This is a genomic window from Actinoplanes sp. CA-051413, assembly GCF_050955795.1.
GTDB lineage: Bacteria > Actinomycetota > Actinomycetes > Mycobacteriales > Micromonosporaceae > Actinoplanes.
Window position 1 is genome coordinate 4,913,637 of sequence record NZ_CP192100.1, and the last position, 112,555, is coordinate 5,026,191.

At 72.3% G+C, this 112,555-nt stretch carries 102 protein-coding genes (2 of these 102 only partly in view); 58 read left to right on the forward strand and 44 right to left on the reverse strand.

Features of this window, described 5'->3' with window-relative positions; translation table 11 throughout:
• The 12 genes from ACQP2Y_RS23185 to ACQP2Y_RS23240 form a co-directional block, all read left to right on the forward strand.
• On the forward strand, positions 1-768 hold the 3' portion of the coding sequence (locus ACQP2Y_RS23185) for an alpha/beta hydrolase (protein WP_433731618.1). 471 nt of this gene lie to the left of the window's left edge; the window shows 768 of its 1,239 coding nt (coding positions 472-1,239); its start codon lies beyond the left edge, outside the window; its stop codon occupies positions 766-768.
• Between the two features lie 136 nt (positions 769-904).
• Positions 905-1,789, forward strand: a complete 885-nt coding sequence (locus ACQP2Y_RS23190) for a hypothetical protein (protein WP_433731620.1) — start codon at positions 905-907, stop codon at positions 1,787-1,789.
• Between the two features lie 129 nt (positions 1,790-1,918).
• Positions 1,919-3,322 (forward strand): serine hydrolase domain-containing protein, encoded by a 1,404-nt coding sequence (locus ACQP2Y_RS23195; protein ID WP_433731622.1) that lies wholly within the window; start codon positions 1,919-1,921, stop codon positions 3,320-3,322.
• A 71-nt stretch (positions 3,323-3,393) separates the two neighbouring features.
• Positions 3,394-4,956, forward strand: a complete 1,563-nt coding sequence (locus ACQP2Y_RS23200) for an ABC transporter substrate-binding protein (protein WP_433731624.1) — start codon at positions 3,394-3,396, stop codon at positions 4,954-4,956.
• Positions 4,953-5,990, forward strand: a complete 1,038-nt coding sequence (locus ACQP2Y_RS23205; RefSeq protein ID WP_433731627.1) for an ABC transporter permease — start codon at positions 4,953-4,955, stop codon at positions 5,988-5,990. The genes ACQP2Y_RS23200 and ACQP2Y_RS23205 overlap by 4 nt, the downstream gene beginning before the upstream one ends.
• Position 5,991: 1 nt before the next feature.
• Positions 5,992-7,938: a dipeptide/oligopeptide/nickel ABC transporter permease/ATP-binding protein gene (locus ACQP2Y_RS23210; RefSeq protein WP_433731630.1), complete on the forward strand. Its 1,947-nt coding sequence runs from the start codon at positions 5,992-5,994 to the stop codon at positions 7,936-7,938.
• Entirely contained in the window at positions 7,935-8,684 is a 750-nt protein-coding gene (locus ACQP2Y_RS23215; protein ID WP_433731632.1) for an ABC transporter ATP-binding protein, read from the forward strand. The genes ACQP2Y_RS23210 and ACQP2Y_RS23215 overlap by 4 nt, the downstream gene beginning before the upstream one ends.
• Positions 8,681-11,980 (forward strand): serine hydrolase, encoded by a 3,300-nt coding sequence (locus ACQP2Y_RS23220; RefSeq protein ID WP_433731634.1) that lies wholly within the window; start codon positions 8,681-8,683, stop codon positions 11,978-11,980. Before ACQP2Y_RS23215 ends, ACQP2Y_RS23220 begins: the two co-directional genes overlap by 4 nt.
• 1 nt (position 11,981) lies before the next feature.
• Positions 11,982-13,076, forward strand: a complete 1,095-nt coding sequence (locus ACQP2Y_RS23225; protein WP_433731636.1) for a M20 family metallopeptidase — start codon at positions 11,982-11,984, stop codon at positions 13,074-13,076.
• Positions 13,077-13,081: 5 nt separating this feature from the next.
• Complete coding sequence (locus tag ACQP2Y_RS23230; protein WP_433731638.1) at positions 13,082-13,984, forward strand: GNAT family N-acetyltransferase; 903 nt, start codon at positions 13,082-13,084, stop codon at positions 13,982-13,984.
• Positions 13,981-15,087: an o-succinylbenzoate synthase gene (gene menC / locus ACQP2Y_RS23235; protein WP_433731640.1), complete on the forward strand. Its 1,107-nt coding sequence runs from the start codon at positions 13,981-13,983 to the stop codon at positions 15,085-15,087. Before ACQP2Y_RS23230 ends, menC begins: the two co-directional genes overlap by 4 nt.
• Positions 15,088-15,202: 115 nt before the next feature.
• Positions 15,203-16,810, forward strand: a complete 1,608-nt coding sequence (locus ACQP2Y_RS23240) for a PucR family transcriptional regulator (protein ID WP_433731642.1) — start codon at positions 15,203-15,205, stop codon at positions 16,808-16,810.
• Here the strand turns inward: ACQP2Y_RS23240 and ACQP2Y_RS23245 are convergent.
• The 8 genes from ACQP2Y_RS23245 to ACQP2Y_RS23280 form a co-directional block, all read right to left on the reverse strand.
• The gene (locus ACQP2Y_RS23245; protein ID WP_433731644.1) at positions 16,785-17,834 is read right to left on the reverse strand and encodes a HAMP domain-containing sensor histidine kinase; all 1,050 of its coding nucleotides are present in this window, start codon (positions 17,832-17,834) and stop codon (positions 16,785-16,787) included. The two genes, ACQP2Y_RS23240 and ACQP2Y_RS23245, sit on opposite strands and share 26 nt — an antisense overlap.
• Positions 17,834-18,496: a response regulator transcription factor gene (locus tag ACQP2Y_RS23250; RefSeq protein WP_433731646.1), complete on the reverse strand. Its 663-nt coding sequence runs from the start codon at positions 18,494-18,496 to the stop codon at positions 17,834-17,836. The genes ACQP2Y_RS23245 and ACQP2Y_RS23250 overlap by 1 nt, the downstream gene beginning before the upstream one ends.
• Positions 18,497-18,536: 40 nt before the next feature.
• On the reverse strand, positions 18,537-20,267 hold the full coding sequence (locus tag ACQP2Y_RS23255; RefSeq protein ID WP_433731648.1) for a hypothetical protein: 1,731 nt from the start codon (positions 20,265-20,267) through the stop codon (positions 18,537-18,539).
• Positions 20,268-20,290: 23 nt separating this feature from the next.
• Positions 20,291-21,748: a CoA-binding protein gene (locus ACQP2Y_RS23260; RefSeq protein WP_433731650.1), complete on the reverse strand. Its 1,458-nt coding sequence runs from the start codon at positions 21,746-21,748 to the stop codon at positions 20,291-20,293.
• Between the two features lie 53 nt (positions 21,749-21,801).
• On the reverse strand, positions 21,802-21,915 hold the full coding sequence (locus tag ACQP2Y_RS23265) for a DUF6767 domain-containing protein (RefSeq protein WP_433731652.1): 114 nt from the start codon (positions 21,913-21,915) through the stop codon (positions 21,802-21,804).
• Positions 21,912-22,109, reverse strand: coding sequence for a DUF1918 domain-containing protein (locus ACQP2Y_RS23270; RefSeq protein ID WP_433731654.1), 198 nt, complete (start codon positions 22,107-22,109; stop codon positions 21,912-21,914). The genes ACQP2Y_RS23265 and ACQP2Y_RS23270 overlap by 4 nt, the downstream gene beginning before the upstream one ends.
• A gap of 102 nt (positions 22,110-22,211) precedes the next feature.
• Positions 22,212-23,045, reverse strand: a complete 834-nt coding sequence (locus tag ACQP2Y_RS23275) for an endonuclease/exonuclease/phosphatase family protein (protein WP_433731656.1) — start codon at positions 23,043-23,045, stop codon at positions 22,212-22,214.
• 21 nt (positions 23,046-23,066) lie between these two features.
• A complete protein-coding gene (locus ACQP2Y_RS23280) occupies positions 23,067-24,071 on the reverse strand; it encodes a helix-turn-helix transcriptional regulator (RefSeq protein WP_433731659.1) in 1,005 nt (334 codons plus the stop codon).
• 85 nt (positions 24,072-24,156) lie between these two features.
• On the opposite strand from ACQP2Y_RS23280, the gene ACQP2Y_RS23285 reads away from it, so the two are divergent.
• Entirely contained in the window at positions 24,157-24,579 is a 423-nt protein-coding gene (locus tag ACQP2Y_RS23285) for a VOC family protein (RefSeq protein WP_433731662.1), read from the forward strand.
• On the opposite strand, the gene ACQP2Y_RS23290 is transcribed toward ACQP2Y_RS23285, so the two are convergent.
• The 3 genes from ACQP2Y_RS23290 to ACQP2Y_RS23300 all read right to left on the reverse strand — a co-directional run bounded on the left by ACQP2Y_RS23290 (position 24,573) and on the right by ACQP2Y_RS23300 (position 29,404).
• Positions 24,573-26,186 (reverse strand): HAMP domain-containing methyl-accepting chemotaxis protein, encoded by a 1,614-nt coding sequence (locus tag ACQP2Y_RS23290; protein WP_433731664.1) that lies wholly within the window; start codon positions 26,184-26,186, stop codon positions 24,573-24,575. The two genes, ACQP2Y_RS23285 and ACQP2Y_RS23290, sit on opposite strands and share 7 nt — an antisense overlap.
• 206 nt (positions 26,187-26,392) lie before the next feature.
• A complete protein-coding gene (locus tag ACQP2Y_RS23295) occupies positions 26,393-27,202 on the reverse strand; it encodes a hypothetical protein (RefSeq protein WP_433731666.1) in 810 nt (269 codons plus the stop codon).
• A 96-nt stretch (positions 27,203-27,298) separates the two neighbouring features.
• Complete coding sequence (locus tag ACQP2Y_RS23300; RefSeq protein ID WP_433731668.1) at positions 27,299-29,404, reverse strand: glycoside hydrolase family 15 protein; 2,106 nt, start codon at positions 29,402-29,404, stop codon at positions 27,299-27,301.
• Between the two features lie 140 nt (positions 29,405-29,544).
• On the opposite strand from ACQP2Y_RS23300, the gene ACQP2Y_RS23305 reads away from it, so the two are divergent.
• Positions 29,545-30,351, forward strand: coding sequence for an aquaporin (locus ACQP2Y_RS23305; RefSeq protein WP_433731670.1), 807 nt, complete (start codon positions 29,545-29,547; stop codon positions 30,349-30,351).
• Positions 30,352-30,436: 85 nt separating this feature from the next.
• Here ACQP2Y_RS23305 and ACQP2Y_RS23310 read toward each other — a convergent pair whose 3' ends face one another.
• Positions 30,437-30,574 carry a hypothetical protein gene (locus ACQP2Y_RS23310; RefSeq protein WP_433731672.1) on the reverse strand — a complete coding sequence of 46 codons (138 nt, stop codon included), beginning with the start codon at positions 30,572-30,574 and terminating at the stop codon, positions 30,437-30,439.
• Here ACQP2Y_RS23310 and ACQP2Y_RS23315 point away from each other — a divergent pair, their 5' ends adjacent.
• From ACQP2Y_RS23315 to ACQP2Y_RS23335, 5 genes are all read left to right on the forward strand, one after another.
• Positions 30,575-32,158 (forward strand): hypothetical protein, encoded by a 1,584-nt coding sequence (locus tag ACQP2Y_RS23315; RefSeq protein WP_433731674.1) that lies wholly within the window; start codon positions 30,575-30,577, stop codon positions 32,156-32,158.
• Between the two features lie 88 nt (positions 32,159-32,246).
• Positions 32,247-32,657: a spore germination protein GerW family protein gene (locus ACQP2Y_RS23320; RefSeq protein ID WP_433731676.1), complete on the forward strand. Its 411-nt coding sequence runs from the start codon at positions 32,247-32,249 to the stop codon at positions 32,655-32,657.
• A gap of 347 nt (positions 32,658-33,004) precedes the next feature.
• The gene (locus ACQP2Y_RS23325; RefSeq protein WP_433731678.1) at positions 33,005-33,736 is read left to right on the forward strand and encodes a universal stress protein; all 732 of its coding nucleotides are present in this window, start codon (positions 33,005-33,007) and stop codon (positions 33,734-33,736) included.
• A 242-nt stretch (positions 33,737-33,978) separates the two neighbouring features.
• Positions 33,979-34,113: a hypothetical protein gene (locus ACQP2Y_RS23330; protein ID WP_433732445.1), complete on the forward strand. Its 135-nt coding sequence runs from the start codon at positions 33,979-33,981 to the stop codon at positions 34,111-34,113.
• A gap of 17 nt (positions 34,114-34,130) precedes the next feature.
• A complete protein-coding gene (locus tag ACQP2Y_RS23335) occupies positions 34,131-34,304 on the forward strand; it encodes a hypothetical protein (protein ID WP_433732447.1) in 174 nt (57 codons plus the stop codon).
• An 89-nt stretch (positions 34,305-34,393) separates the two neighbouring features.
• Here ACQP2Y_RS23335 and ACQP2Y_RS23340 read toward each other — a convergent pair whose 3' ends face one another.
• The gene (locus ACQP2Y_RS23340; RefSeq protein WP_433716822.1) at positions 34,394-34,627 is read right to left on the reverse strand and encodes an SHOCT domain-containing protein; all 234 of its coding nucleotides are present in this window, start codon (positions 34,625-34,627) and stop codon (positions 34,394-34,396) included.
• 487 nt (positions 34,628-35,114) lie between these two features.
• Here ACQP2Y_RS23340 and ACQP2Y_RS23345 point away from each other — a divergent pair, with 487 nt between their 5' ends.
• Entirely contained in the window at positions 35,115-35,309 is a 195-nt protein-coding gene (locus tag ACQP2Y_RS23345; RefSeq protein WP_433716824.1) for a hypothetical protein, read from the forward strand.
• Positions 35,310-35,330: 21 nt separating this feature from the next.
• On the opposite strand, the gene ACQP2Y_RS23350 is transcribed toward ACQP2Y_RS23345, so the two are convergent.
• The gene (locus ACQP2Y_RS23350; protein ID WP_433716826.1) at positions 35,331-35,918 is read right to left on the reverse strand and encodes a DUF1349 domain-containing protein; all 588 of its coding nucleotides are present in this window, start codon (positions 35,916-35,918) and stop codon (positions 35,331-35,333) included.
• 232 nt (positions 35,919-36,150) lie between these two features.
• Here ACQP2Y_RS23350 and ACQP2Y_RS23355 point away from each other — a divergent pair, with 232 nt between their 5' ends.
• Complete coding sequence (locus ACQP2Y_RS23355) at positions 36,151-37,035, forward strand: universal stress protein (RefSeq protein WP_433716828.1); 885 nt, start codon at positions 36,151-36,153, stop codon at positions 37,033-37,035.
• Between the two features lie 67 nt (positions 37,036-37,102).
• Here the strand turns inward: ACQP2Y_RS23355 and ACQP2Y_RS23360 are convergent, their stop codons facing one another.
• The 8 genes from ACQP2Y_RS23360 to ACQP2Y_RS23395 form a co-directional block, all read right to left on the reverse strand.
• Positions 37,103-37,972, reverse strand: coding sequence for a universal stress protein (locus ACQP2Y_RS23360; protein WP_433716830.1), 870 nt, complete (start codon positions 37,970-37,972; stop codon positions 37,103-37,105).
• Between the two features lie 71 nt (positions 37,973-38,043).
• On the reverse strand, positions 38,044-40,563 hold the full coding sequence (locus tag ACQP2Y_RS23365) for a cation-translocating P-type ATPase (protein WP_433716832.1): 2,520 nt from the start codon (positions 40,561-40,563) through the stop codon (positions 38,044-38,046).
• 8 nt (positions 40,564-40,571) lie between these two features.
• On the reverse strand, positions 40,572-41,321 hold the full coding sequence (gene pflA / locus ACQP2Y_RS23370; RefSeq protein ID WP_433716834.1) for a pyruvate formate-lyase-activating protein: 750 nt from the start codon (positions 41,319-41,321) through the stop codon (positions 40,572-40,574).
• On the reverse strand, positions 41,318-43,555 hold the full coding sequence (gene pflB, locus ACQP2Y_RS23375) for a formate C-acetyltransferase (RefSeq protein WP_433716835.1): 2,238 nt from the start codon (positions 43,553-43,555) through the stop codon (positions 41,318-41,320). The genes pflA and pflB overlap by 4 nt, the downstream gene beginning before the upstream one ends.
• A 52-nt stretch (positions 43,556-43,607) precedes the next feature.
• On the reverse strand, positions 43,608-44,675 hold the full coding sequence (locus tag ACQP2Y_RS23380; RefSeq protein WP_433716836.1) for a zinc-dependent alcohol dehydrogenase: 1,068 nt from the start codon (positions 44,673-44,675) through the stop codon (positions 43,608-43,610).
• A gap of 92 nt (positions 44,676-44,767) precedes the next feature.
• Positions 44,768-45,112, reverse strand: a complete 345-nt coding sequence (locus ACQP2Y_RS23385) for a hypothetical protein (protein ID WP_433716837.1) — start codon at positions 45,110-45,112, stop codon at positions 44,768-44,770.
• Positions 45,113-45,123: 11 nt separating this feature from the next.
• On the reverse strand, positions 45,124-47,787 hold the full coding sequence (gene ppdK / locus ACQP2Y_RS23390) for a pyruvate, phosphate dikinase (RefSeq protein ID WP_433716838.1): 2,664 nt from the start codon (positions 47,785-47,787) through the stop codon (positions 45,124-45,126).
• Between the two features lie 92 nt (positions 47,788-47,879).
• A complete protein-coding gene (locus tag ACQP2Y_RS23395; RefSeq protein WP_433716839.1) occupies positions 47,880-48,824 on the reverse strand; it encodes an alpha/beta fold hydrolase in 945 nt (314 codons plus the stop codon).
• Between the two features lie 62 nt (positions 48,825-48,886).
• Between ACQP2Y_RS23395 and ACQP2Y_RS23400 the strand changes: the two genes are divergently transcribed.
• The 5 genes from ACQP2Y_RS23400 to ACQP2Y_RS23420 all read left to right on the forward strand — a co-directional run bounded on the left by ACQP2Y_RS23400 (position 48,887) and on the right by ACQP2Y_RS23420 (position 52,505).
• Complete coding sequence (locus tag ACQP2Y_RS23400; RefSeq protein WP_433716840.1) at positions 48,887-49,834, forward strand: helix-turn-helix transcriptional regulator; 948 nt, start codon at positions 48,887-48,889, stop codon at positions 49,832-49,834.
• A gap of 68 nt (positions 49,835-49,902) precedes the next feature.
• Positions 49,903-50,589, forward strand: coding sequence for a Type 1 glutamine amidotransferase-like domain-containing protein (locus ACQP2Y_RS23405; RefSeq protein WP_433732037.1), 687 nt, complete (start codon positions 49,903-49,905; stop codon positions 50,587-50,589).
• 94 nt (positions 50,590-50,683) lie between these two features.
• Complete coding sequence (gap, locus tag ACQP2Y_RS23410; RefSeq protein WP_433716841.1) at positions 50,684-51,703, forward strand: type I glyceraldehyde-3-phosphate dehydrogenase; 1,020 nt, start codon at positions 50,684-50,686, stop codon at positions 51,701-51,703.
• A 4-nt stretch (positions 51,704-51,707) separates the two neighbouring features.
• Positions 51,708-52,334, forward strand: coding sequence for a CBS domain-containing protein (locus ACQP2Y_RS23415; RefSeq protein WP_433716842.1), 627 nt, complete (start codon positions 51,708-51,710; stop codon positions 52,332-52,334).
• 15 nt (positions 52,335-52,349) lie between these two features.
• Complete coding sequence (locus ACQP2Y_RS23420) at positions 52,350-52,505, forward strand: aldo/keto reductase (RefSeq protein ID WP_433716843.1); 156 nt, start codon at positions 52,350-52,352, stop codon at positions 52,503-52,505.
• Here the strand turns inward: ACQP2Y_RS23420 and ACQP2Y_RS23425 are convergent.
• The gene (locus tag ACQP2Y_RS23425) at positions 52,480-52,992 is read right to left on the reverse strand and encodes a peptidase inhibitor family I36 protein (protein ID WP_433716844.1); all 513 of its coding nucleotides are present in this window, start codon (positions 52,990-52,992) and stop codon (positions 52,480-52,482) included. The two genes, ACQP2Y_RS23420 and ACQP2Y_RS23425, sit on opposite strands and share 26 nt — an antisense overlap.
• Positions 52,993-53,382: 390 nt before the next feature.
• Between ACQP2Y_RS23425 and ACQP2Y_RS23430 the strand changes: the two genes are divergently transcribed.
• Entirely contained in the window at positions 53,383-53,958 is a 576-nt protein-coding gene (locus ACQP2Y_RS23430) for a hypothetical protein (RefSeq protein ID WP_433716845.1), read from the forward strand.
• Here the strand turns inward: ACQP2Y_RS23430 and ACQP2Y_RS23435 are convergent.
• Positions 53,945-54,946 carry an Acg family FMN-binding oxidoreductase gene (locus ACQP2Y_RS23435; protein WP_433716846.1) on the reverse strand — a complete coding sequence of 334 codons (1,002 nt, stop codon included), beginning with the start codon at positions 54,944-54,946 and terminating at the stop codon, positions 53,945-53,947. The two genes, ACQP2Y_RS23430 and ACQP2Y_RS23435, sit on opposite strands and share 14 nt — an antisense overlap.
• Before the next feature lie 182 nt (positions 54,947-55,128).
• On the opposite strand from ACQP2Y_RS23435, the gene ACQP2Y_RS23440 reads away from it, so the two are divergent.
• The 9 genes from ACQP2Y_RS23440 to ACQP2Y_RS23480 all read left to right on the forward strand — a co-directional run bounded on the left by ACQP2Y_RS23440 (position 55,129) and on the right by ACQP2Y_RS23480 (position 65,564).
• Complete coding sequence (locus ACQP2Y_RS23440; protein ID WP_433716847.1) at positions 55,129-55,824, forward strand: CBS domain-containing protein; 696 nt, start codon at positions 55,129-55,131, stop codon at positions 55,822-55,824.
• Between the two features lie 107 nt (positions 55,825-55,931).
• Complete coding sequence (locus tag ACQP2Y_RS23445) at positions 55,932-56,621, forward strand: CBS domain-containing protein (RefSeq protein WP_433716848.1); 690 nt, start codon at positions 55,932-55,934, stop codon at positions 56,619-56,621.
• Positions 56,622-56,641: 20 nt separating this feature from the next.
• Positions 56,642-60,310, forward strand: a complete 3,669-nt coding sequence (locus ACQP2Y_RS23450) for a nitrate reductase subunit alpha (protein ID WP_433716849.1) — start codon at positions 56,642-56,644, stop codon at positions 60,308-60,310.
• Complete coding sequence (gene narH, locus ACQP2Y_RS23455) at positions 60,310-61,974, forward strand: nitrate reductase subunit beta (RefSeq protein WP_433716850.1); 1,665 nt, start codon at positions 60,310-60,312, stop codon at positions 61,972-61,974. The genes ACQP2Y_RS23450 and narH overlap by 1 nt, the downstream gene beginning before the upstream one ends.
• Positions 61,971-62,591 carry a nitrate reductase molybdenum cofactor assembly chaperone gene (gene narJ / locus ACQP2Y_RS23460; protein ID WP_433716851.1) on the forward strand — a complete coding sequence of 207 codons (621 nt, stop codon included), beginning with the start codon at positions 61,971-61,973 and terminating at the stop codon, positions 62,589-62,591. The genes narH and narJ overlap by 4 nt, the downstream gene beginning before the upstream one ends.
• On the forward strand, positions 62,588-63,340 hold the full coding sequence (narI, locus tag ACQP2Y_RS23465) for a respiratory nitrate reductase subunit gamma (RefSeq protein ID WP_433716852.1): 753 nt from the start codon (positions 62,588-62,590) through the stop codon (positions 63,338-63,340). The genes narJ and narI overlap by 4 nt, the downstream gene beginning before the upstream one ends.
• Positions 63,341-63,363: 23 nt before the next feature.
• Positions 63,364-64,563: an MFS transporter gene (locus ACQP2Y_RS23470; protein WP_433716853.1), complete on the forward strand. Its 1,200-nt coding sequence runs from the start codon at positions 63,364-63,366 to the stop codon at positions 64,561-64,563.
• A 9-nt stretch (positions 64,564-64,572) separates the two neighbouring features.
• Positions 64,573-64,902 (forward strand): cupin domain-containing protein, encoded by a 330-nt coding sequence (locus tag ACQP2Y_RS23475; protein ID WP_433716854.1) that lies wholly within the window; start codon positions 64,573-64,575, stop codon positions 64,900-64,902.
• A gap of 101 nt (positions 64,903-65,003) precedes the next feature.
• A complete protein-coding gene (locus ACQP2Y_RS23480; protein WP_433716855.1) occupies positions 65,004-65,564 on the forward strand; it encodes a hypothetical protein in 561 nt (186 codons plus the stop codon).
• 44 nt (positions 65,565-65,608) lie between these two features.
• Here ACQP2Y_RS23480 and ACQP2Y_RS23485 read toward each other — a convergent pair whose 3' ends face one another.
• Entirely contained in the window at positions 65,609-66,202 is a 594-nt protein-coding gene (locus ACQP2Y_RS23485; RefSeq protein WP_433716856.1) for a TetR/AcrR family transcriptional regulator, read from the reverse strand.
• Positions 66,203-66,348: 146 nt separating this feature from the next.
• On the opposite strand from ACQP2Y_RS23485, the gene ACQP2Y_RS23490 reads away from it, so the two are divergent.
• Together ACQP2Y_RS23490 and ACQP2Y_RS23495 are read left to right on the forward strand one after the other, a co-directional pair.
• Complete coding sequence (locus ACQP2Y_RS23490; RefSeq protein WP_433716857.1) at positions 66,349-67,299, forward strand: cellulase family glycosylhydrolase; 951 nt, start codon at positions 66,349-66,351, stop codon at positions 67,297-67,299.
• Positions 67,300-67,318: 19 nt separating this feature from the next.
• Positions 67,319-68,791 carry a hypothetical protein gene (locus ACQP2Y_RS23495; protein ID WP_433716859.1) on the forward strand — a complete coding sequence of 491 codons (1,473 nt, stop codon included), beginning with the start codon at positions 67,319-67,321 and terminating at the stop codon, positions 68,789-68,791.
• A gap of 57 nt (positions 68,792-68,848) precedes the next feature.
• On the opposite strand, the gene ACQP2Y_RS23500 is transcribed toward ACQP2Y_RS23495, so the two are convergent.
• Positions 68,849-69,682, reverse strand: a complete 834-nt coding sequence (locus ACQP2Y_RS23500; protein WP_433716861.1) for a hypothetical protein — start codon at positions 69,680-69,682, stop codon at positions 68,849-68,851.
• Between the two features lie 242 nt (positions 69,683-69,924).
• Between ACQP2Y_RS23500 and ACQP2Y_RS23505 the strand changes: the two genes are divergently transcribed.
• A complete protein-coding gene (locus ACQP2Y_RS23505; RefSeq protein WP_433716863.1) occupies positions 69,925-72,879 on the forward strand; it encodes a BTAD domain-containing putative transcriptional regulator in 2,955 nt (984 codons plus the stop codon).
• A 1,342-nt stretch (positions 72,880-74,221) separates the two neighbouring features.
• Here the strand turns inward: ACQP2Y_RS23505 and ACQP2Y_RS23510 are convergent.
• On the reverse strand, positions 74,222-74,641 hold the full coding sequence (locus ACQP2Y_RS23510; protein WP_433716865.1) for a hypothetical protein: 420 nt from the start codon (positions 74,639-74,641) through the stop codon (positions 74,222-74,224).
• Here ACQP2Y_RS23510 and ACQP2Y_RS23515 point away from each other — a divergent pair.
• The gene (locus tag ACQP2Y_RS23515) at positions 74,625-75,335 is read left to right on the forward strand and encodes a hypothetical protein (protein WP_433716867.1); all 711 of its coding nucleotides are present in this window, start codon (positions 74,625-74,627) and stop codon (positions 75,333-75,335) included. The genes ACQP2Y_RS23510 and ACQP2Y_RS23515 overlap by 17 nt on opposite strands.
• Positions 75,336-75,495: 160 nt before the next feature.
• Positions 75,496-76,104: a LuxR C-terminal-related transcriptional regulator gene (locus ACQP2Y_RS23520; protein ID WP_433716869.1), complete on the forward strand. Its 609-nt coding sequence runs from the start codon at positions 75,496-75,498 to the stop codon at positions 76,102-76,104.
• On the opposite strand, the gene ACQP2Y_RS23525 is transcribed toward ACQP2Y_RS23520, so the two are convergent.
• From ACQP2Y_RS23525 to ACQP2Y_RS23550, 6 genes are all read right to left on the reverse strand, one after another.
• A complete protein-coding gene (locus tag ACQP2Y_RS23525; protein ID WP_433716871.1) occupies positions 76,024-77,772 on the reverse strand; it encodes an ATP-binding cassette domain-containing protein in 1,749 nt (582 codons plus the stop codon). The two genes, ACQP2Y_RS23520 and ACQP2Y_RS23525, sit on opposite strands and share 81 nt — an antisense overlap.
• Positions 77,769-79,472: an ATP-binding cassette domain-containing protein gene (locus ACQP2Y_RS23530; RefSeq protein ID WP_433716873.1), complete on the reverse strand. Its 1,704-nt coding sequence runs from the start codon at positions 79,470-79,472 to the stop codon at positions 77,769-77,771. Before ACQP2Y_RS23530 ends, ACQP2Y_RS23525 begins: the two co-directional genes overlap by 4 nt.
• Positions 79,473-79,557: 85 nt before the next feature.
• Positions 79,558-79,686 carry a SapB/AmfS family lanthipeptide gene (locus tag ACQP2Y_RS23535; RefSeq protein ID WP_360552370.1) on the reverse strand — a complete coding sequence of 43 codons (129 nt, stop codon included), beginning with the start codon at positions 79,684-79,686 and terminating at the stop codon, positions 79,558-79,560.
• A 54-nt stretch (positions 79,687-79,740) separates the two neighbouring features.
• Entirely contained in the window at positions 79,741-82,332 is a 2,592-nt protein-coding gene (gene lanKC, locus ACQP2Y_RS23540) for a class III lanthionine synthetase LanKC (RefSeq protein WP_433716876.1), read from the reverse strand.
• Between the two features lie 129 nt (positions 82,333-82,461).
• Positions 82,462-83,661: a cytochrome P450 gene (locus tag ACQP2Y_RS23545; RefSeq protein WP_433716878.1), complete on the reverse strand. Its 1,200-nt coding sequence runs from the start codon at positions 83,659-83,661 to the stop codon at positions 82,462-82,464.
• A gap of 78 nt (positions 83,662-83,739) precedes the next feature.
• Positions 83,740-84,327, reverse strand: coding sequence for a GNAT family N-acetyltransferase (locus tag ACQP2Y_RS23550; protein WP_433716880.1), 588 nt, complete (start codon positions 84,325-84,327; stop codon positions 83,740-83,742).
• A gap of 124 nt (positions 84,328-84,451) precedes the next feature.
• Here ACQP2Y_RS23550 and ACQP2Y_RS23555 point away from each other — a divergent pair, with 124 nt between their 5' ends.
• Positions 84,452-86,461 carry an FAD-dependent oxidoreductase gene (locus ACQP2Y_RS23555; RefSeq protein ID WP_433716882.1) on the forward strand — a complete coding sequence of 670 codons (2,010 nt, stop codon included), beginning with the start codon at positions 84,452-84,454 and terminating at the stop codon, positions 86,459-86,461.
• A gap of 21 nt (positions 86,462-86,482) precedes the next feature.
• On the opposite strand, the gene ACQP2Y_RS23560 is transcribed toward ACQP2Y_RS23555, so the two are convergent.
• Positions 86,483-87,667 carry an MFS transporter gene (locus ACQP2Y_RS23560; protein WP_433716884.1) on the reverse strand — a complete coding sequence of 395 codons (1,185 nt, stop codon included), beginning with the start codon at positions 87,665-87,667 and terminating at the stop codon, positions 86,483-86,485.
• Between the two features lie 184 nt (positions 87,668-87,851).
• Here ACQP2Y_RS23560 and ACQP2Y_RS23565 point away from each other — a divergent pair, with 184 nt between their 5' ends.
• Positions 87,852-89,225 (forward strand): glycoside hydrolase family 43 protein, encoded by a 1,374-nt coding sequence (locus ACQP2Y_RS23565; protein ID WP_433716886.1) that lies wholly within the window; start codon positions 87,852-87,854, stop codon positions 89,223-89,225.
• Between the two features lie 126 nt (positions 89,226-89,351).
• On the opposite strand, the gene ACQP2Y_RS23570 is transcribed toward ACQP2Y_RS23565, so the two are convergent.
• The 3 genes from ACQP2Y_RS23570 to ACQP2Y_RS23580 all read right to left on the reverse strand — a co-directional run bounded on the left by ACQP2Y_RS23570 (position 89,352) and on the right by ACQP2Y_RS23580 (position 91,673).
• Positions 89,352-89,840 carry a hypothetical protein gene (locus tag ACQP2Y_RS23570; RefSeq protein WP_433732039.1) on the reverse strand — a complete coding sequence of 163 codons (489 nt, stop codon included), beginning with the start codon at positions 89,838-89,840 and terminating at the stop codon, positions 89,352-89,354.
• 202 nt (positions 89,841-90,042) lie between these two features.
• The gene (locus tag ACQP2Y_RS23575; RefSeq protein WP_433716889.1) at positions 90,043-91,173 is read right to left on the reverse strand and encodes an MAB_1171c family putative transporter; all 1,131 of its coding nucleotides are present in this window, start codon (positions 91,171-91,173) and stop codon (positions 90,043-90,045) included.
• The gene (locus ACQP2Y_RS23580) at positions 91,173-91,673 is read right to left on the reverse strand and encodes a hypothetical protein (RefSeq protein ID WP_433716891.1); all 501 of its coding nucleotides are present in this window, start codon (positions 91,671-91,673) and stop codon (positions 91,173-91,175) included. Before ACQP2Y_RS23580 ends, ACQP2Y_RS23575 begins: the two co-directional genes overlap by 1 nt.
• 51 nt (positions 91,674-91,724) lie before the next feature.
• Here ACQP2Y_RS23580 and ACQP2Y_RS23585 point away from each other — a divergent pair, with 51 nt between their 5' ends.
• The 8 genes from ACQP2Y_RS23585 to ACQP2Y_RS23620 all read left to right on the forward strand — a co-directional run bounded on the left by ACQP2Y_RS23585 (position 91,725) and on the right by ACQP2Y_RS23620 (position 100,113).
• Entirely contained in the window at positions 91,725-92,759 is a 1,035-nt protein-coding gene (locus ACQP2Y_RS23585; protein WP_433716893.1) for an FAD-dependent monooxygenase, read from the forward strand.
• A gap of 82 nt (positions 92,760-92,841) precedes the next feature.
• Positions 92,842-93,393 carry an RNA polymerase sigma factor gene (locus ACQP2Y_RS23590; protein WP_433716895.1) on the forward strand — a complete coding sequence of 184 codons (552 nt, stop codon included), beginning with the start codon at positions 92,842-92,844 and terminating at the stop codon, positions 93,391-93,393.
• 85 nt (positions 93,394-93,478) lie between these two features.
• Positions 93,479-94,120, forward strand: coding sequence for a response regulator transcription factor (locus ACQP2Y_RS23595; protein WP_360835323.1), 642 nt, complete (start codon positions 93,479-93,481; stop codon positions 94,118-94,120).
• An 82-nt stretch (positions 94,121-94,202) separates the two neighbouring features.
• Positions 94,203-94,877, forward strand: a complete 675-nt coding sequence (locus ACQP2Y_RS23600) for an SRPBCC family protein (RefSeq protein ID WP_433716897.1) — start codon at positions 94,203-94,205, stop codon at positions 94,875-94,877.
• Between the two features lie 84 nt (positions 94,878-94,961).
• Positions 94,962-97,343 (forward strand): phosphoketolase family protein, encoded by a 2,382-nt coding sequence (locus tag ACQP2Y_RS23605; RefSeq protein ID WP_433732041.1) that lies wholly within the window; start codon positions 94,962-94,964, stop codon positions 97,341-97,343.
• 112 nt (positions 97,344-97,455) lie between these two features.
• On the forward strand, positions 97,456-97,737 hold the full coding sequence (locus ACQP2Y_RS23610; protein ID WP_433716899.1) for a hypothetical protein: 282 nt from the start codon (positions 97,456-97,458) through the stop codon (positions 97,735-97,737).
• A gap of 94 nt (positions 97,738-97,831) precedes the next feature.
• The gene (locus ACQP2Y_RS23615; RefSeq protein WP_433716901.1) at positions 97,832-98,878 is read left to right on the forward strand and encodes a GDSL-type esterase/lipase family protein; all 1,047 of its coding nucleotides are present in this window, start codon (positions 97,832-97,834) and stop codon (positions 98,876-98,878) included.
• Complete coding sequence (locus ACQP2Y_RS23620) at positions 98,875-100,113, forward strand: cellulose binding domain-containing protein (protein ID WP_433716903.1); 1,239 nt, start codon at positions 98,875-98,877, stop codon at positions 100,111-100,113. The genes ACQP2Y_RS23615 and ACQP2Y_RS23620 overlap by 4 nt, the downstream gene beginning before the upstream one ends.
• Before the next feature lie 41 nt (positions 100,114-100,154).
• Here the strand turns inward: ACQP2Y_RS23620 and ACQP2Y_RS23625 are convergent, their stop codons facing one another.
• A complete protein-coding gene (locus ACQP2Y_RS23625) occupies positions 100,155-100,457 on the reverse strand; it encodes a hypothetical protein (RefSeq protein ID WP_433716905.1) in 303 nt (100 codons plus the stop codon).
• 191 nt (positions 100,458-100,648) lie between these two features.
• Between ACQP2Y_RS23625 and ACQP2Y_RS23630 the strand changes: the two genes are divergently transcribed.
• On the forward strand, positions 100,649-101,443 hold the full coding sequence (locus tag ACQP2Y_RS23630) for a hypothetical protein (protein ID WP_433716907.1): 795 nt from the start codon (positions 100,649-100,651) through the stop codon (positions 101,441-101,443).
• Positions 101,444-101,465: 22 nt separating this feature from the next.
• On the opposite strand, the gene ACQP2Y_RS23635 is transcribed toward ACQP2Y_RS23630, so the two are convergent.
• Together ACQP2Y_RS23635 and ACQP2Y_RS23640 are read right to left on the reverse strand one after the other, a co-directional pair.
• Positions 101,466-101,828 carry a DUF2203 domain-containing protein gene (locus tag ACQP2Y_RS23635; protein ID WP_433716909.1) on the reverse strand — a complete coding sequence of 121 codons (363 nt, stop codon included), beginning with the start codon at positions 101,826-101,828 and terminating at the stop codon, positions 101,466-101,468.
• 44 nt (positions 101,829-101,872) lie between these two features.
• The gene (locus ACQP2Y_RS23640) at positions 101,873-102,991 is read right to left on the reverse strand and encodes a serine hydrolase domain-containing protein (RefSeq protein ID WP_433716911.1); all 1,119 of its coding nucleotides are present in this window, start codon (positions 102,989-102,991) and stop codon (positions 101,873-101,875) included.
• A 225-nt stretch (positions 102,992-103,216) separates the two neighbouring features.
• Between ACQP2Y_RS23640 and ACQP2Y_RS23645 the strand changes: the two genes are divergently transcribed.
• Entirely contained in the window at positions 103,217-104,023 is an 807-nt protein-coding gene (locus ACQP2Y_RS23645; RefSeq protein ID WP_433716913.1) for a MarR family transcriptional regulator, read from the forward strand.
• A gap of 38 nt (positions 104,024-104,061) precedes the next feature.
• Positions 104,062-104,562 (forward strand): AAA family ATPase, encoded by a 501-nt coding sequence (locus ACQP2Y_RS23650; RefSeq protein WP_433716915.1) that lies wholly within the window; start codon positions 104,062-104,064, stop codon positions 104,560-104,562.
• Between the two features lie 19 nt (positions 104,563-104,581).
• Here the strand turns inward: ACQP2Y_RS23650 and ACQP2Y_RS23655 are convergent, their stop codons facing one another.
• Positions 104,582-105,421, reverse strand: a complete 840-nt coding sequence (locus tag ACQP2Y_RS23655; RefSeq protein WP_433716917.1) for a patatin-like phospholipase family protein — start codon at positions 105,419-105,421, stop codon at positions 104,582-104,584.
• 105 nt (positions 105,422-105,526) lie between these two features.
• Between ACQP2Y_RS23655 and ACQP2Y_RS23660 the strand changes: the two genes are divergently transcribed.
• Positions 105,527-107,131 carry a methyl-accepting chemotaxis protein gene (locus ACQP2Y_RS23660; RefSeq protein ID WP_433716919.1) on the forward strand — a complete coding sequence of 535 codons (1,605 nt, stop codon included), beginning with the start codon at positions 105,527-105,529 and terminating at the stop codon, positions 107,129-107,131.
• Positions 107,132-107,183: 52 nt separating this feature from the next.
• A complete protein-coding gene (locus tag ACQP2Y_RS23665; RefSeq protein WP_433716922.1) occupies positions 107,184-107,828 on the forward strand; it encodes a winged helix-turn-helix domain-containing protein in 645 nt (214 codons plus the stop codon).
• 49 nt (positions 107,829-107,877) lie between these two features.
• Here ACQP2Y_RS23665 and ACQP2Y_RS23670 read toward each other — a convergent pair whose 3' ends face one another.
• From ACQP2Y_RS23670 to ACQP2Y_RS23680, 3 genes are read right to left on the reverse strand one after another with little or no spacing between them, the layout of a single operon-like run.
• Positions 107,878-108,789, reverse strand: coding sequence for an endonuclease/exonuclease/phosphatase family protein (locus tag ACQP2Y_RS23670; protein WP_433716924.1), 912 nt, complete (start codon positions 108,787-108,789; stop codon positions 107,878-107,880).
• A gap of 50 nt (positions 108,790-108,839) precedes the next feature.
• On the reverse strand, positions 108,840-109,988 hold the full coding sequence (locus ACQP2Y_RS23675; RefSeq protein WP_433716926.1) for a molybdopterin molybdotransferase MoeA: 1,149 nt from the start codon (positions 109,986-109,988) through the stop codon (positions 108,840-108,842).
• Between the two features lie 11 nt (positions 109,989-109,999).
• Entirely contained in the window at positions 110,000-110,917 is a 918-nt protein-coding gene (locus ACQP2Y_RS23680; protein ID WP_433716928.1) for a MerR family transcriptional regulator, read from the reverse strand.
• Between the two features lie 91 nt (positions 110,918-111,008).
• Here ACQP2Y_RS23680 and eno point away from each other — a divergent pair, with 91 nt between their 5' ends.
• Together eno and ACQP2Y_RS23690 are read left to right on the forward strand one after the other, a co-directional pair.
• The gene (gene eno / locus ACQP2Y_RS23685; protein ID WP_433716930.1) at positions 111,009-112,274 is read left to right on the forward strand and encodes a phosphopyruvate hydratase; all 1,266 of its coding nucleotides are present in this window, start codon (positions 111,009-111,011) and stop codon (positions 112,272-112,274) included.
• Positions 112,275-112,414: 140 nt separating this feature from the next.
• Positions 112,415-112,555 carry the start of a S66 peptidase family protein gene (locus ACQP2Y_RS23690; RefSeq protein WP_433732043.1) on the forward strand. Its footprint extends 768 nt past the window's final position, so 141 of the gene's 909 nt are visible here — the first part of the coding sequence; the start codon lies at positions 112,415-112,417; the stop codon falls past the right edge of the window.

Below are 112,555 nucleotides of genomic sequence, written 5' to 3' on the forward strand. Positions count from 1 at the left end.
GACGCGGCCGCGGTGATCCGCTTCGCCGCCCGCTCGCCGCGGATCGACGCGTCGCGGATCTTCCTGCTCGGGCACAGTGAGGGCACCAACGTGGCGGCCAACCTCGCCGCCGAGCCGAAGAAGTTCGGCATCCCGAAGCCGGCCGGCGTGATCGAGATGGGCGTCGTCGGCCTCGACATCAAGCAGCTGCTGACCCTGCAGATCTACGGCCGGCTGCTGCTGCAGCTGCACGACGAGTTCGACGTGGACGCCGACGGCCGGCTGACGGCCACCGAGGCGGTCAACGGCCTGACCGGGCAGCCGAAGGAGGCCGCCGACCAGTTCCGCTCGGTCCTGCTCGACGGGGACAAGGTCGCGGCCGGCACGGACACCGACCACGACGGCCAGGTCGCCATCGACGCCGAAGCCGGCCCGGTGCTGCGCAAGGCCACCGGCATCGACGCCTACCCGAACGTCCCGGGTCTGGACCAGCCCGTGGTCGACTACCTCAACGACATCGCCCGCTTCCCGACCGTCGGGCAGGCCCTGCCCAAGTTCTCCGGCCCCACGCTGATGCTCAACGGTGAGAACGACCTGCAGACCCCGGCCCGCGCCGCCCTGGTCGCCGACGCCGCGGTCGCCGCGGCCGGCAACAAGGACCACAAGATCGTCATCTACCCGGGCATGGCCCACACCATGAACATCACCCCGAAGTTCTTCCCCGCGTTCGGTGAGCCCGACCACCAGGTCGTCACCGAGATCCGCGGCTGGCTCAAGTCCCACCGCTGACCCGCGCGACCGGCGAGGGCGGCCACCGATCCGGTGAGCCGCCCCCGGCGCGTCCGCGATTCAACGAAAGCCCAACGAACGTCCAACGCCGGGCGCCGACGCTCAGCAGGTCGCATCCCACACCTGAGGAGCACCCATGAACAGCACACGATCGGCCCGGCTGGCCGTCCTCGCCGGCGCCACCCTGGCCGGCGTCGGCGCCGTCTTCGTCACAGCCGCACCGGCGCAGGCCGCGGTGGTCGACGTCGCGGTCGCCGCAGCCCCCGGCGTCGTGGCGCAGAGCGCCACCGCCACCTGTCCGGCCGGGCAGTACCTCACCGGCGCGGCCGGAGGAATCGTCGGCGCCGGCAAGAACGTGACCCTCACCGACGTCATCCCCGACCTCGCCACGAACTCGGTGACGGTGTGGGGCCACACGAACCCCGGGGGAGCGCCGGGATTCTCCACCGTGGCCCAGGCGATCTGCCGGCCGGGCGCGCCGCCCGCCGGTTACTACCTCGAGGTGCAGAGCACGGGCTTGAACGCCGACCCCACCAAGGCCGTCGCGGCGACGTGCCAGGGCGGGACCCGGCTGCTCGGCACCGGGGCCGAGATCATCGGAGCCAACGGGCAGGCGTTCTACCGCTCGATCCTGCCCAACTTCGCCCTGACCAGCAACACCGTCACCGCCGATGCCGCGTTCGGCTTCGCCGGCTCCTGGGAGCTCATCGCCTACGCCATCTGCGGCACACCGCCGGGCGTCGGGCCGGTTCGTGAGGCGCAATCGACCGTCGGCGGGGCCGACCCGGTCAACGCGAAGAGCCAGCAGTCCAGCGCCTGCCCGGCCGGCACGGCGACGACCGGGGTGGGCGGCTCGGCCACCGCGACCGCCGGAGCCACCATCAGCGGGTACGTGTTCGTCAACCAGGTGAGCAGCAACCTGGCCCAGGACACGGCAACCGCCGAGGCTGTGGAGGGCCTCAACCCCGGGGGCGGCGTCAGCTGGTACCTGTCCGCGTACGACATCTGCTGGGCGCCCTGACCGCACGTGATCTCGCTGCGGGGCCGGCCTCGGCCCCGCAGCGCAGTTGTGCCGGCGGACCAAGACGCCGGCGCTTTTTCGTCCTGATCGACGAACACCGATGCCGGTCCGCGCTCCTACGATCCCGCTATGACGACGATCACAGAGGTCCGGGACATCGTGGCGGCCCGCCTGCCCGGCCTGCTCCGCGAGCACCAGGTGCCGGCCGCGGCGTGGGGCATCCTGCACGACGGGCAGATCGTCGACGGGGCCGCGGGGCTGCTCAGCACCACGACCGGGATCGAGGCCACGCCGGACTCGCTGTTCCAGATCGGCTCGATCACCAAGCTCTGGACCGCCACCCTGGTCCTGCAACTGGCCGACGAGGGCAAGGTCGACCTCGACGCACCGGTGCGCACGTACCTGCCGGAGTTCCGGCTCGGCGACGAGGCGGCCGCCGCGGTCATCACGACCCGGCAGCTGCTCAACCACACGGCCGGCTTCGAGGGTGACATCTTCACCGACACCGGGCAGGGCGACGACTGCGTGGCCAAGTTCGTCGAGACCCTGCACGACCTTCCGCAGCTGTTCGCGCCGGGCGAGCAGTTCTCGTACAACAACGCCGGCTACTGCGTGCTCGGCCGCCTCGTCGAGGTCGTCCGCGAGCTGCCGTACGACGAGTGCCTGCGCCGGCACCTCATCGCGCCGCTGGGCCTGACCCACGCCGCGACCGGGCCGTACGAGGCGATCCTGCACCGGGTCGCGGTCGGCCACCTGGAGCTCGAGCCGGGCGCGGGTTACCAGCCGGCGCCGGTCTGGGCGCTCGCCCGCTCGAACGCGCCGGCCGGGGCGATGCTCGCGATGCGCCCCCGCGACCTGCTGGCCTTCGCCCGGATGCACCTCGAGGACGGCCGCGCCGCCGACGGCACGCAGGTGCTCGCCGCGGGCACCGCCGCCCGGATGCGGGAGCGCGAGGTGGACCTGCCCGACATCGGGGTGATGGGCACCTCGTGGGGGCTGGGCTTCGAACGGTTCGACACCCCGGCCGGGACGCTCACCGGGCACGACGGCAACACCATCGGGCAGTCGGCGTTCCTGCGCCTGGTCGTCGAGGACGGATTGGCCGTGACGCTGCTGACCAACGGCGGCGACGCGATGTCGCTGTACCGGGACATCTTCGGTCTCGTGCTGAGCGAACTCGGCCGCATCCCGCTGCCCGAGATGCCGCGCCCCCCGGCACAGCCCGAGCGCGTCGACGCGGGGCGCTTCGTCGGGACGTACTCGTCACGGGTGGCCGACCTGACGCTCAGCCAGGACGAGGACGGCCGGATCTGGCTCGAGCAGACCCCCAAGGGCGAGCTGGCCGAACTGGTCGGGCACGCGGTCCGCAAGGAACTCGTGCACTACCGCGAGGACTTCCTCATCCCGGTCGAACCCGAGCAGGGCATGTACGTGCCGCACGCGTTCGTCGGCGACGACGGCGCCGGCCACGCCCGGTTCCTGCACGTCGGCCGGGCCGTGCGCCGGGCCGGATCCACGGTCGCGCCGGTCTGACCGGCCGACCACCCCATCCCCTTGAATCCACCCCGTCGAACCGGAGCCGGCAGGCCGGAAGAGGACCCCTCATGAAGCTGACCACCACGTCGAGGATCGCCGGCAGCGCGGCGCTCTGCGCGGCGCTGGCCCTGGCCGGATGCGGCGGCGGGTCGGGCTCCGGCTCGCAGGCCCAGGGCCAGGTCGTGGACGGCGGTACGTTCACCATGGCCCTGAACGCGGACCCGGGCAATCTCGACCCGCAGTCCTCGGCGGCCAGTGCGCTGTTCACCATCAGCCAGCTCGCGTACGACACGCTGGTGGGCGTCGACCCGGCCGGCGGCCAGATCCGCTCGCAGCTGGCCGACAAGTGGTCGGCCGCCGGCACCACGGTGAAGCTCACCCTGCGCAAAAGCGTGACGTGCGCGGACGGTACGCCGCTCACCGCCAAGGCGGTCGCCGACAATCTGACCTACGTCGGTGACCCGAAGAACAAGAGCCCGTTCCTGGGCACGTTCCTGCCGGCCGGGGCGCGCGCCACCGCCGACGACGCCACCGGCGAGGTGACCCTGACGCTGGCGGCGCCGGCCCCGTTCGTGCTCAACGGGCTGGCCAGCCTGCCGATCGTGTGCTCCGCCGGGATGAGCAACCGGACGGGCCTGGCCAAGGCCACCGCGGGCACCGGACCGTACAAGCTGACCGAGGCCGTGCCGGGCGACCACTACACGTACGCGATCCGCGAGGGCTACACCTGGGGTCCCAACGGCGCGTCCACCGCGACGCCCGGCATGCCCGACACCGTCACCGTCCGGGTCGTCGAGAACCCGGCCACTGCGGCCAACCTGCTGCTGTCCGGCGAGCTCAACTCCGCCCAGGTCACCGGCCCGGACGCGCAGCGGCTGGACAAGGCCGGGCTGTTCGCGGCCCGTACCGCCGCGGTGCTCGGTGAGCAGTGGTACAACCAGGCCGAGGGCCGGGCCACCAGTGACCCCGCCGTCCGGCTCGCGCTGACTCAGGCGCTCGACCTGAATCAGCTGCGGACCGTGCTCGGCGCCGGTCAGGCCACCCCGCCCACCACGCTCGCCGCGATCGAGCCGCTGGCTTGCCCCGGTGGGACGCTCGCCTCCGCGCTGCCCGCCCACGACCCGGCCGCGGCCACGGAAGCGCTGAAGAAGATCGCCGGCAAGACGCTGACCTTCGCTTACTCGAGCGCCGGCGGCAGTGCCGCCACGGCCACCGCCGAACTCGCGGTGCAGCAGTGGAAGGCCGCCGGGATCACGGTGACCCCCAAGCCGCAGAGCGGCGAGGCCCTCAACCAGACCCTGTTCGGCACCGGCGACTGGGACATCGCCTGGGCCCAGGTGAACGTCAACAGCCCCGACCAGATCGTGCCCTTCCTGTCCGGGCCCGGCGTCCCCGACGGCACCAACTTCGCCGGCATCCGCAACAGCGCGTACGAGGCCGCGGTCAAACGGGCTAACGCGATGGACGGCCCCGCGGGCTGCCCCGCCTGGCTGGAGGCGGAGACCGCCCTGGTCAAGGCGGCCGACCTGGTGCCGTTCGCCAACCAGCAGATCGCCACGTACGGCGCCAAGGCCCGGTTCGAGACCCCCGGACAGCTGATCCCGACGAGCATCCGGATGCTCGACCGATGACCGCGGCGCCGGCGCCCGCGCCGGAGATCGGGGCCGCCGCGGAGCAGGAGCCGGTGACCGGGGCGTCCCGGCTCCGGCGGGTCGCCGGCCACGCGTGGTCCCGGTTCGCGCTGCGGCGCGCCGGCCGCCTGCTGGTCTCGCTCTGGGTCCTGGTCACCGCGTCGTTCCTGATGATCCACCTGGTCCCCGGCGACCCGGTCCGCGCGGCCCTCGGCCCGACCGCACCCGCCGCCCTGGTGGCCGAGCGCCGGGCCGCGCTCGGCCTGGACGACCCGCTGCTCACCCAGTACCTCACCTACGTGAAGGGACTGTTCGGCGGCGATCTGGGGACCTCGATCCTGACCCGGCTGCCGGTCAGTGACGTCGTCGGCCAGCGCCTGCCCGCGACGCTGGCCCTGGCCACGCTGGCGTTCCTGGCCGCCGTGGTGATCGCCGTCCCGGTAGGCGTCGTGATCGGGGTGCTCACCCGGCGCGGTCACGGCCGGCGTACGGAGGCCGCCTTCACCTCCGGCACCATCGTGCTCGGCACCATCCCGGACTTCCTGCTCGGCGTCGGCCTGGTCTACCTGCTGGGCGTCACGCTGCAGTGGCTGCCGGTGGCCGGCAACGCCACCCCGGCCGGCTATGTGCTGCCGGTGCTGTCGCTGGCCGTCGGCCCGGCCGCGATGCTCGCGCGCATCCTGCGGGTGGAGATGGTCGCCGTGCTGGACGCCGACTATCTGCGGACGGCGCGGGCCAAGCGCCTGCCGGCCCGCTCGCTGTATCTGGGCCACGCCCTGCCGAACGCGGCCACGGCCTCGCTGACGCTGGGCGGCCTGATCCTCGGGTCGATGGTCGCGGGCACCGTCCTGGTCGAGAACGTGTTCGCCTGGCCCGGCCTGGGCACCACGATCGTGCGTTCCATCCTCAGCAAGGACTACCCGCTGGTCCAGGCCATCGTGCTGGTCTACGGCCTGGGCGTGCTGCTGATCAACACCGCCGTCGACGTGGCGCTGGCGCTGCTCGACCCGCGGTCGACGATCCGGGAGGACTGAGGTGAACCGCCGTACCGCCCACCGCTGGCTCCGCGTGCTGCGCACGCCCATGGGCCGGGCCGCAGCCGCGCTGGTCTTCGTGGTCCTGGTCCTGGCCGTCGTCGGACCGGCGCCGTGGGACGCCCGCGCAGACGCCGTGGACACCGCGAACATCCTGGCCGGACCCTCCGGGCGGCACTGGGCCGGAACCGACAACCTGGGCCGGGACATCGCGTTCCGGGTGCTGGAGGCGACCCGGCTCTCGGTCGGTCTCGCGCTGGCCGCCACCGCCATCGGCGTGCTGGCCGGACTCCTGCTGGGCACCGCGCCGTGGCTGCTCGGGCGGCGCCTGGGCCGGCCGGTCACGGGAGCCGTGCAGATCGCCATCGCCTTCCCGGGCCTGCTGCTCGCGCTGTTCTTCGCGGTCGTCTTCGGCGTCGGCGCGACCGGCGCGGTGCTGGCCATCGGGCTGGCCGGGGCGCCGACGTTCGCCCGGCTCGTGCAGACCCTGCTGGCCGGGGTCGCGGCGCGGGACTTCGTCGCCGCCGCGCAGATCGCCGGCGTGGGCCGCTTCCGCATCCTGATCCGCCACCTGCTGCCCAACATCGCCGAGCCGCTGGTGGTCAACGCCACCATGGGCGCCGGGGGAGCGCTGCTCGCGTTCGCCGGCCTGTCGTTCCTCGGCCTGGGCGTGCAGGCGCCCGCCTATGACTGGGGACGGCTGCTGTACGACGGCATCGGCGTGCTCTACCTCAACCCGGCCGCCGCGATCGCCCCGGCGCTGGCCGTCCTCGTCGCCGGCCTGGCCCTCAACCTGCTCGGCGAGTCGGTGGCCAAGGGCTTCGGGATGGACGCCCTGGTCGGCCTGCCCGCCTCGGCGAACCCCTCCCCGGCCGCACCCGTGGTCGCGCCGCCACCCGCAGCCGAGAGCGCGGACAACGTCCCGGCGTCCGACGTGGTCCTCGACGTCCGGGACCTCACCGTCAGCTTCCCGGCCGCAGGAGGACCGATCCGGCCGGTACGCGGCGTGACGTTCTCGATCCGCCGGGGCGAGGCGGTCGCCGTCGTCGGCGAGTCCGGCTCCGGCAAGTCGCTCACCGCCCTGGCCGTGTCCCGGCTGATCGACGCGGCCGGCCGGGTCGACGCCGACCGCCTGCACCTGCTCGGCGCCGACCTGCGCGAGCCGGACTCCGCGGTCCAGCGCCGCCTGCTCGGCAGCTCGCTCGCGATGGTCTTCCAGGACCCGGCCAGCTCCTTCAACCCGACCCAGCGGATCGGCCGCCAGCTCGCGGAGACCTCCCGGCACCACCACGGCCTCGGCCGCCGCGCGGCGTTCACCCGCGCGGTCGACCGGCTGCGGGCCGTACGCATCACCGACCCGGCCCGCCGGGCCCGGCAGTACCCGCACGAGTTCTCCGGCGGCATGCGGCAGCGCGCGATGATCGGCATGGGGCTCATGGGCTCCCCGGCGCTCATCGTCGCCGACGAGCCCACCACGGCCCTGGACGTCACGGTCCAGCGGCAGGTGCTCGACCTGCTGACCGCGATCCGCCGGTCGGACGACGTCGCCCTGCTGCTCATCAGCCACGACGTCGCCGTGGTCAGCGAGGTCTGCGACCGGGTGCTGGTCATGTACGCCGGCCGCATCGTCGAGGACCTGCCCACGGACCGGCTGACCAGCGGCGCGCTGCACCCGTACACCCGGGCCCTGACCGCCGCCGTGCCGCGGATGGACTCGCCGCTGGACCGGCCGCTGCCGGTGATCCCGGGACGTCCCGTGGAGCCGGCCGACGTGCCCCGGGGCTGCGCGTACGCCGCCCGGTGCCCGCTCGCCACGCAGCAGTGCCGGGCTGAGGATCCGCCGCTGGCCCAGCACCCGTCGGGCCACCGGGTGGCGTGCTGGCACGCGCGCCCCGAACCGGTCCACGCGGAAACCGTCCGGCCGGCCTCGGTGGTGGAGACGTCATGAGCGAACTGACCTTCGAGGACGTGACCGTCCGCTACGGGCGGCTGACGGCGGTCGACGGCGTGACGCTGAGTGTGCCCGCCGGCGGGGTCCTGGGCCTGGTCGGCGAGTCCGGCTCCGGCAAGTCCACACTGGCCCGCGCCGCCGTGGGCCTGGTCGCCCCGGCCGGCGGGCGGATCCTGCTGGACGGCGAGCCGATCCGGGCCCACGGCCGGCACCGCCCGCTGCAGATGGTGTTCCAGGACCCGTACTCGTCGCTGGATCCGCGGATGACCATCGGCGAGACGATCACCGAGGCGATCCCGCCGGGGATGTCCCGGCCGCAGCGCCGCACCGAGGTGGCCCGGCTGCTGGAGCTGGTGCACCTGGACCCCGGCCGGGCGAGCGCCTACCCGGGGCAGCTCTCCGGCGGGCAGCGGCAGCGCGTGGCGCTCGCCCGGGCCCTCGCCGGCCGCCCGCGGGTGATCATCGCGGACGAGATCACCTCCGCACTCGACGTGTCGATCCAGGGCGCGATCCTCAACCTGGTCCGCGAGCTGCAACGCGAGCTCGGCCTGTCGATCCTGTTCATCTCGCACAACCTGGCCGTCGTCCGGTACGTCGCGGACCACGTGGCGATCATGCTCCGCGGCCGCGTGGTCGAGCAGGGCCCGGCCACCCGGGTGCTGGCCGAACCCCGCCACGACTACACCCGGGCGCTGCTCGACGCCGTACCCGGCCACCGCCTCACCGCAAGGAGCACCCCGTGACCCGACCGATGCGCATCGACGACCTCCTCGCGCTGGCGGTGCCCGCCGAGCCGGCCCTCGCCCCGGACGGCGCGCACGTCGCGTACGTGCTGCGGACCCAGGACGCGGCGGGCGACCGTACCGTCAATGAGCTGTGGATCGTGCCCACCGGAGGTGGCACGGCCCGCCGCCTGACCGCCGGCCCGGCCGACACCACGCCGGTGTGGAGCCCGGACGGCAGCCTGCTCGCGTTCCTGCGCGACGGCCGGCTCGCGGTTCTGCCGATGGCCGGCGGTGAGGTCCGGGTGCTCGGCGACCTGCCGCGGCTGTCCGGCCCGCCGGCGTGGAGTCCCGACGGTGCCCGGCTCGCCTTCACGTCCGTGGTGCGGCCGGAAGCCCCGCTGCACGCGCCGCTGGTGGCCGACCGCCTGGACTATCAAGCCGACGGTGCCGGTCTGATCGGCGCTGCCCGCCGGCAGGTGCACGTCGTCGACCTCGACACGCTCGAATGCCGGGTGCTGACCGATGGGCCGCACGACGCCGGCGTACCCGTCTGGTCGCCCGACGGCACCGACGTGGCCTTCGTCCGCGCTCTGGGTGACGACAGCGACCTGCGGTTCCGTTCGGCCGTGCACCTGCTCGCGGTCGACGACCGCCAGGCCACGGCGCGGGTGGCCGGACCGGCCGGCGGCGTTGCCCGTACCGCCGGTTTCACCGCCGACGGCAGCGCCCTGCTCGTGGTCGGCTGGCCGGCGGAGCCGGTCGGCCACGCCCGGCTGCTGCGGGCGCCGCTCGACGGCTCGGAGCCCGTCGACCTCGCGGGCACCCTCGACCGCAACGTCATGCCGGGCGGCCTGGCCTACCCGGGTGGCCTGCCTCAGGAACACGACGGACGGGTGTTGTTCTGCGTCCGCGACCAGGGCTGCACGCATCTGTGGTCGGTGGCGTCCGACGGCACGGACCCGCGGGCGGTGGTCGACGGCGCCGGCCGCGTCGTCGACGGCCTCTCCGTCCGGGGGGACCTCGCCGCCTTCGTGTTGTCCACGGCGGACTCGTTCGGTGAGATCGCCGTGGTGGACGTGGCCGGTGGCGGCGAGCGGGTGCTGACCCAGCACGGTGCCGACGTCGCTCTCGTCCCTCGCGAGGAGCGCTCCTTCACGATCTCCGACGGCCGCAGCGTGCAGGCGTGGCTGATTCGCGACGGCGACGCACCGGGACCGCGGCCACTGCTGCTCGACATCCACGGCGGGCCGCACAACGCGTGGAACGGCGCGGCCGACGAGGTCCACCTCTACCACCAGGAACTCGCCGGCCGGGGCTGGGTGGTGCTGCTGGTCAACCCGCGTGGCAGCGACGGCTACGGCGAGACCTTCTATGACGGGGTCAACGGCGCCTGGGGAGTCGCCGACGCGGCCGACCTGCTGGAGCCGATCGACGCGCTGGTCGCCGAGGGCATCGCCGACCCGGCGCGGCTGGCCGTCACCGGATACAGCTACGGCGGGTATATGACCTGCTGGCTCACCGGGCACGACGACCGTTTCGTGGCCGCGGTCGCCGGTGGGGTGGTGTCCGACCTGGTCAGCATGGCCGGCACCTGCGACGACGGGCAGTTCCTGAGCGCGTACGAGCTGGGCGGCCCGCCCTGGCAGGACCCGAAGCGGTACGCCGACATGTCACCACTGTCCCGCGTCGCCGACGTGCGTACCCCGACCCTGCTGCTGCACGGCGCCGACGACCTCACCTGCCCCGCCGGTCAGGCCCAGCAGTGGCACACCGCGCTGCGGCAGCGGGGCGTGCCGACCCGGCTGGTGCTCTACCCGGGCGCCTCGCACGCGTTCATCCTGGCCGGGCCGCCGTCGCAGCGCGTCGACTACAACCGCCGCGTCGTGGACTGGCTGGAGCAGCACACCCGCCGCGGCGGCCGGCCGGCCCTCGACGCCGCCCACTGGCAGCGGCGCCTCGCCGCGCTGGCCGAGCGCCACGGCGTACCCGGGGCCCAGCTCGGCATCCTACGGCTGGCCACCGACCCGCAGTCCCCGGACGAGCACATCGAGGTCTGCGCCGGGGTGCTCGACACCGCCAGCGGCCACCCGGTGACGCCCGACGCCCTGTTCCAGATCGGCTCGGTCACCAAGGTGTGGACCGCGACGGCGATCATGCAGCTCGCCGACGAGGGCCGGCTCAGCCTGGACACCCCGGTGGGCGAGCTGCTGCCCGGCTTCCGGCTCGCCGACCCCGGCGTGGCGGCCCGGGTGACCGTACGCCACCTGCTCACCCACACCAGCGGCATCGACGGCGACGTCTTCACCGACACCGGCCGCGGCGACGACTGCATCCAGCGCTACGTCGAGCTGCTGGCCGACCAGACCCAGAACCACCCGCTCGGCGTCACCTGGTCCTACTGCAACGCCGGCTACAGCGTGCTCGGCCGCATCCTGGAGGAGGTCACCGGCCAGAGCTGGGACCAGGTGATGCGCGAGCGGCTGGTCACCCCGCTCGGCCTGACAGCGACGGCCACCCTGCCCGAGGACGTGCTGCTGCACCCGGTCGCCGGCGGTCACGTCGAGCACGAGGGACAGATCACCGCCGCGCCCGTCTGGCACCTGCCCCGCTCGATCGGTCCCGCCGGCCTGATCAGCGCCAACGCCGCCGACGTGCTCGCCTTCGCCCGGCTGCACCTGACCGGCGGCCGCACCGCCGGTGACGAGCAGCTGCTCGCCGCGGAATCGGCCGCGGCCATGGCCGAGCACCAGGCCGACCTGCCGGACAAACTCTCGCTCGGCGACTCGTGGGGACTCGGCTGGATCCGCTTCGGCTGGGACGGCCACCGGCTCATCGGCCACGACGGCAACACCATCGGCCAAGCCGCCTTCCTGCGCCTGCTGCCCGAGCAGGGGCTGGCGGTCACGCTGCTGACCAACAAGGAGAGCGCCCGCGACCTGTACCAGGACCTGTTCACCGAGGTGTTCGCCGAACTCGCCGGAGTGGCTATGCCGGCCTCGATCACCCCGCCGGACGAGCCCGCCGAGGTCGACATCACTCCGTACGTCGGCACGTACGAGCGCGCGTCGGTGCGCATCGAGGTGCTGGCCGGCGAGGGCGACGAGGGGCCACGGATGCGCACGACGCTCACCGGGCCGCTCGCCGCGCTCGTACCGGACCCGGTCGAGGTGCAGCCGCTGGTCCCGGTCGGTCCGGCCCTGTTCCTGACCACGCCCGCGCAGCGCACGAGCTGGTATCCGGTCACCTTCTACGAGCTGGACTCGGGCGAGCGGTACGTCCACTTCGGCGCCCGAGCCACCCCGCGGGTGGACTGAGATGCTGGACTCCCTGATGGCCGACACCCGGGCGCTCGTCGAGTGCGAGTCACCGTCGACCGACCTCGACGCCGTCGCCCGCAGCGCCGAAGTGGTCGCCCGCGTCGGCGCCGCGCGCCTGGGTGCGCAGCCCGAGCGCATCGTGCTCGACGGGCGTACCCACCTGCGCTGGCGGTTCGGCGCCGGACCGTCGCGGGTCCTGGTGGTCGGCCACCACGACACGGTCTGGCCGATCGGGACGCTCGCCACCACCCCGTACGGCGTAACGGCCGGAGTGCTGCGCGGACCCGGCTGCCTGGACATGAAAACGGGGCTCGCCATGGCCTTCCACGCGATCGCCACCCTGCCGCACCGCGACGGCATCACCCTGCTCGTGACCGGCGACGAGGAACTGGGTTCGCCGAGCTCGCGTCCGCTCATCGAGGCCGAGGCGCGGGCCACCGGCGCGGCGCTGGTGCTGGAGGCGGCGGCCGACGGGGGAGGGCTGAAGACCGAACGCAAGGGCGTCTCGATCTACGAGCTCATCGTCGCCGGGCGCGCCGCCCACGCCGGGCTGGCCCCGGAGCAGGGCGTCAACGCCACCGTCGAACTGGCCCACCAGGTGCTGCGCATCGCGGCCCTCTCGGACCCGGAAGCAGGCACCACCGTGACACCGACCCTGGCCCGCGCGGGCACGACGACCAACACCGTGCCGGCCGGCGCCCGCGTCGCGGTGGACGTCCGGATCCGATCCCTGGACGAGCAACGCCGGGTCGACGACGCGATGCGGGCCCTGACGCCCGTCCTGACCGGCGCCGCCCTCGAGGTGACCGGCGGCCCCAACCGCGCGCCGCTGGAAGCCGCTTCGTCCGCGGCACTGTTCGCGCGGGCGACGACACTGGCTCACTCGCTGGGCCTGCCGGCGTTGACCGCCACCGCGGTCGGCGGCGCCTCCGACGGCAACCTGACCGCCGGTACGGGCACGCCCACCCTGGACGGCCTCGGCGCGGTCGGCGGCGGTGCCCACGCCGACGACGAGCACGTCCTGCTGGAGTTCCTCCCCGGCCGTACGGCGCTGCTCGGTGCGTTGCTGGCCGAGCTGACCGGGGCCCGGTGACCAGGATGAGCAGGCCCGAGAACCTCGGTGGCCTGCAGACCGGGCCCGAGCCGAACCACCTCGACGCCGCCGTCGACGAGGCCGTCGGCCAGGCTCAGTCCGCCGCCGCGGCCGCCGGGGTGGACGTGCGCGCCCTGACCGACTTCGGCGACCTCGACCAGGCGGTCCGGCTGCTCGCCCGGATCTGGGGCCGCGACGCCAACCCGCCGATGAACCTCGAACTGCTGCGGGCCTTCGGCAAGGCGGGCAACTATGTCAGCGGCGCCTTCGTCGGCGAGCGGCTGATCGGGGCCTGCGTCGGCTTCTTCCACGCCCCGTCGGAGGACGCCCTGCACAGCCACATCGCCGGGGTGTCACCCGAGATGACCGGGCGCGCGGTCGGTTTCGCCCTCAAGCTGCACCAGCGGGCGTGGGCGATGAGCCGCGGCGTCGACCGGGTCGCCTGGACGTTCGACCCGCTGGTGGCCCGCAACGCCTACTTCAACGTCGTGAAGCTGGCCGCCCGCCCGGTCGAGTACATGCCGAACTTCTACGGGCTCATGCTCGACACCCTCAACGGTGACGGGGACTCCGACCGGCTGCTCGTCCGGTGGTCGTTGCGGGATCCCGCTGTCGCCGTGGCGTGCGGCCGATCGGGGGAGCACCGGCCGGATCCGGTGCCGGCCGCCGGTGCGGTCGTGGCCGTGGGGACGGCGGCGGACGGCTCGCCCGAGCCCGGCCGCCTCGACGGCGCGATCAGCGTGGTGGCCGTCCCGCGGGACATCACCGCGCTGCGCGCCTCGGACCCGGCCCTGGCCGCACACTGGCGTCGTGCGGTTCGCGACGCGATGACGGGCCTGCTGGCCCAGGGCGCCACAGTCGTCGGCTTCGACCGCGCCCGGGGATACGTACTGCGGAGGAACTCATGAAACTGACCGGCTGTGAACTGCGGTGGCTCACCATGCCGCTCGTCGGCCCGTTCCGCACCTCGTTCGGCACCGTGACCAGCCGCGAGATCCTGCTCGTGCGCGCGGTCACCGAGGACGCCGAGGGCTGGGGCGAGTGCGTGGCAATGGCCGCGCCGGTGTACTCCTCGGAGTACACCGAGGCAGCCGCGGGAGTGCTCCGCGACCACCTCGTACCGGCCCTGGCCGCCGCCGCGCCGGCGACCGCCCTGGCCGTCGCCCCGGCTCTCGCCCCGATCAAGGGTCATCGGATGGCCAAGGCGGCCCTGGAGACGGCCGTCCTCGACGCCGAGCTGCGGGCCGAGGGCCGCTCCTTCGGCCGGGAGCTGGGTGCCGTCCGCGACCGGGTGCCCTGCGGTGTCTCGGTCGGGATCATGGACAGCATCCCGGCGCTGCTCGACGCCGTCGACGGCTACCTGGCCGAGGGGTACGTCCGCATCAAACTCAAGATCGAGCCCGGCTGGGACGTCGAGCCGGTACGCGCCGTCCGGGAGCGCTTCGGTGACCAGGTACTGCTGCAGGCCGACGCGAACACCGCCTACTCGCTGTCCGACGCCCGGCACCTGGCCCGCCTCGACCCGTTCGACCTGGTGCTCATCGAGCAGCCGCTGGACGAGGAGGACGTGCTCGGCCACGCCGACCTGGCCCGGCTGATCCGTACGCCGGTCTGCCTCGACGAGTCGATCACCTCTGCCGCCTCCGCCGCGGCCGCGATCCGGCTCGGCGCCTGCCAGATCGTCAACGTCAAGCCGGGCCGGGTCGGGGGCTACCTCGAGGCGCGGCGCATCCACGACGTGTGTGCCGCGCACGGCGTACCGGTCTGGTGCGGCGGCATGCTGGAGACCGGCCTCGGCCGGGCCGCCAACGTGGCCCTGGCCGCCCTGCCCGGCTTCACGCTGCCCGGCGACACGTCGGCCTCCGGCCGCTACTACGCGGCCGACATCACCGAGCCGTTCGTCCTCGACCAGGGTCATCTGCCCGTGCCGACCGGACCCGGCCTGGGCGTGACCCCGGATCCCGCCCGGCTGGCCGAGGTGACCACCCGCGTCGAGTGGATCTCGATGTGAACGTGGGCAGCGCGTAGCCCGCGGCCCCTATCGTGAGAGCGACGCCCAGGCCCAGGGAGTGCCCATCGCCGTGAATCCCGCCCCCTCGGCACGCCCCCGAGCGAGCCTCGGCCGCGTGCTGGACGACCTCGGCTCCCTGCTCCTGGAGCTGGTGCACGGCGACCCGGAACGCGCCGAGCCGGTCGGTTCGGTGGTCATCCACGATCCGGAGGACAGCCCGGTGCTGCCGCCGCACGCCCTCGTGCTGGGCGTCGGGGTCAGCGACCCGGCCGCGATCACCGAGCTCCTCGCCGAGATCGGCGCCCAGGACGCCGTCGCGTTGATCCTGCGCTCGTCGGTCCCGGCCCCGCCGGCGGTGCGGGCGGCCGCCGACCAGGCCGGGGTGGTCCTGCTCGGGCTGCGCCGCGGAGCCCCGTGGGCGCACCTGGCCGCGATGCTGCGTTCCCTGCTCGCCGAGGACGAGGTCGGCGTGGCCCAGCACGAGTCGCTGCTCGGGCTGCCCTCCGGCGACCTGTTCGCGGTGGCCAACGCGATCGCCGCGCTCATCGACGCCCCGATCACCATCGAGGACCTCAGCTCCCGCATCCTGGCCTTCTCCGGCCGGCAGGAGGAGGCGGACCCGTCGCGGGTCGAGACGATCCTCGGCCGGCACGTGCCCGAACGCATCGAGCAGGAGCTCACGGAACGCGGCGTTTTCCGCGACCTGCTGCGCACCGACCAACCGGTGCGCATCGACCCCATGGGCGACGGCCGGCACGGCCTCTCGCTGCCCCGGCTGGCGATCTCGGTCCGGGCCGGCGACGAGGTGCTCGGTTCCATCTGGGCGGTGACCCCGCACGGGCTCACCGAGGAGCGCACCGAGGCCTTCCGCGACGCCGCCAAACTGGTGGCGCTGCACCTGCTGCGGCTGCGCGCGGGCACCGACGTCCAGCGCCGGCTACGGATCGACCTGCTGAGCTCCGCACTGGAGGGCGGCGCGGGCGCCCGGGCCGCGATGGAACGGCTGGGCCTGGCCGGACAGCCGGTGCTGCTGCTCGGCGCCACGCTGTCGCACAGCGGCGAGCAGCGTCCCGACGACCCCGCCTTCATCCAGGAGCGCCAGCGCCTCAGCGACGCCTTCGCGGTGTACCTGCACGCGGTCCAGCCGCGCAGCACGACGGCGCTCGTGGGCGGTATCGCGTACGGGCTGCTGCCGACTGTCGCCGGGGCGGACGAGGCCGACGCCCGCGGCCAGCGCCTGGCGGCCGACTTCCTCGACCGGGTCGGTGACCGGCACCGGCCGGTGGTCGCCATCGGGCCGGTCGCCCGGGACATCAGCGAGCTGGTGCAGGCCCGGGCCGGCGTCGACCGCACGCTGCGGGTGCTGGCGCAGGCCCGCGGGGACCGGCGCACGGCCGGCATCGACGACGTGTACGTCGAGTCGCTGCTGCTGGAGCTGCGGGATCTGGCCGCGATGCGGGGCGACCGGCCGACCGGCGGGATCCGCCGGCTCATCGAGTACGACCGCAAGCACGGCAGCCACCTGGTCGCCACCCTGACCGCGTGGCTGGACCACTACGGCGACGTCGTGGCCGCGGCCCAGTCGTCGTTCGTGCACCCGAACACCTTCCGCTACCGGTTGCGCCGCCTGGCCGACGTCGGCGGGATCGACCTGGGGGATCCCGACGAGCGGTTCGCGGCGATGCTGCAGCTGCGGCTCAGGCCCGGGGCAGGCGAATGGTGAAGCACAGCCCGCCGCCGTCCGCCGGCGTCGCGGTGATGGTGCCGTCGTGGGCGCGGACGATCGACCGGGCGATGGCCAGCCCCAGCCCGCTGCCGCCGCTGTGATCGATGCGCTCGGCGGCGAGCCGGGTGAAGGGCTCGAACAGCCGGGCCACGTCGTCGGCCGGCACCACCGGCCCGGTGTTCACCACGGTCAGGGCGGCGTCCCCGGCTCCGACGGTGACGCGCACCGTGCCGCCCGGGTGGTTGTACTTGACCGCGTTGTGCAGCAGGTTCCTGACCAGGCGTTCCAGCAGGACGCCGTCGCCGGCCACGCTGCGGGGACGCAGTTCGGCGGTGACCTTCACGTCGGCGTCCGCGGCGGCGGGGGCGCAAGCGTCGACGAGCCCGGCGGTGATCCGGTCGAGCGACTGCGGCGTACGCGACGCCAGCCCCTGATCGGCCTGGCTGAGCACGAGCAGCCCCTCGATCAGCCGTTCGTTGCGGGCGTTGGTGGCCAGCAGCTGGCTGGCCAGCAGCGCGGACTGCTCCGGGCTCAGCGGCTCGGTCATCCCGACCTCGATCAGCGTGCGCTGCAGGGCCAGCGGGGTGCGCAGCTCGTGGGAGGCGTTCGCCGCGAAGATGCGCTGGCCCTCGTACCCGGCGGCGATCCGGTCCATCGTGGCGTCCAGCGCGCGGCCCAGCCGTCTCAGCTCGTCCCGGCCGCGCCCCGGGCGGATGCGGTGGCCCAGGTTCTGCGGGCCGATCTGCGCGATGGCCGGGATCAGGCGGCGGACCGGTGCCAGCACCCAGAACAGCAGCGGCACCACGAGCAGCATCACGACGGCGAGCACGATGCCGTACTCGGGCAGGTCCGAGATCGGGATCTTGCGGGTGATCCGGCACGTCATGCCGTCCACGTCGCCCAGCGAGCAGGGCTGGAAGTCCGGCGCGTCCCAGGGCAGCCGGTAGTACACGAACTGCACGGCGAAGACGAGCGTGATCGTGACGAGGGCCGCCACGGCGAGCCGGCCGCGCAGGGCCATCAGGTCAGCCCGATGCGGTAGCCCGCGCGGGGCACGGTCTGCACGACCATCGGCTCGCCCAGCTTGCGGCGCAGCGTGGAGACGGTCACCCGGATCACGTTGCTGAACGGGTCGGTGTGCTCGTCCCAGACCTGCTCCAGCAGATCCTCGGTGCTCACCGCCTGACCCTGCGCCCGCATCAGCGCGTGCAGCAGGCCGAGCTCCTTGACCGTCAGCGCCAGCGGCCGCCCGTCGCGGGTCGCGGTACGGGTGGCCACGTCGAGCACGACACCGTCGCGTTCCAGGACCGGCGGCAGGGCCGGGGCCGTGCGCCGGGCGAGCGCCCGCACCCGGGCGACGAGCTCGGCCAGCGCGAACGGCTTGGTGAGGTAGTCGTCGGCGCCCAGCCCGAGCCCCTCGACCCGGTCGTAGACCCCGCAGGCGGCGGTCAGCAGCAACACGCGGGTGCCGGCGCCGTGGTCGACCGCCCAGCGGCAGATCTCGTCGCCGGTCGCGCCGGGCATGTCCCGGTCGAGCACCGCGACGTCGTACCGGTGGACCGAGATCTTCTCCAGCGCCTGGCCGCCGTCGTAGGCCACGTCGACGGCCATCGCCTCGCGCCGCAGACCCACCGCGATCAGGTCGGCCATCAGCCGCTCGTCGTCCGCCACCAGCACCCGCACGCGGTCACCCTGCCCGGCCGGGGATAAAGCCGGAGTGAGGTCACAGTTGCCAGAGCCAGACGTCACGGACGGTCAGCGCGGGCCCGTAGACCTGGGTGAACAGCTCCCGCAGGGCCTGGTTGCCGGCCTCGGCGCGCATCACCACCGCCTCGCCGTGCCAGCGGGCCACGTCGGCGCGTACCGCTGCCCGGTCCTCGTCCGACAGCAGGGGCGTCGTGCCGCCGGTGAGCGTGCGGATGATCAGCTGAGTGGTCCGGCTGGCCTGTCGCGGGCCCATGTGGCCCTTGCCGTCCGGATCGGGACCGAGGAAGTAACCCTCGGGCACGGTGAACTCCTGCCGGGCCTGAGCACTCCAGCTGAGCGTGTCGCGCCCTACCCAGTTGCTCGGCAGCGGCACCGGCACCAGGGTTCCGCCCGGGTGCACGTACTGCCGCCAGTCGCCGTTGGCCACGAATGCCGGCGCCGGCCGTTCGGGCATGGCCGGCAGCGGCGTGGGCAGCAGCGGCAGGAGGGCCGCCACGATCAGCAGGCGCGACAGCCGGAGACGGTCCCACGCGAGCGCGACGAGCAGCACGGCGGCGCCGGTCACGGCGTAGGTCAACCGGCTCGGCATCAGCAGATCCACGATCGGCACGCCCTCGGGCAGCCACGCCAGCGGCCCGCGCGAGCCGGTGTTCACGCCGCCGAGCCGCACGACCGGCCCGAGCGACAGGACCGCGAACACCACCGCGACGCCGCCCGCGACCCGCGCCGGCACCGAGCGGCGCCACAGCGCTGCGACGAGGCCGATGAGCAGCAGCGTCAGGGGCCAGCCGAACCAGCTGTTCTGCTCGATGCGACCCTGCGTGGCCTCGGCCTGCGGCCCGCCGGCCAGGGTGTCCCGCGCGAAGGTCAGGTAGGTGACGGGATCCTCGCCCCAGCCGGTGAAGGCCGGCATGCCGGCGAAGGACTGCGGCCCGAGAAACTGGAACCAGATCGGGTACGCGCACAGCACCCCGGCCACCACCGCGGTCGTGCCCAGCGCCCGCAGGAACCCGGCCGCCCGCCGCCGGGCCGCAGCGGGCCGCAGCGCCGCGTACAGGGCCACGCCCAGCCCGCTGGCCAGGGCCGTCACGAGTAGAAGCTCCTCGTTGATGAACAACTGCCAGGTGACGAGCAGGCCCAGCACCACCCCGTCGCGGCGCCACCGGCCCCCGGCGCCCAGCCCGAACACGGCCGCGACGATCAGCGGCAGCAGGAAGTTCGAGACGAAGTTCGGCTGCCCGTTCGCGTGGTGCACCACCCCGGGCGCGAACCCGGCGAGGGCCCCGCCCGCGAACGCCGCGGCCCGCGAGCGGACGACGAAGCGCTGCAACGTCCAGTACGTGGTGGCGGCCGTGCCCGCGCAGGCGGCGATCATCCAGACCACGTAGGTGATCCGCGCGCCGAGGAGCAGCGTCAGTGGGGCGAGCGGGATCGTCACGCCCAGCACCGACGTGTTGGCCATCATGTTCACGCCGTCCGGGGTGTTCTGCGCGGTCGAGAACAGCGGGTTGCCGCCGTGGGCGAGGAAGTGGGCGCCGTGCGCGAGCAGCCACTCGAACCAGGTGTGGTCGGCGGGCAGATGCGACGAGATGCGCTCCCCGGGATCGCCGAGGTACTGCCACATCACGACAACCCCGAGCACCACGTACGCCGACAGCGCCGCGACGTGCGGCAGCCGGGCCCGGGCACCGGCGGCGACCTCGGGGGAGTGGACAGCCGACGGCGCTTGATCCAGGAGGACGGTCATGGCCGGCGACCGTACGGATCAGGTCATAAGCGCTGGATAAACGCTCCTCGACCGGCTCCACCGGGCCCGGTGGTGACCGTCCGGCGGATCGCGCCGCGTCCCGGGTCGGGGCGGCGGGCCGGCGGGAACCGCCGCCAGGCGGCGTAGTCGCGGGCGTGGGCCAGCGCCCGGAGGGCCTGCTCCGGCTCACGGAAGACCGGGACGGCGGACCGGCCGAACTGGTGCACGTCCGCGGTGCCGCCGGTGCTGATCGCGGCGATCGTGAGACGGGGATGGTCATCGAGGATCGGAGCCAGAGCCGCCAGGTGGGCGGCGAGCACATTCGCGCGCGTGCCGACCAGGACCAGCAGCAGGACGTCGATCTCGCCGCTGACCGCGATGGTCTCGGCGGCGTCGGCGATCCGCGCCGGCAGCGCGTCGATGCCGAGATCGACCGGATTGCCGGGCCCGTCCGGTCCGGCGGAGGACGGGAGATGGTCGCGGGTCGGCCCGCTCAGCGGCACGACGTCGAACCCGTACGTCCGGGCCCGGTCGGCGGCGAGGGCCGTGAGGCCGCCGGCGTTGCCGACGATCGCCAGCCGGTTGCTGCCGGGCAGCGGCTGGTCCACCAGGATCCGGGCGGTGTCGAGCGTCTCGCCGACGCTCGCCGTACGGATGACGCCGGCCTCGGCGAGCAACTCCTCCCGTACGGGATCAGCGGCGCCGGTGATCGCCAGCACGGGCTTGCGCCGGCTGAGGAACCACGCGGCCCGGGCGAAGCCGGCCGGGTCGCTGAACGCGTCGGGTGACAGGGCGACCGCGCGGGTGGCCTGGTCGTCGAGCCAGTAGCCGAGCAGGTCGCCGCCCGAGAGGTCGATCGCGTCGCCGAGGGAGACGAGGCTCGAGATGCCGCAGTGCTCGCGTACCGCGTCGGCCAGCAGCGTGATGCCGACGGCACCGGACCGCACCGCCAGGGCGAGGCCGCCGCTGGGCGGGCGCAGCGGCGACAGGCTCGCGTTCAGCCGTACCCGTGGATCCGTGTTGAGGACGCCGAGGCAGCCCGGGCCGAGGAGCCGGATGTGGTGCCGGCGGGCGATCCGCAGGATCTCCCGCCGCTGCCGGTCACCCCAGGGATCGTCGCCGCGCGGGCCGGTGCCCAGCAGGACGGCGCCGCGCACCCCGAGCCCGCCCGCGTCGTTCAGGACGTCTGCGATGTCGTCGGTGTCCACGGCGACCATCAGCAGGTCGACGGGGCTGGGCAGGTCGGTGACGGCGCGGTGGGCGAGCACACCGCACACCGGGCGGCCGGAACCGTTGACCACGTGGAGCCGGCCCGGGAAGCCGTAGTCGCGGAGCGCGCGGATCGTCTCGTGTCCGGCACCGCCGCGCCGTCGTCCCGCGCCGACGACCGCGATCGATCGCGGGGCCAGGATCCGGCGCAACGCGCAGGCCGCGGCATCCTGACCGAGGCTGGTCGCGCCGCAGACATCGCGCGCCGTCATGCTCAGCCTCCGCATCCTCACGCTTCGCCCAGCGGCCGTGCGGGCCCAGTCGTCTACTGCGCCGCCGGGTGGCTCGTGGCGGTGGTGGTGCCCAGCTCGCACAAGGTGCAGGGCTCCCCGGGGCGGATCGGGCATGGAGCATCCGGACGCGTGCGCCCGCGGTTCATGCCGGTCCGGCGGGGTGCTCGATGTGGGCCTCCGGGCCCGGGAAGATCAGGCCGACATGCCCGTCGTCGAGCCACCGTACCTCGTACGGCGGGGTGCCGTCGGCGTGCCGTAGTGCCATGATGACGCCGACGCGGATCCGGTCACCCACGTGCGTTCCCTTGATGATGATCCGGTCTCCGACCTGGGCGATCATGGGTGCCTCCGGTCTCGAGCAGGGCGGTGGCCGCACCACCGCCGGTCGATGTGGAGCATGGCATCGCGCCGTACCCGTGGACCAGGGCCGATGGTCCCGCCGTCACGACGACGGGACGGTCTCCACGTCCAGGTCGGCCACCACGCCGGCGTGGTCGCTGAGCCAGACCCCGTCCACCGGGCGGTCGGCGATCAGCCGGGCCGCGACGATCCGGGCGCGGGCCCGGGCATGGGCGTGCGCGGAGCCGACGAACACGTAGTCGATCCGCCGGCGGTGACCGGGCTGGCCGATCACCCGGTCGATCTCGGCGGCGGCCAGCGGATTGTCCACCGTCCAGGTGTGGCCGGGCCCGTCACCGGCCACCGCCCAGGCGTCGTGATAGTGCGCGCTGCGCCCGTGCAGAGCCTGTAGGCCGCTCAGATAGCGGATGCTCGACGCGTCCGGGCCGGCGTTGAGGTCACCGGCGATGATCGTCGGCAGCCCTGTCCGGTGCCGGGCGTCGAGCTCGGTGATCTCGACCGCCTGACGCTCGCGGGCGGCCTCGGCGTCCAGCCGCCACGGCGTGGTCGGCACGACGAACAACTGCTCACCCAGCGAGGGCACCGGGACCGACACGGCGAGCGTCCACCAGTGGACGTCACCCGTCCGGTTCTCCAGGACCTCGAGGACCCGGTGCGGCCGGCGGGTGGCGATCGCGGTTCCGCCGTACCGGTCACCGTCCGGCGGCAGCCGGTCGAGCACGGCGGCCTGGTGGGTGGTGTGCAGCCCGGTGCCGGCGACCAGGTCGGCGAGCTGGTCACGCCGGCCGGGATAGCAGACCTCCTGCAGCGCCACCAGATCCGGCGCCAGGCGCCGGATCTCCTGATTGAGCAGGCCGGTCCGGCGCGGGTCGCCCTCGTCGTTCTGCACGTTGATCGTGAGTACGCGCAGGCGCATCCGGCCCCCTCTCGTCGGCCGTCAGGATAACGACGGCCGGTCCTGCGCCGCATCGAACGCGGCTGCGGTCCGGGCCAGCCGCCGGGCGAGATGCCCGAACGCGTCGGCCAGGTCAGCCGGGCCGACGACCTCGATGTCGGCGTCGAACCGGGCGACGGCCGCGGCGAGGCTCGGCCAGGACCACGATCCGAGAGTGAGCCGGCAGCGGCCGGGCCCGGCCTCCTCGACAACGCCGTCGCGGCTGTAGAGCGCGACGGTGGCCGCCGGCAGATCGAGCAGCACTGTGCCCTGGCAGGGCCAGCCACCTGAGCTGTCACCGGAACCACGGAACTTGCTGATGACAAAGCCGGCGACGTCCCCACCGGGCAGCTCGCGGGGGGTGAACCGGGGCCCGTTGGGGGTGCGCAGAGCGATCCGGTCGGCCCGGAAGGTACGCCAGTCCGCGCGGTCCAGGTCCCAGGCGACGAGATACCAGCGGCCGTCCCAGGTGACGAGGTGATGCGGCTCGGCCCGGCGCGGGGGCGCGTCGGCCTGCTCGGCGCCGTAGTCGAAGCGCAGGACCTCCCGAGCCTGGACGGCGGCGCTGATCGCCAGGAGCACGTCGCCGTCGACCGGAGCGGCGGGGCGGGCGGCGGGCCGCTCGACGGCGATGACCTGCAGCGCGCTGACCCGGTGCCGCAGCCGGGCCGGCAGGACCTGCCGGATCGTGGTCAGCGCGCGGGCGGCCGCCTCGGCGAGACCGCTGCCCGCGGTGGTGGCGGCGAGCTGCAGGGCGACGGTTAGGGCGACAGCCTGTTCGTCGTCGAACAGCAGCGGCGGCAATTCGGTGCCGGCGCTGAGCCGGTAGCCACCGTCGGGCCCCTTGGCCGCGGCGATGGGATAGCCGAGCTCCCGGAGCCGGTCGACGTCCCGGCGCACCGTCCGCAGGCTGATCTCCAGCCGGTCGGCCAGCAAGGTGCCGGGCCAGTCCCGGCGGGACTGCAGCAACGACAGCAGGGCCAGTAGTCGGGCGGAGGTCTTCGGCATGACGGCGATTCTGCCCGAAGAAGAGGACACACCCTGTCACCTACGGCTGCGAATCTTGAGCCAAGCAACCGAGACAGGAGTCATCATGAGCGTCACCACCACGACCCACCTGAACTTCCGCGGCGACGCCCGGGAGGCGCTGACCTTCTACCAGTCCGTGTTCGGCGGCCAGACCGTCCTGCTGACCTACGCCGACGCGCACAACGTCTCCGACCCCGCCGAGGCCGGGCAGATCATGTGGGGGCAGGTCCAGGCCCCGAACGGCTTCCACGTCATGGCGTACGACGTACCCGGCCACCAGACCTACAGCCCGGGCGACAAGCCGGTCTTCGTCTCGGTGCGCGGCACGGACGAGGCCGAGCTCACCACGTACTGGAAAGGTCTGTCCGACGGCGCGACCATCGTCCAGGACCTGGGCCCGGCCGGCTGGAGCCCGCTGTACGGCATGCTCAAGGACCGCTTCGGCGTGACCTGGGTTCTCGACGTCGCCGTCGCGTTCGCTCAGTAACGGAAGTTGGTGACCAGCGTCTTCAGGTCGCTGGACAACCGGGCCAGTTCCGCGGTGGCCTGCTGCGACTGGGTCACGCCCTCGCTGGTCAGCCGGGCCGACTCGGCCACGCCGGTGATGTTGAGGGCGATGTCGGAGGTGCCGGTGGCCGCCTCGCTGACGCTGCGGTTCATCTCGGCGGTGGTGGCCGTCTGCTCCTCCACCGCCGAGGCGATGGTCGTCTGGAAGTCACTGATCCGGGCGATGACCCGGGTGATCTCCTCGATGGCGGTGACCGCGCCGGTGGTGTCGGCCTGAATGGCCTCCACCCGCTGGGAGATGTCCTCGGTCGCGCGGGCCGTCTCCTGGGCCAGGTCCTTGACCTCGGAGGCGACCACGGCGAAGCCCTTGCCCATCTCGCCGGCCCGGGCCGCTTCGATGGTGGCGTTGAGGGCGAGCAGGTTGGTCTGCTCCGCGATGGCGGTGATCACCTTGATCACGTTGCCGATCTCGGCCGACGACTCACCGAGCTTGGTCATCGTGGCCGAGGTCGCCGCCGTGACCGCGACGGCCTGGGAGGCGACCTGGGCGGCCTCGGTGGCGTTCTGCGCGATCTCCCGGATGGACGCGCCCATCTCCTCACTGCCGGCCGAGACGGTGTCCACGCTGCGGGAGATCTGCTCCGCGGCGGCGGACACCGTCTGCGCCTGCGCGGAGGTCTCCTCGGCGGAGGCGGCGATCTGCGTCGCGGTGCTCGACATCTCCTCCGACGCGCCGGCCAGCGAGGTGGCCGAACTGTCGATGGTCGCGACCGTCGACCGCAGATTGACCACGGCGGCGTCCAGAGCCTGACCCATCCGGCCGGGCTCGTCGCGGGACGTGAGACCGCTGGTACGGGTGAGGTCTCCCGCGGCCAGGGCGTCGCAGACCTCCTTGACCCGGTGCAGCGAGCGCACGATGCCGCGGGCCACCAGCACCCCCAGCCCGAGCGCCAGCAGTGCCCCGATGACCAGCAGCAGAATCGACTGGACGCGGCTCGACCGGTAACTCGACCCGGCCGTCGCGGCAGCCTTGGCGGCGTTCGCGTCCTCTCGACTCACCAGGGCCTCGACGTCCTCGCTCATGGCCGCCATCACCGGCACCACCTCGGTGTCGCGGACCTTCTGGTATCCGACGATGTCGTGGGCCTTTCCCAGCGGGATCAACTGCTTCTCGACCACCTGGACGTATCCCTGCCATCGCGACTGGAGGTCGGCGAAGATGGACTGGTCAGCGGGACCGCTGTTGCCGTACGTGCCATAGGCCGCGTCGAACTTCTCCTTGTCGGCGGCGAACGCGGCGACATACTTGTCGGCGGTGGCGTCGTCCTGCGAGATCACGACGTTGGAGACGTCCGAGCGGGCCTGCTTGACCGTCACGTCCAGCTGGCCCATGGCCTTGATCCCGATCACGTTGCTGCTGTAGAGCGACTGCGCGGACGCGCTGGCCTTGCTCAACGCCGACAGCCCGACGACGCCGACCGCGACGGCGACCCCGACAGCGACGGCGATCGCGGTGACGATCTTGACGTTGACCCCGAGGTCGGCGACAAAATGCCGGCCGGAGGCAGGATTCGCTGTGGCACTCATCGGACAAACTCCTCGGCCGCGTGCCGTCAGCCGCAGACCAGGCCGATCGGGCACTGTGACGGGCATGAGGACATCCGGCCAGCCTGCCGGTCGGTCCCCGGGACCGAGAAAGGACCGACCTTTGCCGGAACTCCTCGGAGGACCGCATGATCGACCGGTCCCCGCCACACTTTAGGAGGCCGGGGCGGGCCAGGAGGGCGGTTCCGCTATTCCGCCGGCACCTGAGCGCGATGGCGTACGGCGACGGTCGTTCCCGGAATCGCCCGGGACGCCTGGTTCAGGAGCGCGTTGATGACGGTGAGCCCACGCCGGCCGCCGATCGGGCCGGTCAGTCCCAGCCGCGCCGACGCCGGAAGCCAGTACGGCAGGTCGGTGAAGTTCACGTGGAACAGCTCCGGAATCTCCACGTAGTACCCGCCGCCGCTCAGTTTCGCGTAGGCGGCCCGCATCGTGCCGAGCGTCGTGGCGATGTCGTGCTCGCTCCAGCCGCCGGAGCTCCGCCGTTCCAGGCGCATGGTCTCCGCGTCGCGGGTGAGGAACATCGTCGGCTGGCGCAGTCCGGCCGCGACGACGCCGGCCGGTACGGGATCGTCCATCACCAGGCAGGCCTTGATGCGGGCGTCCCGCAGACAGGACTCTGCCGCGATGCGCCCCCCGAGCGAGACCCCGAAGACGCCCACGCGGCCGAGATCGAGGTGTCCGGCGAGGATGCGGTGCGGGTCCGGGCCGGGCAACCGGACCGTCGTGACGACGCCGGGCTGGTCGAGGCCGACCACGGCGTACCCGTGCGAGACCAGTTTCTCGAGCTGGAAGGTGCTGACGGAGCGGAACCCGTACAGACCGGAAAGGAAGACCAGCACCGGACACCTGCCCTCGGCCTCGGCGATGTACGGCGCCCGCGCAGCGCCCGCCGCCGGATCGGCGGGATACCAGATCTGCGCCATCAGTTCGCGGTGGTCGGATGCATCGGCCGTGAACGGCTCGGCGCGGTTCGTGTCCACCCAGTGGTAGGTCACGGTGCCGATGCCCCGTTGCAGTGCGGTAGGGCCGGGAGTCCCGATCCTTTCGCCGGCTTCGGAGGGTGCCGGCCGGCCCTCGCGACGGCCCGGCGTTCAACGGGCCGGGCGGCTCCGGCCGAGGTAGCGGTCGGCGACCACGGCGGGTTGCTCCACGACCCGGCCCTGCGCCAGGTCCCGGGCCAGCCGCAGATACTGCGCGTGCGTCCAGGCCAGCGGCGTCGCCGAGAACGTCGGCGTGCCCGGCTCGAAGCGGCCCTGTCCCGCCGGGGGAGTGTGGTCCCACACCTGCTCGGGGAGCATGCCGCCGGGGCCGGTGGTACGGGTCATCGCGGCCAGCCGGGAGGCCGCTGCCCGCAGGTCACCCGCGGCGATCTCGTACTCGCCGCGTTCGCCGCTGAGCAGGGGCCAGGCCCGGCCGCGGGACACGAGGGAGCCGGGCGGCTCGTCGTACTCCCACTGGCTGCCGTCGAGTTGCTCGCCGAAGCCGTCGAACGAGGCCCGGTGCCAGAAGAACCCTCGCGGGGTGGCCACGCCGAGCTGCGCGTCCACCACGGCCAGGGTGTTCACCACGTCCGGGTCGGACGGCGGCAGGATGCCGAGGCGGACCAGGTCGAGGAAGCTGGGGTCGACCACCCGCCGCTGGTCCACATCGACCGGTCCGCTGTCGCCGATGCTGTACGTGGTGCCGGCGTCCGGGTTGCCGTCCTTGGTCAGCCGCAGGAAGTACGGCCGGGCCGAGTACGGGCCGGTGCTCGTCACCGTCCACGACTTCACCCGGTCCCGCCAGGAGTCGGCCGTCGCGAGATACCGCCGGCTCGACGCCGGGTCACCGTGGGAACGCGCGAGCGAAGCGGCACACACCAGGCCGGCGATGGCCGTGGCGATGGTGTTGGGTGAGTAACCCGACTGGTTCTCCCAGCGTTCCTGCGGCGTGAACGGCGCCCCGGGATATCCGGCCAGGAAGTCGGCCGCCCGCTTGACGCCCGGCCAGGTGTCCCCGCGACCCAGCTGGTAGGCCAGCACGATCGGGAGCGCCACCTCGTCGAGTTGCAGGCCGCCCCACACCGGCGTGCCGTCCACCTGGGAGTTCTGCGGGAACGAGCCGTCGGGCTTCTGCTGCACGCCGAACAGGAAGTCCAGGGCCCGGTTGGCGCCGGCGCGGTCACCGGCGGCGATCAGTCCCGTGGCGATCTGGTAGAGGTCGCGCGACCACACCAGGTGGTAGGGCCCGGACGGGTCATCCGTGCCGAACGCCCACGGTGAGGCCGGCGCCGCGACGTACGCCCCCGGGTGGGTCTTGTCCTCGGCGGCCGCGAGGACCATCGCGGAGGTGCGGTAGAGCTGCCGCTGTGCGGGGCCGCGCAACACCCGCGGCGGGGCGCTCAGGCCGGCCAGATAACGCTTCCAGCCGTACGCGTAAGAGCGCGCGACGCTGCCGAAGCCGTCCCGCAGAGAGCGCCGGGCGGTGGTCAGCGCCTCGGCGGCGGAGCCGGCGAAGCCGAGCGCGAGAGTGGTGTGCCGCCCGCGCAGCGCGGCCGTCTGCACCAGGTTGCCGGCCGTGGCCGACGAGTAACGCCAGTCCATCCGCCCGTCGCGCAGGTCGGTGAGACCGTCGCTGACCCCGGCGAAACCGCTGGACGTGGCGGTGAAGGAGCCGGCCAGCGCGCTCGACACCGCACCGTCCGTGGCGAGCAGCGCCCCGCCCGAGGTGCGCCCCGAGTCGCCCGCCCGGGTGTTGCCCAGCGCCGGGTCGTAGACAGCGAACAGCTCATGACCACGCGGCGCGGCGAACGACAGGTCAACCAGGACAGCCGACCGTACGGGATCGGTCGTGTAGTCGGCGGTGAGCCGCCACCCGGAGCCGTCGTACGTCTGCCGGAAGCGCAGCCCGTCGAGCTGCTCAGTGCGGACGGCGGCCTTGACGATGCCGCCGCGGGCGGTCACCACGAAGGTCAGGGAACGGGCGCTCGGCCCGCCGATGGTCGGGTAGAAGATCTCACCCAGGCCGCCCTCACGCTGCACTGTCGCCCAGACCTTGCTCTCCCGCGTCCGCGAGGTGAGCAGCCCCGACTTGTCGGCCGGAAGATACTGCTGATCGACGCCGGGTGCCCCGGGCGCCTCCCCGGTCGCGGGAGCGACGGGCACGAGCCCGAGCGCGCCCACCAGCAGCACGGGCACGGCAGGCAGGATCGCTGTCATCTCGACCTCCTCGTCGCCGGACCCTCCCGGTCTACACCGGTGCGTCCTTGATCGCACCCGCTGCCGCCGGGGGCGACCGGCCGGCCGGGACGGGACCATGGGCCCTGCTCGGAAGTTGATCTCGGGACGATGCTCGGCCCATGGACGCGCCAGTGCGGGAAACGATGCGGCCGACGAGTGCCGACGGCCGGGCGGCCGCGGTGGAGTTCGTCCTCACCACGGCGTTCATGGCTGTTGTCTTCACCCTCGTTCGCTGGGGGATCGGCACGATGGCGCCGGGGGCCGGACCCGTCGAGCTCCGCGGCCGGGTGATGGCCGTGTCCGCCCTGGTCGGGCTGGTCATCGTCGCTTTCGCGACCTCGCCGCCGGGACGGTTCAGCGGCGCCCACATGAACCCGGCGATCACTCTGGGCCTGTTCGCGTCGGGGTCCGTGCCGGGCCGGCGGGTGCTGCCGTACCTGGCGGCTCAGGCGACCGGGTCGATCGCCGCTGCCACGGTCACGAGGCTGTGGTGGGGTCCCGTGGTGTCGCAGCGGCCCGTCCGCTGGGCCGTGGTGCAGCCGGCAGCGGGCTGGACCGTGGCGTCCGTCGCGGTCGCCGAGGCGGCGACCCTGGCGGTCATCGTGGCGGTCATGTGCTGGGTGACGGCCGCCCGGCCCCGCTGGCCGCTGGCCTGGATCGTGGGCGGGCTGTTCGGACTCCAGGGGGCGGCCCTCGGGTCGCTGACCGGAGGCTCCGCCAATCCGGTACGGCAGCTGGGCCCGGCCCTGTTCTCCGGCGAGACGCGGCTGCTCGCCGTGTATCTGATCGCGCCGGTGGCCGGTGGAATGCTCGCCGGCTGGATCACGCGCGGTGCGCGGGCCCGGCACCAGCTTTTGTTGATCCATTCCCGTGGATTTGACGCCGGCCGTGGAATTGATCACGGAATGGCGCCGAAAGGTCCCTGACGTCAGTCCATTCGAGCGGTGTGGAAAACGTATTTCCGGCGTTGAATTCCCCTTACGAACGATCTTTTTTGCTGCATTCGGTTGATCACGGGGTGGCCGGATCCAGTCCTGAGGGGATGGTGACGAGGAAATGCACAGATCCGCCGCGGCAGGCGCTGTCCTCGCGCTCACCGCACTTCTGCTCGGAACGCTCCCGGCCGGGGCCGACTCGAAAGACACGCACGTGATCACCCTGGACCCGGCCGCGGTCGACGACATCGACGCCCTGGAGGAGATCTACGGCCCCCGGCCCGAAGGGCAGCGATCCGCCGATCCGACCGCCGACGCCCGCTGCGGTTCCGCGGCGGCCGACCCGGTGCCCGACGGCCAGCCGATCGTGGTGAGCATGCCCCCGGCGCCCGCCTTCACGGTCGGCGCCATACCCGCCGCGTCGTGGAAGAACCCGCCGGTGGCCGACGTGACCTGGCGCCTGCAGTACCAGGGTCTGATGTGGATGAAGCCGCTGGCCCGGCGCGCGGCGATCGACGGCCAGGCGCAGTCGCTGGCCGCGCTGGTCGCCCAGGCGGTCGCCTTCCACCGCCAGAACCCGGACCCCGGCAACAACAACTACGGCTGGGACGAGGGCACGGCGCTGCGGCGCCTGGAGACGGAGAACTGCCTGTACGCGCTGAGCGCCTCCGAGCTGCTCCGGCCCGGCATGACCGCGGACGCCCGGGTCCTGCTCGGCCCCCGGTACTACGGACCGCCCAACTATTCGGTGCACAACCACGGCCTGATGGCCAACCTGCAACTCGCCCGGGGCAGTGACCTGCTCGCCGTACCGTCCTGGAAGACCACCGCCGTCAGGCGGATGACCAGCGAGGCGCCGCAGTCGTTCTCCGCCCGCGGCCTCTCCTACGAGCAGTCGGCGATGTATCACGGGGTCAACACCACCCTGTGGGCCAACGCGGTGCCGGTGCTGGCGGACACACCCGGGTCGGAGGCCGCCGCGGCCACGGTCGACATGCTGGTCGGCAAGGCCCGCACCGCGTACCAGTGGCTGACCGAGCCCGACGGCATCATCGTGCAGGTGGGCGACTCCGACGAGATCCGCGGCGCCGCGACGACCCTGAGCACGCCCCGGGTGCTGCGGGACGACCAGACCGGCTGGACCATCGGCCGCTGGTCGTGGACGGATCCGCAGACCGTCTACTACAGCCTGCGGTACGGCCCGGCCCGGCGGGCGCACGGCCAGCACGACCGGGCCGGCGGCGTGACGTTCACCGCGGCGGGCGTACGGGTGCTGGTCGGCCCGGGCCGGTTCAGCTACGACGCCGCCGACAACTACCGCGCGTATCAACTGTCGGCGAACAGTCACAACGTGGCGCTGCCCGACGGCGGCACCGTGACCAGCGCCGGCGGTAAGGTGACGGCAAGTGTGATCCAGGGCCCGGCGCACAACTGGACAGTGCAGGACACCATGTTCGGAATCAGCCACACCCGCGGCGTCAACGTCAACCGCGACACCCGGACGATGAAGGTCAGCGACTCGTTCCCGGCCAAGAACCTGTGGCGGCAGTACTTCCACCTCGACCCGGCGTGGACGCTGGTGTCGGCGCCGCTCAACGGCACGAAGCTGACCTTCGCCCACCCGGACGGCCGCCGGCTGGGCATCACCACGACGGGCCGTCTGTCCGGGGTCGTCCAGGGCATCACCCGGCCGCCGCAGGGCTGGCACTTCCCCAAGTGGGGCAACCGGGTGTGGGCGTACGAGATCGTGATCCGCTCCTACGGGCGGTCGTCGGTCACAAGTTTCGTGGTCAGCTGACCGACGTCGAGGTGACCCGGCGCCGGCCGCGACGAGACCAGGAGAGGCGTTGGTAGTCATGACTGTCACGACGAGGAACGAGACACGCTTGCTGGACACCCTGCGGGAGGCCGTCGGCAACGTCACGGTGGACAAGGTCTTCGGCACCCCGATCACCCAGGGAGACACGATCGTGGTGCCGGTGGCCCGGGTCGGCGGCGGCGCGGGCGGAGGCGGCGGCACCGGCACGACCGCGCCGGGCCAGGAGCAAGGGGGTACGGGCGGAGGCCTGGGCGTGTCAGCCAAACCGCTCGGCGTGTTCGTCCTGCACGACGGCAAGGTCGACTGGCGGCCGGTCATCGACGTCAACCGGATCGTCCTGGGCGGTCAGCTCGTCGCGGTCGCCGCCCTGTTCGTGGCGCGGGCACTGATCACCGCGCGTGCTCGTCAGGGGGCGCGATCGCGTCTCCCGTACCGGTCGGCCGGTCGGCTGGCCCGCCGGGTTCTGCCCCGGCGCTGAGGCCGGGGGCGGGCAGGCCCGCCGGGCGGATGCGGAACACCGGGAATTGCGCGGCGATCGCCGCGAAGGCCTCCGCGCCGGCGTGCCGATCCATTGGGATGTGCGGGCGCGCCCCAGGCGCCATCTGCGGGTAGCGCCGCAGGACCGGTCCGCGCGCAGCAGTACACCGACACTCCGCTGGTCATCGCTATCGACTCTTACCGTCACGCTCCGCCGTTCTCGCAGCGTGTTGCCAGGGGCGATCGGCCTCGGGACCAAGGGCCCCCGCAGTGGGCCACGTGGCCCCCGTCGGGAGCGCTGCGGGAGGGCACGCTTGGAGGGAGGCCGACGACGGAGAGGAGCTGGCCGTGACGACCGCAGCCGAACAGGTCCGGATCATCGTGGGATACGACGGGTCACCGCCCGCGAGCGCGGCGATCGACGCCGGTACGGCGCTGTTCCCCAGAGCCCACGCGTGGATCACCAATCTGTGGACGCCGCCGTTCGCCAGTGAGCCTCTGCGCCGGCGGCTGTGGACGGGCAGCCGCCACATCGACGAGTTCGTCGAGGCCGTCGAGGCCGAGGGTGAGCGCGAGGCCGACCGGCTGGCCGCCAACGGGGTGACGCTGGCCCGGGCCGCCGGGTGGGCCGCGGAGCCGCTCGTACGGCGCGTCTACAGCGGGGAAGGACTGGAGCTCGGTCAGCTCGCCGGGGAGTTCGGTGCCGACCTGATCCTGCTGGGTTCGCGCGGGCTGGGCGGCGCCAAGGCCCTGCTCGGCAGCGTCTCCGACATGGCGGTGCACCACACCCCGTGTCCCGCGCTCGTCGTCGCGCACCCGCTGCTGGCGGCCGAGGCAGCCGCCCTGGCCGACGGGCCGGTGGTCGTCGGCTGGGACGGATCGCCCGGTGCGCGCCACGCAGGTACTGCGGCGCCTCTTCCCGGCCCGGGAACTGCTGCTCGTCTCCGTCGACCCGACTTCGCCCGAACCGGCCGACGTCCCGGAAGCGGGCGACGACAAGGTCACCATGGTCCACCTCGACGGTCCGCACCGAGGATCCTCGTCCGCCGTTGCCGAGACCCTGGTCTCGTACGCCCTTAGCCGGGCGGCGGCGGTGATCGTGGTCGGTTCCCGGGGCCGGTCGGCGGTGCGTGAGCTCCTGCTCGGCTCGGTTGCCATGGCCACGCTGCACCACTCGCACCGGCCCGTCCTGGTCGTACCGCTCGAGCTCTGCGCATCGGGCCGGGCCGAAAGGCCCCTGCAGACGGTGCCGGCGACTCTGCCGGCGCGCTGCCGGGCGGGCGACGATCAACCCAGGTACGGCAAGCCTGGGAGGTACCGCCATGTCATGGCTCATCCTTGTGATCCTCGCGATGCTGGCGCTGTTGATCGTCGCCGGACCCGTCCTCGAGGACCTGCTCGACCGGATCTGGCCACCCGACGCCGATCCGGCAGCGCGCCACGCCCACCGGAGATGAAAGTCAGGAGGAGCGCCATGGCACCTCGGACCCGGCAGCGCACTTCTGGTTGCTGCGTTCCGGCGTTCGTCGCTCTCGACTTCCACGTGCCGGGCCGCGGTGACATCGTCATCGAACGCGTCGGGGCCGGCGGCGTCGTCGGCTGGTCCTGGCTGCTGCCGCCGTACCCGTGGACTGGGAACGCTTCCTGACGGTCATGGGCAGCCGGCTGCGGGCGCGCGACACCGGTTGATCGAGCTGTACGCGTACCCGGACCACCCGGCCGACCGTGCAGGCGTCGTCAGCGACGGCCGGCGCGCAAAGTGTGCAGGCGCTGTTCGTACTCCTCGGTCTGGATCTCGCCCCGGGCGAAGCGGGCGCCGAGGAGCTGCTCGGCGTCGGTGCCCGGCGGCGGCTCGGCCGGTCTGCGCCACAGCTGAGCGACGATCAGTCCCACAGCGAGCAGCAGTGCGGGCAGGACGACGGCGAACATCATCAGGGTCCAGCCGGCACTCATGCCGTTTCCGTACATCATGGCGTCGGTCCTTCCAGAGGTTCTCCGCCCATGGTCCCGTCGGGCCCGGCCCTGTGGCAGGGGCGTAGGACCTGTCTTGGCCGGGGACGGCGCGGCGACCCACGGTCGAGAGGGGAGCGTGATGATGCCGCGCGAGAACGCCGGCGAGTCCGCGACACCGGCATCGTGGTGGGCGTGGACGGTTCGCCGTCGTCGGCGGCTGCCCGGCGGTGACGTCGTGGGAGACCCGCAGCGGGGCGGTCCAGGAAGCTCTCGGAGACGGCAAGACTGGCCGGTCACCCGGCCCAGGCGCTGATCGACATGTCGGCGCACGCGGCGTTGCCCGTGGTGGGCTCGCGCGGCAAGGGGTGAGCGTCCCGACTCGGGACCAATGGCACTGCCTGAGACGCCCCTACCACCGCTGAGATAGGGCTGAGGATGGCGTCCTGCCGGGCTTGCCGAAGGGCCCGGCATTCATGGTCGCCGCATCGCCGAGGGAGGTGCCGTCATGGCACACGCGCGTACCTGGACGGTCGAGATCACCATCACCGAGAACGAGAACGAGCGCCGTCCGCAGTTCGATCAGAACGCCGACGACCCGGCCACCGCCCGGGCGCTGGCCGCGCTCGCCTACAAGGTACTGACCGTCGGCGCGGCCGACCTCGAGCACGTGGCCCACCCACCTATGCGGATGCTGTCCTGAGCGGACCCATCGCGGACGCGGTCATGAGCCGTCGCGCAGCTCCGCCAGCCGATCGGAGGTGAAACTGACCTGGTCGAAGGTCACGGTGCACCCGTCGCCCGTGGGTGACTGGGCTTCGAAGCCGATCCGGTGGCCGGTGAGGTCGTCGCCGAGGTGGAACACGCGGATCAGCTGCCAGGTCGTGCCGTCGAGCGAGGCGTGGTAGGCGTAGGCCCGGTCGATGCGGGAGACGCGCAGCCAGATGACGTGGCCCTCGACGGTGAAGGCGTTGGCGTCGTCGGAGACGCCCCGGGTCACGACGGAGACGACCATGGGCGCCGAGGACGGGGAGAGCTCGAAGCAGAACTTCCCCCAGTGCTTCTCGTCGGCCCACAGCAGCAGGACCCCGGCGTCGTACTGGGCCCGGAAGTCGACGCTGATCCGCGCCCTGAACTGGAAGTCGCCGCCGGGTGGCAGCCCGAGCAGAGTCGCGGCGCTCAGCATGGTCTCGGCGTCCCCGGCATCGGCACCGCCGGGATTGATGTAGAGGTCGGTGTGGGCCGGGGCGGCGGCGGTCACCGTCCCGGTCGCGTCGTCGTACCGCCACACCTCCGGATGTGAGGCGGTCACGGGGAACGGAAGCGGGGATGCGTCCGGGACCTGGTTCATCAAGTTGCTCCTGTCGGGAACGCGGCGGAGCGCCGAGCGCGGTGGCCCGAAGCCTAGCGGTGATCTCCGGTCGCCGGTGGTGTCCCGCACGGGACCAGAAGACCGCGTACCACGGTGAGTGACGGACCAAAGTCCCGGCCATCCCGGTCCGTCGGCCGTTCTGCCGGACCGGGCTCGCGCCTACCTTCAAGGTATGCACACCGTCGTGTCCGACCCGCAGCAGCTTCCCGTCGTGGTCGCGATCGACCAGGCCCGGGAACACCTGGCCATCGTGGATCTCGGGGTCGAGGAGGCGGTCCGGCGCCGGGCGCCGTTGACCATCATGCACGTCTGGCCGAGCCGGCACAGCACCACGACCGGGGCCCGCAGCCCGCTGCCGACCGAGGCGGACAGCCGGCACCTGCTCGATCTCGCCGCGCGGCGGGCCCGCCACCGGGCGCCCCGGCTGCTGGTCGGCACCGAGCTGCTCCACGGCCGGGCATCCACCGTGCTGACCCAGCGATCGGCGTCGGCGCGGCTGCTGGTGGTGGGCCACCGCGACGAAGCGCTGACCCAGCCCAGCTGGGGGTCGACGGCCACCTATCTCGCCCATCAGAGCGCCTGCCCCCTGCTCGTACGCCGCGGGTCCGCCCCGCCGCGCGGACCCGTCGTGCTCGCCGCCTCCGCCGGCCCGCAACCCACGTCGACGGTGGCCTGCGCGTACGAGGAAGCCGCCCGCCTCGAGGCGCAGCTCGTGGCTCTGCACGTGGCGGCCTCGGCCGCCGGTCCGGAGGCGTCGATGGCCGACCGGCAGCTGGCCGAGGCACTGGCCGGCTGGGCCTGGGCCTACCCGGACGTGGTCGTCGAGCGGCTGATCGTGCCCGACGTCGACCTCGGCTACACCCTGCAGCGGGCGGCCCGGCGGAGCCGTCTCCTGGTCGCCGGGATGGGCCGTACCGGTCGCTTCGCCGAACTCGTCTACGGCTCACTGGGCATCGCGGCGATGCGCGGCGCGGTCTGCCCGGTGCTGTTGGTCCCGCCCGCCTGGCGTTCCGGATCAGCGCAGGAGAAAGCCATGCGGGCCGCGACCACGACTTGAGCTTCTGCCCGCGCAACACGCCCGGGCCGGACCCGCGAGTGCGGATCCGGCCCGGGCGGCGGCGTGGTCAGGCTCCGGGGAGTTCCCGGACGACGGCCACGGTGCAGGCCGAGTGGTGCAGCAGGTGCTGACTGACCGAGCCGAGCACCATGCCCCGCACGGCGCCTCGTCCCCGGGAGCCCACCACCAGCAGCTGAGCGGTGGTACTGGCCAGCGCCAGGGCGTTGGCCGGATGGTCCACGACCGTCTCGGCGCTGATGTCCAGCTGCGGGTACTTGTCGCGCCAGCCGGCGACGAGCTCGTCCAGCGGGCGGCGCTCCTCGTCCGTGACGGTCCGCGTGACCATGGGACTCTCCTGCCAGATCCCGGTGACCGGCGGCCAGGTGCGGATCGCCCGCAACGGCACGCCGCGCGCCACCGCCTGCTCGACCGCGAAGTCGAGCGCGAGGTGGGCGGACGGCGAGTCGTCGACGCCGACCACCACCGGACGCGTCGGTGCGGCGTCACCGCGGACCACGATCACCGGGCAGTGGGCGTGCGCGCTGACGGCGACGCTGACCAAGCCGAGGAGCCCGGCCACGGCACTGTGCCCGCGGCTGCCCACGACGATCAGGCTGGCGTCGGCGGAACGCTCGATGAGCGTCAACGCGGTGCCGGCCTGCACGATGGAGATCTCGGTGCGGACGCCGGAGTGGGTCTGCTGCGCCGCGGTGACGGCCTCGTGCAGCCGGCCCTTGATGGCCCGGTCGGTCTCGCCGTCCGGCCAGACCGCGGGTGCGGGGATGGTCGACGCCGCCGGGGCCCATTCCGGCCATTCGTAGGCGTAGAAGAACTCGACCAGGGCACCGGTCCGGGCGGCCTCGTCGAGCGCCCAGCGGGCGGCGGCCCGGGCATCGGCCGACCGGTCGTATCCGACGATGATTCTCTTGATGGTCATGGCGGCACTCCTCTGCTGAGCTTCTGAGTCCATCGTCAGCCCGGCAGGTATCCGCTGGTCAGAGCCGGATGTCACGAGTGCGCGGGCCGCTGGACCCGGCGGCTGAGGCGCAACCCGACGCCCGGCACCAGCGCCACCGCCGCACAGGCGAACAGCTCCGCGACGGTCAGGGCCTCGGTGCCCAGCAGGGTCTGCAACGGGGTGAGCAGCACACCGGCGATCTGCAACACCGCCGAGAGCGCCACGGCGCCCAGCAGCGACCAGTTGCGCCTGGTGCCGGGTTCCGGGGTGGCCCGCACGGCCAGCGCGACACCCAGCTGAGCCAGCCCGAGCACGACGAACATGACGGACTGCCACGGCCGGTCGAGCTGGTGGGCCGTCACCCCGGCGGCCAGGACCACGGCCGCGACGCACGCGCCGCCGATCAGGACGCTGCGCAGCAGTCCGTCGCCGAGGACGGACTCCTGCGGTGACCGCGGGCGGCGGCGCAGCACCCCGGCCTCGGCGGGTTCGGCTCCCATCGCCACCCCCGGGATGCCGTGCGTCAGCAGGTTGACCCAGAGCAGCTGGCCGGGCAGCAGCGGCAGCGGCATGCCGAGGAACGGGCCGGCCAGCATCACCAGCAGCTCGGCGATGCCACCGGACAGGGCGTAGCGCAGGAACCGGCGGATGTTGTCGTAGATCCGCCGGCCTTCGCCGATCGCGGTCGCGACGGTGCCCAGGTTGTCGTCGACCAGCACCAGCTCGGCCGCCTGCCGGGCCACCTCGGTGCCGCCGCCCATGGCCACGCCGATGTCGGCCCGCCGCAGCGCGGGAGCGTCGTTGACCCCGTCGCCGGTCATCGCGACCACGTCACCGCGGCGCTGCAACTCGGCGATGATGTCGAGCTTCTGTTCCGGCTGGATGCGGGCGTACACCCGGGCCTGGTCGATGTCGGCCGCGGTGAGCGGGCCCGCGTCGCCGCGGGCGACCCGGTCGCCGGGGGCGAGGATCCCGAGCTGGGCGCCGATCGCGGCGGCGGTCGCCGGGTGGTCGCCGGTGATGAGGATCAGGCGTACGCCGGCAGCCTCGAACGCCGCGGCGGTGTCGCGTGCGGTGTCCCGCAGCGGGTCGCCGATGCCCACGAGCCCGAGTACGCGCAGCGGCGGCGGGTCCGCGGGATCGGGCCGGGTCGCCACCGTGGCCGCGCTGACGGCGAGCACCCGCAGGCCGTCCGCCGCAAGCTCCGCCGCCGCGTCGAGCAGCATCGAGTGCGAGCCGGCGTCGAGCAGGCTCTCCGGCGCACCCTTGCACACCACCAGGAAGTCGCCGTCGCTCAACCGGTGCACGGTCGTCATCTGTCTGGTGGCCTGATCGAACGGATGCTCCGCGATCCGCGGCAGGCGCGTTCGCACCGGTGTGGGGTCGAGCCCGCACCGCGCGGCCAGCGTGACGAGGGCGGCCTCCATCGGATCACCGGCGGCCGTCCACTCGGACCGGTCGCCGGCCGGCGGGATCAGCTCGGCGTCGTTGCAGAGCAGTCCCGCCCGGGCGAGCAGCCGGAGGTCCTCGGGGGCCGGCAGCGGGCTGCCGTCGCGCCGGACGTCGCCGTCGGGGGAGTAGCCGGAGCCCGAGACGGTGTAGCGGGCGCCGTCCGCGGTGACGGCCTGCTGCACGGACATCCGGTTCTGGGTCAGGGTGCCGGTCTTGTCCGAGGCGATCACCGTCACCGACCCGAGGGTCTCCACGGCGTGCAGCCGGCGCGGGATGGCCCGGGTACGGGCCATCCGCCGGGCGCCCAGGGCCAGCGCCAGGGTGACGACGGCCGGCAGGGACTCCGGCACCGCCGCCACGACCAGGCTCACGGCCGTGATCGCCATCCGGGCGACGGGCTCGCCGGCCAGCACCCCGAGCGCGAAGACGACGCCGGAGACCGCGACGGCGGCAGCACCCAGCACCCGGCCCAGGCCGGCGATCCGCCGTTGCAGCGGGGTCAGGCCGGGCTTGGTGCGGGCCACCAGGGCCGAGATGCGGCCCAGCGAACTCGCCGCCCCGGTCCGCACGACCAGCCCGGCGGCCCGCCCGGTGGTCAGCACTGTCCCGGCTCCGGCCTCCTCGCCGGTCCGGCGGTGCACCGGGACCGACTCGCCGGTCAGCGCCGACTCGTCGAAGCTCGCGCGCTGCACCTCGACGAGGTCCAGATCGGCGGGCACGATGTCGCCCGCCTCGAGCCGGACCAGGTCACCCGGCACCAGCTGCGCCGCGGGCAGGATCCGGTCGGCGCCGTCGCGGACCACCCGGGCGGTCGGCGCGGCGAGCTGGTCGAGGGCGGCGATGGCCCGGTCCGCCCGGACCTCCTGGACGACACCGATCAGGGTGTTCACGGTGACGACCAGCAGGATCACGGCGGTGTCGGGCAGATCGTCCAGCAATGCGGTGACGACCGCGGCGACCAGCAGCAGCGCGATCAGCGGATCGGCCAGCTGCCTCCCTATCCGGGCCGGCAACCGGCGGGGAGCGGGCGCGGCCACGGTGTTGGGGCCGTCGGCAGCCAGCCGGTCGGCGGCCTCCGCACTGGTCAGTCCGCGGGTGGCGGCCGTGCTGGTTTCCATGACTCCTCCTACTGGACGGTCAGGCCGCGGGCGCGGAACTGGCCGCGGACCCGGTCGAGGAGCTCGGCGTCGGGTGGCTCGGTGCCGGCGAGCGGGAAGTCGAGGCCCAGGGCCGCGTACTTGGCGGCGCCGAGGCGGTGGAACGGCAGCACCTCGACCCGTTCGATCGTCGGCACGGCGGCCACCAGGTCGGCCACCGCGTCCACGTTCGCCGGGTCGTCGGTGAGGCCCGGCACCAGCACGAAGCGGACCCAGATCGGGATGCCCCGCCCGGCCAGGCGATGCGCGAAGCGGACCGTCGGTTCGAGCCGGCCGGTCCCGGTCACCGCGTGGTAGGTGTCCTCGTCGCCCGACTTGATGTCGAGCAGCACCAGGTCGACGGCGTCGAGCAGGGCGTCGTCGGCCCGGTCGCCGAGGAAGCCGCTGGTGTCCAGGGCCGTGTGCAGGCCCAGCTCCTGGCACCGGGTCAGGACCGAGCGTACGAAACCGGGCTGCTGCAACGGTTCCCCGCCGCTGAGCGTGACCCCGCCACCGGCGACCTTGATGAAGCGCTCATAGCGGCGGATCTCGGTGACGAGCTCGTCGACGGTGGTCGGCCGGCCGTTGCGCTGGAACCAGGTGTCGGGACTGTGGCAGTACTGGCAGCGCAGCGGGCAGCCGGCCAGGAACGCGACGAAGCGGGTGCCGGGCCCGTCCACTCCGGTCGAGACGTCGAAGGAGTGGACGGAGCCGGTCAGCGGCGCGGCCACGGTGGTCACAGCGAGCCGTGGAAGGTCCGGGAGATCACGTCGTGCTGCTGCTCGCGGGTCAGCCGGACGAAGTTGACCGCATAGCCGGACACCCGGATGGTGAGCTGCGGGTACTTCTCCGGATGGGCCATGGCATCCTCCAAGGTCGCCCGGTCCAGCACGTTGACGTTGAGGTGGAAGCCACCCGCGTCGGTGTAGCCGTCGAGCACCCCGGCCAGGTTGTCGATCCGCTCGTCGCGGCTGTGCCCCAGACCGTCGGGGGTCACGGTCGTGGTCAGCGAGATGCCGTCGCGGGCGCACCGGTACGGCAGCTTGGCCACCGACAGCGCAGCGGCGACGAGGCCGTGCCGGTCGCGGCCGTTCATCGGGTTCGCGCCCGGAGCGAACGGCTCGCCGGTACGCCGCCCGTCCGGGGTGTTGCCGGTGTGCTTGCCGTAGACCACGTTCGAGGTGATCGTCAAAACCGACAGGCTGGGCTCGGCGCCGCGGTAGGCCGGTGGGCGGCGGATCTTGGCCATGAACCGCTCGACCAGGTCGACGGCGATGGCGTCGGCGCGGTCGTCGTTGTTGCCGAAGGTCGGGAAGTCCCCGTCGACGGCGTAGTCCACGACCAGCCCGGACGTGTCCCGCAGGGCCTTGACCTGCGCGTACTTGATCGCGGAGAGGCTGTCGGCGGCCACCGAGAGCCCGGCGATGCCGGTGGCCAGGAAGCGGTGCACCGGGTAGTCGTGCAACGCCATCTCCAGGCGCTCGTACGCGTACTTGTCGTGCATGTAGTGGATGACGTTGAGCGCGTCCACGTACGTCTCGGCCAGCCAGTCGAGGGTGCGGTCGAAGGCGGTGAGCACCTCGTCGTGGTCGAGGACGTCGCCGGTGACGGGCGGGCTCGCCGGGGCCACCTGGTCGCCGGTCAGCTCGTCGCGGCCGCCGTTGATCGCGTACAGCAGGGTCTTGGCCAGGTTGGCCCGGGCGCCGAAGAACTGCATGTCCTTGCCGACCCGCATGGCCGACACACAGCAGGCGATCGCCGTGTCGTCGCTGTAGCCGGTACGGATGAGGTCGTCGTTCTCGTACTGGATGGAGCTGGTGTCGATCGAGACCTGCGCGCAGAACTTCTTGAAGCCCTGGGGCAGGGCCGGCGACCACAGCACGGTCAGGTTCGGCTCCGGTGCGGGCCCGAGGTTGTAGAGGGTCTGCAGGTAGCGGAAGCTGCTGCGGGTCACCAGCGGCCGGCCGTCGGCGCCGACGCCGCCGATCGCCTCGGTGACCCAGGTCGGGTCGCCGGAGAACAGCTGGTCGTAGTCGGGCGTCCGCAGAAAGCGGATGATCCGCAACTTGATCACGAAGTCGTCGATCAGCTCCTGCGCGCCGGTCTCGGTGAGCGTGCCCTCGTCGAGGTCGCGCTGGAGGAAGACGTCCACGAACGTCGAGGTGCGCCCCAGCGACATGGCCGCGCCGTTCTGCTCCTTGGTCGCGGCCAGGTAGGCGAAGTACAACCACTGGATCGCCTCGCGGCCGGTTGTCGCCGGGCCGGAGATGTCGGAGCCGTACGCGGCGGCCATGGTCTTGAGCTCACCGAGGGCACGGGTCTGCTCGGCCAGCTCCTCCCGGTCGCGGATGACGTCCTCACTCGACAGCTGGGCGTCCAACGTGGCCTTCCGTTCCCGGCGTTCGGCGATGAGGCGGTCGACGCCGTACAGGGCGACGCGGCGGTAGTCACCGATGATCCGGCCCCGGCCGTACGCGTCGGGCAGCCCGGTGATGATGTGCGAGCGCCGCGCGGCCAGCACATCCGCCGGGTACGCGTCGAAGACCCCGTCGTTGTGCGTCTTGCGGTAGCGGGAGAAGATGGCGTGCACGGCCGGGTCGAGCGCGTACCCGTAGGCCTTGAGCCCGGCCTCGACCATCCGCAGGCCACCGGCCGGCATGATGGCCCGCCGCAGCGGCGCGCTGGTCTGCAGCCCGACGATCAGTTCGTGGGAGCGGTCGATGTAGCCGGGCACGTGCGCGGTGATGGTCGACGGGGTGTGCGTGTCGACGTCGTAGATGCCGCGCTTGCGCTCCTCGACGAACATCCGCTGCAGTTCCCGCCAGAGCCGATCCGTGCGGTGCGTCGGCCCGGTCAGGAACGCCGCGTCGCCGGGGTAGGGCGTGACGTTGTCGTGGATGAACCCGGCGACGTCGACGGTGTCCCGCCAGGTCGTCCCCGTGAATCCGCGCCAGGCATCTCTGCGTTCCCGCACCATGACTCCTCCTCGTGTCTCTTTTCAGCCTCATCGGTGACCGCCCGGCCGGTCAGGGCCGGAGGTCCCGAGAGGTGGGGCCTCCCGGGACCTCCGGCGCGGGAGCCGGTTGCGGCATCAGCACCAGGCGGGCGGGGACCCGGCTGGCCAGCACGTCCTCGATGGAGGCGTTGATGTCGTCGAGCCGGCGGGCCTCGTAGAGGACCTGGGTGCGGCCGGCGGCGTGCAGCCGGAACACCTCGGCCAGGTCGGCGCGGGTGCCGACGATCGAGCCGATCACCCGGATGCCCTTCAGCACGGTCTGGAAGATCGGCAGCGACATCGCGTTGTCCTTGGGCAGCGACACCAGGATCAGCCGGCCGCCGCGGCGCAGCGACGCGTGCGCCTGCTCGATGACCCGCGGGTCGGCGGCGAGCACCACGGCCACGTCCGCCCCGCCCAGCGCCTCGATGGCCGCGACCGGGTCGGTGGTGGCGGCGTTGATCACGTGCGCCGCGCCCAGGCGCTTGGCCAGCGCGAGCTTCTCCTCGGTCACGTCCACCGCGATGGTCTCGCCGCCGAAGATCTGCGCGTACTGCTGGGCCAGGTGCCCCAGCCCGCCGATGCCGAAGATCGCCACCCGGTCCCCGGGGGTGACCCCACCGACCTTGACCGCCTTGTACGTGGTCACGCCGGCGCAGGTCAGCGGCGCGGCCTCGGCCGGGTCGATACCGCTGGGCACCGCCACGACGTAGCGGGCGTCGGCGACGGCGAACTCGGCGTGCCCGCCGTCGACGGCGTAGCCGGTGTTGAGCTGCGACTCGCACAGCGTCTCCCAGCCGGTGACGCAGTACTCGCAGGTCCCGCACGCGTATCCGAGCCAGGGAATCGCGACCCGGTCGCCGACGGTGTGCGCGGTGACGTCCGCGCCCAGCCGCTCGACGATGCCGACACCCTCGTGGCCCGGGATGAACGGCGGGGTGGGCTTCACCGGCCAGTCGCCGCGGGCGGCGTGGATGTCGGTGTGGCAGAGCCCGCTGGCCTCGATCCGGACCAGCACCTGCCCGGCCGCCGGCTCGGGCGTGGGCACCTCCTTGACTTCGAGGGGCTGGTCGAAGCCGGTGACAACCGCTGCGCGCATGACGTCTTCCCTTCCTTGATCTTGCTTCGAGTGTCGTCACCGGGGGGCCGTCCGTGGCAGGGCCGATGGGCCCGGCCACGACGGGACCTGTGTCAGCGCTGCGGCACCAGGCGACGTGCCTTGAGCACCCTGGCCCACCAGGGCCGGGAGGTGCCGGAGCGCAGCGTCGGCAGGGCGGTGCGCTTGATGCTGACCCAGCCGCCCGGGCCCATGGTGACCGCGCCGATCTCCGGGCGCCGACGTCCGGCCGCGGCCGCCACGGCGACGGCGACGGTCACAGCGCCGACGGCGGCAAGGGTCGCGCCGGCCAGCCGGGTCACGTCGACGACGGGCCGGAACGTGGCGCCGCGGGGTCCGACGATCCAGGCACCGACGGGTCGTTCGCCGTGGGTCACCGGCAGCACGGTGACGGTGGCGGGTGGCGCCACGGTGGTCATGACACTGCTCCTCATCTGCTGTCGGAGGTTGACGCCGTGCAGGCGGCGCGACCCGCCTCGAGCCGGGCGACGGGAACGCGGAACGGCGAGCAGGACACGTAGTCGAGGCCGGCCCGGTGGAAGAACCGCACGGACGCGGGGTCGCCGCCGTGTTCGCCACAGACACCGACCGTCAGGTCCGGCCGGGTCGCGCGGCCGCGCTCGACGGCGATCCGGACCAGCTCGCCCACCCCGCCGCTGTCGATCGTCTCGAACGGGGACACGGCGAAGATGCCGAGCGCCAGGTAGCGGCCGAAGAAGGCGCCTTCCACGTCGTCGCGGGAGAAGCCCCAGGTCATCTGGGTGAGGTCGTTGGTGCCGAAGGAGAAGAACTCCGCGGCGTGGGCGATCTCGCCGGCGGTCAGGGCGGCCCGGGGCACCTCGATCATCGTGCCGATCCGGATCCGCGGGATGCCGTCGATGCCGTGCAGCACGGACTCGGCTTCCGCCCGTACCGTCTCCAGCTCCTGCACGGCACCGACCAGCGGGACCATGATCTCGGGCCGGGGGTCGCCGCCGGCGGCCACGCGCAGCGCCGCCGCCTCGGCGATCGCCCGCACCTGCATCGCGAACAGGCCCGGGACGACCAGGCCCAGCCGCACTCCGCGCAGGCCGAGCATCGGGTTGGCCTCGTGCATCCGGCGCACGGCCGTCAGCAGTACGGCGTCACGGCCGGGATCGCGGCCCAGCGCCTCGGCGCGGGCGACGCGGGCGGTCAGCTCCTCGAGCGCCGGCAGGAACTCGTGCAGCGGCGGGTCGATGAGCCGTACGGTGACCGGCAGCCCGTCCATCGCCTCGAACAGCTCGACGAAGTCCGCCCGTTGCAGCGGTAGCAGTGCGGCCAGGGCCGCGTCCCGCTCGGTGTCGTCGTCGGCCAGGATCAGCCGCTCCACCAGCTCACGCCGCTCGCCGAGGAACATGTGCTCGGTGCGGCACAGCCCGACGCCGCCGGCTCCGAACCGGCGGGCCCGGGCGGCGTCCGGCCCGGTGTCGGCGTTGGCGTGCACGCCGAGCCGCCGGACGTGGTCGGCGTGCGTCATCAACCGTTGCACGGCCGCCAGCAGCGGGTCGTTGGCCGGCGACAACTCACCCTCGAAGTACCGGACGACGGGGGAGGGGTGCACCGGCACGGCACCCGGGTAGACCCGGCCGGTGGTGCCGTCCAGCGACAGCACATCGCCGGCGTGCAGGACCGTGCCGTTCACGGTGACCGTCTCCGCCGCCAGGTCGATGCGCAGCTCCTCGGCACCGCAGACGCAGGTCTTGCCCATGCCCCGGGCCACCACGGCAGCGTGCGACGTCTTGCCGCCCCGGCTGGTCAGGATGCCCTGGGCGGCGATCATCCCGGGCAGGTCGTCGGGATTGGTCTCCGGCCGCACCAGGATCACCGGGTGGTCCGCGGCTGCCGCGTGAGCGGAGTCGAAGACGATCGCGCCCACCGCCGCGCCGGGTGAGGCCGGAACGCCCGTGGTCAGCGGCGCCGGGGCGGCGGAGGTGTCGAAGCTGGGGAACATCAAGTGCGCGAGCTGCTCCCCGGAGACCCGCTGCAGGGCCTCGTCGAGCGTGATGGTGCCCTCGTCGACCAGCTGCGCGGCGATGACGAACGCGGCGGCGGCCGTGCGTTTGCCCACCCGGGTCTGCAGCATCCACAGCTTGCCGCGCTCGATGGTGAACTCGATGTCGCACAGGTCGCGGTAACGCTGCTCGAGCCGCTCCATGACCGACAGAAGCCGGCGGTAGCTGCGCGGGTCGAGCTCGGCGAGCTCGCGCAGCCCGACGGTGTTGCGGATCCCGGCGACCACGTCCTCGCCCTGGGCGTTGGACAGGTAGTCGCCGTAGGCGCCGCGCCGGCCGGTGGCCGGGTCCCGGGTGAAGGCGACGCCCGTACCCGAGTCCGGCCCCCGGTTGCCGAACACCATCGCCATCACGTTGACCGCGGTGCCGAGATCCTGCGGGATGCGCTCCTGCCGGCGGTACAGGACGGCCCGCTCGGCGTTCCAGGACCGGAAGACCGACGTGATGGCCAGGAACAGCTGCTCGTGCGGCGCCTGCGGGAAGTCCCGGCCGGTGTGGGCCAGGAAGACCTTCTTGTACGCCTCCACGAGGTCCTGCAACTGCGCGACCGGAAGCTCGGCGTCGGACTCGGCGCCGGCGCCGGCCCGGGCGGCGGCCAGCTCGGACTCGAAGTCCGCACCGGGCACGCCGAACACGGTCCGGCCGAACATCTGGATGAGCCGCCGGTACGAGTCCCAGGCGAACCGCTCGTCGCCGCTCTGCGCCGCCAGTCCCCGCACGCTGGAGTCGGTCAGACCGATGTCCAGGATCGTCTCCATCATGCCGGGCATCGAGAACTTGCCGCCCGAGCGGACCGACAGCAGCAGCGGGTCCTGCGGGTCACCGAGGCCCTTGCCCATTCGCATCTCGACGAGCAGCAGATGCTCCTGCACCTCGGCGAAGAGCCCGGCCGGGACCGCGCGGGTCCGCAGGTAGGCGCGGCAGGCCTCGGTGGTGATCGTGAAGCCGGGCGGCACCGGCAACCCCATCCGGGTCATCTCGGCCAGGTTGGCGCCCTTACCGCCGAGCAGCTCCTTCAGGTCCTTGTTGCCGTCCGTGAAGTCGTAGACGTACCTGGCCATCCGGCTCACCCTCGTCCGCTCGTGCGTTCGTCCTCTCTTCTGGTGGTACCGCACACGACGTCCCGGGCAGTAGGGCCGGAGGGCCCGCCGGGTCAGGGCTTCGCGAGCCACCTCAGCATCGCGTGGGTTGTTTCCTCCGGCTTCTCCTGCTGGATCCAATGACCGCAGTCCAGACTGACAACCTCCACATCAGGCACGAAATCCGGCAGTCCTTCGAACCGCTGGACCGCATCCCGGTCGCCGTAGATCATGAGTGTGGGCCGGCGGATGATCGGGTCCACGTCCGCCAGCAAGCGCCAGTTGCGGTCGAGGTTCCGGTACCAGTTGATGCTGCCCGTGAACCCTGAGGTCTCGAAGGCGGAGACGAAAACGGCCAGTTCGCTGTCGCTCATCAAAGGCTCGCCCGGCGGCGTCTCCGCGTTGGCGATATTGATCATCACCATTCCCGGCTCCGGCGCGGCAAGTGGCACGTTCTTCCGGTACAAGTTGCGCAGGAACCGGAACGTGTTCTCGTCCAGCACGGCGTCCGCGACGCCTGGCTGCCGATTGAAGTGGACGAAGTAGAAGTCGCCGCCGAGAAATTCCTCCATGACCTCGATCCAGGGTTTTTCTCCGCGCTCCTGGTAGGGCAAGCTCAAGCTGATCACCTTGTTCACCCGGTGCGGATGCAACAAGGTCAGGCCCCAGACGACCATTGCCCCCCAGTCGTGACCGACGAAGGTGGCGTCCTCGTACCCGTAGTGGTCGAGAAGGGCGACGAGATCACCCGACAGGTGCGCGATGTCGTAGTCGGTCACTTCGGCCGGCCGGGACGAGTTTCCGTAACCCCGCTGGTTCGGGACGATGACGTGGTAGCCGGCTGCGGCCAGGGCGGGCATCTGGTGGCGCCAGGAGAAGGCATGCTCCGGCCAGCCGTGACAAAGTACGATGGGCCGTCCCGCGTTGTGCTGTCCGGCTTCGAAGACTTCGAGCTCCACGCCGTTGACCGGAATGAGGGTGGGCTCAGGAAAATCGATCGGGCTCGTCGGTGAGGTCATGGCGCTATCCTGCCGAGCAGAACCGGTCATCTCATGACCGGTTTTCGTGGAAGTGTTGCCGGATGCGAGCTGACCGGCTGATGGCCATCCTCTTCCTGCTGCAACAGCGCGAGCAGGTGACAGCAGCCGAGGTCGCCCGGGAGCTGGAGGTCTCCGAGCGCACCGCCCGCCGCGACCTCGACGCCCTGGCCATGGCCGGGGTGCCCGTGTACTCCATGCAGGGCCGGGGTGGCGGCTGGCGCCTCGTCGGCGGTGCCCGCACCGACCTGTCCGGGCTGACCGCGAGTGAGGCCCGCGCCCTGTTCCTGGTGGCCGGCCCGGCCTCGGCGGCGACGCCGGCCGTGAAAGCAGCTCTGCGCAAGCTCGTGCGGGCCCTTCCGGAGCCCTTCCGGGTGCAGGCCGAGGCAGCAGCGTCGTCGCTGGTCCTGGACCCGCAACGATGGGGGTCGAGCCCGGTCGAGCTCCGGCACCCGCCCTTCCTCGACGACCTGCAGGACGCGGTGATCCGCGGCGTCCAGGTGCGGCTCGGCTACGTCGACGGCCAGGGCACCGAGACCTTGAGAACCGTCCACCCGCTGGGCATCGTCGCCAAAGGCCCGGCGTGGTACCTCGTCGCCACCACCGAGGCCGGCCGGCGGACCTTCCGGATCGACCGCGTGTCGTCCGCCGACCCGACCGGCGATCCCGTGCACCGGCCCGAGGACTTCGACCTGGCCCGGAGCTGGCGCGAGATCGCCGACGAGGTCGACCGGCGGCGGACGCCCGTCGAGCTCCAGGCGGTGTGCGCGCCCGACTGGATGGGCCGGCTCCGGATGATGCTCGGCGGCCGGCTCGAGGTGGGCGGTTCCACCCCCGACGGCCGCGTCGAGGTCGTGATCCGCGGCTACAACGAGTACGCACTCGCCGGCGAACTGGCCGGGCTGATCGAATGGCTCGAAGTGACCGGTCCGCCAGGCGTACGGGACCACCTGGCCTCGATCGGCAACGCCCTCGCCGAGCGATACGGCTGACATAAGGGCCCGCGGGTGAAGGTGGTTGACGGCCGGAGAACCCGAGTGGATGATCCAGCGATGTGTCGCTGAAGTTCCTTCTCACGTCGTCGGGCATCGGCAACCCGAGCATCTCCGACGCGCTCGTCGACCTGCTGGGCAAGCCGATCGCCGAATCCACGGCCCTGTTCATCCCCACCGGTGTCCACCCCTTCCCCGGCGGCGCTGAGAGGGCGTGGAAGGCGATTCACGGCCACGCTTCGATCCCGCTGGGCGAGCTGGGTTGGAAATCCCTGGGGCTGCTGGAGCTCACCGCGTTGCCGACCATTCGGGAAGAGAACTGGGTCCCGGCGGTCCGGGCGGCCGATGCCCTCCTCGTCTGGGGCGGCGACGTGCTGTACCTGACCTATTGGCTGCGCCGGTCGGGTCTGGCCGACCTCCTGCCATCGCTGCGGGACACGGTTTATGTGGGGGTCAGCGCCGGGAGCATCGCGGTCACCCCGTACAACTGCGACGCCGAATTCGACCTGCAATTCGTCCCTGACGGCAGCGACATGGCGCAGGACGCCGACCGGGCGCTGGGACTGGTGGACTTCACGTTGTACCCCCACCTCAACCATCCGGACATGGAGGACACCGACCTGTCCAGCATCCAGAAGTGGGCGTCCGGCATCCCGGTCCCGACCTACGCCATCGACGACAACACCGCCGTCAAGGTCGTCGACGGCACCGTTGAGGTCATCTCGGAAGGCGACTGGAAACTGATCAGTCCCTGACCCGCCGGGAGAACTACCCTTCCGGGCCTTTCGACCCTGCCTCCCCGATCGCCGCGACGGGAGGCTGAAGGGGACGACAAGCCGGGAGGCAACGATGAGCTACCGCATCGCCATCAACGGATTCGGCCGGATCGGCCGCAACTATCTGCGGGCCCTGCTGGACAAGGACCTGTCGAACGCGGGCTTCCAGGTGGTCGCGATCAACGACCTGTACGACACCGGCACCTTGGCCCACCTGCTGGAATACGACTCCACGTTCGGCCGCCTCGGTGCCGGCGTGAGCTACACCGACGACGCCCTGAACGTCGGCTGGCACACGATCCCGGTCTTCTCGGAGCGCTCACCCGACCAGTTGCCGTGGGCCGATCTCGGGGTCGACCTGGTCATCGAGTCGACCGGCAAGCTGCGGACCCGGGACGATGCCGCGCTGCACCTCAAGGCCGGAGCGTCGCGGGTGCTGATCTCCTCGCCGGGCAAGGGCGTCGACGCGACCCTGGTGCCCGGCGTCAACGCGGACTCGTACGACCCGGTGCGGCACGAGATCGTCTCCGGGGCGTCCTGCACGACCAACTGCGTCGCGCCCCTGGTCAAGGTGCTGCACGAGGCGTTCGGCATCGAGCGGGGCTTCCTGACGACCGTGCACGCGTACACCAATGACCAGAACGTCCTGGACGCGCCGCACAAGGATCCTCGCCGGGCCCGGGCCGCGGGGGTGAACATCATCCCGACCAGCACCGGGGCCGCGAAGGCCGTGGGCCTGGTCCTGCCCGAGCTGGCCGGCCGGCTCGACGGCGTCGCGCTGCGCGTCCCGGTCGTCGACGGCTCGATCAGCGACCTGACGCTCGAACTCGGCACCGACGTGACGGTCGAGCAGGTCAACGAGGCTGTCGAGCGGTCGGCGGCGGTCGGCGGGCCGATGCACGGCATCATCCGCTACACCGAGGCGCCGATCGTCTCCACGGACATCGTCGGCGACCCGGCTTCCTGCGTCTTCGACGCCGGGCTCACCCAGGCGCGGGGCCGGCTGATCAAGGTCTTCGGCTGGTACGACAACGAGTGGGGCTACACCAACCGGCTCGTCGACCTGACCAAGCTGCTGGCCGGGCGGAGGTAGGACCGTGCGCGCGAAGGACATCATGACCAGCCCGGTCCACGTGGTCTGGCAGAACGCACCGATCGAGAGCGCCGCGGAGCTGATGACCGCCAAGGCGGTCACGGCCCTGCCGGTGGTCGACGCGCAGGGGTTCCTGGTCGGCATGGTCAGCGAGGGGGATCTGCTGTGGCACCGGGTGCCCGTCGATCCGACCGCGCACCTGCGCCGCGACGTGGACGTGGCGCCGCAGCGCCGGCCCGGCACGGTCGTGGAGGTGATGGCCAGGAATCCGTTCACGGCCACGCCGGACCTCGACGTGGCCGAGGTGGCCGACGTGATGCTGCGGCGTGACGTGCGCAGCATGGCGGTCGTCAAAGGCCGCGAGGTCGTCGGCATCATCAGCCGCCGCGACATCCTGCGCACGATGGTACGCAGCGACGACGTCATCGCCGCGGACGTGCAGCACCGGCTCGACGAGTACGCCGACGGCGCCCGCCTGTGGACGGTCACTGTCGGCGGCGGCATCGCCACCGTCGCCGGTGAGTTCGCCAACGACACCCAGCGGGCCGTCGTGACCGTGCTCGCCCGCACCGTGCCCGGCGTGAGCGCCGTGACCGTCGAGGAGACGGAAAGCTCAGGAGGCCGGCGATGAAAGGGCTTCGGTGCGATGCAGCTGACCGGTCCCGGCGCCCTCGGGCCGCCCCGTGACCGCGATGCCGCTGTCGACGTGCTGCGCAAGGCGGTTGATCTGGGCGTCAACCACATCGACACGGCTCAGTACTACGGGCCGGACGTCGTCAACAAGGTGATCCGGGAGTCGTGAAGCGGCCGCAGGCGTAGAGGCTCGTCACGCGGTCGCACCAGTCGCTGCTCTGGCAGGTGGCGTAGCCGCTTGCCGCGACCGTGCGGTTCCAGCCGCTGGCGTTGCAGTTCACCCAGTCGTACACCCGTACGTCGGTGTTGGTGTCGTTCCACCAGCTCTCGCCGTCGTCCTTCGCCCCGGTGGCCAGGTTCCAGCAGTGTCCGGGAGCCCCGGCGATCCCGTTGAGGCTGTACCGGTGGAACTCGCCGTCGTAGTTGGTGCTGTCCCACTGGCAGAAGTAGGTCCAGCTGCACTGCCCGAGGCTGCGCCGCGAGATGAGGGCGACGCTCTCCACCTCGTTCACCTGCCGGAAGGTCAGGACCTCGCCGGTGCTCACGCGCTCCTGGTAGGTGCTGCCGATCTTGTGTGCGGCCCCGGGCGGCAACACGGTGGCCGCCTCCGCGGGCTCGGCGGCGAGCAACACCAGCGCAGCGGCGAGCACTACCATGAGTTTCCTGATCATCCCCGTGCCTCTCCCGTGAAAGGTCCAGCCTGCGGCGCGGCACCTTACGCAAAGCGAGGGCCCGGCGACTGTATGGCCACAATAGAAGGAAGTTGAGGTTCAGCGGAAGGGTCTCAGCCGCAGAGAGCCGCCAGGATCTCCGCGACGGACTCCGGCTTGTGGCGCAGCGTGGCCCGGTCTCCTCGGCGAGGCGCTTCGCGTTGGCGCGGTAGCGGTCGCGGGGCACGGAGAGCAGCAGATGCAGCATCATGACCCGCCGCCTCGCCCGCCACCCACACACCTGAACCCCTTATTTACCAGGGTCTCAGCCACACCACGCTCTTCCCGGACGACACGGATCCGGACCTCGTCGCCCGGGTCAGCGTGCGGCAGCCGATGGCACCGACGCCGGCGGCCGAGGCCCTGGTCGCCGCCATCCCGCACCGGCACACCAACCGGTGGCCGTTCGCCCGGTCCGTCGTGCCGGCCGACGCGGTCGAACGGCTGGCGGACGCCGCCCGCCGCGAGGGCGCCACGCTCACCGTCGCGAACGCGGTCAGCCGCAACGCGATCCTGAGCCTGTCCCAGGAGGCCGATCGGGCGCTGCGGGCCAAGGGCCGCTACCGCGCCGAACTCGCGCGGTGGACCAGCCCGCACCGGGGCCGCCGGGACGGCGTGCCGTCGACGGCGATCGGCCCGTGCGATGCCCTGGAGATCCTGCCGATCCGCGACTTCGGGCTCCTGCAACCGCACCGGGACCGGGCCGCCGCCCCGTTCGAGCCGTACCCGACCATCATGGTCCTGGCCATCGACGGCGATACCCGGCGGCACTGGGTGAACGCCGGTCAAGCCCTGCAGCGGGTGCTGCTCACCGCGACCTGGCTGAACCTGGCCACCACGCCGATCAGCCAGCCGGTGGAGATCCCGGCGATCGTCCTGCTGCCGGACGACGGTGGTTCTACCGGTCGCTGATCCGGACGATGTCGGCGGCTTTGCGGCGCGGAGCGGGCGGCAGGTCCGGCGCGGCATCGTTGTAGCCCAGCCGGATGGTCAGATACGGCTCGCCCACTCCGCTCAGCAGGCCCTTCAGCAGGTGGCGCGGCCACTGGACCTCGATGGTGTCGCTCATCGGTGCCGTGGCCAGCCCGTCCGCGGTCGCGGCCAGGAGCAGCGCGGACAGCGCCTCACCACCGCGTAGCAGCGCCTCGGCCTCGTCGGTGAGCCCGAACAACACCACGTACGACGCCCCGAGGTCGAAGTCGTCGCCGGGGCTCAGCCCGGCGACGGCGCCGGGGGCGTAGTCGCGGACCGGGACCCGGCGCGGTGCCCGCTGCACCGCCGTCGCGGCCGGTACGCCGTCGCCGCTGTCCACCGGCCGGTTGGTCCAGTGCTCGAGCTCCGCCCGGTAGGCCGGATCGCTGCTCTCGGCGTCGGCCGCCCGGGCGGTGGAGGTGGCCAGCATCGGCATCTGGTCCCGGCGTACGACGTGCAGGTAGGCCCCTTCGGCCTCCACCGCCCGCCGCAGCCCGATCAGCAGCTCCTCCGGCACGGTCCGGTCGCTGAACGCCCGCCGGTCCGTACGCCGCAGCGTGATCGCTCCCGCCATCCGTTCCGCCTGCCGGTCGGCGTCCGCGGCCCCGGCGATGGTGATGCGCGCGAGGACGTCGGCGGCGTCACCCTGCGGCAGGCGCTCGACGTGCACGTCCCATCCGGCGGCCCGCAGGGCGACCCGGGCGTGGTGCAGGGCGGCGCCGCAGCTGAGCAGCAGCAGCCGGCTGTCGGGGTCGGTCGCCGTCAGGGCACGGGTCCGGTCGGCGTGCAGCTCCAGCGTGTCGCCGCTGAGCTGCCAGCGCCACGGCTGGGTGTTGAACACCGACGGTGCGTGCCCTGCGACGTGCGCCGCGGCCTCGAGAGCGGCGGCTGGGCGGGACCGTGTCGGCGGCCCGGACTGTGCGGTCATGACGGACACCTCCTCTGTCCGCCCACTGTGCCGGTCCGTGGCCCGTCCCGAGCAGGGCCGAAGGACCTGTTCGCGCCGGCCGGCCGAGCCGTCCCGAGCGGCCCTGGGGAACGGGCCGACCGGCTCTGGGCCGGCGCGCGGGGCGTCCCTAGCGTCGGTGGTGAGCAGGAGGAGGTGCGGCCATGAAACTGTGGTGTGTGGATGACGTCATGACCCGCGACGTGGTCTCGGTCGGGGAGGACACCCCGTACCGGGAGCTGGTGGATCTGCTGATCAGCCGGCGGGTCAGCGCGGTGCCGGTCGTCGACCGGCACGACCGGGTGACCGGAGTCGTGTCCGAGGCGGACCTGTTGCACAAGGTGGAGGCCGCCGGCGGGGTCAGTCCGCGGATCTTCGACGCCTGGCGCCGCCGCGGCGACCGGGCCAAGGCCGGCGGCCGGACCGCGGCCGAGGTGATGACCTCACCGGTCGTGTCGGCGGACGGGTCGCTGTCGCTTGCCGCGGCAGCCCGTCGCATGCAACGTGAGCGCGTCAAGCGGCTCCCGGTGGTGGACCACCAGGGTCACCTGATCGGCATCGTCACCCGTAGCGACCTGCTCAAGGTGCATCGCCGTTCCGACACCGAGATCTGCCGGGACGTCGTGGCCGAGGCCCTGCCCGGCGCTTCGGTGACTGACGGCACCGCCGTACGGGTGACCTGTGTCGACGGTGTCGTCTCGCTCGCCGGGCGGGTGCATTTCCGCTCGGCTGCCGCGCGGCTCGCCGGTACGGCCCGGCGCGTGCCGGGCGTCGTCGATGTCGCCGACGGCCTGACGTTCGACATCGACGACAGCATGATCAACGGTTCGGAGCGCGGTACCCCGTTCGGCGTCGCGTAGCGCTCCGGCGGCCCGGCCCGGGCTGTGGTCCCGAGGGGTAGGGCCGGTCGGCCCTGCCCCGGCCGGCGGTCCGCTCCTAGCGTCGAGGTGATCGATGAGGAGGCGTGATGAAGGCCTGGACAGTGAACGACGTCATGACCACCGCGGTGGTCACCGTTCCGCCGGAAACGCCGTACCGCGACGTGGTCGACCTGCTGGTGCGCAACCGGTTCAGCGCCGTACCCGTCGTCGACGAGTTCCAGCGGGTGACCGGGGTGGTGTCCGAGGCGGACCTGCTCCGCAAGATCGAGTACGCCGGCGCCGAGGAGCCCCGCCTGTTCGACGGCCGGCGCCGTCGCGGCGAGCGAGTGAAGGCTTCCGCCCGTACCGCGGCCGACCTGATGAGCACGCCGCCGGTGACAGTGCCGGCCAGCACCTCCATCCCGGCCGCGGCGCGGGTCATGGACGGCGAAGGGGTCAAGCGGCTGCCGGTCGTCGACGACCTGGGCCGGCTGGTCGGTGTGGTCTCCCGCGGCGACCTGCTCAAGGTGCACCTGCGTCCCGACGACGAGATCCTCGCGGACGTGCAGGCCGGTGTCGTGCGTGCCTTCATGGCCGACGACGCCGGGAGAGTGCAGGTCACGGTCGACGACGGCGTGGTGACCTTCACCGGCCGGGTCGGGCGGTGGTCGACGACCGACATCGCCGACCGGCTGACCCGGCAGGTGGCCGGGGTGGTCGAGGTCGTCGACCAGCTCGAGTACGACTACGACGACAGCGACATCCTGGGCACCGGCATCGCCTACGGCATCGCCTGACCACGAGGGAGCGAGGACACATGGCGGGAGCGAGCGGAACGGCGGCGCGGGCGTTACTGGCGTTCGGCGGACTCGTACGGCGGGCGGAGGTCTCCGCCGACGGCCGTACGCTGCACCAGATCGGCGGCCGGGAGGCGGACAGCTTCTACCGGGACCGCTGGTCCTACGACAAGGTGGTGCGCTCGACGCACGGGGTGAACTGCACCGGCTCGTGCTCCTGGAAGGTGTACGTCAAGGACGGCATCATCACCTGGGAGCAGCAGCAGACCGACTATCCCAGCGTCGGCGCCGACCGGCCGGAGTACGAGCCGCGTGGCTGTCCCCGCGGCGCGGCCTTCTCCTGGTACACGTACTCACCGACACGGGTGCGGTATCCGTACGCCCGCGGGGTGCTGATCGAGATGTACCGGGAGGCCAAGGCCCGTCTCGGCGGTGACCCCGTCGCGGCGTGGGCCGACATCCAGGCCGATCCGGTACGCCGCCGCCGCTACCAGCGGGCCCGCGGCAAGGGCGGACTCGTCCGGGTGTCGTGGGACGAGGCGCAGGAGATCGTCGCCGCCGCCCACGTGCACACCATCGGCGCGTACGGCCCGGACCGGGTGGCCGGTTTCTCGCCGATCCCCGCGATGTCCATGGTGTCGCACGCCGTCGGCGCCCGGTTTCTGAGCCTGATCGGCGGCTCGATGCTGTCGTTCTACGACTGGTACGCCGACCTGCCGGTCGCCTCGCCGCAGATGTTCGGTGACCAGACCGACGTGCCCGAGTCGGGGGACTGGTGGGACGCCTCTTACCTGGTGATGTGGGGCTCCAACGTGCCGGTGACCCGTACCCCGGACGCGCACTGGATGGCCGAGGCCCGCTACCGCGGCCAGAAGGTCGTCGTGGTGTCGCCGGACTACGCCGACAACGTCAAGTTCGCCGACGAGTGGCTGCCCGCGCAGCCCGGCACCGACGGCGCCCTGGCGATGGCGATGGGTCACGTCATCCTCAAGGAGTTCTTCGTCGACAAGGTGACGCCGCGCTTCGCCGACTACGTTTCGCGCTACACCGACCTGCCGTACCTGGTCGCGCTGGAGCCGGTCGACGGCGGCGGCTACCGGCCGGGCAAGTTCGTGACGGCCGCCGACCTGGGGGAGACCGGGGCCGAGGCGGCGTTCCGGCCGGTGTTGTGGGACTCGGTCACCGACGCGCCCGCGGTGCCCGGCGGATCGCTGGGGGACCGGTTCAGCGAGGCCGGGGTCGGCCGGTGGAACCTCGATCTCGGCGATGTCGTGCCCCGGCTCAGCTGCGCCGGTGGTGAGGGCGCCGAGATCGCGTTGCCACGCTTCGACAACGACACCCCGGAACTGATGCGCCGCGGCGTACCCACCGCCGAAGTCGGCGGCAAGCTGGTGACCACGGTCTTCGACCTGATGCTGGCCCAGTACGGCGTCGCCCGCCCGGGTCTGCCCGGGATCTGGCCGAGCGGCTACGACGACGGCGAGGTGCCGTACACCCCGGCGTGGCAGGAGCCGATCACCGGCGTACCCGCCGTGGCCGTGGCCCGGATCGGCCGCGAGTTCGCCGACAACGCCGAACGCTCCGGCGGCCGGTCGATGATCCTGATGGGTGCGGGGACCAACCACTGGTTCCATTCCGACACCACCTACCGGGCGATGCTCACCCTGACCACGCTGACCGGCTGCCAGGGGGTCAACGGCGGCGGCTGGGCGCACTACGTCGGGCAGGAGAAGTGCCGGCCGGTGACCGGCTGGTCGCACCTGGCCTTCGGGCTGGACTGGGTCCGGCCGCCGCGGCAGATGATCGGCACCGCGTTCTGGTATCTGCACACCGACCAGTGGCGCTACGACCAGTACGGCGCCGACGTGCTGACCTCGCCGCTGGCCAAGGGCGAGTTCGCCGGCAGGCACACCGCCGACCTGCTGGCCAAGTCGGCCCGCCTGGGCTGGATGCCGTCGATGCCGACCTTCGACCGCAACCCCCTCGACCTCGCCGACGAAGCCCTCGCGGCCGCACCCGACAACCCCGCCGCGCACGTGACCCAGGAGCTGGTCGACGGCCGGCTCCGCTTCGCCGGTACGGACCCGGACGCACCGGAGAACTGGCCGCGTGTCCTCACGGTGTGGCGGGCCAACCTGCTGGGCTCGTCCGCCAAAGGCAACGAGTACTTCCTGCGGCACCTGCTCGGCACCGACGCGTCACTGCGCGCCGAGGAGGCACCGCCGGAGAAGCGCCCGCAGGACGTCGTCTGGCACGACGAGGCGCCGGAGGGCAAGCTGGATCTGCTGCTGTCGCTGGACTTCCGGATGACCTCCACGACCTTGTTCTCCGACGTGGTTCTGCCCGCGGCGACGTGGTACGAGAAGCACGACCTCAACACCACGGACATGCACCCGTTCATCCACGCGTTCACCCCGGCGATCAACCCGCCGTGGCAGACCCGCACCGACTTCGACGCGTTCCACGGCATCGCCAAGGTCTTCTCCGAGCTGGCCGGTCCGCGCCTGGGCGTCCGTAAGGACCTGGTCGCGGCGCCGCTGCTGCACGACACCCCGGACGCCATGGCCACCCCCGGCGGCGTCGTGCGGGACTGGCAGACCGGCGAGGTCCCCGCCGTGCCGGGCCGCACCATGCCCAAGTTCATCGTCGTGGAACGCGACTACGGCGCGATCAGCGCGAAGATGGGCGCCCTGGGCCCGCTGCTCGACCGGCTCGGCACCACCACGAAGGCGGTCACCGTCGACGTCAGCCCGGAGATCGCATTCCTCGGGCAGGTCAACGGCACCGTCCGCGGCGGCGTCGCCGACGGCCGTCCCCGCCTGGACACCGACATCCGGGCCTGCGAGGCCATCCTGGCCCTGTCCGGCACCACCAACGGCCGGGTGGCCACCGAGGGCTTCGAGTTCCTGGAACGGCGCACCGGCCGACGGCTGGCCGACCTGGCCGCCGAGCACGAGGGCAAACAGATCCGCTTCGCCGACTGTCAGTCGCGGCCCGTCCCGGTGATCACCAGCCCGGAGTGGTCCGGCAGCGAGCACGGCGGCCGCCGGTACTCGCCGTTCACGATCAACGTCGAGCGGCTCAAGCCCTGGCACACCCTCACCGGGCGGCAGCACTTCTATCTCGACCACGACTGGATCGCCGAGCTCGGCGAGGAGCTGCCGGTCTTCCGGCCGCCGCTGGACATGCACAAACTCTTCGGCGAGCCGCGCCTGGGCGCCAAGGGCGAGCTGGAGCTGACGGTGCGCTACCTGACGCCGCACTCGAAGTGGTCCATCCACTCCGAGTACCAGGACAACCTGATCATGCTGACGCTCTCGCGCGGCGGGCCGACGATGTGGATGAGCGAGAAGGACGCCGCCAAGATCGGTGTCACGGACAACGAGTGGATCGAGGCGGTCAACCGCAACGGCGTGGTGGTGTGCCGTGCGGTGGTGACGCACAAGATGCCCGAAGGAACCGTGTACCTGTACCACGCGGCGGAGCGGGTGATCGACGTGCCGAAGTCGGAGACGAACGGCCGGCGTGGCGGCATCCACAACTCGCTGACCCGGCTGCTGATCAAGCCCACCCACCTCATCGGCGGCTACGCGCAGCTGTCGTTCGCGTTCAACTACCTCGGCCCGACCGGCAACCAGCGCGACGAGGTCACCGTCATCCGCCGTCGTTCCCAGGAGGTGCAGTACTGATGCGCGTCATGGCCCAGATGTCGATGGTGATGAACCTCGACAAGTGCATCGGCTGCCACACCTGCTCGGTCACCTGCAAGCAGGCGTGGACCAACCGCTCCGGTGTGGAGTACGTGTGGTTCAACAACGTCGAGTCGCGGCCCGGGCAGGGCTATCCCCGCACCTATCAGGATCAGGACAGGTGGCAGGGCGGCTGGACGCGTACTCGGGCCGGGCGGCTCAAGCCCCGGGCCGGCGGCCGGATCAAGAAGCTGTTCAGCATCTTCGCCAACCCCAAGATGCCCGCCATGGCCGATTACTACGAACCCTGGACCTACGACTATGACCACCTGCTCACCGCCCCGGCCGGCGACGACACCCCGGTGGCCCGGCCCAAGTCCCTGCTGACCGGCGAGGACACCAAGGTGACCTGGTCGGCGAACTGGGACGACTCGCTCGCGGGCGGCAACGAGATCGCCGCCGGCGACCCGATCCTGCAGCAGTTGTCGGATCAGGTGCGCCAGGAGTACGAGAAAGCCTTCCTGTTCTTCCTGCCCCGCATCTGCGAGCACTGTCTCAACCCGTCCTGCGCGGCCTCCTGCCCGTCCGGGGCGATCTACAAGCGCGCCGAGGACGGCATCGTGCTGGTCGACCAGGACCGCTGCCGCGGCTGGCGGATGTGCGTGACCGGCTGCCCGTACAAGAAGATCTACTTCAACCACCGCACCGGCAAGGCCGAGAAGTGCACCTTCTGCTTCCCGCGCATCGAGATCGGCCAGCCGACGATCTGCTCCGAGACCTGCGTCGGCCGGCTGCGCTATCTCGGGCTCATGCTGTACGACGCCGACGCCGTCGGAAAGGCCGCCGCGGTCAAGGACGAGCACGCCCTGTTCGAGGCACAGAAGTCGGTGTTCCTCGACCCGAACGACCCGAAGGTCATCGCCGCGGCCCGCGCGGCGGACATCCCGGACGACTGGATCACCGCGGCTCAGCGCTCCCCGATCTGGGACCTGATCATGAAGTACCAGGTCGCGCTGCCGCTGCACCCGGAGTACCGGACCATGCCGATGGTCTGGTACATCCCGCCGCTGTCCCCGGTCGTCGACATCCTGCGCGACACCGGTCACGACGGCGAGGACCTGGACAACCTGTTCGGGGCCGTCGACGCGCTGCGCATCCCGGTCGACTACCTGGCCGGGCTGTTCACCGCCGGCGATCCGGCCCCGGTGACCGCCGTCCTGCAGCGGCTCGCCGCGATGCGCGCCTACCAGCGCCGGATCAACCTCGGCGAGGAGCGCGACGAATCCCTCGCAGCCGCGGTCGGCATGACCGGCACCGAGATGGACGACATGTTCCGGCTGCTGGCCATCGCCAAGTACGAGGAGCGCTACGTCATCCCGGCCGCACACGCCGAGGACGCCCACCACCTCGAACAACTGGCCACCGAGTGCAGCCTCGACACCGACGGCGGCCCGGGTATGGGCGGCTCCGGGCCGTTCGGCGAGGCCTCCGGCACGCCGGCCCCGATCTCGATCGAGAACTTCCACATGCTGCGGGAGCGCCAGACCGCGGACTCGACCGCCGCACCCGACGACAAGCACAAGCGGGTCAACCTGCTCAACTGGGACGGCAAGGGCCGCCCCGAGGGACTCTTCCCGCCCAAGAAGGACGGAGACGACCAGTGACCACCCCGGCCTGGCGGCCTGTCGCGGCCCGCGCCGCCTCCCTGCTGCTGCGGTACCCCGACCACGAGGTGCTGTCGGTGCTGCCCACGCTCGTGGCGGCACTCGACGACCTGCCGGCGCCGATCGCGCAGCCGTTGCGGGTGGTCGCCGAGCACCGCCGTGCCGATGACCCGGCCACGCTGGCGGCCACCTACGTCGAGTTGTTCGACTTCCGTCGCCGCTGCTGCCTGCACCTGACCTACTACACCGCCGGTGACACCCGTAAGCGTGGCGAGGCGCTGGTGCTGTTCGCGGAGGCGTACAAGAACGCGGGTCTGCGGCTCGTCGACGGCGAGCTGCCGGACTATCTGCCCGCGGTGCTCGACCTGGCAGTGCTGGACGACGACGGGTGGCGGCTGCTCCGGGAGAACCGCATCGGCCTCGACCTGCTGGCCAAGGCGCTGCACACCGAGAAGTCGGTCTACCGGCACGTCATCGAGGCCGTACGAGCCATGCTGCCCCCGCCTCAGCCCGGAGACATCGCGGCCGCCGTCCGGCTCGCCCAGACCGGACCGCCGGTCGAACAGGTCGGGCTCGAACCGTTCGGACTCGTCGACACCACCGGAGGCCGGCGATGAACGTGCTGCTCTGGGTCGTCTTCCCGTACCTGTGCATCGCCGTGCTGGTCGGCGGCCTGATCTGGCGGCATCGCTACGACAAGTTCGGCTGGACCACCCGCTCGTCCCAGCTGTACGAGAGCGCGGTCCTGCGCTGGGGCAGCCCGATGTTCCACTTCGGGGTGCTGATGGTCCTCATCGGCCACGTCGGCGGCCTGATCATCCCCAAGGCCTGGACCGAGGCCGTCGGGATCACCGAGCACGCCTACCACCTGACGGCCGTGTTCGTCGGCACCGTCGCGGGCTTCTGCACCCTGATCGGCATGGCGATCCTCATCGCCCGGCGCCGGCTCACCGGTCCGGTCTTCGCCGCCACCACGAAGAACGACAAGGCCATGTACCTGGTGCTGGCCGGGGTGATCGTGCTGGGACTGTGGTCGACACTGCGGGCCAACGTGGCCGGCGACGGCTATGACTACCGCGAGACGATCTCACCGTGGTTCCGGTCACTGTTCTATCTCAGCCCGGACCCGGAGATCATGGCCGCCGTCCCGATCGGCTTTCAGCTCCACATCATCGCCGCGTTCTCGCTGTTCGCCTTCTGGCCCTTCACCCGCCTCGTGCACGCCTTCAGTGCACCAGTGGGCTACCTGACCCGTCCTTACGTGCCCTACCGCAGCCGGGACACCCGGCCCGGGTTGCGTCCGTCGCGGCCCGGCTGGGAAGGCCCGCCGAAGCTCCCCACCCGATCCGGCCGCGACCGCGGCTGACCGGCCCGACCCGAGGAAACACAATGTCCACAACCGTCGGCGCGATGCGACCGGGCGCCACCCGCAACCTGATCCTCGCGACCATCGGCTTCCTGGTGAACTTCTGGGCCTGGGCCCTGCTGGGCCCGCTCGGGCCGGGCGTGAAGGAACGCCTGGGGCTCAGCTTTGCGGCCCAGTCCCTGCTGGTCGCGGTGCCGGTGCTGGTCGGCTCGCTCGGCCGGATCCCGGTCGGCGCGCTCACCGACCGGTACGGCGCCCGGATCATGTTCCCGCTCGTCAGCATCGCCACCATCGTCCCGGTGCTGACCCTGACCGTGGTGTCGTCGTATCCGGCGCTGATCGTCACCGGCTTCTTCCTCGGCCTGGGCGGCACCACCTTCGCCGTCGGCGTGCCGCTGGTCTCCGGCTGGTATCCGCCGGCCCGCAAGGGCTTCGCCATCGGCGTCTTCGGCGTCGGCATGGGCGGCACGGCGATCTCCAACTTCACCACCGTGAAGCTGGCTGACACCTACGGCGACAACGCGCCGTTCCTGCTGGTCGCGGCGCTCCTCGCGGCGTACGCGATGGCCGCTTTCCTGCTGATCCGCGACGCCCCGGACCGGCAGCGGCCGGCCGGCTCGGCCTGGGGACGGATCAAGGACGTCGGGCGCCTGGCCGTCACCTGGCAGATGTGCTTCCTGTACGCCGTCGGCTTCGGCGGGTTCGTCGCGTTCAGCGTCTACCTGCCGGCGTACCTGCGCGAGGCGTACGGTCTCACCGCCAACGACGCCGCCCTGCGTACCGCTGGTTTTGTCGTCCTGGCCGTGATCGCCCGGCCGGTGGGCGGCTGGTTGTCCGACCGGCTGCACCCGGTGCCCGTGCTGGTGTGGTGCTTCTCCGGAACCGCGCTGTTCGCCGTCGTGCAGGCGTTCCAGCCGCCGCTCGTCCCGGTCGCCACCGTCGCTTTCCTGGCCATGGCCGGCCTGCTCGGAGCGGCCAGCGGCGCCGTGTTCGCCCTGGTCGGCAAGGTCGCACCGGCGGACAAGGTCGGCAGCGTCACCGGCGTGGTCGGCGCGGCGGGCGGCCTCGGCGGCTTCGTCCCACCCCTGATCATGGGCTGGGTGTACGGCGCCGAGAGCTCGTACGCCATCGGCCTGATGCTGCTGTCGGACGTCGCGATCGCGGCCGCCGTCTATACCGCCGTCAAGATGAGCGGCCTGGCCCGCCGTCCGGTCACCACCTGAAGGAGCGTCATGCCCACATCGTTGACCACCCTCACCACCGAACTCCTCGACACGGCCCGCGGCTCGTCCAGCGGCCGCGGCGCCCGGACCCTGGTCGGCGGGCACACGCACACCCTGCGGCAGACGCTGGTCGCACTGCGCGCCGGCGCGGCCCTGGACGAGCACGAGAACCCGGGCGAGGCGACGCTGCAGGTCCTGGCCGGTCGCGTTCGCCTCACCAGCGGCGACTCGTCCACCGACGGGACGACCGGTGACCTGCTCACCGTGCCGGACGCCCGGCACAGCCTGACCGCGCTCGAGGACGCCGCGGTGCTGCTGACCGTCGCCAAGCTCGGGTAGGCCGAAGGTCCCGAAAGGTACGGCAGTGCGGCACTGATCACGGGCGTCGATCCCGACTGGAATAGGGATGTAGCCAACGAACCAGAAAGGACGTGGACGCCATGACCGCCGTCCAGCACCGCACCACCCGGGTCTCCCTCAAGACCGGTGGCACGACCGTCACGGAGTCCCGTCGCAGCAAGGCCACTCGTTTCACCCTCGCCGGGTTGCGTCTGGCGCTGGGCTGGGTGTTCCTGTGGGCGTTCATCGACAAGCTGTTCGGCCTCGGCCTGGCCACCCCTGACAAGGGTGCCTGGATCAAGGGTGGCAGCCCGACCAACGGCTTCCTGGGCAAGGCGGTCGCGGGTCCGTTCGAGGGCATCTACCACAGCATCGCCGGTGCGGCCTGGGCTGACTGGCTGTTCATGCTCGGCCTGGCCGCGATCGGCACAGCCCTGATCCTCGGCATCGGCATGCGCCTGGCCGCCGCTGCCGGTGGTGTGCTGCTGGTTCTCATGTGGACCGCGGTGCTGCCTCCGGAGAACAACCCCTTCATGGACGACCACCTGATCTACGCCGGTGTCCTGGCTCTGCTCGCTCTGACCGCCGCCGGTGACACCCTCGGCCTCGGCAAGATGTGGGCCCGGCTACCGCTGGTGCAGCGCCTGCCCTGGCTCAAGTAACCCACGACCACGCACGACCGGGCGGCATCCACCACGGGTGCCGCCTAGTTCTGTCGGCCGGTGCTCAGCGCGCCGTGCAGGAAGACGTCGACGACCTGCTCGGCCGGCACCGGCGACTGTGCCGTCCGGGCCATGCCGAGGAAGGCTTCCGCGAGGAACCCGGCCGGGAGACGCAGGCGCTGCTGGTCCGGCTCCAGCACCCTCGCGACAGCTTCCTGGATCTCGGGCAGCCTGCCGGCGGTTCGCAGATCCTGGCGGCTGACCGGGCGAGGGCCGGGTACACCGGCCGAGACGGCTTCCTGCAGGGCCTCGAGCTCGGTACGGACGCGGCGTTGATAGCCGTCGAGGATGTCGATCACGGCTATGAGGCGCGCGGCGAGTGGCTGGTCGGCCGGGATCGCGTCCAGCTCCCGTACCTCCTCGGCCGGGTTGAGCAGCGCGGTCACCTGCTCTGTCATCCTGACTGCACAGGCCCGCATGACCGCCTCCTTGTCCGCGAAGACGGCCAGCAGGTCAGCCTCGTCGATGCCTGCGGCCCGGGCGATCTGCGCCGTGGTCACGGTGTCGTACGCGCCCAGGAGCGGCATGGCCGCCCGCACGATGTTCTCGCGCAGCTCTTCCGCGCTCTCTCCGGTCATCAGCTTCTCCTTGACACCCCGGCAATGTTAGCGCAATCATTCAGCAACATCGATGTCATCGGCGGACTTCCGGCGGCCGGTCGTGTTTGCGTAAACATCCGGCCTTGAGCACTGGAGTCGAATTGAGACGAGCCTTCCTGAGCGCGATGACGGCGGTAGCGCTCGCCGCGTCGCTGCTCACCCTGTCCACGCCCGCATCCGCGGCCACCAACGGCTTCCGGGGCGTCAACTGGGCGGACCAGCGCGACAACTACGTCGACGGCTGGGTCATCCCCAGCGGTCTGACCGCGGCCGACTCCTACGCCACCGTGCGGACCAAGGCGGACGGCGTCATCACCGGCTTCCAGCAGCAGGTCGGCGCCAACACCGTCCGGCTGCCGATCAACCCGCAGAGCGTCAACTCCGACTGGTGGGCCCGCTACAAGGGCGCGATCGACTCGGCGCTCGGGCACGGGATGAAGGTCATCCTGTCGTACTGGGAGGCGAACAAGGACGGCTACGTCGACGACCCCGCCGCGTGGAACACCATGTGGGACCGGGTCACCGGGGACTACGGCGGCAACGGCAACGTCTACTTCGAGCCGATGAACGAGCCGTTCGGCTACAGCCTCAGCGCGTGGGTGTCCCTGTGCTCCACCTGGCTGTCGCGGCACGCGAACATCCCGCGCGGGCGGGTCGTGATCAGCGGCACCGGCTACAACGACAACGTGACCGGCGTCGGCGCGGCGAGCGCCCTCAGCGGCACCCTGTTGTCGCTGCACTTCTACGGCTTCTGGGCCTCGGACACCACCCGGGCCGCGTGGACCAGCAACCTCAGCAACCGGCTCGGGTCGTACTCCTCGCGCACCATCATCGACGAGGCCGGCTCGCCCATGACCACCGGGCTGAACTACAGCGCGGGGCACCAGGACGGCAACACCTTCACCGCGTACCTCGCAGCCACGACGGACCTGGCACGGGCCCGGCAGATGGGCATCGTCTACTGGCCGGGGCTGCGCACCGGCGACACCTACTCACTGACCCGGCAGAGCGGCAGCGGCCTCGCGGTGAACAACGCCTCCGGTCTCGCTCAGATCCGCTGGGGCTGGGGCCTGTGACCACTCTCGGGAGGACTCCATGACCACAAGAAGGACGGTTCTCGCCGCCGCGGGAGCAACCGGGCTCGCCGTCGCCGGTGGCACCCTCGGCGGGGGACCGGCGTGGGCGGACGCCACGATCGCCGTCAACCCGGGCGCCGACTTCGGCGCGTGGGAGGGCTGGGGCACCTCCCTGGCCTGGTGGGCCGACGTGTTCGGCGACCGCGACGACTTCGCCGACCTCTTCTTCACCATGAAGAACGTGTCGTACAACGGCACCACGCTGCCCGGCCTCGGCCTCACCATAGCCCGCTACAACCTGGGCGCCAGCAGCTGGAACGCGATCAACGGCGAGCGGATGGTGGCCTCGCCCAACATTCCGCGTTTCAAGCAGATCGAGGGTTTCTGGCTCGACTACACCAACGAGGACCCCGCCTCGTCGGCGTGGAACTGGAACGTGGACGCCAAGCAGCGCGCCGCCCTGGTCAAGGCGACCCAGCGCGGCGCGATCAGCGAGCTGTTCGCCAACTCCCCGATGTGGTGGATGTGCGGCAACCACAACCCGTCCGGTGCGGCCGGCGGCGGGCTGAACCTGCAGGCGTGGAACCACCGTCAGCACGCCCACCACCTTGCCGTCACCGCCCGCTACGCGCAGGAGCGGTGGGGCGTGCGTTTCCGGACCGTGGACCCGTTCAACGAGCCCTCCGCCGGCTGGTGGCGCGCCGACGGCACCCAGGAAGGCTGTCACATCGACGCGCAGACCCAGCGCAGCGTCCTGGGGCACCTGCGCACCGAGCTGAACCGGCAGGGCCTGACCGGCGTGACGATCTCGGCCTCGGACGAGACCAACTTCGACGCCGCCCGGGCGACGTGGAGCAGTTTCGACAGTGCCACCAAAGCACTCGTACGGCAGGTGAACGTGCACGGCTACGGCCCGGACACCCGCCGCGACCTGCTCTACAACGCCGTCCGCGCCGACAACAAGGTGCTGTGGAACTCCGAGCACGGCGACAGCGACGGCACCGGCCTGGCCATGGCCCGCAACCTGTGCATGGACTGGCGCTGGCTACACCCGACGGCATGGTGCTACTGGCAGGTGATGGACCCGTCGGCCGGCTGGGGCACGATCCGCTATAACGGCAGCACGGCCACCGCCGGGGCGATCGAGACGAAGTACTACACGCTCGCCCAGTTCACCCGGCACATCCGCCCCGGCATGCGGATCATCGACCTCGGCGTGGACTACGCGATCGCGGGCTACGACGCGGCCGCCCGACGCCTGGTGATCGTGGCGCTGAACGCCGGTGCCGCCCAGAACCTGACGTTCGACCTGTCCCGCTTCGGCCAGGCCACCGGCGGCACGGGCGGCGTGGTTCCGCGCTGGTCCACGGTCCCGGGCGGCTCCGACCGGTACACCGCCCGTCAGGACCAGCGGGTCGTCAGCAAGCGGATCACTGTCCCGTTCCCGGCGGCCTCGGTCCAGACCCTGCAGATCGACGGCGTGGTGGTGTGACGCGCGGCGTGGCCGAGGGCGGAAGCACCCCCGGCCACGCTGTGTCGGCTGTCGTGGTCAGGACAGCGGCTGCGGCTCCCCGTACAGCAAGTCGTCCATGACGACCACGTCGCGGGTCGACGTGTCGGTGTTGGTGCTGCTCAGGGGTGCGTTGCCGGTGGTGATGCGGACTTCGTACACGTCGGCGGTGGTCTTGACGCCCAGGAACGAGAGGCTGCGGTTGGCCGTGGTGCCCTTGGGCACCGCCTGCCACCAGAGCTGGGTGCCCCACTGGTCGTACAGTTCGATCTTGGTCGGGCCGGCCTTGTCGACGTCGGTGAAGACGGCGCCGAAGCCCTTCACCGTGGCCGGCTTGGTCGTGCCCGGCTGGAAGAACCGGACGCTCATCTTGTTCGTGCCCAGCGGCGTGAACAGCCGCTGCGCGCTGAACACGTTGAAGTTCTCCCGGTACTGGGGGTTGATGTTGCCGAACCGGACCGCGGTCTGGGTCGGGTTGTCGCTGTCGGCGCTGACCTGGAACTTGTTGCCGGCCCCGGTGGAGAACACCGCGCCCCGGGGCACGGTGGTGTTGAAGAAGTCGCGGGGCAGCAGGTTCGGCGCGGACTGGGCGTCCGGCGTACCGTCCCAGTTGATCTCGCGCCGCCCGGCCGGCTGGCTTCCCGGCGCGCTGCCGTTGTTCGGCTCGCCGAGCAGCGCGCGGTAGGCGTCGACGGTGGGCTGCAGGCCCGCCGCGTCGCTCGCGGCCCCCTCGATCTTGGTGAAGGACGGCGCCGCGAAGGACGCGGCCGACGGCGCGGCCGTCGCCGGTCCGAACGGCAGCAGGGCCACCGGTACGACGGCCGCGGTGGCAGCGAGCTGGAGCAGCCGGTGGCGGAACGGGTTGGTGCGCATCAATGATCTCCCCTGTGTGTGGCGGAGCCCGTCGGACCGGGCCCCGTGGAACGACCCAAGGCTGCGGTGCGGGTGCGGGGGGCAGCGCGGGGTGGTGCGGGGGGAGACGCGGGGGGACGCAGGTCGCGGCCCGGCGGGTAGCCGACAGACGGGTTGACCGTCCCGGCGCCGGACCCGACGCTGGAGTTCACTTCGCCCGTCGTGGGGCGAACCGTCCTGTCCCCGGCGTCGGAGCACCCGCCATGCCTGCTTCGCTCGTCGCCGCACCGCGGCGCACCGGCCCCGGACCGGCCACCGGACCGCCGCTGACCCGGTTCGTCGGCCGCGACACCGAGGTCGCCGCCCTGGTCACCGCCGTCCGCCGGACCCGGCTGCTGAGCCTGGTCGGCCCGGGCGGCAGCGGCAAGACCCGGCTCGCGCACGCGGTCCACGACCGGCTGACCGACGACCCCGGGCGCCAGACCTGGTGGATCTCGTTGGCCCCGCTGGACCGGCCGGCGCTGCTGGTCGCGGCCGTGGCCGACGTCCTCGGTGTCGCCGAGGTGCCCGGCCGCTCGCGACCCGACATGGTCGTCGCCCACCTGCGCGAACACCCGGGACTGCTCGTCCTCGACAACTGCGAGCACCTGGTGGCCGCCTGCGCGGAGCTCGTCGCCGAGCTGCTGCGGGCCTGCCCCGGCCTGCGGGTGCTCACCACGAGCCGGGAACCGCTGGCCGTCACCGGGGAGACCACCTGGTGGGTGGAGGGCCTGTCCGTACCGGCCGACCTGCCGGCACCGAACGCCGCGGACCTCGCCGACAGCCAGGCCGTGCAGCTGTTCGCCGACCGGGCCCGCCTGGCCCGCCGCGACTTCACGATCACCGACGACAACGCCGCCGACGTGGCCCGGCTCTGCCGCCGCCTCGACGGCATGCCCCTGGTGCTGGAACTGGCCGCCGCGCGCCTGCGGGTACTGCCCCTGCCGCGGATCGTCGCGCTGCTGGACGACGCCGTCTCGCTGCTGGTCACCACCAACCGCGACGTGCCGGCCCGGCAGGCGACCCTGCGAGCCACCCTGGACTGGAGCTACGACCTGCTGCCCGGCCCCGAACGCGAGCTGTTCGCCCGGCTGTCGGTGTTCCGCGGCGGCTTCACCGTCGACGGAGCTGCCGCGGTCGCCGGCGAGGACCCGACCGACACCCTGAACCTGCTCGCCCGCCTGGTCGACAAGTCGCTGGTGCAGGCCCGCACCGACGCCGCCGAGGAGCGCTACCGCCTGCTCGAAGTCGTCCGCCAGTACGCGGCGGAGCGACTCGGAGATCAGCGCCGGGCGGTGGCGGCCCGGCACGCCGCGTACATGCTCGACGTGGCCCGGCAAGCGGAACGCGGCCTCAGCAGCGTCGACCAGCCGCTCTGGCGTGACCGGCTCCACCGCGACCGGGGCAACCTGCGAGCCGCGCTGACCTGGGCGCGCGGCGACGACGGGCCGCTCGAAGTGCAGCTGGCCGGGGCGCTGGGTCGCTACTGGCAGCTCACCGGGCAGTACGCGGAAGGCCGGCACTGGCTGCACGCGGCCGTGTCGGGCGTGGACCGCGACATCGCACCGGCCGCCCTGGCCAAGGCCCTGACCGCGCTGGGACGGCTGGAATTCCTGCAATGTGACTACGCGGCGGCCGCAGCCCGCCTGACCCGGGCCCGGGAACTGTTCGCGGCGACCGGTGACGAGCGCGGCGTCGCCGAGGCGGTGCAGACCCTCGGCAGCATCGCCCGGGAACGCGGCCGGTACGCCGAGGCCCGCGCGCACCATGAGGAAGGGCTGGAGTTGTGGCGGCGGCTGGCCGAACCGGTCGGCGAGGCCCGGGCGCTGCAACTGCTGGGCTTCACGTCGTGGCTGGAGGGCGACCATGCCCGGGCGGCCGGACTGTCCGGCGAGGCGCTGCGCCGGTTCCGCGAGCTGGGCGACACCGAAGGTGTCGTCGGTGCCCTGATCGACCTGGCCGCGTCGACCTTCCGCGGGGGTGATCCGGACGGTGCCGTACGGCTGCTGCGCGAGAGCCTGGCCGACGCCGAGCGGATGGGCCTGCGCGAGGCGACCGCCTGGGCGAACGAGCAACTCGGCCTGATCGCGGAGGCGCGAGGCGATCGGGCGGAGGCGGTGGCCCGGCTGCGCCGGAGCCTCACGGTGCATCACGAGCTGGGCGATCGGTGGCGGACGGCCAGCGTGCTGGAGGCGCTGGCGGGGGTGGGGGCTGATGCCCGTACCGGGGCGCGGCTGCTGGCCGCAGCCGACCGCCTGCGCCGGGAGCTGGGCACGCCGCTGCCGCCGTGCGACCTGGCGGACCACGAGAGGCGAGTGCAGGGGGTACGGGCTGAGCTGAGTCAACCGGACCTCGAACGGGCCGCGCTGGAGGGTGCAGCGCTGACGGTGGAGCAGGCCGTGGCCGCGGCGACCTCCTCGCCGCCCGTCCCGGCGCCCGCCCCACGCCTGGTGCCGCAGTCTGGGCTGGCGGTCCACGCGCTCGGGCGCAGCCGGGTCGAAGTGGACGGCCGAGCGCTCGGGCCGGAGGACTGGACCTACGCCAAACCCCGCGAGCTGATGTTCTACCTGCTCACCAGGCCGGGCAGCACCAAGGCGGAGATCGGGCTGGCCCTGTGGCCGGAGGCGTCGGCGACCGAGCTGCGCAACAGCTTCCACACGTGCCTGAAGTTCCTGCGCCGGGCCCTCGACGGGGCTGCGCGGGTGCGGTTCGCTGATGGTGCGTACCACCTGGAAGCGGTCGGCACGCTGCGCCACGACGTCCCGGACTTCCAGGCGGCAGCCCGGCGCGACGGTATCGAGGGACTGACCAGGGCCGCCGCCTGCTATCCGGGCGACTTCCTCGCTGACACCCCGGTCGGTGCGTGGGCGGAACCGCACCGGGAAGAGCTGCGCAGAGAGTACGAGCACGTGCTCCGCAGCCTCGGCGGCCTGCTGGCGCGGGAACAACGCTTCGTCGAAGCCGCGGACGTGTTCGCGCGGCTGGTCGCGCATGATCCGCTGCTGGAGGGGGCGCACCGGGCTTTGATGCGCTGCTATGCCGCGCTGGGGGAGCGGGGGCGGGCGCTGCGCCAGTACGAGGAGCTGGTGCGGGTGCTGGAAACCCAGGTCGGTGCCCGCCCGGCGCCGGAGACGACGGAGCTCCACAGCAGACTGCGCGGGCTGTCCCGGGCGGCATGATTCGATCTTTCTCAGGCTCACGAATGGGTGAGAGGCGCCCGGGTGAGTTCTGCGGTGGCGGTGGTGCGGTGTTAGCTTCCGATTGGTGGGTAGGAATAAGTCGATTGCCCGGGTAAATGATCGAGTGGGGGTTCGTGGTGCGCCGGAATGTCGCTGGAGCAGCAGCTCAGCGCATCTTCCGGCTGCTGGTGATGGTCGGGTTGGTTGTTGCTGCTTACTTCGCTCTGAGTGTTATTGATCACGCTGCGCGTGCTGATGCGGGTGTTATTGATCGCGGCGGAAAGGTGGGTCTTGCTGAGGCCGGCCGGGATCTCGCAGACAATGCGAAAAAGGACGGCTCGGCTTCGGGGGACTCTGTTCCGAAGATCCATGGGGGTAAATTCGTAGATTCTTCGGATCGGAAAGCGGTTGCTGCTGGGCGGACGGTTCCTCGGGCGCGGAAGGCTCCGCTTTCCCTGGAGGATCGGAAGATTCCGGTTTCGGGGAAGGCTCGGCCTTCGAGGGCTGATGGCCGGGACGTCGGCGGTTCTACGGCGGACGGCCGGAAGGTTGCCGCGTCCAAAGCTCCGGAGTCGAGGTCTGACGGCCAGAAGGTCTCGGCCTCTGAGGTCTCGGTCTCCAAGGTCTCGGTCTCCAAGGTCGAGGTGGCGGAGGGACGGGTTTCGAAGGCGGACGGTCGGAAGGTCACCGCTTCGAACGCCGAGGCGGGGAAGGTCTCGACGGCGGAGGCGCGGAAGGGTCGGGTAGCGGAGGCGGCTGGGCGGACGAGCGCCCCTTCGGGGCCGCGGACTGCTGCGACTGCGAAGGTCGACCGCCGCAAGGCCACCTCTTCCGGATCGGACGATCCTGAGGATTCGGGTCTGAAGGCCGAAGGCCGCGAGACCGACGCGCCCGAAAGGGGAGCGCGGAAGGGCCTTGCCATCACCGCTCCCGAGACGGACGCGGTTTCGAGAGCCAGGAGCCGGCTGGATGCTGCATCCGAGGTGGACGCGAAGGAGATTTCTGCCGACAGCCCGCCGGTGGAGGTTCGACCGTCCGAACTCGTTCGGCGAGCGCTCCCCGATGGTGAGACTGGCCTGACGGCGGGGCGGATGATGACTCTCCGCCCGGCGAAGTCCTCCGCGGATGAGCGACCTGGCCGGCCCGTGGGATCGCCGCGGCCCAACACTGCCTCGGCAAACCGCAATCCGGGCTCGCCGGTCGTATCCAAGCCACCGCAGCTGCCAGCGCTGCCGGTCAGCCGCACGCTGCCGGCTGTCCGCGACATGCCGGCGGCTCCCGAACTGCCTGAAGCACCACGGTCGCCCGCGCCCGCGGACGCCCCGCCGCGTCCAGTCCAGCCTCAGTTGCCCGCGAATCCGGAACTTGAGCCGGCCCTTCCTTCTGCGCCCGCGCTGCCGGAGCAGCCCGCGGTGCCGGCACACCCCACGCGGCCTTCGCGCGCCTTGTCGCCCACGTTGCCCGCCATTCCGGCGCTGCCATCGGGGTCGGAACCTCCGGCAGTCAGCACGACGCCCATCCGGCCGGCTCTGCCCACGATGCCGGCCGTGCCCGCCGCGCCTGCCCTGCCAGTGTTGCCCGCCTTGCCTGCGTTGCCGGCGGTGCCCGCGCTGCCTACCCTGCCCGCCTTGCCTGTGTTGCCTGCCGTGCCTGCGTTGCCCGCCCTGCCGACGTTGCCCGCCTCGGCTGCGTTGCCGGCCGTGCCCGCGGTGACTGCATTGCCGCTCGTGCCGTCGCTGCCGGCGTTGTCGTCGCTTTCCATTCTGCCGGCCCTGCCCGCATCGCCGGCCCTGCCGGCCCTGCCCACGGCGCCTGGGCTGCCCACGCTGCCGGCCCTGCCTGTGCTGCCCACGCTGCCGGCCCTGCCCACGCTGCCCACGCTCCCCGCCCTACCCGCGGCGCCCGGGCTGCCCGCCCTGCCCGCGCTGCCCGCGCTGCCGAACCTCCCTCCAGCGCCCGCCCTGCCACCCACACCGGTCGCACCCGCGCTCCCAACGGCGCCCGCAACACCAGCAAGCCCGCACCTCCCCACGCTTCCCGCCAACCCCGTGCCGCCCACGGCCCAAGAGCAGCTCCAGCCGCAGACCACAACCACCGAGCCGCGACAAGAAGCCGCTCTCGCCCGGACCCCGGCCCACCCGGCACCGGCCCTGTCGCAGACCGGCCCGATGCCCGCACTCGACCTGCGCGACGCATCAACCGCGACCACAGTCGACCACGGCGGGCACGCCAAGCCTCAGGCCACAGACTTCCCCACCCCGCTGCCCGCCCCGCCGCACCAGCCCGCAGACTCCGCCGGCACGGGCCACGCCCGCGATTCCGGCGGCACCGGCTCGCCCACGATGGGCACCGTCCCGTCGTTCTGGCGCCCCGAGATCGCCACCGGCCGCTTCTCCGCAGCCGATGACACCTCCGCCCACGGGCGGACCGTCCGCTACAGCGGACCTCCCAGCTGATCGCCCTCCCTCCGGGGACAGAAAACAGGCCACGCCGGTCCGAAGACGGACCCGCGATCGGCCGTCCGCCGGCTTCCGTGCTCCGCCCGCCACCGTGGCCGAGCCCGCTCAGTTGCCGGCATTCCCACCGCGAAGCTTTGACCCTGGCTGGGAGGCCATTGTGATCCGCATTCTGCTCGTCGAACCCGTCAATCTGTTGCGTGGCGCTCTCGCGGCGACCCTGTCGCTGGAGGAGGATTTTGAGGTGGTCGCCGATCTGGGCTGCCTTGACGAGGCGTTGGACATGGCGCGGGCCGTTCCGCCGGATGTTGCTGTTGTCAACGTCGACCTGCTGGCTGATGACGGGCTCCGTACCATCGATCGGCTGGCCGCTGAGCAGCCCCGGTGCGCCACGTTGGTGCTGGCCGGTCCGGATGCTCCGGGGCGGCTCAGCCGGGTTTTGGACGTTCATGTCCGGGGTGTTGTCGGCACTCAGGCCGCGCCGTGTGAGCTGGTACGGGGTATCCGGCAGCTGGCTCGTGGCGAACGGGTGATCGACGCCAGCCTGGCCGTTGCCATGGTGGCCGCTCCGCGTAGTCCGTTGTCGCCACGGGAGCTTGATGTGCTCAGTGTTGTGGCTTCGGGGGTGCCTTCGGAGGAGGTTGCCGCGAAGCTGCATCTGACGCCGGGGACGGTCCGGAACTACATCTCAGCGGTTCTGCGTAAGACCGGCGCGCGCAACCGGTTGGAGGCTGTCCGGTTGGCTGAGGAGGCGGGCTGGTTCCGGTGACGGTACGTCCCAGTGGCCGGCGATCTCGCGGTACAGCGGTGAGCTGAGCCGCAGCGACCTGTCCGTTCCCAGGGTCGCGTCCTTACCGTCCAGCAACAGGATGCGGCGGGCCCGTACGGCGGAGCTCACTCGGTGGGCGACCACCACCAGAGCACCGGGGCGGTCGGCGAAGGCCCGTTCGGCGCGGGCCTCGCCGGCCGCGTCGAGGTGGCACGTGGCTTCGTCGAGGAGGACGAGCCGGGCCGGGGACAGGTACGCCCGGGCCAGCGCGACGAGTTGCCGTTCGCCCGCCGACATCACGTCGGGGGTGATCGGCGCCTCGTAGCCGCCGAGGCGTGCCACCAGGTCGTCCGCTCCGACGGCGGCCACTGCGTGGTCGAGCTTGTGGCGGTCGGCGTCGGGGTGCAGGTAGCGGAGGTTGTCCAGCAGCGTGCCGCTGAACACGTACGCCTCCTGCGGGATCAGCACCCGGTGCTGGGCCAGGGTGCGCGCGTCCAGGTCGGCGATCGGGGCACCGCCCAGCCGGGCCTGGCCCTGCCGGGGTCGCAGGGTGCCTGCCAGCAGCGCGACCAGGGTGGACTTGCCGATGCCGCTGGGGCCGACGATGGCCAGGTGGTCGCCGTCGGTGATGGTCAGGTCGAGGTCGTGGACCACCGGCTCGGCGTGCCGGCTGTAGGAGAAGGTGACCCTGCGCAGGCTCACCTCCGCATCGGTGGGTTGCCGCACTGTGGTGACCGGTGCGGGTGCCGGCTGCTTGCCCGCTTGCAGGATGCGGTCCAGGGTCACGGTGAGCCGTACGCCTCCGCCGCCCATGCCGCCGATCAGGGTGTTCAGGGCCGGTTGCACCCCGTGCAGCAAGTAGGTCAGGGCACCGAGTACGGCCCCGGCGGTGAGGCCGCCGCGGATCAGCGACGGTGTCGCCAGCAGCACGATGACCACCGGGAGCCAGCCGGCCAGGGCGAGGCTGAGTCCGCGTACGGCGGTCATGCGCACGACCGAGCGTTCCGCCGCCGCTTGCGCGTCCACCGGGTCGGCGAGCTCTGCGGTCATCCGGCTTTCCGCCCCGCACGCGACCACGTCCCGCAGGCCCGCGAACGCGGATCCCGCCTCGTCGGCCAGTTGCTCGTCGGCGGCCACGTACGCGCGCTGTCGGGCCACCATCGCCGGGAGGGTCACGGCGAACAACGTCAGGCCGGCCAGCATCGGCACCGCCACGGCCAGGGCGACCTGCGGTGCCAGAGCGGCCAGGCCCAGCAGCGCTCCCGTCACCGCGAACAGGAAGCCGCGTACGGTCATGACCGCGCCGGCGAAGGTGTCGCGGACGATCTCCACCTGGTGGGTGAGCCGGGCGACGGCCGAGCGGTCGGCGGCTCCGCGTAGCGCCCCGCCGACGACGTGGGCCACCAGCTCGTCGCGCAGCGGCTCGGCGAGGCCGGCCAGGCAACGGTAGGTGTTGCGGGTGCCGTACGCGCCGAGCATGACCGCCGCCGCGAGCAGGCCGAGCCAGGCCAGGCCGGTGTGGGGGTGGCCGGCCAGGAAGCCACGGTCGACGGCCCGGGCGATGGCCTGCCCGGACAGCACGGCGGGCACCGCCTCGACGGCCGACCACCAGGCGAGCCGGGCCAGCGGAGCGGGGTGGCGGCGCAGGAACCGCAGCAGATACCTCATCGGTCCTCTCCGGCGAACAGCTCCCGGTAGGCGCGGTTTTGCCACAGCACCCGGTGCTCCGCGTAGCCGCGGAGCCGGCCGCGGTCGAGCCAGGCGACCCGATCGGCCCGGGCGGCGGTGGCGGCCCGGTGGGTGACGACCACCCGGGTACGGCGATCAGCCGCATCCAGCAACGCCCGCCCGACCTCGTACTCGGTCACGGTGTCCAGGCTGGAGGTGGCATCGTCCAGCACCAGCAGCCGTTCCGCCCCCAGCGAGCGGGCGATGCCGAGCCGCTGCACCTCGCCACCGGACAGCGGGGTGTCGGCGAGCCGGGTGTCGTAGCCGTCGGGGAGGCGTTCGACGACCGTGTCCACGCGGGCTGCCTGGGCGGCGGCGCGTATCCGGTGCCCGGCGGGGGAGCCGGGGCCCAGGGCGATCGCGGAGCCGACGGTCGCCCCGACGAGGACGGGCCGGGCGAAGGCGTGCCCGATCGCGTGGCGCAGGGCGTCGTGGCCCACCCGGGGCAGCGGCACGCCGTCGAGGAGGACCTCGCCCTCGTCCGGGTCGAGGAGCCGCCCGCAGGCCCCGGCCAGGGTGGACTTGCCCGCACCGGACGGGCCGACGACCGCCACGGTGGCGCCCGCCGGGATCACCAGGTCGACGTGGTCGAGCACGGGCGGGTGGTCCGCGCCGGCCGGGTGGTGCACGGTGACGCCGCGCAGCTCCAGGCGGCCGTTGCCGGGTGGCAGGTCCTGGCCGCCGTACTGGTGGAGGGGCTCGGCCAGGATTTCGGCGGTGCGGCGGCAGCCGGCCCGGCTGCGGGCGATCCGGCCCAGGACACCGACCACCCCGCCGAGCCCGGCGCCCAGCGCGACGTACTGCAGGGCGGCCAGCACCGCGCCGGGGGTCAGGCGGCCGGCGCTCAGCGCGAGCCCGGCGACGCCGACGACGGCCAGTTGCATCAGCGGTGCCAGCAGGACTCCCTGCGCGGCGGCCCGGCCGATGGCGTCCCAGGTGTGGGCGCCGTGCCGGCCGAGGTCGGGCAGGGGCCGCAGCACCCGGCGGATCTCCGGCTCGACCGTGCCGGCCGCGGTGATCGTGCGCGCGCCGGTCAGTGCCTCGGTCAGCCGCGCCGCGATGTCGCTCTGGGTGCGCTGGTAGCGGGTGGTCGCGTCGGCCGTGTCGACGACGTACGTGCGCAGCAGCAGGGTCAGCACGAGCAGGCCGGTGACGAAGGTGGCGCCCAGCCACGGGTCGATGATGGTGAGGGCGACCAGGCTGCCCAGGGGCGGCACCAGCGCCGTGCCGGCCAGGGCCACGGCGGCGCCGGCTCCGGCGGCGCCGGGCACCTGGCCCACCAGGCGGCTCACCAGGTCGCCGGCCGGGTGCCGGCGGGCGGCGCCGGGGGCTAGCGCGAACACGTGCCGGACCAGGGTGTGCCGCAGCCGGGCGGTGGCCCGGGCGGTGCTCAGGCCGGCCGCGAGACCGGTGAGGATCTCGGCGACGGCGATGACGACGATCAGGGCGACGGCCGCGGCGATCCACCGGCCGGGCCGGGCACCGGGAGTCAGGGCCGCGTCGACGGCGGCGCCGAGCGCGGCCGGGAGCAGCAGGTCCGCCGCGGCGACTGCCAGGGCCGCCAGCACCAGGACGGCGACCCACGGGCCGCCGTGCCGTACGGCACGGACGAGCACCCGGTCACCGGTCACGGCGGACATCACGCCTCCTCGAGGTCGGTACGACAGGAGTGGCCCCGGAGCCGGGTTGGGTGTCCCGGTCCGGGGCCGCGCTCATGACCGCCGGTCAGTTACAGGTCGTGACGCTCAGCGAGCTGTCGCCACAGAGCAGCAGGCTCGCCCGGCTCCCGCCGCCGCCCCCGGCGTTCTTCGCCTCGGTGGACAGTTCCATTCCCTGCAGGTCGAGAAGTGCCATGGTCGTTCTCCTCCTTGCTCGGTGTTGCTTTCTCCCCGCCCGGTCGGGCGGGAGTCATCGGGTGCCGGCCGGTCGCGGGGAACCGGCGGCCGGGGTGAGGAAGGGCAGGTCCGCGGCTGGTTCGTGCCGCGCGGCGCCGAGGGCGAGCAGCACACCCGCGGATCCGGTCGCCAGGTCCATCGACAGCCGCAGCAACTGGTCGCCGGGGAAGGCGAGCCCGCTGCGGAACGGCACGGCGTGCCAGGTGAGGTTGCGCAGCTGAAGGGCCAGCCGGTCGTCGTCGCCGCCGTCGTGGCCGGCGAGGTAGCGGATGATCCCGGCGCGTCCGGCGAAGAGGCCGGCCTGGGCGTAGAACGGGGACCGGGCGGCGAGGCTGATCGCGGCGCCGGCCCGGGCCAGGCCCTCGTCGGCGCGGTGGGCCAGCACCTGGTCGAGGACGATGCCGATGCCCACGCCGCCCTGGGCCAGGTACGGCATGGTGCGCCAGCCCTCGTTGACCTCCAGCGCCCCATCGGGGCGCACGACGCAGCGGTGCAGGTCCTGGCGCAGCGCGGTCACGGCCCGGTCGAGCAGGGTGGCGTCGCCGGTGCGCTCGTACATGCGCAGGAACAGCAGGGCGGGGCCGGTCCAGCCGTGGGTGAGGCCGGCGCGGGGCTGTCGTCCGCCGCTCACGGCCAGGTCACCGGCCGGGGGCTCGTCGGTGGCGATCTCCGTCAGCCGTTCGGAGACCAGGTCGGTGGCGCGCCGGGCGGCGTCGTGCAGGGCCGTCTCGCCGGTGGCCTCGGCCAGGTGCAGCAGGTTGAGGCCGACCCCGGCCAGGCCGCTCATCAGGTCGGGGCCGAGTTGCTCCCACTGCTCACCGAGGCAGCGTTCGACCACGTCGAGGGCTTCCTGGCGGCGGTCCAGCTCGTGCAGGACGTACGCGACGCCGTGCAGCCCGTCGTAGAGGCCGAGCCGAGAGCCGGACTGCGGGTGCAGGGCCCGCCGGACCAGCCACTCCTCGAAGCCGGGGAACGGGCCGGCGCCGGTGACGGCGAGGGCGTGCAGCACCCCGGCGGCGCCGTACGCGAGATTCAGCCCACCGGAGTGGAACTGCTCGATGTCGCCCGGGAACAGCCGGTCGTCGCGCTGCGGGGTGGCGCTGTCCACGATGGCGTCAGTGAGCCGGCGCATCATGGCGGGCACGGACGGGTCGGAGCGGTGCTGGGTGCTGCCCTGCGGGGCGGCCGGCCGGGCGGTGATGGTGGCGACCGCCTCGCTCAGGAACTCCGCCGGCACGTCGAAGTGCTCGGCGATCACGGCGGCGAAGTCGCGGGCCTTCTCCGGCGCCAGCCGCAGCATCGCGGTCAGAGGCAGGAACAGGGCGAGCCGCAGGCAGGCCAGGGCGTACCGGTCGACGTCGGTCCCGGTGACCCCGCGGGGCGCCGCGAAGCCCTGGTTGCGCAGGCCGGGCCGGCGATAGCCGTCGGCCGGGCCGGCGACCTCGAAGTCGATGAGCACCGCCGTGTCGGCGTCCGGGCCCTCGGTGCGCACCAGCACGTTGAACAGGTGCAGGTCGCCGTAGACCAGGCCGCGCTCGTGGATCGCGTCGATCGTCCGCTCGATCTGCCGGTAGATGTGCAGCGCCCACCGGGTGTACGCGCGGTAGTCCTCGGCGCTCGCATTCGGGTCGATCAGCGGGTAGCGGTCGACCAGCAGCTTGTTGAGCGGCTTGGCGTCGATGTATTCCAGGGCCAGGAACTCGTGCTCGCCCAGCTGGAACCGGTCGTGCACCCGGGGCACGCTCGTGAGGTCGGACAGCCGCTCGAGCGCCTCCTGCTCCCGGCCGAGCCGCGCGATCGCGTCCACGCCGTCGGCGTCGAGGCCGGCGTGCGGCCGCGCCTCCTTGAGGACCACGGGCTCGCCGGTGCGGGTGTCGGTGCCGCGGTAGAGGCCGCCGCCGTTGGAGAAGTGGATGACCTCCTCGATGGAGTACGGCAGGTCGACGACGGTCGTGGCGTTGCGGGCGGCCAGATGCGCGCCCAGGAACGGTGGCAGCGACACCCACTCCGGGGTCCGGAAGACCGGGTCGCGCCGGTCGGGCACCAGCGTGCCGGACGGGTCGGCGATGGCCGGCTCGACCACCCCGTCGGCGACGCAGTAGCGGGCGGCGAAACCGCCGTAGCGCACATGCACGGGTCCGTCGCCCAGCCGCAGGTCACTGAGGATGTACGGGCCCGGCTCGCCGTCGAGCAACTCGCTGAGCTCCTTGCAGACGACCTCCAGCTCGGCGTCGTCGCGGGGGTAGACGGTGATGAACTTGCCGCTGGTGCCGCGCCGGGCGTACTTGGCGTTGCGCATCAGCAGGGCCGCCCGGCCGTGGATGAACTTGAACGGCAGGCCGCGGGCTCGGCAGTAGCCGAAGACCTGGTCGAGGATCCGCTCGGCGTTGTCCAGGCAGGCGGAGATGTGGATCTTCCAGCCCTGCTCGGGCAGCTCGCCGCCGGCCGGTCCGTAGATCAGCCAGTCGTCGAGGGTCTCGCGCTGCCAGCCCCCGGGCACCGGGCGCCGGGCCGCGGCGAACCAGGTCGCCTCGGGCCGGGCGCTGGTCAGGGAGTCGTAGAAGTACGGATCGGTGACACAGAACCGTTCGTAGTGCTTGTCCATCGCCCGGCTCCCCTCGTACCGCTCCGTGTGCTTTCCTGCCTCTCAGTCTGGTCAGGTGGAGGGAGTCGACGTAGTGAGCGCTGTCATCAGGTCAGGGTGAGATGCGTGAGGGAGAACTGCTGACGTCCGTCATGTTTGAACGGCCAGATAGCTCACCGGCAGGCGCACCGGGCCGTAGACGGCCTCGGTAGGGGCGAGCCATTCCGCCTCACCGGCCGAGGCCAGGCCGCGCAGGTGGGCGGCGAGGCGGGGGAGTGCTTCCTGCAGCTCCACCCGGGCCAGGGCCGCACCGAGGCAGTAGTGGATGCCGCCCCCGAAGGTGAGCTGCCCGGAGGGTTCGCGGCGGATGTCGAAGGTGTCGGCGCGGGTGAAGACGGCGCTGTCGCGGTTGGCCGATCCGGTGATCGGCAGCAGGCACGTCCCGGCCGGGAACACCGTGCCGTGCAGTTCCACGTCGGACTTGGCGATCCGCGGCACGCCCAGCAGCGCCGACGGGCAGAACCGGACGACCTCCTCGGCGGCGTTCGCGGCCAGCTCCGGCCGGTCGGCCAGCAGGCTCCACTGATCCGGGTACGCGATGAAGGTGTCGACCGCCTGGGCCAGCTGGAACTGCACAGTGCCCTGACCGGCGGACAGCATCGTGATCACCATGGCGCGCAGCTCGGCGTCGTCGAGCAGTTCCCCGGATTCCTCGGCGAGGATCAGCGCGCTCAGCAGGTCCTCACCCGGTGCCCGGCGGCGGGCCTCGATCAGCCCGTCGATGAACAGGTTGAGGCTGTGCACGGCGTTCTCGATGCGCCCGGCGTGCTCGGCCACGCTGAAGCCGAAGATGAGCCCGACGTCGTGCGCCCACTGGTTGACCTGCGCGCTGTCGCCCTCCGGGATGCCGATGAACTCGCACACCACCCGCAGGCTGTACGGCTCGGCGAACGCGGCCACGAAATCCACCCCGCCGGTGCCGGACATGGCGGCGATCAGCTCATCGGCGCAGGCCCGCACGGCCGGGCGGAAGTCCTGCACCCGCCGTACCGTGAAGGCCTTGCTCACCAGCCGGCGCAGCCGCTGATGGTCCTCGCCGTCGGCGTTGAGCAGGAAGCTGCGCATCGTCTCGACCAGCGGCCCGTCGGTGATGCCCTGCAGCGCCAGGAAATCCACCCCGGGGGTACGCAGCTGACGCATCCCCAGCAACGTCTGCACCGGCTCGTGGCGCAGCACGGCCGGGCCGACCGGGGACTCGGCCCACCAGCTCTGCTCGCGCAGGGAGGTGAGCACCTCGTGCGGCCGGGAGCGGAACTCATCGCCGTACAGGTCAAGAACCGGTGTCGACACGGGGTCCGCCTTCGTCCCGGCGGCCCGCCCACCGGGCCGGTTGTCCCCGAGCATAGGGGCGCCCGGCGCCGCTTCGTGTCACCCGGAATCGGTATTGCGCGCCGCCCACATCTCCCGGGTCATCTCGTATTCGACCTCGCCCAGGTCCGCTCCCGGCAGCGGGTCGTCCCAGACCGGGAAGTACGTGCGCACGTGGCGCAGCCCGACGGCGGCCATCACACCCCTCGACCCGGCGTTCACCGCCATGGTCTGCGCGATCACCCGGGTCTGCCCGACGGTCTCGAACGCGTGAGCCAGCAGCGCCCGGGACGCCTCTCTGGCCAGGCCCTGCCGCCAGTAGCGGCGCAGCAGGCGGTAGCCGAGCTCGGCGACGGCCGGGTCGTCGGGCTGGTCGGGACCGTGCGCCGGCGGCAGCATCATGAGCCCGACGAACTCGTCCTCCTCGCCGGGGGACCGGTACGCCATCCAGTAGCCCAGCCCGTCCACCTTGCGTCCCAGCGCCATCCGCTCGGCGTGGGCGGCGACGACCTCCTCGCGCGGCCGCGCCCGGCCGAAGATGTAGCGCAGCACCTCCGGGTCCGAGTCGAGCTCGACCTCGTGTTCGAGGTGCCGGTCCGCCAGGGGGACGAGCACCAGCCGCTCGGTCCGCAAGATCGGTTGTGGCATCCCGCCACGATCACACACCGTCCGGGGCGGCGCGAGGCGATTTCCGGCCGGTCAGCCGACCGTTGACAGTGGACTCGGCGGCTGATGAGGATGACGGGGTTCCGCTATCAGGGAGGCGCCCGCCATGTCCGCTCACCTCAGCCGGCGCCACGTCCTGCGGATCGGCGGCGCGACCCTGGTGGTCACCGCGGCCGCACCGGCCCTGCCCGCGCTCGCAGCCGCCGCCGTGCAGGCCGACCTGGTCATCTACGGCGGAACCGCGGCGGGTCTGGTCGCGGCGATCCAGGCCCGGCGGATGGGCCGCACCGCCGTGGTCGTCGAGCCGGGCACGCACCTGGGCGGCCTGACCACCGGCGGGCTGGGCTTCACCGACAGCGGTGTCAAGGAGTCCATCGGCGGCATCGCTGCGGAGTTCTACCGCCGGGTGTACGCGAAGTACAACGGCACGGTCGTCACTCCCACCTCCCCGGCGCGGTTCACCTTCGAGCCGCACGTGGCCCGCGCGGTGCTGGACGACCTGCTCGCCGAGGCCGGGGTGCCCGTCTACCTCGGGGCCCGGCTGAGCTCGGTGACCCGCTCGGGTGCCCGGATCACCGAGCTGGTGACCGACAACGGCCAGGTGTTCCGGGGGCTGATGTACGTCGACGCCGGCTACGAGGGTGACCTGATGGACCGGGCCGGGGTCAGCTGGACGCTCGGCCGGGAGGCGAACACCGAGTACGGCGAGACGATCAACGGCGTCCAGTTGCGGGACAAGCACCAGTTCGACCGGCCCGTCGATCCGTACGTGGTGGCGGGCAACCCGGGCAGTGGGCTGCTGCCGGGCATCTCGGCGAGCCCGGTGGCCCCGAACGGCACCGCCGACGACCGGATCCAGGCGTACAACTTCCGGATGTGCCTGACCCGCGACGCCGGCCGCATCCCGTTCCCCAAGCCGGCCGGTTACGACCCGGCGGAGTACGAGCTGCTCCGGCGGTACATCGAGGCCGGGTACGCCGGGCCGTTCTTCACCACGCAGAGTGTCGGTGGCGGCAAGACCGACTCCAACAACAACGGCGCCGTCTCGACCGACTTCATCGGGCGCAACTACGCGTACCCCACCGCCGGGACCGCCGCGCGGGAGTCGATCGCCGCCGAGCACCGGACGTACCAGCAGGGCCTGATGTGGTTCCTCGCCAACGACCCGCGGCTGCCCGCCTCGGTCCGCACCGCGACGGCGTCCTGGGGTCTGCCGGTCGACGAGTTCACCGCTTCCGGCGGGTGGCCGCCGCAGCTCTACGTTCGCGAGGCGCGGCGGATGCGGTCGGCCTACGTGATGACCGAACGGGACTGCCGGGGGTCGACGCGCGCCGGTGATCCGGTGGGGCTGGCCAGCTACACCATGGACTCGCACAACTGCCAGCGGGTCGTCGTGGGCGGCGCGGTCCGCAACGAGGGCGACGTGCAGACCGGCGTGCCGGGACCGTTCCCGATCAGCTACCGCTCGATCGTGCCGGCCCCGGCGCAGTGCGCGAACCTGCTGGTGCCGGTGTGCCTGGCGGCGAGTCACATCGCGTACGGGTCGATCCGGATGGAGCCGGTCTTCATGATCCTGGCCCAGTCGGCGGCGACCGCGGCGGTGCTCGCCATCGACGCGGCGGTACCGGTGCAGCAGGTCAGCTATCCCGCGCTGGAGGTCCGGCTGCGTCAGGACGGCCAGCTGCTGCGGTGGCCACTGACCGGCACCGGCGAGGTCATCGTCGACAATGCCGCGACGTCCGGGGTGACCCGGGCCGGCACCTGGGTCCGCAGCACCGCGACCGGCGGTTTCTACGGCCCGGACTACGAGCACGACGGCAACACGGCCAAGGGCGTCAACCGGCTGCGGTTCACGCCGGCCCTGCCCGCCGTCGGCAGTTACGCGGTGTACCTGCGGTGGACCGCGCACGAGAACCGGGCGGGCAACGTGCCGGTCGACGTCGTGCACAGTGGCGGCACCACGACCCGGACCGTCGACCAGCGGGTGTCCGGTGGTCAGTGGGTGTCGCTGGGCACGTTCACCTTCGCCGCCGGCAGCACCGGAAGTGTGCTGATCCGGACGGAGTCGACCACCGGCTACGTCGTTGCCGACGCCGTACGCTTCGTGCCGGCCTGATGCCGCGCCCCGCCCGGTCTGTCACGGCACTGCTTGTGGGGGCGCCGCGAGGGTGAGCCGCCGCAGTTGCCGGACCACCGGCAGGGTGAGCAGCAGTCCGAGCACGGGGACGAGGAACGCGATCCGCAGGCCGACCGGCTCGGACAGCAGGCCGAGCAGGACCGCGCCGATCAGCGCGCCGCCGTAGTTGAACAGGTTGACCCGGGCGATCACCTCGTCGCTGTTGCCGGGCACGGCGTGCCCGGCGGCGCTGAACGCCAGCGGCACCAGCACGCCCACCCCGAGGCCGGTGAGGGCGAAACCGGCGACGGCCACCGCGACCGACGGGACCGCGACGACCAGACCGCAGCCCACCGCGCAGACCAGCAGGGATGCGCCCGCGGCGGCGACCACGCCGGTGCGGGGCACGACATGGTCGCCGACCAGCCGGGAGACGAGGACCGCGACCTGGTACGCCGCGTAGCCCAGCGGTGCGACGGAGTCCGCGGCCAGCAGCGTGTCGTGCAGGTACACCGAACTCCAGGTGCTGACGGCCGAGTCGGCGAGGAACGCGGTGAAGATCAGCGCGCCGCAGATGAGCACGACCCGCCGGCTGCCGTCGCGCGGGTGGCGGTGCCCGGTCAGGTCGGGCATGACGGTGCGTGCGGGTTCGTACCCGCGCCAGCCGGTCAGCGCGACCAGGACGGCGAACCCGCCGGCCACGCCCACGGCCACGCCGGCACCGGCCCCGCTCGCGACGAAGGCCGACATCAGCAGCGCGGCGATGAAGGCGGCGGCGGTGTAGGCGGCGAAGAGCCGGTTCATCACGCTGCGGCCCAGCCGGGCCTGGACGAGCACACCCTGCATGCTCAGCGAGGCGTCGACGGTGCCCAGGCCCACGCCGTACGCGATGAGGACGGCCACGAACACAGCCGTCGGGGTGTGGAACGTGGTGAGGCCGAGCGCGACGCCGATCGTCACCAGCCCGCCGGCCAGGGCGAATCGGCTGCCCCATCGGGCGGCGACCGCGTCGGCGACCAGTGAGCCGCCGGCCGCCGCGACCACGACGAGCAGCAGGATCACCGACACCAGGGCGTCGTCGAGACCTTGGCGCTCCTTGAACATCGGCAGCGCGGTGACGACCGCGGCGTACCCGAGGCCCTGCGCCGCGTAGCCCGCGCCGATCCACCGGGCCCGGGTGCCGCCGGAGGGTTCGGCAGCCGTCATCCGTGGTCCGATCGGCAAACATGGGAATTGTTCACGATCTCCATGGGCGCTCACTCTGGCACGTGCGCGCCCCGGCGTCGATAGGGAGAACGGCGGTGCCGCGGGCTTCTTGACAATCGCGCAACGTGACCGGAATCATTCAGTAACATCAATGTTACCGGTCACATCAAGCTGTGAGGTGCTCGTGAGACGTCGTACTCTGCTGTCCGCGCTGGGGGCGAGCGCCGCCGCGGGTGCCCTGATCCGGCCCGGCGCCGCCCAGGCCGCCACCTACTCCGGCTACGCGATGGCGTACTTCACGGAGTCGCCGTCGATGAGCGCCGCCAGTTACAACCTGCACCTGGCGGTCAGCAGCGACGGCCTCGCCTGGACCCCGCTCAACCAGAACCGGCCGGTCGCGACACCGACCGCGGGCAGCGGCGGGCTGCGCGACCCGTTCATCCTGCGCAAGCAGGACGGTACGTTCACCGTGCTGGCCACCGACCTCAACGGCACGAACTGGTCCTACCAGAGCCAGTACCTGCATGTCTGGGACTCCACGGACCTGCGCAGCTTCCGCAACTACCGGCTGCTCAAGGTGCACTCGCTGGCCACCCACGCCTGGGCCCCCGAGGCCTTCTGGGACGCCGCCCGCGGCCGCTACGCCGTGGTCTTCTCCGCCGTGGTCAACGGGCACAACGTGCTGATGGTCTCCTACACCGCCGACTTCGTCACCGCCTCGGCGCCGCAGGTCTTCTTCGACCCCGGCTACGACGCCATCGACGGCAACTTCGTCACGGTCGGCGGCGTCAACTACATGTACTACAAGAACAACACCAACAGCACCCTGCTGGGCACCCGGTCCACCTCGCTGAACCCGGGCAGCTTCAGCGTCTACACCAGCGCGATCGGCCCCGGCCGGGGCGTCGAGGCTCCGCAGATCGTCAAGTCCAACAGCGCGAACGTCTGGTACATGTGGGGCGACACCTGGAGCCCGAACGGCCGGTTCTACTGCTGGCAGAGCGGCGACGTCGCGGGTGGGTCGTGGAGCCTGCTCAACGACCGCGCGTACACCCAGCCGCTGAACTCCAAGCACCTGGGCATCACCGCGATCACCGCGGCCGAGCTGTCCGGGCTCTCCGGCACGTGGGGCACGCCCTCCTGGAACCGGCTCAAGTCGTACAACTTCCCGGACCGCTACGTGCGGCACGCCGACGGGGTGGGCCGCGTCGACGCGTACCCGTTCGACCCGTACCAGGATCAGCTGTGGACGCTGGTGCCCGGCCTGGCCGACCCGGCCGGGGTGTCGCTGCGGTCGGTGAACTATCCCGACCGCTACCTGCGGCACGCGAACTACGCCCTGGTGCTCAACGCGAACGACGGCACCAGCGCTTTCAAGGCCGACGCCACCTTCCACCGGGTCGCGGGCTGGGCCGACGCCGGCTGGACGTCGCTGCGCTCGCACAACTTCCCGGACCGCTACGTGCGGCACAGCGGCTACGTGCTGCGGATCGACCCGATCACCGGCAGTTCGGCGGGCACCGACAAGCAGGACGCCACGTTCCACATCGGCTACTAGGCAGGGGTGAAGACAAGCAGGGGTGAGGACAAAGAGGCGCCGCTGCGAATTCCACGGGGGAAGAACTCGCAACGGCGCCGTACGACCAACTTAAACGACAACGCCCGGCGCTGTCTAACCGGTGGACTATCCACTTTCGGTCGTGTCGTCCTCAGTGCGCACCGATTCCGGCGTGGGCGGGGTGCCGGGAGCGGTCGGCCCGCCCAGAATGTCGAGCATCTGCAGCACCTGGCGGCGTACCGCCGGGGTCATGTCGCCCGCCCGCATGGCGATCATGCGGACCTGTCGGTCGGCGAGCTTGCGGCGCAGCTCCCGGGACTCCGGGTCGTCGTCGGCCGGGCCGGGCTCGCCGAGCAGGAACGAGGCGGTGACCGGCGCGCTGCCGGGCGCCCGTCGCTCGTCGAAGAACCTGGCGATCGCCTTGAGCACGGCGACGGTCGGGTTGGTGTTGGCCCCCGAGCGCAGTGTGGCGAGATACACACGCGAGACGCTGGTGTCGTGGGCCGGGTCGTCGGTGATCGCTCGGGCCACCTGCGGGGTCGAATACTCCCGGGTGCGCCCGCGGTCGTCGACCCAGGTGACGATGGCGAACAGCTCGTTCAACCGGGCTGCCACCGTGGCCGGCGGCCGGCCTGCACTGTCGGACATGTCGTCGAGGCTCCCACGCTTGTCGTCTCCGGTTAACCGCCGGGGCCGCGAATGCGCCTTGACCGGTGTGAGCCGTTAAATATAGTGTCGCAAAGTATTTGCGCGCCGACAGTGGACAACGCGGGCCTGTTCCGACCGATCACGGGGCGGCCGAGACCGGGCCCGCGCCTCACCTCACGGCGAGCTCCCGCGAGATCCTGGCGAGCCGGCGGGCGTCACTCTCCAGATCGTCGCCCCCGGGCACGAGGACGGGATCCGCGTCCACGACGGGGCCTTCGGCCTGCTTCGCGCTCAGCGCGCCGCGGATCACGGCGGCCCAGTGCGCCTCATCCCGCTGGGCGTCGACGCGGCCCGCCGACACCTCGAAGTACGGCCCCAGCAGCACCAGCCCGTCGCGGATCTCGACGACCCGCCGGTAGAAGCGGTAGTGGCTGCTGTCCCAGCCGAACCGGCCGCGCCACGAGATGGCGGGCACCCGACCCAGCACCAGCTGCGGGAACGCCTGATCCACCGCCGTCCACAGCGGCTCCAGCTCGCGGTAGTAGCGCCGGTGGGCGCGCCACAGCGGCACCGACACCAGCATGCCGACGACCGCCGCGTAACTGACGCCGACCACGAACGCGAGCGCACCCACGGCGACGCCGGACAGGTAGATGAGAGTGAGGACGCGTACGGCGGCCGGGGCCGGCTCGATCGTGGCCTGGAGCAGGGCCAGCACCGACTTGGTGGCGTCGGCGATCAGGAAGGCGCAGACCGCCACGCTCAGGATGATCAGACCGCGGCGCAGCCGGGCGGTGCCGGCGGCGCGCACGTACGCGATCGACCAGCGCAGCGACTGCGAGTGCGCGTACGCCATGTAGCCGAGCACGGCCACGACGAACACGGTGGCGTGCGGGCTGGCGCCGTTGGCCGTCTCGGCGGGGTCGGCGCGCACCGAGGGCGGAGCCAGGGCCCAGGCCACGACCGCGATCAGGATCCCGGCCGCCAACGGCACGGCCTGCAGGCGTACGGCGCGACGGGCAGCCCTCCCGCGCATGGAGTAGGTGAGGAACGCCAGCAGGAAGTACGCCGCGGTCATCGTGCCCACGTTGACCACCAGGCTGCGTACCCCGGCCCCCGCCCGGTCGAGCAGCGGCTCGAGCGGCGGCAGATTGGCCGTGAAGCTCAGGGTCGCGCACACCACGCAGGCCGCCACCGCACGCAGCGGCAGATCCTCCGGCGCCCGCCGGAGCTGGACGACCTTGTTGAGCACGCCGATCCACAACGCGACGGCGATGACGGCGAGCAGGACGGGCGCCACTACAGCCAGCCCTGGTGGTGCGACAGTGACGAGCCGAGCCGCTCGGCGCCGGCGGGATAGAGCGGATTGAGCACGCTGGCCCACTCCAGGATGACGGTGGCGATCAGCTCCGCCTCCCGCTCGTAGGCCGAGTCGTAACAGGTGCGGCGCAGCGCCCGGGTGCTGCCGCCGGGGCGCTCCTCCGGGGTGACCGCCTCCCAGGCCTGGTCATCGCCCTCGTCGCTGGGATGGTCGGCGATGAGGTGCCCGATCTCGTGCAGGATGATGTGATCCTGGTGCGGACGCGTGGTCTCGCGTTGGTAGAAGATGACGTCCATGGATTCCGTCATGAACCAGAGCCCGAACGGCCCTGGCACCCTGATCGGATGGTCCACCAGCCGGATCGGGCGGCCCCGCTGCCGGGCCAGCCGCGCGCACAGCTCGCGGACGTCCAGCGGCGGCCGCACATCCAGCTCCCGCAGCAGCGTCCGGCACCGCTTGCGCAGCCTGCGCTCGCTCACCTCGCCCGCCCCCTCGCCGCCGGTGAAGTCATCGAAGGATATCCAACAACCATGACGAAAGTACTCATCGCCGGCGGCGGCGTCGCCGGCGCCGCGACCGCGCTCGCGCTGCACCAGGCCGGAATTGCCTCGATCGTCCACGAGGCACACCCGTCCGGCGGGGAGGACGCCGGCGCCTTCCTGACCGTGATGGCCAACGGGATGGCCGCACTGGAGTCGATCGGCGCCGGCCCGGCCGTCGTGGCGGCCTCCTACCCGGCCGCGGCGGTCGAGCTCTTCAGCGCCGAGGGCGCGCATTTACAACATCGGGCGATCGAGGGTACGGCCCGCACCCTCAGCCGCGCCGCCCTGTACAGGGTGCTCCAGGACCTGGCGATCTCCCGGGGCATCCCGGTCGTGCACGGCAAGCGGCTGACCGACGCCGCGACCGTCGACGGTGGCGTCGAAGCCCGCTTCGCCGACGGCACCCGTGTCCGGGGCGACATCCTGGTCGGGGCCGACGGCATCCACTCACCGACCCGCCGCCTCATCGACCCGCAGGCGCCGACCCCGCGCTACACCGGCCAGCACGTCGTCTACGGCTACGCGGACGGCAACCCGGCCGGCAGCGCGCCCGACGCGTACCACATGGTCTTCGGCGCCCGCGCCTTCTTCGGCTTCACCGCCCCCGGCGACGGGCGCACCTGGTGGTTCGCCCGCCTCACCGGCGACAGCCGCCCCACCGGGACGACGGCCGCACAATGGCGCGAGCTCGTCCTCGACGCCGTACGCGACGACGCCACCCCCGCGGCGGCGATCATCGAGGCGACCGGCGGGGGCGTCGTGGGCGGCGACTCCTACGACATCCCGACGACGCCGAGCTGGCACAACGACCGGATGGTGCTGGTGGGCGACGCCGCGCACGCCGCGTCCCCGGCGGCGGCCCAGGGTGCCTCGATGGCGCTCGAGGACGCCGTCGCGCTGGCCGCCGCTCTGCGGGAGCACCCGGAGCCGGCCACGGCGTTCGCCGCGTACTCGGCGCGGCGTCGCGGGCAGACCGAGGAGACGGTGGCGGCCAGTGCCCGGATGGGCCGGCCGAGCGCCTGACATTCCCCCTCGTTCTGCCGCATAGTGACGGGGGTCACCTCAGGCGCAGAACCGTGGACAGCTGGGAGTCGTCTTGCGTGGTGTGAGACGAAGCCTGGACGCGGTCGACGAGGAGACCCTCGTGCGCCGGACGGCCACCGGGGACCGGCCCGCGTTCGACGAGCTGTACCGCCGCACGTCGCCGTGGCTCGCGGCGCGGCTGCGACGCCGGTGCGCCGACGAGGACGTGGTCGCCGACGTGCTCCAGGAGACGTACCTGGCGGTCTGGCGGGCGGCGGGCAGCTTCGCCGGCGCGGCCACCGAGGGCAGCGCGGTGGGCTGGCTCTGGACGATCGCCGCCAACCGGCTGGTCGACGCGTTCCGCCGGCGGGCCCGGCAGGCCCAGCTGCCGGCGGTGCCGCTGGCCGCGTCGACGGTGCCGGGCGCCGAGGACGAGGTCATGGCCGGGCGGATCGGCCAGGAACTGGAGCAGGCACTGCTGGTGCTGCCGGCCGAGCTGCGGGCGGTGCTGCGGTCGCTGGTCCTCGACGGGCTGTCCGTACGGGAGACGGCGCTGCTGCTGGGGGTGCCGGAAGGCACGGTGAAGTCCCGCGCGCGGCGGGCCCGCATCGCCATGCGCGAGGCCCTGTCTTGACCGCACACCCCGCCGTGCCACCCGTCCCACGCCGACGGGACCTCCGGCCCTTGGTCGCGGGACCTGCGCCCGGTAGGAATGACACATGATTCGTGTCTTCCTGCTCGACGACCACGAGGTGGTCCGCCGTGGCCTGGCCGACCTGCTGCACGCCGCCGGGGACATCGAGGTGGTGGGGGAGTCGGGGCTGGCACAGGAGGCGACCCGCCGGATCCCGGCGCTGCGGCCGGACGTAATGGTCCTGGACGCGCGGCTGCCCGACGGCAACGGCATCGACGTATGCCGTGACGTCCGGGCGGTGGACTCGTCGATCCGGGGGCTGATCCTCACCTCGTACGAGGACGACGAGGCGCTGTTCGCCGCGATCATGGCCGGCGCGTCGGGGTACGTGCTGAAGCAGATCCGCGGCACCGACCTGGTCGACGCGGTCCGCCGGGTCGCCGGCGGCCAGTCGCTGCTGGACCCCGCCGTGACCCAGCGGGTACTGGAGCGCATCCGGCACGGCGTCGAGCAGCCCCGGGAGCTGGCCTCGCTGACCGACCAGGAGCGGCGGATCCTGGAGTTCGTGGCGGAGGGCCTGACCAACCGGGAGATCGCCGGGAAGATGTTCCTGGCCGAGAAGACGGTCAAGAACTACGTGTCCAGCCTGCTGGCGAAGCTGGGTCTGGAACGGCGTACGCAGGCCGCGGTGCTGGCCACGAAGCTGCTCGGCGACCACTCGCACTGACCCGGTCACCGCGGGCCGGATGGCCCTGGCGGCGCGGCCGTGCCCGGGCGCACGGTGAGGGCGGATGCGAAGGAGGAGGGCCATGAACCTCATCGTCAAAGGCCTGACCGGTGCGGCACTGCTCGCGGCCGTCGCCTACGGACCTCCGGCACGGCGGTGGTATCTGACGTCCGGCGCCACGCCCGCGGAGGTCGCCGCGGCGATGCCCGGCGACGAGCTGCTGGCCGGCGCGGAGCTGGTCTCCACCCGGGCCGTCACGATCGACGCGCCGCCCGAAGCGGTCTGGCCCTGGCTGGTGCAGATGGGCAGCCACCGCGGTGGCGCCTACACCTACGACTGGATCGAGAATCTGTTCGGCCTGGACATGCACAGCGCCGACCGCATCCTGCCGCAGTTCCAGCAGCTCGCTGTGGGTGATGTGCTGCCGCTCGGTGCGGGCGGGCCGGGCATGCGGGTGGAGGTCTGCGACCAGCCCCGCACGCTGGCCTTCCGCTCGGCCGACGGGAGCTGGGTCTGGATCTTCGGGCTGTCCGCCGACCGGGGCGGGACCCGGCTGGTGAGCCGCAACCGGATCGCCCTGCCGCCGCGCTCGCCGGTCCGGCGGCTGGTCAGCCGGATGGTGCTGGAACCGGGCAGCCTGATCATGGAACGCAGGATGCTCACCGGCATCCGGGACCGCGCGGAGTCGAGGGCCGAAGGTCCCGCCGGCGACGTCCGTCGTCCTCTGAGCGCGGTGATCTCCGCGCCCCTAGATTGAGAAACGACCCATCCAGCAGTCAACGGAAGGAACACCGTGACCGCCGTATCGGAACACCAGGCCGGCACCCGCGACGACGAGCTGGTGCGCGCCCTCGCCGCTCCGGACGACACGGAGATCGCCCAGCTGGACGCCTGGTGGCGGGCCAACAACTATCTGACCATCGGCCAGATCTACCTGGGTGGCAATCCGCTGCTGCGTGAGCCGCTGACGCCCGCGCACATCAAGCCGCGGCTGCTCGGCCACTGGGGGACCAGCCCGGGCCTGTCGCTGATCTACGCGCACGTGTCGCGGCTCATCCGGCGTACCGGTCAGCAGTCGATCTATCTCGCCGGGCCCGGCCACGGCGGCCCGGCGCTGGTCGCCGCCGGGTATCTGGAGGGCACCTACAGCGAGATCTACCCGGACGTCTCCCAGGACGAGGCCGGCATGCTGCGGCTGTTCCGGCAGTTCTCCAGCCCGGGCGGCATCCCGAGCCACGTGTCGGTGACGACGCCGGGCTCGATCCACGAGGGCGGTGAGCTGGGCTACGTGCTGGTGCACGCGTTCGGCGCCGTGATGGACAACCCCGACCTGCTGGCCGTCGCCGTGGTCGGTGACGGCGAGGCCGAGACCGGCCCGCTGGAGGGCTCCTGGAAGGGCGTCTCCTTCATCAACCCGGCCCGCGACGGCGCGGTCCTGCCGATCCTGCACCTCAACGGGGCCAAGATCGCCGGTCCCACCGTGCTGGCCCGCAAGGACCCGGCCGAGGTACGCGCGCTGCTGCAGGGCCACGGGTACGAGATCATCGAGGTCGAGGGCGAGGACCTGCCCGGCATGCACTACCGCTTCGCCGCCGGCCTGGCCGAGGCCTGGGGCAAGATCCGGGCCATCCAGCGTTCGGCCCGTGACGGCGAGTGGGACGGCACCCGGCCGCGCTGGCCGCTCATCATCCTGCGCTCGCCCAAGGGCTGGACCGGCCCGGCCGAGGTCGACGGCATCAAGGTGACGGGCACCTGGCGCTCGCACCAGGTGCCGCTCTCCGGTGTCCGCGACAACCCGGAGCACCTGGCCATCCTGGACACCTGGCTGCGCTCGTACCGCCCGGAGGAGTTGTTCGACGCCGACGGTGCGCCGACCGAGCTCGTGCGAGCCCTGCCCCCCGAGGGTGACCTGCGGATGAGCGCCAGCCCGCACGCCAACGGCGGCCGGCTCACCGAGGACCTGGACATCCCCGACTTCCGGGACTACGCCGTCGAGGTGCCGCGTCCGGCGGCCCAGCACGCCGAGTCGACCCGCAAGCTCGGCGAGCTGATGCGCGACATCTACGCGCGCAACCCGTACAGCTTCCGGCTGTTCTGCCCGGACGAGACGAACAGCAACCGCCTCGGTGCCGTCTTCGAGGTCTCCGACCGCGGCTTCATGGAGCACGTCACGGACGAGGACGTCAAGATCAGCCGGGACGGCCGGGTCATGGAGGTGCTCTCCGAGCACAACTGCCACGGCTGGCTGGAGGGTTACACGCTCACCGGCCGGCACGGCATGTTCGCCACCTACGAGGCGTTCGCGATGGTCAGCGCCTCGCAGACGGTCCAGCACGGCAAGTGGCTGCAGGAGGCCAGGAACCTGCCGTGGCGGGCCAAGGTGCCCAGCCTCAACGTGCTGCTGACCTCGACGGCCTGGCGCAACGACCACAACGGCTTCTCGCACCAGGGCCCCGGCCTGATCCAGGTGGTGCTGACCCAGCGCGGCGACGTGGCCCGGGTCTACCTGCCGCCGGACGCCAACACGCTGCTGTCGGTGGCCGACCACTGCTTCCGGTCCCGCTCGTACATCAACTTGATCGTCATCGACAAGCAGCCCCAGCTGCAGTTCCTCACCATGGACGAGGCGATCGAGCACTGCGCCCGCGGCGCGGGCATCTGGGAGTGGGCCGGCACCGACGACGGCAGCAGCGACCCGGACATCGTGCTGGCCTGCGCCGGTGACGTGGTGACCATGGAGACCGTGGCGGCGGCCCAGATCCTCGAGGAGAAGCTGCCCGGACTGAAGGTCCGGGTGGTCAACGTGGTCGACCTGATGACCCTGGTACGCCCGAAGGACCACCCACACGGCATGAGCGAGACGATGTTCACCGAGCTGTTCACCGACACGGTCGACGTGGTCTTCTCCTTCCACGGCTACCCGGGCGCCATCCACCAGCTGGTGCACGGCCGCCCCGACGCCGACCGGTTCCGGGTCCGCGGCTTCATCGAGCAGGGCACGACGACCACGCCGTTCGACATGACGGTGCGCAACAAGGCGTCGCGCTACCACCTGGTGATGGACGCGATCAACAACGCCAAGCGGCTGCCGCGCGGGGCCAGTGACCTCAAGACCTGGTGCGAGCAGCAGCTGGCCAGGCACGAAGCGTACGTGGTGGAGCACCTGGAGGACATGCCCGAGGTCCGCGACTGGACCCTGGGCGACTGGGCCCAGCAGGGCTGACCCGGTCATCGCGGGAGGCGGCATCGGCTCCGGCCGGTGCCGCCTTCCGTGCAATGGGACGTTCGGCTCTGGTTTGTCCGCTCGAACGGATCCAAGATGGTGCCGGGAGGTGATGGCGACGATGATCTTCATGGTGCTGCTGACGATCACGCTGGCGGCCATCGTCGTGGCGACCGCCTGGTCGGCCGTCCGGAGCGCGGACCGGGAAGCCGCCGCCGAGCCGGCCGAGGCCGAGGTGGTGCCCGTGCCGGCGGTGCCGGAGACGCTGGAGGGTGTCCTGGCCCGGCAGCTGCTGGACGGCGAGATCACCGGGCCGCAGTACCGGCGGGCGGTGCAGCGGCTGGCCGAACGCGACGCGGACCGCCACCCGTTGTCGGTGCCCCGGGAGGACTGACCCCGGCCGACGTTCATTGACAAGCATCGATTGATGAATCACGATGGGGCCACCTCCCGATTGGGAGCGCTCCCAATCGTGAGGAGTCGATCCGGTGCGACGACGGCTGAACGTCCTGGTCCTCGCCCTCGCGGCGCTGCTGTTCGCGCTCACCGGCTGGCTGCTCGCCCCAGCGGCGCAGGCGGCCGCGGGCGACGGCTCACCGCGTGACCCCAACATCGCCTTCTACGGGCGCTGGGACACCGCTAACCCCGCCGCCGTCGTGCCGCACTTCGCCGGCGCATATCTCGTCACCGGCTTCACGGGCACCAGGGTCGCCCTGAGACAGCGGGCCGCCATCGACCTCTACTACAGCGTCGACGGCGCCGCCGATGTCTACCTGCGCAACGTCAGCGGCACGGTGAACCTCACCCCGACCCCGCTGCGGGCCGGTAACCACACGCTGCGGGTCTCCTACCGCGTGGTGGCCGGGTCGTACCACGGCGACGCCGTCTTCCAGGGGCTCGTGCTCGACAGCGGCGCCACCACGGTCGCCCCGCCCCGGCCCGCCCGGCTGGTCGAGTTCATCGGCGACTCGATCACCGTCGGCACCACCTCCTCGAAGAACGCGCTCACCGCGTACGGGTGGCTGACCGGTGAGCGGCTCGGCGCGGCGCACACCCAGATCGCCGAGGGCGGGGCCTGCCTGGTCAGCGCCGCCGACGGCTGCACCGGCATGGCCGACCGGTTCCTGCGCAACAACACCGCGGCCGGGTCACCGCTGTGGGACTTCTCCCGGTACCGGGCCGACGCCGTCGTGATCAACCTCGGCACCAACGACGTCGGGCACGGCGTCAGCAGCACCACGTTCCAGACCGTCTACACCCAGCTCCTGCGCGACATCCGGGCCAGATACCCGCAGGCTGCGATCCTGGCCCTGCAGACCTTCACCAAGCGGTATGCCGCGCAGACCCAGGCGGCCGTGCAGACCGTCACCACCGCCGGCGACCGCAACACCTTCTTCGTGCCCACCGACGGGTGGGTGCCCGCCGGCGGGCTGAGCGACAACGTGCACCCCAACGACGCCGGTCATCAGGCCATCGCGGCCCGGCTCGCCCCGATCGTCGCCGGCAAGCTCGCCGCCGCGGCGGTGACCCGATGACGGTCTCGGGGCGGCGCCTTTCCCTGCTCGCCGCCGTAGTCATGGCGGTGGCCGCCGGCAGTGCCGGCGTCACCACGGCGCAGGCGGCCGCGGCCCCGGCCTGCCGCGTCGACTACAAGATCACCAACCAGTGGGGTACGGGATTCGGCGCCGACGTCACCGTCACCAACCTGGGCGACGCGGTGACCGGATGGACGCTCGGCTGGACGATGGCGCCCGGCCAGGGCATCACCCAGGCCTGGAACGCCACGGTCACGGCAGCCGGGTCCGCGGTCACCGCCACCGGCCTGAGCTACAACAGCGCGGTGGCGTCGGGGGCCTCCGTCACGTTCGGCTTCAACGGCACCCACACCGGCAGCAACCCCGTACCGGCGTCGTTCACCTTCAACGGCACCGTCTGTGGCGGCCCGGCCGGCACGCCGTCACCGACCGGCGGCACCGTTTCGCCGACCCCCGGCACACCGTCGCCGACGCCCTGCACCGGCCCGAGCACCCCGCCGGCCTCGCCGTCGGCACCGGCCGGGCGGGTCAAGATCTGGATGGCCGGCGACTCGACCATGGCGAACGCCAGCGCTTGCCCGGTCGGTTGGGGCAGCCAGTTCGCGCCGTACTTCACCAGCGACGTCACCGTGCAGAACAGCGCCGTCGGCGGCCGCAGCATCCAGACCTGGCTCTACGAAGGCAACGTCACCGGCACCAAGAACGCCGCCGGCGAGTGCATCGTCAGCCCGACCACCTACAGCTCGCGGTGGACCGCCATGCTCGATGCCACCAACGGGATGCGGGCGGGCGACTATCTGTTCATCCAGTTCGGTATCAACGACGGCGACTCCGCCTGCCCCCGGCACGTCGGCGCCGCCCGCTACCAGCAACTGCTCGGCATGATGGCCCAGGCCGCCAAGGCGCGCGGCGCCAAGCCGATCTTCGTGACCCCGGTCGCCGCGATCACCTGCAGCGGCAGCACCGCGGTGGGCAACCGCGGCTTCCTCGCCGAGACGCGGAGCGCCGCCACCGCCAACGGCGTGCCGCTGATCGACCTGCACCAGCGCAGTGTCGCGTTGTACAACTCGCTGAAGCTGTGCCCGAACAACGGCGACTACAGCGCCGGCGCGGTCGGTGCCTTCTTCTGCAACGACCACACCCACTTCGAGACCGCGGGGGCCCGGCAGATCGCCGCCCTGATCGCCGCCGCGTTGCGGGAACAGGGCATCGCGCTCGCCTCGTACCTGCGCTGACCGCGGAATGCGGCGGCCGGCCCGGCCCGGCCGCCGACCCGTCAGTCCTCGCCGTGATAGCCGCGCAGCTCGCGGCGCGTCTCATGACGGCTCCGGCGGCGCTCGTCGCGGCGGAAGTAGTAGCCCGTGCACTCGCGGCAGCCGTTGTGCATGGTGTCGGCGAAGCGGGCGGTCACCACCCAGTAGCAGCCCCGCGCGGGGCGGATCACCGGTGCTGCCGTGGCGTCGATCCGGTCCGGCAGCGTGCACGTCCCGAAGCGATGATCATGCTGCGGCCGGCAGGTCACCATCGGCCGCTCGGCCAGCTTCACCCACCACGGCCTGGTCTTGTCGGTCCTGCTCATACGGTCGCCTTTCGGCTCCGTGACACCCCGGGATGGGGCTGTCATGAGCACCGGTGCACCGTGATCACCTCCGACGTGGCCTGCGACGTCACCCCACGATACGACAGCCGGGCGACCCCGATCGGGTACGGCCCGGCCTGTCGCACCGTTCCGCCTTGTCCACCGCGACCGGCTCCGCTGCACTCGGCACCATGAACCTTCTGCGATCAGCGACGAGCGGGGCCGTGGCCGTGCTCGTCCTCGCCCTGGCCGGCCCCGCGGTGGCGGCACCACCGATGGGCACCCTGGAACTGCGCTACGCCGGCGACCTGGTGACCGCCACCCAGGTCGCCGACAGCAGCGGCAACAATCTGCACGGCAGCATCCTCACCGGCGGCGGCGGTGCCGTGACCTCGGTGGCCGGACCCGGCGGCGACCCGTTCCTGCGTTTCCCGGGCGGAAGCTGCACCGTCGCGCCGTGTCCACAAGCGATCATCCAACCGGCCAGCAGCATCACACTGGTCCCGGACGACGGCGGCGAGGGCCGGTTCGTGTTCGGCGCCGACATCCGCCTCACCGAGCCGCCGTCCCCGGCCGCCGGCATGAACGTCTTCCAGTTCGGCGCGGCGGGGGCGGGCGTCAGCCAGTGGAAGATGCAGGTCGACTACGGCCGGCCCTCGTGCCGGTGGTCGGACGGCACCCGGTTCGTCCTGCTGCCGGCCGGCCCCGAGGACTTCCAGCTGAGGCTCGGCCGGTGGTACCGGGTGACCTGCGTACGGCTGTCCCCGGTGCTGTTCCAGATCCGCGTCCACGACCGGCAGACCGGGCGTCAGGTCCTGCCGCCCGCGCAGCAGACCGGTCCGCTGGACGACATCCTGCCCAGCGGCGCCGTGGTCATCGGCGGCAAGCGCATCCGGGCGACCCAGAGTGACGTCGACACCGACCAGTTCCACGGCGACCTCGATACCCTCGAGTTCGGCCGCCGGCAGCTGCCTTCCGACTCCTGAGCGTCCCGGCGCCGGCCGCTCGTCAGGGCAGCCGGCGCCGGCCCGCGAAACCCAGGTCGAGGCGGTGGTACCAGCCCAGCTCGGTCTCACCCTCGAGCCAGCACAGCAGCACCGGCACCCCGTCGAGGTCGGCCGGGAAGTCGACCAGCAGCGGCGCGACGCCCTTGAGCTCGGCCCCGGTCTCCTGCACCTCGGTCATCAGCTCGTTGAGCCGGGCCTCGGCGGCCTTCTGCTCGGGCAGCCCGCCCAGCGCCGTCGGCGTGCCCCCGACGGCCAGCGCGGCGGACAGCTCGACCATGTCGGCCCGGACGACGACCAGCTCGTCGAGCACCGGCCGCAGCCGGGCCAGCTCGATGCGGGCCTGCGCCGGCGTGAACAACCCCATGGCCGCAAGTCTGTCACCTGGGTTGGTCGCGGCAGCCGCCGGTGTCAGGCCGGGCAGAACTGCGCTTCGAGGATGTCGTTGAAGGCGCCCAGGCCGCTCCAGTCGCCGTTGATCTGGCTGGCGACCAGGTGACTGCCGTCGCGGGTGCCCATCACATAGGCCCAGGAACCGAAGGTGGCGCCGCCGTTACCCCACACGGTGGTGCCACAGGTCAGCGTTTGTGCGAACACGCCCAGCCCGTATCGGGTGCCGGGAATCCACCCGGCGCCGTCGGTGGGGACGGTGGTGAGCATCTGTGACAGCTGAGCGGCGGGCAGGATCCGGCCACCGAGCAACGCGCTGAAGAAATGGTTGAGGTCGGCGGTGGTCGAGATCAGGCCCCCGGCGGACCAGGCGAATGTCTGATTCATTTCGGTGGCGTCGTGAATCGTCGGGTCCGGGTCCGGGGAGAACAGCGTGGAATAGTGCACGGGGTGCGGGCCGCGGATGTCGGGCTCATCCCCGGGCAGATAGGTTCCGGTCAGGCCGAGCGGGCGGATGATGCGCCGGTCGAGCTCGTCACCGAAGGACGCTCCGGTGACTCGTTCGACGATCATGGCGGCCAGCACGTAGTTGGTATTGGAGTATCTGAACCGCTCGCCGGGCCTGCCCGTGGGCGGGTGCGACAGGGCGATCTTCACGAGCTGTTCCGGGGTGTAGTGGTCGTAGCGGTGCTCGAACCACGCGCTGCCCACGGCGTTGGCGGCGAAGCCCGGGTCCTGGACGTAGTTGAAGAGGCCGCTGGTCTGGTTGAGCAGGTGCCGGACCGTGATGGTGCGGCCGTCGTCGTGGCTGCTCCGAACGAGGCCCGGCAGCCATCGCTCGACGGTGTCATCGAGACTCAGACGGCCCTCGCCGGCCAGGTGCAGCACCACAGTCGCGGTGAAGGCTTTGGTGGCGCTGCCGATCCGGAACCGTTCACCCGGTTCACGCGGGCGGCCGGTTCCGGTGTCGGACACGCCGGCCGAACCGAACCACCGGGTCCGGCCCCGGCGTGTCTCGGCGACGATGCCCGGTGCGCCGAGGGTGTTCACCGCCCGGTCGAGTGCCTGTCGGACGCGGACCGACCCGGTGGCCGGGCCGGTGGCGGTGACGTCGCCTGCCTCGGGAATCATGCGGTTCATGACACTCCTTGAACGATCTTTTCGACAGCCGGAACGCTACGTTGCGTTCGGGAAGCCATCAATCCATTCCGGCCCCTCGGCGTCAATTCAAGCAGCTGAAACGCCACATCTTCAGTGCGATAACCATGACGGCGAACGCAACGCGGAAATTGCGCCGTTGCGATGAGCCGACGGCGAACGCAATAATGCGGCGACGAAATCGTCCCGGGAACGGAGGCCGATCCGATGCCGGCAGGCAGACTGACGCATCAGGACCGTCAGTACATCGCGGCGAGACTCGCCGAAGGCACCGCCTACGCCGAGATCGCCAGGCGGCTGGCCAAACCCACATCCACCATCAGCCGTGAGGTGAACCGCAACGGCGGCCCCCGCCGCTACCGGCCGGACCTGGCACAGCAGGCGACCGCGGCCCGGTCCCGGCGGCGACCCGGCCGGACCCCGGCGCCGGCAGCAGAGTCCGGTTCGACACACGGCCGTGACCCGCAAGCCGTCCGCCAGCTCGAGGAACGCCTCACCGCGATGATGGCCCAGACCGGCCTGTCCTCGATGGCCTCCCGGGTGCTCACCCGCCTGTTCACCGACGACACCGCAAAGCTCACCGCGGCGGAGCTCACCAGCCGGCTGCGGGTCAGCCCGGCGTCGGTGTCCAAGGCTGTCGGCGACCTCGAACGGCAAGGATTCCTCCGGCGGGAGCGCGACCCCCACCAACGCCGGGACTGTTACGTCGTCGACGACGACGTCTGGATCCGCGCCTGGCTGGCCAGCGCCCGGATGAACCTCCTGCTCGCCGAGACCGCGCGGCAGGGCGCGCACACCCTCGGCACCCATACTCCAGCCGGTGCCCGGCTCCGGGACACCAGCGAATTTCTCGATCACCTCAACCGTGACATGACACAAGCGGCCGAACACTGGCGCCGCTCACGGCAGCCGGCAGGAGCCCCGGGCTCCACGCCCGGACCGGGCTCTCATGCCGGTCAGGACGGCGACGCCCGCACCGGCTTCGCGCCGGACGCTCCGATCGCAGCGATTTGACAGGCTCGCCCGCCGCGGCCGTCGTCATCACGGGCGCCATGGCCGCCGGCAAGTCGACTGTCGCGCAAGGACTCGCCGAGCACTTCCCGCGCGCCGCGCATGTGCGTGGCGACGTCTTCCGCCGGATGGTCGTCTCCGAGCGGCGCGAGCTGGCACCCGAGGCCTCGGCCGAGGCGACCGCGCAGTTGTGGCTGCGCTATCAACTCACGACGACGGTCGCCGACGGTTATGCGCGGGCCGGCTTCACGGCGGTCGTCCAGGACGTCATCCTCGGGCCCGACCTCGCCCGATACGTGGATCTGCTCGCGACCCGGCCCCGCTTCGTCGTCGTCCTCGCGCCCCGCCCGGACGTGCTGGCCCGCCGAGAGCAGACCCGGACCAAGAAGGGGTACGGCGACTGGACCGTCACCGCCCTGGACCACGCGCTGCGCACCGGCACCCCGCGCCTCGGGCTGTGGCTCGACACGTCGCATCAGACGCCCGCCCAGACCGTGCAGGAGATCGTCGAGCGGCTGCCCGAGGCCCGGCTGCCGGACTGACCTCAGGCCGGCGCGATCCTCAGGGGTGCTGCCGGTTGCGCCAGGCCGTACGGGCCTCGGCCACCTGCACCAGTGCCTGCACCAGGGGCAGGGACTCCTCGGCGGCGGCCTCGCCGGCCTGTTCGAACTCGCTCATCCGGGACAGCTCCCAGAACGCGTACGCGTCGACGTCCGGGGTCAGCACCAGGTCCGCGTCGCGGGCCAGTTGTCCCTCGACGCCGGAGTGCAGGGTGCTGACCGCCACCATGATCTGCACCATCGTCTTCGGCGGGCGGCGCGGCAGCGGGCCGGACACGTCCACCGCCACCACGATGTCGGCGCCCATGCTGCGGGCCAGGGCGGCCGGGACCATGTCGACCAGGCTGCCGTCGACCAGCAGCATGTCGTCGCGGGTCACCGGCGGGAAGACCCCCGGGATCGCCGAGCTGGCCAGGACCGCGCTGGCCACCGGGCCCTCGTCCAGCACCACCCGCCGGGCGGTGGTGAGCTCGCAGGCCACCGTGGCGAACGGCAGGTCGAGGTCGGCGAACGTGCGGCCGTCGAGGGTCTTGTCGAGGAAGGTGCCCAGCCGGGACGTCTCGAACAGGGACCGGCCGGTGATGCTCGGGCGCACCAGGCGCGTCCAGTGCAGGGTGCGGGCCAGCGCGGAGATGTCCGGCGTGCTCATGCCGGCCGCGTAGAGCGCGCCGACCAGGGCGCCGGCGCTGCAGCCGGTGATCACCGACGGGGCCAGGCCGGCCTTGTCCAGGATGTTCAGCACGCCGATGTGGGCCGCGCCGCGCACGGCCCCGCCGCCGAGCGCCAGCCCGATGCGGACCGGTTCGGACTCGGCCGGCCGGTCGGGGTCTGTCAGCTCCATGCCCCCAGGGTGCAGGCCGCCGTGCCGCCTCACAAGCAGCTGGGTCACACCCGCTTGTGCGGCGTTCCGGCTCGTCGGGGCGGGGATGGGTGGTTTGCTGATCAGGTGGCGGACAACCTGCGATGGCGGCTGCTGACGGACCGGCGGGTCGGCACCAAGATCATGATCGCGGTGGGGATCATCGCGGCGTTCAGCGTGGCCGACGGCGCCTTCGCCCTCAGCAGCCTGGGCCGCACCAACAACCAGGTCAAGACGGTGTACGGGCACAGCCTGGAGCTGAACACCATAGGGGAACTGCGCAGTGCGGCGAACCTGGCCTGGCTCGCGGCCGACGACTACATCCTGGCCCGTGACGCCACCCAGCGCTCGGACGCGGCCACTGCCCTGAAAGACGCCGAGCAGGGCGTCGCCGCCACCTCCGCCGAGTACGAAGCCTTCCCGCTGGGCGCGGAGTCACGTGCGGCGGTCACCACCTTCGAGGGCGACTGGGCGCGCTACCAGACGCTCGTGGACGACCAGCTCGTCCCGGCCGTGACGACCGGTGACCGGGCCGCGGTGGAGGCGCTGCGCTCGGGCCCGCAACAGAACGAGCTCAACGCCCTGCGGGCCGACCTGGCCACACTGTCCGGGGCCACGGTGCAGGAAGCCGCTGCTCAGGAGGCCGGGGCGGAGGAGCTGTTCCACTCCACCCGGCTCTGGGTCATCGTCGTGCTGGCGGTCAGCGCGGTGGTCGGCCTGCTGCTGGCGGCCGGCATCGCTCAGTTGATCGTCCGGCCGCTGGCCCGCTGTGTGCGTACCCTCCAGCAGATCGGCCAGGGTGACCTGACCGCCCGGGTCCGGGTCGGCGGCCGCGACGAGATCGCCCAGCTCGGGGACACGCTCAACGCCACCGCCGAGGCGATGGCCGGCCTGGTCGGCAAGGTGACCGGCAGTTCCCAGACGCTGGCCTCGGCCTCCGAGCAGCTCTCCGCCGTGTCGCTGCAGCTCTCGGCCTCCGCCGAGGAGACCTCCGTGCAGGTCAGCACGGTCTCCTCGGCCGCCGGCCAGGTGTCGGACAGCGTCCGGGCGGTCGCGGCCGGCGCCGACGAGATGGGCGTGTCGATCCGGGCGATCGCCGACAACGCCGGCGAGGCGGCCGAGGTGGCCGCCGGGGCCGCGCGCACCGCCGAGGCGACCAACACCAGTGTGGCCCGCCTCGGTGCGGCCTCGACCCAGATCGGCGACGTGGTCCGGCTGATCACCGCGATCGCCCAGCAGACCAACCTGCTCGCCCTCAACGCGACGATCGAGGCGGCCCGCGCCGGGGAGATGGGCAAGGGCTTCGCCGTGGTGGCCAGCGAGGTCAAGGACCTGGCCCAGGAGACCGCCCGGGCCACCGAGGACATCTCCACCCAGGTCGCCTCGATCCAGGCCGAGAGCGACGGCGCGGTCGAGGCGATCCGCGAGATCGGCCAGGTGATCACGACCATCAACGGCTACACCACCACGATCGCCTCGGCGGTGGCCGAGCAGACCGCGACCACCGGCGAGATCGCGCACAGCGTCGGCACCGCCGCGGCCGGCTCGGCCAGCATCGCGGAGACGATCTCGGGCGTCGCGGAGGCGGCCCAGCAGGTCACCAGCGGCGCCACCGAGACCCAGCAGACCGCGGCCGAGCTGGCCCGGATGGCCGCCGAGCTCAGCAGCACGGTCTCGGTCTACCGGGTCTGAATTCATCCGCGCGGGCTCCGCAGCCGTATCACCGCCCATGAGAGTCCTGCTGGTGGAAGACGACGTGTCGATCGCCGAACCGCTGATCGACGGCCTGGCCCGGTACGGCATCACCGCGGACCACGTCACCACCGGTGCGGCCGCACTCGCCGCGGCGCCACCCGACGTGGTCCTCTTCGACCTCGGCAAGCGCGACACCGGGCGCGTCGAGGCCTGCCGCAAGCTGCGCGGCGACGGTGACGTCCCGATGATCCTGCTGACCGGGCGCGGCGGCGTGCACGACCGCAGCCTCGGCCGGGAGCTCGGCGTCGAGGACCTGGTGGGGCAGCCCTACCGGGTGCCGGAGCTGGTCGCCCGGATGCGTGCGGCCACCCGCCGGGCCCGCGGGGTGCCGGCCCAGGAGCCGATCCGCCGGTACGGGCCCCTGGCCATCGACACCCGCACCCGGCAGATCCGCCTGCACGGCGTGCCGATCCCGCTCGCCCCCAAGGAGTACGACCTGCTCGTGCTGCTGGCCGCCGAACCGGGCGCGGTCGTCGCCCGCCGGCACATCCTCGACACCGTGTGGGAGCCCGACTTCCTCGGTCCCGGCAAGACGCTGGACTTCCACGTGGCCAGCCTGCGCAGCAAGCTCGGCGACGCCAAGTGGATCGAGAACCGCCGCGGCGTCGGCTTCCGCCTCGTCGTCCCGGCCTGACCCGGCCTGAACCGGCCTGAACCGGCCTGAACTTTGGCGGCCGCGGCGGTCAGGCGGTGTCGAGCTCGGCCAGCACGGCCCGGTGGTCGCTGCCCGGCGCCCGCAGCACCCAGGACCGCTGGGTCGACATGCCGCGCTGCAGGATGTGATCCGGGCGCAGCACCGGCAGCTCGGCCGGCCAGGTGAAGCCGAAACCCGCGCCGGCCTCCTGCTGGGTGTCGCGCAGCGGTGCGAACGCGTCGAACTGCCGGTCGGTGGTGGCGGTGTTCAGGTCGCCGGCCACCAGCACCCGCGGGCTCTCGTCGGCGGCCACCGCGGCGGCCAGCGCGGCGATCGTCTGGTCGCGTTCGGCGGTCGCGGCCGGGCGGGCCGAGGCCAGATGCGCGGCGTAGATGCGGACCGGGCCGTCGGCGCTGGGCACGGTGACCCGCAGCGCCCGGGTCCAGCCGATGCCGATGTCGACCGGGCTGGCCTCGGTCAGCGGCAGCGTGCTCCACAACCCGACGGTGCCGGTCACCGCGTGGTACGCGTACCCGCCGGCGAGCTCGCGCTGGGCCGCGGCGAGGTTGGCCGGGGTCAGTTCCTGCAGCACCAGCACGTCGGGCGCGGCGGTCAGCACCGCGCGTACCGCCGGCCCGGGGCTCGGATTCCCGGCGCCCAGGTTCAGGGTCGCCACCCGCAGGTCGTGGTGGTCGGCCGCCGAGCGTGGCACCAGCACGGGCCCGAACATCGCCGCCCAGAACACCGCGGGCAGCAGGCAGACGACGAAGGTCCGCGACGAGCGGCGCAGCGCCGCCACCGCGAGCAGGGCCGGCACCAGCAGGCCGAGCCACGGCAGCCCGCTGTCCAGGGCCGTGCCGAGTGCTCCGGGCACCAGCCGGTGCAGGGCCAGCACCGCGGCCAGAGTGACGGCGGCGACGGCGGTGAGGGCGCTGCCCACGCGCACATGCCGTCGATCCATCCGTCCAGCCTAATGAGTGCCGCGCAGCGCGGAGCCGGGACGCGATCCGGTCAGCCGAGCGGGAGCAGATCGGCGGGGGAGCCGTCGGTCCAGCCGTCCTCGAGCACGGCCAGGGCGTCCGCCGCGGCGGCACCGGCCAGGCTCGCGGGCCGGCTCCCGGGCACCACCACGGCGTGGTCACCGGCGAGGCGGACCGGCACCAGGCGGGTCACCGGCGCGGTGACGACCACGTCACCACGCACCGGCAGGCGGGTGGCGAGCGGCACGGAACGGCCGGTGAGGGCGTACAGCAGGGGTTGCAGCACCGTCACCGCCGCGACCAGGCCGGCGAACGGATTGCCCGGCAGCCCGGCGATCCACCGCCCGCCCGGCAGCGCGGCCAGCAGCTGCGGTCCGCCCGGCCGGCAGGCCACCCGGTCGACGAGCCGCCGCGCGGCGACCTTCTCCAGCACCCGGTGCAGATGGTCGGCCGCGCCGGCCGACGAGGAGCCGGTCACCACGACCACGTCGGCGTCCGGGGCGGTCAGGCGCTCGGCCAGCAGGCCCGGATCGTCGCGCAGCACCAGCCGCTCGGCCACCACCGCCCCCGCGGCCGTGGCCAGGGCCGAGACCATCGGCCCGAAGACGTCGCGGACCTGCCCGGTGGCCGGGACCCCGCGGCTGACCACCTCGTCGCCGGTGACCAGCAGCCGGACCCGGGGCTGCCGGTGCACCGGCACGCTGTCGGCGCCGCCCTGGGCCAGCAGCCCGGCCACCGCGGGCGTGATGAGCCGGCCGGCACCAGCCAGTTCGCTGCCGGCCCGGGCGTCCTCACCGGCCCGCCGGATGTGCGCCTTACCGGCGGGCGTCGTGCCGCTCAGGTCGGCGGTCTCGTACGGCAGCACCGCCACCGTCCCGGCGGGCACGACCGCACCCGTCATGATCTCCACCGCCTGACCCGGCCCGAGCTCGTGCGTCCACCCCGGCCCGCCGGCCAGGATCCGCCCGATGACCTGCCACGGGCCGGCGCCGGCCACGGCGTAACCGTCCATCGCCGCGGTGTCGAAGCCGGGCAGGTCGGCCCGGGCCAGGACCGGAGCGGCCAGCACCCGGCCCACGGCCCGATCCAGCGGGACGTCCTCGGCCGGCAGCGCGGAGGCGGCCTCGGCGGCGATCAGACGGGCGGCACGCCACGGGGTGGCACTGTCGGTGGTTGGCATCGCTGCCAGTGTCACATCCGCTGTTCGACGCGGCCCGCCGACCTGCGCCTGGTGAGCCAGCGCAGCACCTGCCGGGCGTGCGAGGCCGGCTGGGGGATGGGATGGAAGACGTGCTCGACCACGCCGTCGGCCACGATCAGGGTGAGGCGCTCGTACAGGGTCATGTCGCCGGCGGCGAACGTCGGCAGGCCCAGCGCCTGCGCGCAGATCAGCTGCGGGTCGGGGAGCAGCGGGTAGGGCAGCCGCAGCCGGTGCACGAGCTCCCGCTGATAGCCGCTGGACTGTGCGGAGAGCCCGTAGACCCGGGCCGCGCCGGCGGTGCGCAGCTCCGCGTGATGGTCGCGGAACCACGCGGCCTGCTCGGTGCCGCCGCGCGCCCCCGCGATCTCCAGCGGCCCGTTCGGCAGGTCGACGCCGGGACGCCCGGTCAGCGGGTACACGAAGATGACGCTGCGGCCCGGACCCAGCGCACCGAGATCCACCGGCCGCCCGTCGGTGCCGTAGAACTCCAGCGCCGGCAACCGGTGGCCGACCAGGGCGCCGGGATCCGCGCCCGGCGCCGGGCGGCCGGTCACGACCCGGCCGGCGGCCTCGTCGAGCCGGGCGTCGAGGGCCTCCCGCTGGGCGGTCAGCCGGCCGATGCGTTCCTGCAGGCCGGTGATGGTGCTGCGGTACGTGGCCAGCGCCGCCGCGCACACGTCCGCCTCCCCGGCCCCCAAGGCGATCGACTCCACGAACGGGCGGGTCTCCTCGACGCTGAGTCCCAGCGCCATGAGCTCGCGGATCTGCGCGACCAGCCGTACGGCGACGGGGTCGTACTCGCGGTAGCCGTTGCCCAGCCGCCGCGGCACGACCAGCCCGGCCGTCTCGTAGTACCGCAGCGCCCGGACCGTCGTCCCGGTCCGCCGCGCCAGCTCACCCACCCGCATCCGACAGACCCTAAACCCGCACCCCCGGGTACGGGTCAAGGTGTTCATCAACGCCCTTCCGCAACCCGTCCCCGCTGGCCAGGCTGGCCCCATGACGAAGATCGAAAGCGTGACCGGACGGCAGGTGCTCGACAGCCGCGGCAACCCGACGGTGGAGGTCGACGTGGTGCTCACCGACGGCTCCCGGGGCCGGGCGGCGGTCCCGTCCGGGGCGTCGACCGGCACCCACGAGGCGGTCGAGTTACGCGACGGCGACCCGGCCCGCTTCCACGGCCGCGAGGTGCGCCGGGCGGTCGCCGCCGTCAACGGCGAGATCGCCGCGGCGGTGACCGGCCTGGACGCCGAGAACCAGGCCCGGGTGGACCGGACCATGACCGAGCTCGACGGTACGCCCGGCAAGTCCCGCCTCGGCGCCAACGCGATCCTCGGCGTCTCCCTGGCCACCGTGAAAGCCGCCGCGCAGGCGCACCACCAGCCGCTCTACCGCTACGTCGGCGGGGTCGGCGCCCGCCTGCTGCCGGTGCCGATGATGAACATCGTCAACGGCGGTGCGCACGCCGACAACCCGCTCGACTTCCAGGAGTTCATGATCGCGCCGGTGGGCGCGCCGACCTTCTTCGAGGCGGTCCGGATGGGCGCCGAGGTCTTCCACACCCTGAAGAGGTCCCTGGCCGCGGCCGGCCACAACACCAACGTCGGCGACGAGGGCGGCTTCGCACCGCGGTTCGCCACCGCGGACGAGGCCCTGGAGTTCGTGCTGCGCGCCATCGAGGACACCGGCTACAAGCCCGGCACCGACATCAGCATCTGCCTCGACCCGGCCGCGTCCGAGTTCTTCTCCGGCGGCCGCTACCGCTACGCGGGCGAGGACCGTGACCGCACGGTCGAGGAGCAGGTCGACTATCTCGAGGCGCTGCTGGCCCGCTACCCGATCAGCTCGCTGGAGGACCCGATGGCCGAGGACGACATCACCGGCTGGCAGCTGCTGACCGGCCGCACCGGCGACCGGGTGCAACTGGTCGGCGACGACGTCTTCTGCACCGACGCCGACCGGCTGCGCGCCGGCATCGAGGGCGGCTACGCCAACGCCATCCTGGTGAAGCTCAACCAGATCGGCACCCTGACCGAGACGCTGGCCACGGTGGACGCGGCCCACAAGGCCGGCTACCGGGTGGTCATGTCGCACCGCTCGGGCGAGACCGAGGACACCACCATCGCGGACCTTGCGGTGGCGGTCGGCTGCGGCCAGATCAAGACCGGCTCACTGTCGCGTTCGGACCGTACGGCGAAGTACAACCAGCTCATCCGCATCGAGGAGGAGCTGGGCGACACCGCCCGGTACGCCGGCTGTCCTTGACCGTCGGCGGACCGGGCGGCACGCTACGAAGGATGACGATCACCCGCCGTACCCTGCTGGGAGCCGCCGCCGTCGCGGGCGGCGGCACCCTCGTCCCCGGAGCGGCCCAGGCCGCGCCCCGCCGCGCCGTCCGACCCCCGATGCTGCGCCCCGGCGACCGGGTCCGGGTCATCGCCACCGGCTCGGCGCCGGACACCCGCCTGGCCCGCGGCGTCGAGATCCTGCGCGGCTTCGGCCTCGAGGTCGAGCTGGGCGCCCACGTCAACGACAAGTTCGGCTAC

Excerpts from the sequence above, each read along its gene's own strand:
- ACQP2Y_RS23230 (WP_433731638.1), top strand. The coding sequence starts at position 13,082 with ATGAGCAGGCCCGAGAACCTCGGTGGCCTGCAGACCGGGCCCGAGCCG.
- narH (WP_433716850.1), top strand. The coding sequence starts at position 60,310 with ATGCGCGTCATGGCCCAGATGTCGATGGTGATGAACCTCGACAAGTGC.
- ACQP2Y_RS23675 (WP_433716926.1), bottom strand. The coding sequence starts at position 109,988 with ATGCCAACCACCGACAGTGCCACCCCGTGGCGTGCCGCCCGTCTGATC.
- ACQP2Y_RS23430 (WP_433716845.1), top strand. The coding sequence starts at position 53,383 with ATGGCACCGACGCCGGCGGCCGAGGCCCTGGTCGCCGCCATCCCGCAC.
- ACQP2Y_RS23205 (WP_433731627.1), top strand. The coding sequence starts at position 4,953 with ATGACCGCGGCGCCGGCGCCCGCGCCGGAGATCGGGGCCGCCGCGGAG.
- ACQP2Y_RS23195 (WP_433731622.1), top strand. The coding sequence starts at position 1,919 with ATGACGACGATCACAGAGGTCCGGGACATCGTGGCGGCCCGCCTGCCC.
- ACQP2Y_RS23215 (WP_433731632.1), top strand. The coding sequence starts at position 7,935 with ATGAGCGAACTGACCTTCGAGGACGTGACCGTCCGCTACGGGCGGCTG.
- ACQP2Y_RS23635 (WP_433716909.1), bottom strand. The coding sequence starts at position 101,828 with ATGGGGTTGTTCACGCCGGCGCAGGCCCGCATCGAGCTGGCCCGGCTG.
- ACQP2Y_RS23245 (WP_433731644.1), bottom strand. The coding sequence starts at position 17,834 with ATGGCCCTGCGCGGCCGGCTCGCCGTGGCGGCCCTCGTCACGATCACG.
- ACQP2Y_RS23485 (WP_433716856.1), bottom strand. The coding sequence starts at position 66,202 with ATGACCGGAGAGAGCGCGGAAGAGCTGCGCGAGAACATCGTGCGGGCG.
- ACQP2Y_RS23360 (WP_433716830.1), bottom strand. The coding sequence starts at position 37,972 with ATGACCATCAAGAGAATCATCGTCGGATACGACCGGTCGGCCGATGCC.
- ACQP2Y_RS23420 (WP_433716843.1), top strand. The coding sequence starts at position 52,350 with ATGCAGCTGACCGGTCCCGGCGCCCTCGGGCCGCCCCGTGACCGCGAT.
- ACQP2Y_RS23450 (WP_433716849.1), top strand. The coding sequence starts at position 56,642 with ATGGCGGGAGCGAGCGGAACGGCGGCGCGGGCGTTACTGGCGTTCGGC.
- ACQP2Y_RS23555 (WP_433716882.1), top strand. The coding sequence starts at position 84,452 with ATGTCCGCTCACCTCAGCCGGCGCCACGTCCTGCGGATCGGCGGCGCG.
- ACQP2Y_RS23645 (WP_433716913.1), top strand. The coding sequence starts at position 103,217 with ATGCCGGCAGGCAGACTGACGCATCAGGACCGTCAGTACATCGCGGCG.
- ACQP2Y_RS23475 (WP_433716854.1), top strand. The coding sequence starts at position 64,573 with ATGCCCACATCGTTGACCACCCTCACCACCGAACTCCTCGACACGGCC.
- ACQP2Y_RS23440 (WP_433716847.1), top strand. The coding sequence starts at position 55,129 with ATGAAACTGTGGTGTGTGGATGACGTCATGACCCGCGACGTGGTCTCG.
- gap (WP_433716841.1), top strand. The coding sequence starts at position 50,684 with ATGAGCTACCGCATCGCCATCAACGGATTCGGCCGGATCGGCCGCAAC.
- ACQP2Y_RS23330 (WP_433732445.1), top strand. The coding sequence starts at position 33,979 with ATGTCATGGCTCATCCTTGTGATCCTCGCGATGCTGGCGCTGTTGATC.
- ACQP2Y_RS23505 (WP_433716863.1), top strand. The coding sequence starts at position 69,925 with ATGCCTGCTTCGCTCGTCGCCGCACCGCGGCGCACCGGCCCCGGACCG.
- ACQP2Y_RS23280 (WP_433731659.1), bottom strand. The coding sequence starts at position 24,071 with ATGCCGAAGACCTCCGCCCGACTACTGGCCCTGCTGTCGTTGCTGCAG.
- ACQP2Y_RS23300 (WP_433731668.1), bottom strand. The coding sequence starts at position 29,404 with ATGACAGCGATCCTGCCTGCCGTGCCCGTGCTGCTGGTGGGCGCGCTC.
- ACQP2Y_RS23650 (WP_433716915.1), top strand. The coding sequence starts at position 104,062 with ATGGCCGCCGGCAAGTCGACTGTCGCGCAAGGACTCGCCGAGCACTTC.
- ACQP2Y_RS23355 (WP_433716828.1), top strand. The coding sequence starts at position 36,151 with ATGCACACCGTCGTGTCCGACCCGCAGCAGCTTCCCGTCGTGGTCGCG.
- ACQP2Y_RS23585 (WP_433716893.1), top strand. The coding sequence starts at position 91,725 with ATGACGAAAGTACTCATCGCCGGCGGCGGCGTCGCCGGCGCCGCGACC.
- ACQP2Y_RS23400 (WP_433716840.1), top strand. The coding sequence starts at position 48,887 with ATGCGAGCTGACCGGCTGATGGCCATCCTCTTCCTGCTGCAACAGCGC.
- ACQP2Y_RS23560 (WP_433716884.1), bottom strand. The coding sequence starts at position 87,667 with ATGACGGCTGCCGAACCCTCCGGCGGCACCCGGGCCCGGTGGATCGGC.
- ACQP2Y_RS23290 (WP_433731664.1), bottom strand. The coding sequence starts at position 26,186 with ATGAGTGCCACAGCGAATCCTGCCTCCGGCCGGCATTTTGTCGCCGAC.
- ACQP2Y_RS23670 (WP_433716924.1), bottom strand. The coding sequence starts at position 108,789 with ATGGATCGACGGCATGTGCGCGTGGGCAGCGCCCTCACCGCCGTCGCC.
- ACQP2Y_RS23200 (WP_433731624.1), top strand. The coding sequence starts at position 3,394 with ATGAAGCTGACCACCACGTCGAGGATCGCCGGCAGCGCGGCGCTCTGC.
- ACQP2Y_RS23620 (WP_433716903.1), top strand. The coding sequence starts at position 98,875 with ATGACGGTCTCGGGGCGGCGCCTTTCCCTGCTCGCCGCCGTAGTCATG.
- narI (WP_433716852.1), top strand. The coding sequence starts at position 62,588 with ATGAACGTGCTGCTCTGGGTCGTCTTCCCGTACCTGTGCATCGCCGTG.
- ACQP2Y_RS23260 (WP_433731650.1), bottom strand. The coding sequence starts at position 21,748 with ATGACGGCGCGCGATGTCTGCGGCGCGACCAGCCTCGGTCAGGATGCC.
- ACQP2Y_RS23395 (WP_433716839.1), bottom strand. The coding sequence starts at position 48,824 with ATGACCTCACCGACGAGCCCGATCGATTTTCCTGAGCCCACCCTCATT.
- ACQP2Y_RS23510 (WP_433716865.1), bottom strand. The coding sequence starts at position 74,641 with ATGGAAAGCGACGACAACGCCGGCAGCGACGGCACGAGCGGCAATGCA.
- ACQP2Y_RS23610 (WP_433716899.1), top strand. The coding sequence starts at position 97,456 with ATGGCGACGATGATCTTCATGGTGCTGCTGACGATCACGCTGGCGGCC.
- ACQP2Y_RS23600 (WP_433716897.1), top strand. The coding sequence starts at position 94,203 with ATGAACCTCATCGTCAAAGGCCTGACCGGTGCGGCACTGCTCGCGGCC.
- eno (WP_433716930.1), top strand. The coding sequence starts at position 111,009 with ATGACGAAGATCGAAAGCGTGACCGGACGGCAGGTGCTCGACAGCCGC.
- ACQP2Y_RS23275 (WP_433731656.1), bottom strand. The coding sequence starts at position 23,045 with ATGCGCCTGCGCGTACTCACGATCAACGTGCAGAACGACGAGGGCGAC.
- ACQP2Y_RS23530 (WP_433716873.1), bottom strand. The coding sequence starts at position 79,472 with ATGTCCGCCGTGACCGGTGACCGGGTGCTCGTCCGTGCCGTACGGCAC.
- ACQP2Y_RS23255 (WP_433731648.1), bottom strand. The coding sequence starts at position 20,267 with ATGACCGTCCTCCTGGATCAAGCGCCGTCGGCTGTCCACTCCCCCGAG.
- ACQP2Y_RS23625 (WP_433716905.1), bottom strand. The coding sequence starts at position 100,457 with ATGAGCAGGACCGACAAGACCAGGCCGTGGTGGGTGAAGCTGGCCGAG.
- ACQP2Y_RS23345 (WP_433716824.1), top strand. The coding sequence starts at position 35,115 with ATGGCACACGCGCGTACCTGGACGGTCGAGATCACCATCACCGAGAAC.
- ACQP2Y_RS23480 (WP_433716855.1), top strand. The coding sequence starts at position 65,004 with ATGACCGCCGTCCAGCACCGCACCACCCGGGTCTCCCTCAAGACCGGT.
- ACQP2Y_RS23435 (WP_433716846.1), bottom strand. The coding sequence starts at position 54,946 with ATGACCGCACAGTCCGGGCCGCCGACACGGTCCCGCCCAGCCGCCGCT.
- ACQP2Y_RS23640 (WP_433716911.1), bottom strand. The coding sequence starts at position 102,991 with ATGAACCGCATGATTCCCGAGGCAGGCGACGTCACCGCCACCGGCCCG.
- ACQP2Y_RS23490 (WP_433716857.1), top strand. The coding sequence starts at position 66,349 with ATGACGGCGGTAGCGCTCGCCGCGTCGCTGCTCACCCTGTCCACGCCC.
- ppdK (WP_433716838.1), bottom strand. The coding sequence starts at position 47,787 with ATGGCCAGGTACGTCTACGACTTCACGGACGGCAACAAGGACCTGAAG.
- menC (WP_433731640.1), top strand. The coding sequence starts at position 13,981 with ATGAAACTGACCGGCTGTGAACTGCGGTGGCTCACCATGCCGCTCGTC.
- ACQP2Y_RS23535 (WP_360552370.1), bottom strand. The coding sequence starts at position 79,686 with ATGGCACTTCTCGACCTGCAGGGAATGGAACTGTCCACCGAGGCGAAG.
- ACQP2Y_RS23550 (WP_433716880.1), bottom strand. The coding sequence starts at position 84,327 with ATGCCACAACCGATCTTGCGGACCGAGCGGCTGGTGCTCGTCCCCCTG.
- ACQP2Y_RS23470 (WP_433716853.1), top strand. The coding sequence starts at position 63,364 with ATGTCCACAACCGTCGGCGCGATGCGACCGGGCGCCACCCGCAACCTG.
- ACQP2Y_RS23225 (WP_433731636.1), top strand. The coding sequence starts at position 11,982 with ATGCTGGACTCCCTGATGGCCGACACCCGGGCGCTCGTCGAGTGCGAG.
- ACQP2Y_RS23340 (WP_433716822.1), bottom strand. The coding sequence starts at position 34,627 with ATGATGTACGGAAACGGCATGAGTGCCGGCTGGACCCTGATGATGTTC.
- ACQP2Y_RS23305 (WP_433731670.1), top strand. The coding sequence starts at position 29,545 with ATGGACGCGCCAGTGCGGGAAACGATGCGGCCGACGAGTGCCGACGGC.
- ACQP2Y_RS23335 (WP_433732447.1), top strand. The coding sequence starts at position 34,131 with ATGGCACCTCGGACCCGGCAGCGCACTTCTGGTTGCTGCGTTCCGGCG.
- ACQP2Y_RS23495 (WP_433716859.1), top strand. The coding sequence starts at position 67,319 with ATGACCACAAGAAGGACGGTTCTCGCCGCCGCGGGAGCAACCGGGCTC.
- ACQP2Y_RS23380 (WP_433716836.1), bottom strand. The coding sequence starts at position 44,675 with ATGCGCGCAGCGGTTGTCACCGGCTTCGACCAGCCCCTCGAAGTCAAG.
- ACQP2Y_RS23630 (WP_433716907.1), top strand. The coding sequence starts at position 100,649 with ATGAACCTTCTGCGATCAGCGACGAGCGGGGCCGTGGCCGTGCTCGTC.
- ACQP2Y_RS23365 (WP_433716832.1), bottom strand. The coding sequence starts at position 40,563 with ATGGAAACCAGCACGGCCGCCACCCGCGGACTGACCAGTGCGGAGGCC.
- ACQP2Y_RS23190 (WP_433731620.1), top strand. The coding sequence starts at position 905 with ATGAACAGCACACGATCGGCCCGGCTGGCCGTCCTCGCCGGCGCCACC.
- ACQP2Y_RS23265 (WP_433731652.1), bottom strand. The coding sequence starts at position 21,915 with ATGAACCGCGGGCGCACGCGTCCGGATGCTCCATGCCCGATCCGCCCC.
- ACQP2Y_RS23595 (WP_360835323.1), top strand. The coding sequence starts at position 93,479 with ATGATTCGTGTCTTCCTGCTCGACGACCACGAGGTGGTCCGCCGTGGC.
- ACQP2Y_RS23385 (WP_433716837.1), bottom strand. The coding sequence starts at position 45,112 with ATGACCACCGTGGCGCCACCCGCCACCGTCACCGTGCTGCCGGTGACC.
- ACQP2Y_RS23445 (WP_433716848.1), top strand. The coding sequence starts at position 55,932 with ATGAAGGCCTGGACAGTGAACGACGTCATGACCACCGCGGTGGTCACC.
- ACQP2Y_RS23680 (WP_433716928.1), bottom strand. The coding sequence starts at position 110,917 with ATGCGGGTGGGTGAGCTGGCGCGGCGGACCGGGACGACGGTCCGGGCG.
- ACQP2Y_RS23270 (WP_433731654.1), bottom strand. The coding sequence starts at position 22,109 with ATGATCGCCCAGGTCGGAGACCGGATCATCATCAAGGGAACGCACGTG.
- ACQP2Y_RS23285 (WP_433731662.1), top strand. The coding sequence starts at position 24,157 with ATGAGCGTCACCACCACGACCCACCTGAACTTCCGCGGCGACGCCCGG.
- ACQP2Y_RS23525 (WP_433716871.1), bottom strand. The coding sequence starts at position 77,772 with ATGAGGTATCTGCTGCGGTTCCTGCGCCGCCACCCCGCTCCGCTGGCC.
- ACQP2Y_RS23500 (WP_433716861.1), bottom strand. The coding sequence starts at position 69,682 with ATGCGCACCAACCCGTTCCGCCACCGGCTGCTCCAGCTCGCTGCCACC.
- lanKC (WP_433716876.1), bottom strand. The coding sequence starts at position 82,332 with ATGGACAAGCACTACGAACGGTTCTGTGTCACCGATCCGTACTTCTAC.
- ACQP2Y_RS23655 (WP_433716917.1), bottom strand. The coding sequence starts at position 105,421 with ATGGAGCTGACAGACCCCGACCGGCCGGCCGAGTCCGAACCGGTCCGC.
- ACQP2Y_RS23425 (WP_433716844.1), bottom strand. The coding sequence starts at position 52,992 with ATGGTAGTGCTCGCCGCTGCGCTGGTGTTGCTCGCCGCCGAGCCCGCG.